This is a genomic window from Ancylobacter mangrovi, from assembly GCF_024752355.1.
GTDB lineage: Bacteria > Pseudomonadota > Alphaproteobacteria > Rhizobiales > Xanthobacteraceae > Ancylobacter > Ancylobacter mangrovi.
The window spans coordinates 1008930-1122571 of record NZ_JANTHZ010000001.1; the positions used below are offsets into that span (position 1 = coordinate 1008930).

At 69.2% G+C, this 113642-nt stretch carries 102 protein-coding genes (2 of these 102 cut by a window edge); 61 read left to right on the forward strand and 41 right to left on the reverse strand.

The genetic code is table 11. The features are described 5' to 3' along the window. From NVS89_RS04765 to glnT, 4 genes are all read left to right on the forward strand, one after another. Window positions 1-551, forward strand: the 3' portion of a protein-coding gene (locus tag NVS89_RS04765) for a class II glutamine amidotransferase (RefSeq protein WP_258731344.1). It extends 331 nt beyond the left edge of the window; only the last 551 of its 882 coding nucleotides appear in the window; the start codon falls outside the window, past its left edge; the stop codon is at window positions 549-551. Then, entirely contained in the window at window positions 548-1273 is a 726-nt protein-coding gene (locus NVS89_RS04770) for a GltB/FmdC/FwdC-like GXGXG domain-containing protein (protein ID WP_258731345.1), read from the forward strand. The genes NVS89_RS04765 and NVS89_RS04770 overlap by 4 nt, the downstream gene beginning before the upstream one ends. An 11-nt stretch (window positions 1274-1284) precedes the next feature. After that, a complete protein-coding gene (locus tag NVS89_RS04775; protein ID WP_258731346.1) occupies window positions 1285-2622 on the forward strand; it encodes an FMN-binding glutamate synthase family protein in 1338 nt (445 codons plus the stop codon). Between the two features lie 86 nt (window positions 2623-2708). Then, window positions 2709-4013 carry a type III glutamate--ammonia ligase gene (gene glnT / locus NVS89_RS04780; protein WP_258731347.1) on the forward strand — a complete coding sequence of 435 codons (1305 nt, stop codon included), beginning with the start codon at window positions 2709-2711 and terminating at the stop codon, window positions 4011-4013. 55 nt (window positions 4014-4068) lie between these two features. Here the strand turns inward: glnT and NVS89_RS04785 are convergent, their stop codons facing one another. Next, window positions 4069-5502, reverse strand: a complete 1434-nt coding sequence (locus NVS89_RS04785; protein WP_258731348.1) for a helix-turn-helix domain-containing protein — start codon at window positions 5500-5502, stop codon at window positions 4069-4071. 251 nt (window positions 5503-5753) lie between these two features. On the opposite strand from NVS89_RS04785, the gene NVS89_RS04790 reads away from it, so the two are divergent. The 4 genes from NVS89_RS04790 to scpA are packed head-to-tail and all read left to right on the forward strand — an operon-like array spanning window position 5754 to window position 13370. Beyond that, window positions 5754-7286, forward strand: coding sequence for an acyl-CoA carboxylase subunit beta (locus tag NVS89_RS04790; protein WP_258731349.1), 1533 nt, complete (start codon window positions 5754-5756; stop codon window positions 7284-7286). Window positions 7287-7295: 9 nt separating this feature from the next. Continuing rightward, the gene (locus NVS89_RS04795; RefSeq protein WP_258731350.1) at window positions 7296-9311 is read left to right on the forward strand and encodes an acetyl-CoA carboxylase biotin carboxylase subunit; all 2016 of its coding nucleotides are present in this window, start codon (window positions 7296-7298) and stop codon (window positions 9309-9311) included. 10 nt (window positions 9312-9321) lie between these two features. Beyond that, the gene (locus NVS89_RS04800) at window positions 9322-11193 is read left to right on the forward strand and encodes a methylmalonyl-CoA mutase family protein (RefSeq protein WP_258731351.1); all 1872 of its coding nucleotides are present in this window, start codon (window positions 9322-9324) and stop codon (window positions 11191-11193) included. After that, window positions 11190-13370, forward strand: a complete 2181-nt coding sequence (gene scpA, locus NVS89_RS04805) for a methylmalonyl-CoA mutase (protein ID WP_258731352.1) — start codon at window positions 11190-11192, stop codon at window positions 13368-13370. The genes NVS89_RS04800 and scpA overlap by 4 nt, the downstream gene beginning before the upstream one ends. A 7-nt stretch (window positions 13371-13377) precedes the next feature. Here the strand turns inward: scpA and NVS89_RS04810 are convergent, their stop codons facing one another. The 6 genes from NVS89_RS04810 to NVS89_RS04835 form a co-directional block, all read right to left on the reverse strand. Continuing rightward, a complete protein-coding gene (locus NVS89_RS04810; RefSeq protein WP_258731353.1) occupies window positions 13378-14364 on the reverse strand; it encodes an FUSC family protein in 987 nt (328 codons plus the stop codon). A gap of 2 nt (window positions 14365-14366) precedes the next feature. Beyond that, a complete protein-coding gene (locus NVS89_RS04815; RefSeq protein WP_258731354.1) occupies window positions 14367-15347 on the reverse strand; it encodes an HlyD family secretion protein in 981 nt (326 codons plus the stop codon). Window positions 15348-15436: 89 nt separating this feature from the next. Next, window positions 15437-17179 (reverse strand): dipeptide ABC transporter ATP-binding protein, encoded by a 1743-nt coding sequence (locus NVS89_RS04820; protein WP_258731355.1) that lies wholly within the window; start codon window positions 17177-17179, stop codon window positions 15437-15439. 12 nt (window positions 17180-17191) lie between these two features. Next, the gene (locus tag NVS89_RS04825; protein ID WP_258731356.1) at window positions 17192-18073 is read right to left on the reverse strand and encodes an ABC transporter permease; all 882 of its coding nucleotides are present in this window, start codon (window positions 18071-18073) and stop codon (window positions 17192-17194) included. Between the two features lie 11 nt (window positions 18074-18084). After that, on the reverse strand, window positions 18085-19098 hold the full coding sequence (locus NVS89_RS04830; protein ID WP_258731358.1) for an ABC transporter permease: 1014 nt from the start codon (window positions 19096-19098) through the stop codon (window positions 18085-18087). A 105-nt stretch (window positions 19099-19203) separates the two neighbouring features. Then, the gene (locus tag NVS89_RS04835) at window positions 19204-20832 is read right to left on the reverse strand and encodes an ABC transporter substrate-binding protein (RefSeq protein ID WP_258731359.1); all 1629 of its coding nucleotides are present in this window, start codon (window positions 20830-20832) and stop codon (window positions 19204-19206) included. Between the two features lie 197 nt (window positions 20833-21029). Here NVS89_RS04835 and NVS89_RS04840 point away from each other — a divergent pair, with 197 nt between their 5' ends. Continuing rightward, window positions 21030-21722, forward strand: a complete 693-nt coding sequence (locus tag NVS89_RS04840) for a GntR family transcriptional regulator (protein ID WP_258731360.1) — start codon at window positions 21030-21032, stop codon at window positions 21720-21722. Window positions 21723-21812: 90 nt separating this feature from the next. Here NVS89_RS04840 and NVS89_RS04845 read toward each other — a convergent pair whose 3' ends face one another. Further along, window positions 21813-24140: a mechanosensitive ion channel domain-containing protein gene (locus NVS89_RS04845; RefSeq protein ID WP_258731362.1), complete on the reverse strand. Its 2328-nt coding sequence runs from the start codon at window positions 24138-24140 to the stop codon at window positions 21813-21815. 288 nt (window positions 24141-24428) lie between these two features. Here NVS89_RS04845 and NVS89_RS04850 point away from each other — a divergent pair, with 288 nt between their 5' ends. From NVS89_RS04850 to NVS89_RS04860, 3 genes are all read left to right on the forward strand, one after another. After that, window positions 24429-25205: a sulfite exporter TauE/SafE family protein gene (locus NVS89_RS04850; protein ID WP_258731363.1), complete on the forward strand. Its 777-nt coding sequence runs from the start codon at window positions 24429-24431 to the stop codon at window positions 25203-25205. Window positions 25206-25369: 164 nt separating this feature from the next. After that, window positions 25370-26407 (forward strand): TRAP transporter substrate-binding protein, encoded by a 1038-nt coding sequence (locus tag NVS89_RS04855; protein ID WP_258731365.1) that lies wholly within the window; start codon window positions 25370-25372, stop codon window positions 26405-26407. 35 nt (window positions 26408-26442) lie between these two features. Then, window positions 26443-29139 (forward strand): bifunctional diguanylate cyclase/phosphodiesterase, encoded by a 2697-nt coding sequence (locus tag NVS89_RS04860; RefSeq protein WP_258731366.1) that lies wholly within the window; start codon window positions 26443-26445, stop codon window positions 29137-29139. A 48-nt stretch (window positions 29140-29187) separates the two neighbouring features. Here NVS89_RS04860 and phnX read toward each other — a convergent pair whose 3' ends face one another. The 8 genes from phnX to NVS89_RS04900 form a co-directional block, all read right to left on the reverse strand. Beyond that, window positions 29188-30006 (reverse strand): phosphonoacetaldehyde hydrolase, encoded by an 819-nt coding sequence (gene phnX, locus NVS89_RS04865; protein WP_258731535.1) that lies wholly within the window; start codon window positions 30004-30006, stop codon window positions 29188-29190. Between the two features lie 77 nt (window positions 30007-30083). Then, window positions 30084-30881 (reverse strand): ABC transporter permease subunit, encoded by a 798-nt coding sequence (locus NVS89_RS04870; RefSeq protein WP_258731368.1) that lies wholly within the window; start codon window positions 30879-30881, stop codon window positions 30084-30086. After that, on the reverse strand, window positions 30865-31752 hold the full coding sequence (locus NVS89_RS04875) for a 2-aminoethylphosphonate ABC transporter permease subunit (protein ID WP_258731369.1): 888 nt from the start codon (window positions 31750-31752) through the stop codon (window positions 30865-30867). Before NVS89_RS04875 ends, NVS89_RS04870 begins: the two co-directional genes overlap by 17 nt. Beyond that, window positions 31745-32899 carry an ABC transporter ATP-binding protein gene (locus tag NVS89_RS04880; RefSeq protein WP_258731370.1) on the reverse strand — a complete coding sequence of 385 codons (1155 nt, stop codon included), beginning with the start codon at window positions 32897-32899 and terminating at the stop codon, window positions 31745-31747. Before NVS89_RS04880 ends, NVS89_RS04875 begins: the two co-directional genes overlap by 8 nt. Further along, entirely contained in the window at window positions 32899-33924 is a 1026-nt protein-coding gene (locus tag NVS89_RS04885; protein WP_258731371.1) for a 2-aminoethylphosphonate ABC transporter substrate-binding protein, read from the reverse strand. The genes NVS89_RS04880 and NVS89_RS04885 overlap by 1 nt, the downstream gene beginning before the upstream one ends. Before the next feature lie 214 nt (window positions 33925-34138). After that, window positions 34139-35149, reverse strand: coding sequence for a 2-hydroxyacid dehydrogenase (locus NVS89_RS04890; RefSeq protein WP_258731372.1), 1011 nt, complete (start codon window positions 35147-35149; stop codon window positions 34139-34141). Window positions 35150-35191: 42 nt separating this feature from the next. Beyond that, complete coding sequence (pbfA, locus tag NVS89_RS04895; RefSeq protein WP_258731373.1) at window positions 35192-36553, reverse strand: (R)-1-hydroxy-2-aminoethylphosphonate ammonia-lyase; 1362 nt, start codon at window positions 36551-36553, stop codon at window positions 35192-35194. Between the two features lie 133 nt (window positions 36554-36686). Then, a complete protein-coding gene (locus NVS89_RS04900; RefSeq protein ID WP_258731374.1) occupies window positions 36687-37889 on the reverse strand; it encodes a 2-aminoethylphosphonate--pyruvate transaminase in 1203 nt (400 codons plus the stop codon). Between the two features lie 190 nt (window positions 37890-38079). On the opposite strand from NVS89_RS04900, the gene NVS89_RS04905 reads away from it, so the two are divergent. Then, the gene (locus tag NVS89_RS04905) at window positions 38080-38985 is read left to right on the forward strand and encodes a LysR substrate-binding domain-containing protein (protein ID WP_258731375.1); all 906 of its coding nucleotides are present in this window, start codon (window positions 38080-38082) and stop codon (window positions 38983-38985) included. 21 nt (window positions 38986-39006) lie between these two features. On the opposite strand, the gene pdxR is transcribed toward NVS89_RS04905, so the two are convergent. From pdxR to NVS89_RS04935, 6 genes are all read right to left on the reverse strand, one after another. Then, complete coding sequence (gene pdxR, locus NVS89_RS04910; protein ID WP_258731376.1) at window positions 39007-40515, reverse strand: MocR-like pyridoxine biosynthesis transcription factor PdxR; 1509 nt, start codon at window positions 40513-40515, stop codon at window positions 39007-39009. A gap of 82 nt (window positions 40516-40597) precedes the next feature. Further along, complete coding sequence (locus NVS89_RS04915) at window positions 40598-41419, reverse strand: ABC transporter permease (protein WP_258731377.1); 822 nt, start codon at window positions 41417-41419, stop codon at window positions 40598-40600. Between the two features lie 2 nt (window positions 41420-41421). Further along, window positions 41422-42282, reverse strand: coding sequence for an ABC transporter permease (locus tag NVS89_RS04920; RefSeq protein ID WP_258731378.1), 861 nt, complete (start codon window positions 42280-42282; stop codon window positions 41422-41424). Beyond that, window positions 42279-43361 (reverse strand): ABC transporter ATP-binding protein, encoded by a 1083-nt coding sequence (locus NVS89_RS04925; protein ID WP_258731379.1) that lies wholly within the window; start codon window positions 43359-43361, stop codon window positions 42279-42281. Before NVS89_RS04925 ends, NVS89_RS04920 begins: the two co-directional genes overlap by 4 nt. 78 nt (window positions 43362-43439) lie before the next feature. Next, complete coding sequence (locus NVS89_RS04930; RefSeq protein ID WP_258731380.1) at window positions 43440-44639, reverse strand: ABC transporter substrate-binding protein; 1200 nt, start codon at window positions 44637-44639, stop codon at window positions 43440-43442. A 119-nt stretch (window positions 44640-44758) separates the two neighbouring features. After that, window positions 44759-45700 (reverse strand): aminotransferase class IV, encoded by a 942-nt coding sequence (locus NVS89_RS04935; protein ID WP_258731381.1) that lies wholly within the window; start codon window positions 45698-45700, stop codon window positions 44759-44761. A gap of 287 nt (window positions 45701-45987) precedes the next feature. On the opposite strand from NVS89_RS04935, the gene NVS89_RS04940 reads away from it, so the two are divergent. From NVS89_RS04940 to NVS89_RS04960, 5 genes are all read left to right on the forward strand, one after another. After that, window positions 45988-47283 carry a nickel-dependent lactate racemase family protein gene (locus tag NVS89_RS04940; RefSeq protein ID WP_258731382.1) on the forward strand — a complete coding sequence of 432 codons (1296 nt, stop codon included), beginning with the start codon at window positions 45988-45990 and terminating at the stop codon, window positions 47281-47283. After that, window positions 47280-48605, forward strand: a complete 1326-nt coding sequence (gene larC, locus NVS89_RS04945) for a nickel pincer cofactor biosynthesis protein LarC (RefSeq protein WP_258731383.1) — start codon at window positions 47280-47282, stop codon at window positions 48603-48605. The genes NVS89_RS04940 and larC overlap by 4 nt, the downstream gene beginning before the upstream one ends. Next, complete coding sequence (gene larE / locus NVS89_RS04950; protein ID WP_258731384.1) at window positions 48595-49386, forward strand: ATP-dependent sacrificial sulfur transferase LarE; 792 nt, start codon at window positions 48595-48597, stop codon at window positions 49384-49386. Before larC ends, larE begins: the two co-directional genes overlap by 11 nt. Next, a complete protein-coding gene (gene larB / locus NVS89_RS04955) occupies window positions 49383-50126 on the forward strand; it encodes a nickel pincer cofactor biosynthesis protein LarB (RefSeq protein ID WP_258731386.1) in 744 nt (247 codons plus the stop codon). Before larE ends, larB begins: the two co-directional genes overlap by 4 nt. A gap of 279 nt (window positions 50127-50405) precedes the next feature. Then, window positions 50406-51794, forward strand: a complete 1389-nt coding sequence (locus NVS89_RS04960) for an MFS transporter (RefSeq protein ID WP_258731388.1) — start codon at window positions 50406-50408, stop codon at window positions 51792-51794. A gap of 121 nt (window positions 51795-51915) precedes the next feature. Here the strand turns inward: NVS89_RS04960 and NVS89_RS04965 are convergent, their stop codons facing one another. Then, a complete protein-coding gene (locus tag NVS89_RS04965) occupies window positions 51916-53199 on the reverse strand; it encodes an MFS transporter (protein ID WP_258731389.1) in 1284 nt (427 codons plus the stop codon). Between the two features lie 644 nt (window positions 53200-53843). Between NVS89_RS04965 and NVS89_RS04970 the strand changes: the two genes are divergently transcribed. Next, the gene (locus tag NVS89_RS04970) at window positions 53844-54902 is read left to right on the forward strand and encodes an amidohydrolase family protein (protein WP_258731390.1); all 1059 of its coding nucleotides are present in this window, start codon (window positions 53844-53846) and stop codon (window positions 54900-54902) included. A gap of 45 nt (window positions 54903-54947) precedes the next feature. Here the strand turns inward: NVS89_RS04970 and NVS89_RS04975 are convergent, their stop codons facing one another. After that, the gene (locus tag NVS89_RS04975; protein ID WP_258731391.1) at window positions 54948-56084 is read right to left on the reverse strand and encodes a mandelate racemase/muconate lactonizing enzyme family protein; all 1137 of its coding nucleotides are present in this window, start codon (window positions 56082-56084) and stop codon (window positions 54948-54950) included. Window positions 56085-56108: 24 nt separating this feature from the next. Next, window positions 56109-56891 carry a 2-keto-4-pentenoate hydratase gene (locus tag NVS89_RS04980; RefSeq protein ID WP_258731392.1) on the reverse strand — a complete coding sequence of 261 codons (783 nt, stop codon included), beginning with the start codon at window positions 56889-56891 and terminating at the stop codon, window positions 56109-56111. Between the two features lie 414 nt (window positions 56892-57305). On the opposite strand from NVS89_RS04980, the gene NVS89_RS04985 reads away from it, so the two are divergent. From NVS89_RS04985 to NVS89_RS05005, 5 genes are all read left to right on the forward strand, one after another. After that, window positions 57306-58037: a FadR/GntR family transcriptional regulator gene (locus NVS89_RS04985; RefSeq protein WP_258731394.1), complete on the forward strand. Its 732-nt coding sequence runs from the start codon at window positions 57306-57308 to the stop codon at window positions 58035-58037. A gap of 111 nt (window positions 58038-58148) precedes the next feature. Next, window positions 58149-58907 carry an SDR family NAD(P)-dependent oxidoreductase gene (locus NVS89_RS04990; RefSeq protein WP_258731395.1) on the forward strand — a complete coding sequence of 253 codons (759 nt, stop codon included), beginning with the start codon at window positions 58149-58151 and terminating at the stop codon, window positions 58905-58907. A gap of 12 nt (window positions 58908-58919) precedes the next feature. Beyond that, complete coding sequence (locus NVS89_RS04995; protein WP_258731396.1) at window positions 58920-59561, forward strand: 2-dehydro-3-deoxy-6-phosphogalactonate aldolase; 642 nt, start codon at window positions 58920-58922, stop codon at window positions 59559-59561. A gap of 52 nt (window positions 59562-59613) precedes the next feature. Beyond that, window positions 59614-60579 (forward strand): peptidyl-alpha-hydroxyglycine alpha-amidating lyase family protein, encoded by a 966-nt coding sequence (locus tag NVS89_RS05000; protein WP_258731397.1) that lies wholly within the window; start codon window positions 59614-59616, stop codon window positions 60577-60579. 45 nt (window positions 60580-60624) lie between these two features. After that, entirely contained in the window at window positions 60625-61467 is an 843-nt protein-coding gene (locus tag NVS89_RS05005) for a fumarylacetoacetate hydrolase family protein (protein ID WP_258731398.1), read from the forward strand. Window positions 61468-61553: 86 nt separating this feature from the next. Here NVS89_RS05005 and NVS89_RS05010 read toward each other — a convergent pair whose 3' ends face one another. From NVS89_RS05010 to NVS89_RS05025, 4 genes are all read right to left on the reverse strand, one after another. Next, window positions 61554-62348: an HpcH/HpaI aldolase family protein gene (locus NVS89_RS05010; RefSeq protein WP_258731399.1), complete on the reverse strand. Its 795-nt coding sequence runs from the start codon at window positions 62346-62348 to the stop codon at window positions 61554-61556. Further along, on the reverse strand, window positions 62341-63573 hold the full coding sequence (locus NVS89_RS05015) for an alpha-hydroxy acid oxidase (protein ID WP_258731400.1): 1233 nt from the start codon (window positions 63571-63573) through the stop codon (window positions 62341-62343). Before NVS89_RS05015 ends, NVS89_RS05010 begins: the two co-directional genes overlap by 8 nt. Before the next feature lie 135 nt (window positions 63574-63708). Next, window positions 63709-64842 (reverse strand): mandelate racemase/muconate lactonizing enzyme family protein, encoded by a 1134-nt coding sequence (locus NVS89_RS05020; RefSeq protein ID WP_258731401.1) that lies wholly within the window; start codon window positions 64840-64842, stop codon window positions 63709-63711. Between the two features lie 51 nt (window positions 64843-64893). Next, the gene (locus NVS89_RS05025; protein ID WP_309486521.1) at window positions 64894-66165 is read right to left on the reverse strand and encodes an alpha-hydroxy acid oxidase; all 1272 of its coding nucleotides are present in this window, start codon (window positions 66163-66165) and stop codon (window positions 64894-64896) included. A gap of 341 nt (window positions 66166-66506) precedes the next feature. Here NVS89_RS05025 and NVS89_RS05030 point away from each other — a divergent pair, with 341 nt between their 5' ends. The 7 genes from NVS89_RS05030 to NVS89_RS05060 all read left to right on the forward strand — a co-directional run bounded on the left by NVS89_RS05030 (window position 66507) and on the right by NVS89_RS05060 (window position 73697). Further along, complete coding sequence (locus NVS89_RS05030; RefSeq protein WP_258731402.1) at window positions 66507-67436, forward strand: 2-dehydro-3-deoxygalactonokinase; 930 nt, start codon at window positions 66507-66509, stop codon at window positions 67434-67436. Window positions 67437-67611: 175 nt separating this feature from the next. Next, entirely contained in the window at window positions 67612-68679 is a 1068-nt protein-coding gene (locus NVS89_RS05035) for a hydroxyacid dehydrogenase (RefSeq protein WP_258731403.1), read from the forward strand. Between the two features lie 318 nt (window positions 68680-68997). Then, window positions 68998-69798, forward strand: a complete 801-nt coding sequence (locus NVS89_RS05040) for a transporter substrate-binding domain-containing protein (protein WP_258731404.1) — start codon at window positions 68998-69000, stop codon at window positions 69796-69798. 85 nt (window positions 69799-69883) lie between these two features. Continuing rightward, window positions 69884-70552 (forward strand): amino acid ABC transporter permease, encoded by a 669-nt coding sequence (locus NVS89_RS05045; protein WP_258731405.1) that lies wholly within the window; start codon window positions 69884-69886, stop codon window positions 70550-70552. A 4-nt stretch (window positions 70553-70556) separates the two neighbouring features. Continuing rightward, window positions 70557-71240: an amino acid ABC transporter permease gene (locus NVS89_RS05050; RefSeq protein WP_258731406.1), complete on the forward strand. Its 684-nt coding sequence runs from the start codon at window positions 70557-70559 to the stop codon at window positions 71238-71240. Beyond that, window positions 71237-71977 carry an amino acid ABC transporter ATP-binding protein gene (locus NVS89_RS05055; RefSeq protein ID WP_258731407.1) on the forward strand — a complete coding sequence of 247 codons (741 nt, stop codon included), beginning with the start codon at window positions 71237-71239 and terminating at the stop codon, window positions 71975-71977. Before NVS89_RS05050 ends, NVS89_RS05055 begins: the two co-directional genes overlap by 4 nt. Window positions 71978-72413: 436 nt before the next feature. Next, on the forward strand, window positions 72414-73697 hold the full coding sequence (locus tag NVS89_RS05060; protein WP_258731408.1) for an MFS transporter: 1284 nt from the start codon (window positions 72414-72416) through the stop codon (window positions 73695-73697). Window positions 73698-73772: 75 nt separating this feature from the next. On the opposite strand, the gene NVS89_RS05065 is transcribed toward NVS89_RS05060, so the two are convergent. The 3 genes from NVS89_RS05065 to NVS89_RS05075 are packed head-to-tail and all read right to left on the reverse strand — an operon-like array spanning window position 73773 to window position 76111. Next, the gene (locus tag NVS89_RS05065) at window positions 73773-74630 is read right to left on the reverse strand and encodes an oxidoreductase (RefSeq protein ID WP_258731410.1); all 858 of its coding nucleotides are present in this window, start codon (window positions 74628-74630) and stop codon (window positions 73773-73775) included. A gap of 34 nt (window positions 74631-74664) precedes the next feature. Then, window positions 74665-75681 carry a hydroxyacid dehydrogenase gene (locus NVS89_RS05070; protein ID WP_258731411.1) on the reverse strand — a complete coding sequence of 339 codons (1017 nt, stop codon included), beginning with the start codon at window positions 75679-75681 and terminating at the stop codon, window positions 74665-74667. 4 nt (window positions 75682-75685) lie between these two features. Next, window positions 75686-76111 carry a nuclear transport factor 2 family protein gene (locus NVS89_RS05075; RefSeq protein WP_258731412.1) on the reverse strand — a complete coding sequence of 142 codons (426 nt, stop codon included), beginning with the start codon at window positions 76109-76111 and terminating at the stop codon, window positions 75686-75688. 140 nt (window positions 76112-76251) lie between these two features. Between NVS89_RS05075 and NVS89_RS05080 the strand changes: the two genes are divergently transcribed. Both NVS89_RS05080 and NVS89_RS05085 read left to right on the forward strand, forming a co-directional pair. Then, complete coding sequence (locus NVS89_RS05080) at window positions 76252-77205, forward strand: D-2-hydroxyacid dehydrogenase (protein WP_258731414.1); 954 nt, start codon at window positions 76252-76254, stop codon at window positions 77203-77205. Between the two features lies 1 nt (window position 77206). Continuing rightward, window positions 77207-78073 (forward strand): amidohydrolase family protein, encoded by an 867-nt coding sequence (locus tag NVS89_RS05085; protein ID WP_258731415.1) that lies wholly within the window; start codon window positions 77207-77209, stop codon window positions 78071-78073. Between the two features lie 30 nt (window positions 78074-78103). On the opposite strand, the gene NVS89_RS05090 is transcribed toward NVS89_RS05085, so the two are convergent. Continuing rightward, window positions 78104-79015 carry a LysR family transcriptional regulator gene (locus tag NVS89_RS05090; RefSeq protein ID WP_258731416.1) on the reverse strand — a complete coding sequence of 304 codons (912 nt, stop codon included), beginning with the start codon at window positions 79013-79015 and terminating at the stop codon, window positions 78104-78106. A gap of 235 nt (window positions 79016-79250) precedes the next feature. Between NVS89_RS05090 and NVS89_RS05095 the strand changes: the two genes are divergently transcribed. From NVS89_RS05095 to NVS89_RS05105, 3 genes are all read left to right on the forward strand, one after another. Then, window positions 79251-80018 carry an alpha/beta fold hydrolase gene (locus NVS89_RS05095; protein WP_258731417.1) on the forward strand — a complete coding sequence of 256 codons (768 nt, stop codon included), beginning with the start codon at window positions 79251-79253 and terminating at the stop codon, window positions 80016-80018. Between the two features lie 94 nt (window positions 80019-80112). Continuing rightward, the gene (locus tag NVS89_RS05100; protein ID WP_258731418.1) at window positions 80113-80856 is read left to right on the forward strand and encodes an HpcH/HpaI aldolase family protein; all 744 of its coding nucleotides are present in this window, start codon (window positions 80113-80115) and stop codon (window positions 80854-80856) included. A 14-nt stretch (window positions 80857-80870) separates the two neighbouring features. Beyond that, complete coding sequence (locus NVS89_RS05105) at window positions 80871-81626, forward strand: 2-keto-4-pentenoate hydratase (RefSeq protein WP_258731419.1); 756 nt, start codon at window positions 80871-80873, stop codon at window positions 81624-81626. Window positions 81627-81639: 13 nt separating this feature from the next. On the opposite strand, the gene NVS89_RS05110 is transcribed toward NVS89_RS05105, so the two are convergent. Further along, window positions 81640-82398: a TetR/AcrR family transcriptional regulator gene (locus NVS89_RS05110; protein ID WP_258731420.1), complete on the reverse strand. Its 759-nt coding sequence runs from the start codon at window positions 82396-82398 to the stop codon at window positions 81640-81642. A gap of 179 nt (window positions 82399-82577) precedes the next feature. Then, window positions 82578-83438: an amidohydrolase family protein gene (locus NVS89_RS05115; RefSeq protein ID WP_258731421.1), complete on the reverse strand. Its 861-nt coding sequence runs from the start codon at window positions 83436-83438 to the stop codon at window positions 82578-82580. 129 nt (window positions 83439-83567) lie between these two features. Here NVS89_RS05115 and NVS89_RS05120 point away from each other — a divergent pair, with 129 nt between their 5' ends. The 7 genes from NVS89_RS05120 to NVS89_RS05150 all read left to right on the forward strand — a co-directional run bounded on the left by NVS89_RS05120 (window position 83568) and on the right by NVS89_RS05150 (window position 89647). Beyond that, window positions 83568-83888: an NIPSNAP family protein gene (locus NVS89_RS05120; protein ID WP_258731422.1), complete on the forward strand. Its 321-nt coding sequence runs from the start codon at window positions 83568-83570 to the stop codon at window positions 83886-83888. Window positions 83889-83910: 22 nt separating this feature from the next. After that, window positions 83911-84558 (forward strand): DUF4286 family protein, encoded by a 648-nt coding sequence (locus NVS89_RS05125; RefSeq protein ID WP_258731423.1) that lies wholly within the window; start codon window positions 83911-83913, stop codon window positions 84556-84558. Window positions 84559-84636: 78 nt separating this feature from the next. Continuing rightward, window positions 84637-85632 carry a 2-hydroxyacid dehydrogenase gene (locus tag NVS89_RS05130; RefSeq protein WP_258731424.1) on the forward strand — a complete coding sequence of 332 codons (996 nt, stop codon included), beginning with the start codon at window positions 84637-84639 and terminating at the stop codon, window positions 85630-85632. Between the two features lie 23 nt (window positions 85633-85655). Then, the gene (locus tag NVS89_RS05135; RefSeq protein WP_258731425.1) at window positions 85656-86393 is read left to right on the forward strand and encodes an SDR family oxidoreductase; all 738 of its coding nucleotides are present in this window, start codon (window positions 85656-85658) and stop codon (window positions 86391-86393) included. Window positions 86394-86718: 325 nt separating this feature from the next. Then, window positions 86719-87747, forward strand: a complete 1029-nt coding sequence (gene dctP / locus NVS89_RS05140; RefSeq protein WP_258731426.1) for a TRAP transporter substrate-binding protein DctP — start codon at window positions 86719-86721, stop codon at window positions 87745-87747. A 92-nt stretch (window positions 87748-87839) separates the two neighbouring features. Further along, window positions 87840-88349 carry a TRAP transporter small permease gene (locus tag NVS89_RS05145; protein WP_258731427.1) on the forward strand — a complete coding sequence of 170 codons (510 nt, stop codon included), beginning with the start codon at window positions 87840-87842 and terminating at the stop codon, window positions 88347-88349. Then, window positions 88346-89647, forward strand: a complete 1302-nt coding sequence (locus NVS89_RS05150) for a TRAP transporter large permease (protein ID WP_258731428.1) — start codon at window positions 88346-88348, stop codon at window positions 89645-89647. Before NVS89_RS05145 ends, NVS89_RS05150 begins: the two co-directional genes overlap by 4 nt. A gap of 50 nt (window positions 89648-89697) precedes the next feature. Here the strand turns inward: NVS89_RS05150 and NVS89_RS05155 are convergent, their stop codons facing one another. Then, window positions 89698-90681, reverse strand: a complete 984-nt coding sequence (locus NVS89_RS05155) for a D-2-hydroxyacid dehydrogenase family protein (RefSeq protein WP_258731429.1) — start codon at window positions 90679-90681, stop codon at window positions 89698-89700. 378 nt (window positions 90682-91059) lie between these two features. On the opposite strand from NVS89_RS05155, the gene NVS89_RS05160 reads away from it, so the two are divergent. Further along, the gene (locus tag NVS89_RS05160) at window positions 91060-92382 is read left to right on the forward strand and encodes an ABC transporter substrate-binding protein (protein WP_258731430.1); all 1323 of its coding nucleotides are present in this window, start codon (window positions 91060-91062) and stop codon (window positions 92380-92382) included. Between the two features lie 39 nt (window positions 92383-92421). Next, window positions 92422-93531 carry an ABC transporter ATP-binding protein gene (locus tag NVS89_RS05165; RefSeq protein ID WP_258731431.1) on the forward strand — a complete coding sequence of 370 codons (1110 nt, stop codon included), beginning with the start codon at window positions 92422-92424 and terminating at the stop codon, window positions 93529-93531. Window positions 93532-93543: 12 nt separating this feature from the next. Here NVS89_RS05165 and NVS89_RS05170 read toward each other — a convergent pair whose 3' ends face one another. After that, window positions 93544-94473: a dihydrodipicolinate synthase family protein gene (locus tag NVS89_RS05170; protein ID WP_258731432.1), complete on the reverse strand. Its 930-nt coding sequence runs from the start codon at window positions 94471-94473 to the stop codon at window positions 93544-93546. 193 nt (window positions 94474-94666) lie between these two features. Here NVS89_RS05170 and NVS89_RS05175 point away from each other — a divergent pair, with 193 nt between their 5' ends. Further along, on the forward strand, window positions 94667-95815 hold the full coding sequence (locus tag NVS89_RS05175) for a mandelate racemase/muconate lactonizing enzyme family protein (protein ID WP_258731433.1): 1149 nt from the start codon (window positions 94667-94669) through the stop codon (window positions 95813-95815). A gap of 24 nt (window positions 95816-95839) precedes the next feature. Here NVS89_RS05175 and NVS89_RS05180 read toward each other — a convergent pair whose 3' ends face one another. After that, window positions 95840-96712, reverse strand: a complete 873-nt coding sequence (locus tag NVS89_RS05180) for an alpha/beta fold hydrolase (protein WP_258731434.1) — start codon at window positions 96710-96712, stop codon at window positions 95840-95842. Between the two features lie 194 nt (window positions 96713-96906). Here NVS89_RS05180 and NVS89_RS05185 point away from each other — a divergent pair, with 194 nt between their 5' ends. Both NVS89_RS05185 and NVS89_RS05190 read left to right on the forward strand, forming a co-directional pair. Next, entirely contained in the window at window positions 96907-97938 is a 1032-nt protein-coding gene (locus NVS89_RS05185) for a 2-hydroxyacid dehydrogenase (RefSeq protein WP_258731436.1), read from the forward strand. Continuing rightward, on the forward strand, window positions 97925-98689 hold the full coding sequence (locus tag NVS89_RS05190; protein ID WP_258731438.1) for an SDR family NAD(P)-dependent oxidoreductase: 765 nt from the start codon (window positions 97925-97927) through the stop codon (window positions 98687-98689). The genes NVS89_RS05185 and NVS89_RS05190 overlap by 14 nt, the downstream gene beginning before the upstream one ends. A gap of 15 nt (window positions 98690-98704) precedes the next feature. On the opposite strand, the gene NVS89_RS05195 is transcribed toward NVS89_RS05190, so the two are convergent. The 3 genes from NVS89_RS05195 to NVS89_RS05205 form a co-directional block, all read right to left on the reverse strand. Next, window positions 98705-99541, reverse strand: a complete 837-nt coding sequence (locus NVS89_RS05195; protein WP_258731440.1) for an oxidoreductase — start codon at window positions 99539-99541, stop codon at window positions 98705-98707. A gap of 154 nt (window positions 99542-99695) precedes the next feature. After that, window positions 99696-100475 carry a Crp/Fnr family transcriptional regulator gene (locus NVS89_RS05200; RefSeq protein WP_258731441.1) on the reverse strand — a complete coding sequence of 260 codons (780 nt, stop codon included), beginning with the start codon at window positions 100473-100475 and terminating at the stop codon, window positions 99696-99698. A gap of 178 nt (window positions 100476-100653) precedes the next feature. Continuing rightward, on the reverse strand, window positions 100654-101412 hold the full coding sequence (locus tag NVS89_RS05205) for an IclR family transcriptional regulator (RefSeq protein WP_258731442.1): 759 nt from the start codon (window positions 101410-101412) through the stop codon (window positions 100654-100656). Window positions 101413-101617: 205 nt separating this feature from the next. Here NVS89_RS05205 and NVS89_RS05210 point away from each other — a divergent pair, with 205 nt between their 5' ends. The 13 genes from NVS89_RS05210 to otnC form a co-directional block, all read left to right on the forward strand. After that, entirely contained in the window at window positions 101618-102622 is a 1005-nt protein-coding gene (locus NVS89_RS05210; RefSeq protein WP_258731443.1) for a peptidyl-alpha-hydroxyglycine alpha-amidating lyase family protein, read from the forward strand. A 55-nt stretch (window positions 102623-102677) separates the two neighbouring features. Next, on the forward strand, window positions 102678-103658 hold the full coding sequence (locus NVS89_RS05215) for a peptidyl-alpha-hydroxyglycine alpha-amidating lyase family protein (protein ID WP_258731445.1): 981 nt from the start codon (window positions 102678-102680) through the stop codon (window positions 103656-103658). Between the two features lie 107 nt (window positions 103659-103765). Beyond that, on the forward strand, window positions 103766-104740 hold the full coding sequence (locus NVS89_RS05220; RefSeq protein WP_258731446.1) for a tripartite tricarboxylate transporter substrate binding protein: 975 nt from the start codon (window positions 103766-103768) through the stop codon (window positions 104738-104740). A 182-nt stretch (window positions 104741-104922) separates the two neighbouring features. Beyond that, entirely contained in the window at window positions 104923-105426 is a 504-nt protein-coding gene (locus NVS89_RS05225; protein WP_258731447.1) for a tripartite tricarboxylate transporter TctB family protein, read from the forward strand. A 3-nt stretch (window positions 105427-105429) separates the two neighbouring features. Next, on the forward strand, window positions 105430-106923 hold the full coding sequence (locus tag NVS89_RS05230; RefSeq protein ID WP_258731448.1) for a tripartite tricarboxylate transporter permease: 1494 nt from the start codon (window positions 105430-105432) through the stop codon (window positions 106921-106923). A 42-nt stretch (window positions 106924-106965) separates the two neighbouring features. Further along, the gene (locus NVS89_RS05235; protein WP_258731449.1) at window positions 106966-107763 is read left to right on the forward strand and encodes an SDR family NAD(P)-dependent oxidoreductase; all 798 of its coding nucleotides are present in this window, start codon (window positions 106966-106968) and stop codon (window positions 107761-107763) included. A 176-nt stretch (window positions 107764-107939) separates the two neighbouring features. Further along, entirely contained in the window at window positions 107940-108941 is a 1002-nt protein-coding gene (locus NVS89_RS05240) for a dihydroxyacetone kinase subunit DhaK (protein WP_258731452.1), read from the forward strand. Continuing rightward, window positions 108938-109552: a dihydroxyacetone kinase subunit L gene (locus tag NVS89_RS05245; RefSeq protein ID WP_258731453.1), complete on the forward strand. Its 615-nt coding sequence runs from the start codon at window positions 108938-108940 to the stop codon at window positions 109550-109552. The genes NVS89_RS05240 and NVS89_RS05245 overlap by 4 nt, the downstream gene beginning before the upstream one ends. Window positions 109553-109703: 151 nt before the next feature. Beyond that, window positions 109704-110705 (forward strand): peptidyl-alpha-hydroxyglycine alpha-amidating lyase family protein, encoded by a 1002-nt coding sequence (locus NVS89_RS05250; protein WP_258731454.1) that lies wholly within the window; start codon window positions 109704-109706, stop codon window positions 110703-110705. Between the two features lie 41 nt (window positions 110706-110746). Next, a complete protein-coding gene (locus NVS89_RS05255) occupies window positions 110747-111673 on the forward strand; it encodes a carbohydrate ABC transporter permease (RefSeq protein WP_258731455.1) in 927 nt (308 codons plus the stop codon). After that, complete coding sequence (locus NVS89_RS05260) at window positions 111670-112551, forward strand: carbohydrate ABC transporter permease (RefSeq protein WP_258731456.1); 882 nt, start codon at window positions 111670-111672, stop codon at window positions 112549-112551. The genes NVS89_RS05255 and NVS89_RS05260 overlap by 4 nt, the downstream gene beginning before the upstream one ends. 79 nt (window positions 112552-112630) lie before the next feature. Further along, window positions 112631-113305, forward strand: a complete 675-nt coding sequence (locus NVS89_RS05265) for an aspartate/glutamate racemase family protein (protein ID WP_258731457.1) — start codon at window positions 112631-112633, stop codon at window positions 113303-113305. Window positions 113306-113407: 102 nt separating this feature from the next. Continuing rightward, on the forward strand, window positions 113408-113642 hold the start of the coding sequence (gene otnC, locus NVS89_RS05270) for a 3-oxo-tetronate 4-phosphate decarboxylase (protein ID WP_258731458.1). 410 nt of this gene lie beyond the right edge of the window; only the first 235 of its 645 coding nucleotides appear in the window; its start codon is at window positions 113408-113410; the stop codon falls past the right edge of the window.

A 113642-nucleotide genomic window follows, 5' to 3' on the forward strand; every position in this document is an offset into this window, starting at 1 on the left:
GCATGGAGCTCTACAAGGAAGTCGGCCTGCCCGCCGACGTCGCCCGCCGCTTCAAGCTGGACGCCATGTCCGGCACCCACGCCATCGGCCATACCCGCATGGCGACGGAGAGCGCGGTGACGACGGACGGCGCCCACCCCTTCTCCACCGGCCCGGACCAGTGCCTCGTGCACAATGGCTCGCTCTCCAACCATGCGGGCGTGCGTCGCCGGCTGGCGCGCGAGGGCGTGAGCGTCGACACCGAGAACGACAGCGAGGTCGCGGCCGCCTACCTCACCTACCGCATGCGCTCGGGTGACTCGCTGGGCGAGGCGCTGACCCATTCGCTGGACGACCTCGACGGCTTCTACACCTTCGTCGTCGGCACGGAGAGCGGCTTCGGCGTGCTGCGCGATCCCATCGCCTGCAAGCCCGCCGTCATGGCCGAGACCGATGGCTATGTCGCCTTCGGCTCCGAATACCGCGCCCTCGCCGGCCTGCCGGGCATCGATTCCGCCCGCGTGTTCGAGCCGGAGCCGGCCAAGGTCTATTTCTGGGATCGCGCCGCATGAAACTCTCCCTCACCCCTGCGGCGGCCGAACGGGCCGTCGATATCGACCTCGCCAGCTCCGCGCTGCGCGAGCTGAACGCGGCGCTCCACAAGCTGACGCCCGACACCAACGAGACCTACTGGCGGATCGCCAACCCCGCCGGACGCCACGCGATCGCAGCAGGGCTCGACGTGCCGGTGACGGTCGAGATCGACGGTCCCGTCGGCTACTACTGCGCCGGCATGAACAAGCAGGCGAGCGTGATCGTGAACGGCAATGCCGGCGTCGGCGTCGCCGAGAACATGATGAGCGGCTTCGTGCATGTGAAGGGCGACGCCAGCCAGTCCGCCGGCGCCACCGCCCATGGCGGCCTGCTGGTCATCGACGGCAACGCCTCGGCGCGCTGCGGCATCTCGATGAAGGGCGTCGACATCGTGGTGAAGGGCTCGGTCGGCCACATGAGCGCCTTCATGGCGCAGGCCGGCACCCTCACCGTGCTGGGCGACGCGGGCGAGGCGCTGGGCGACAGCCTCTACGAGGCGAAGCTGTTCGTGCGCGGCTCGGTCGCCGGCCTCGGCGCCGACTGCGTGGAGAAGGAGATGCGCGACGAGCACAGGACGCTGCTCGCCGCCAAGCTCGACGCCGCCGGCATTCTCGGCGAGGTCGACATCTCCGAGTTCCGCCGCTACGGCTCGGCCCGCTCGCTCTACCACTTCCACATCGACAACGTGTCGAGCTACTGAGGGCGGGCGCGATGAACGACATGACCCACACCCCGCGCACCAAGCCGCGCGTCTCGGCCACCTTCGACGAGTACACGCTCTCGGAGATCCGCCGCGCCGCCGCGACCGGCATCTACGACATCCGCGGCGCCGGCGCGAAGCGCAAGGTTCCCCATTTCGACGACCTGCTGTTTCTCGGCGCCTCGATGTCGCGCTACCCGCTGGAGGGTTATCGCGAGCGCTGCGACACCTCGGTCGTGCTCGGCACCCGCTTCGCCAAGAAGCCGATCGAGCTCAAGATCCCGGTCACCATTGCCGGCATGAGCTTCGGCTCGCTCTCGGCCAATGCCAAGGAAGCGCTCGGGCGCGGCGCCTCGACCATGGGCACCTCGACCACCACCGGCGACGGCGGCATGACCAATGAGGAGCGCGGGCACTCGAAGACGCTCGTTTACCAGTACCTGCCCTCGCGCTACGGCATGAACCCGGACGATCTGAAGCGCGCCGACGCCATCGAGGTGGTGGTCGGCCAGGGCGCCAAGCCCGGCGGCGGTGGCATGCTGCTCGGCCAGAAGATCACCGAGCGCGTCGCGGCCATGCGCACCCTGCCCGTCGGCATCGACCAGCGCTCGGCCTGCCGCCATCCCGACTGGACCGGCCCCGACGACCTCGAGATCAAGATCGAGGAGTTGCGGGAGATCACCGACTGGGAGAAGCCGATCTATGTGAAGGTCGGCGCGGCGCGTCCCTATTACGACACCGCGCTGGCGGTGAAGTCCGGTGCCGACGTCGTGGTCGTCGACGGCATGCAGGGCGGCACGGCAGCGACGCAGGAAGTGTTCATCGAGAATGTCGGCATCCCGACCATCGCGGCGGTGCATCAGGCGGTGAAGGCGCTTCAGGACCTCGGCATGCACCGCAAGGTGCAGCTCGTGGTCTCCGGCGGCATCCGCAACGGCGCGGACGTCGCCAAGGCGCTGGCGCTCGGCGCCGACGCGGTCGCCATCGGCACGGCGGCGCTGGTGGCGCTCGGCGACAACGATCCCCACTACCAGGCGGAATACGAGGCGCTCGGCACCGTCGCCGGCGCCTATGACGACTGGCACGAGGGACGCGACCCGGCCGGCATCACCACCCAGGACCCCGAGCTGATGAAGCGGCTCGACCCGGTCGCCGCCGGCCGTCGCCTTGCCAACTACCTCGCGGTGCTGACGCTGGAGTGCCAGACCATCGCCCGCGCCTGCGGCAAGAGCCACGTGCACAATCTCGAGCCCGAGGACCTCGTCGCGCTGACCATCGAGGCGGCGGCGATGGCCAACGTACCGCTCGCCGGCACCGACTGGATTCCCGGTCGGGACGGACGATTCTGAACCCGCACCCCGCGCCTCGGCGCGGGGTTTGCATTTGATCATCGCGCAAAGAACCCGGAAGGGTCGGGGAACAGCACGGATTGCAGATGGCAAACGATCTCGCTCACGCCGCCAAAGAACTCGGCATCAAGTACTTCCTCATCTCCTATGTCGACCTGTTCGGCGCGCTGCGCGCCAAGCTGGTGCCGGCCGCCGCGATCGGCGGCATGCAGAAGGCGGGCGCGGGCTTCGCCGGCTTCGCCACCTGGCTCGACATGACGCCGGCGGACCCGGACCTGTTCGCGGTTCCCGATCCCGAGAGCCTGATCCAGCTTCCCTGGAAACCCGAGGTCGGCTGGCTCGCCTCGGACCTCGTCATGAATGACGAGCTGGTCGCGCAGGCCCCGCGCAACGTTCTCAAGAACATCATGCTCGGCGCCGACTCGCTCGGCTACCAGATGAAGAGCGGCGTCGAGTGCGAGTACTTCCTCACCACACCCGACGGCCTGAAGATCTCCGACGCCGCCGACGACGCGACCAAGCCCTGCTACGACCAGTCCGCCCTGATGCGCCGCTTCGAGGTCATCAGGGAGATCTGCGACTGCATGCTGACCCTCGGCTGGGGGCCCTACCAGAACGACCATGAGGACGCGAACGGCCAGTTCGAGATGAACTGGGACTTCGACGACGCCCTCGTCACCGCCGACCGCCACGTCTTCTTCAAGTACATGGTCAAGGCGATCGCCGAGAAGCACGGGCTGCGCGCCACCTTCATGCCCAAGCCCTTCATCGACCTCACCGGCTCGGGCTGCCACATGCACACCTCGCTGTGGAGCCCGGACGGCGCCAACCTGTTCGAGGACGAGGACGGCGAGCTCGGCCTGTCCGACCTCGGCTACAGCTTCATCGGCGGGCTGATCCACAATGCCGAGGCGATGTGCGCCTTCACCAATCCGACGGTGAACTCCTACAAGCGCATCAACGCGCCGGTCACGATCTCCGGCGCCACCTGGGCCCCCAACACCGTCACCTACACTGGCAACAACCGCACCCACATGATCCGCATCCCCGATGCGGGGCGGCTGGAGCTTCGCCTGCCGGACGGCTCGGCCAATCCCTATCTGATGCCCGCCGCCGTGCTCGCCGCCGGCCTCGACGGCATCCAGAACCAGCGCGATCCGGGCAAGCGGCTCGACATCAACATGTACACGGACGGGCACAAGGTGCGCGGCGCCAAGAAGCTGCCGCTCAACCTGCTCGACGCCACCCGTGCGCTGGCGAAGTCGAACATCCTGCGCAGCGCGCTCGGCGCCCCCCTCATCGACGGCTACATCAAGCTGAAGACCGAGGAGTGGAACGCCTATTCCCACCACCTCACCGAATGGGAACGCGCCAACACGCTCGACATCTGAGCGGCGCCCGACGACAGCGGCGGCCGGGCACTGACCCGGCCGCTCGCGCCCTTTCTCAATCGCGCACGGTGAACGGCACCACGCCGCGTCGGTCCGGATCGAGCGTGATCTCGCGGTCCAGCGGGGGAAAGGCGCGCTCGGGACAGGCGGTCCGCGGGCAGATGCGGCAGTTGACGCCGAGCGGCGACACGCTGGCCGATTTCAGGTCCATCCCGTCGGCATAGACCACCTCGCCCGCATAGGAGACCTCGCAGCCGATGCCGAGCGCGTAGCGGCGCTCGCGCTGGCCGTGGCGCGTCGGCGGCTTCGAGGTGCTGCGCGCGAGGCACAGATAGCGCACCCCGTCCGGCATCTCGCCGAACTGCATCAGCATGCGCGAGGGCTGCTCGAACGCCTCGTGGACGTTCCACACCGGGCAGGCGCCGCCATAGCGCGCGAACTGGAAACGCGTGGCGCTGTGGCGCTTGATGACGTTGCCGGCGCGGTCGACCTTCAGGAAATAGAACGGCACCCCCTTCTCGCCCGGCCGCTGCAGGGTCGAGAGCCGATGGCAGACCTGCTCGAGGCTCGCCCCGGTCATGGCGCCGAGGAGGTCGAGGTCGTGCCGCGTCTCGCGCGCCAGGCGGGCGAAACGGCGATAGGGCAGGATCAGCGCGCCGGCATAATAGTTCTGCAGCGACAGCCGGCACACTTCGCGCGCCGCCGCGCTGCGGAAGCCCGCATCCAGCACATGCCGGTCGATCAGCTCGCTCTGCTCGAAGCGGGCGATCAGCGCCGCGAGGCGGAAGCTGCGGCTCGCCGGATCGAGCGTGCGCGAGAGCGTCGCGGTTCGCCGGTGGCGGTCGAAATGCAGCAGCGGCGCGTCGGGCTCGTCGGCCGGCGCGGCATCGACCGTGATGCCGTGGTGCCGGCGCAGATGCTCGACCAGCACGGCGGGGGCGTCGTCGCGCGCGAACAGGTCGAGCGCGGCGCTGCGCTCCTCGGCGGCACGGTCGAGCCCGTCGACATAGTTGTCGATGTAGTGGAAGTGGTCGCGCACCTCCTCATAGGGGGCGAGGTTGCGCGCCTCGCCGTCGAGCTCGGTGGCGATCGACGTCACCGCGTCGTCATGGGCCGCTCGGCGCTCCTCGAGCCGGCGCAGCGCACCGTAGAGCCGCAGGAACGCATGGGCGAAGGCGGGGGCGTGGGTAGTCGCGTTCTTCAGGTCCTGGAGGCTCGGCTCCAGCCCCTTGAAGACCGGATCAGCCAGCGCCTCGCGCAGATCCGTCACCACGCGGTCGAGATCGTCGGCACCGAAATGGGCGATGTCGAGATTGAAGGTGCGGCTGATCGCGAGCAGCACGGCGGCCGTCACGGGACGCTGGTTACTCTCGATCTGATTGATGTAGCTTGGCGAGAGGGAAAGGCGACGGGCGAAGTCGATCTGCGTCAGGCCGAGCCGCTCGCGCACGTTGCGCACCGCGTGACCGGCATAGACCTTCTTCGACATGAACGGCGGACCTTCGATTTTGTGAAAATTTTACAATTTCACGATCCGCATTTTCACAGCTTATCTTTTGTCCCGCAAGCGCCTAAGACACGACGTGTGCCGGGAAGACGTGCAGGATGCGCGAACGCGGCGCGCGATGACGGGCATCGCCGGCGGCTTTCCCGTCGGGCGCCCGGGGCATGAAGCCGAGGGCGAGCTGCGGCCGGCACGCCGCTGCCGCCACGACGAGACGATGCGTTCGAGGGACCGCCATGAAGCACATTCTCGATGAGCTCGAACAGCGCCGCGCCGGCGCCCGCATGGGCGGCGGCGAGCGGCGCATCGACGCGCAGCACAAGCGCGGCAAGCTCACCGCCCGCGAGCGCATCGAGCTCCTGCTCGACAGCGGCTCCTTCGAGGAGTTCGACACCTTCGTGCAGCACCGCTGCACCGATTTCGGCATGGAGAAGACCAGGACCCCCGGCGACGGCGTCGTCACCGGCTGGGGCACGGTGAACGGGCGCAAGGTCTTCGTCTTCGCCAAGGACTTCACCGTGTTCGGCGGCTCGCTCTCGGAGGCGCATGCGGCCAAGATCACCAAGATCCAGGACATGGCGCTGAAGACCCGCGCGCCCGTCATCGGGCTGTTCGACGCCGGCGGCGCGCGCATCCAGGAGGGCGTCGCCGCGCTCGGCGGCTATGGCGAGGTGTTCAAGCGCAACGTTCTCGCCTCCGGCGTCATCCCGCAGATCTCGGTCATCATGGGTCCCTGCGCCGGCGGCGACGTCTATTCGCCGGCCATGACCGACTTCATCTTTATGGTCCGCGACACCTCCTACATGTTCGTCACCGGGCCGGACGTGGTGAAGACCGTCACAAACGAGAGCGTGACCTCGGAGGAGCTCGGCGGTGCCAAGGTGCACACCTCCAAGTCCTCGGTCGCCGACGGCGCCTATGACAACGACGTCGAGTGCCTGCTGCAGATGCGCCGGCTGATCGACTTCCTGCCGGCCAACAACCGCGACGGCGTGCCGGAATGGCCGAGCTTCGACGATGCCGAGCGGCTCGACGCCTCGCTCGACACGCTGGTGCCGGACAATCCCAACAAGCCCTACGACATGAAGGAGCTGATCGCGAAGACCGTCGACGAGGGCGACTTCTTCGAGATCCAGGAAGCCTTCGCGCGGAACATCATCACCGGCTTCGGCCGCATACAGGGACGGACCGTCGGGCTGGTCGCCAACCAGCCCATGGTGCTCGCCGGCGTGCTCGACGCCGACGCCTCGCGCAAGGCGGCGCGGTTCGTGCGCTTCTGCGACGCGTTCGAGATCCCGATCGTCACCTTCGTCGATGTGCCCGGCTTCCTGCCCGGCACGGCGCAGGAATATGGCGGGCTGATCAAGCACGGCGCCAAGCTGCTCTTCGCCTATTCGGAAGCGAGCGTGCCGCTCGTCACCATCATCACCCGCAAGGCCTTCGGCGGCGCCTATGACGTGATGGCCTCCAAGCATATCGGCGGCGACGTGAACTATGCCTGGCCGACGGCGCAGATCGCGGTGATGGGCGCCAAGGGTGCGGTGGAGATCATCTTCCGCGCCGACATCGACGACCCCGCGAAGATCGCCGAGCGCACCGCGGAATATGAGGCGCGCTTCCTCTCGCCCTTCGTGGCGGCCGAGCGCGGCTATATCGACGAGGTGATCACGCCGCGCTCGACGCGCAAGCGCATCGCCCGGGCGCTCGCCCTGCTCGCCTCGAAGAAGGTCGAGGCGCCGATGAAGAAGCACGACAACCTGCCGCTGTGAGGCTCACGCATGTTCAAGAAGATCCTCATCGCGAACCGGGGCGAGATCGCCTGCCGCGTCATCAAGACGGCGCGGAAGATGGGCATCAGGACCGTCGCCGTCTTCTCCGACGCGGACAAGGACGCTCTCCACGTCGCCATGGCGGACGAGGCGGTGCCTATCGGCGCCGCGCCCGCCGCGCAGTCCTACCTGCTGGCGGACAAGATCATCGAGGCGTGCCGGCAGACCGGGGCCGAGGCGGTCCATCCCGGCTACGGCTTCCTGTCCGAGCGCGCCTCCTTCCCTGAAGCGCTGGCGGCGGCGGGCATCGTCTTCATCGGCCCGAACCCGGGCGCGATCGAGGCCATGGGCGACAAGATCGAGTCGAAGAAGGCAGCGGCCGCCGCCAGCGTCTCGACCGTCCCCGGCCATCTCGGCGTCATCGAGGATGCCGACCATGCCGCAAAGATCGCCGACGAGATCGGCTATCCGGTGATGATCAAGGCTTCGGCCGGCGGCGGCGGCAAGGGCATGCGCATCGCCTATTCGCGCGACGAGGTGAAGGACGGCTTCGACCGCGCGCGCTCGGAGGCGAAGTCCTCCTTCGGCGACGACCGCGTCTTCGTCGAGAAATTCATCGTCGATCCCCGGCACATCGAGATCCAGGTGCTCGGCGACAAGCACGGCAACGTCATCTATCTCGGCGAGCGCGAATGCTCGATCCAGCGCCGGAACCAGAAGGTGGTCGAGGAGGCCCCCTCCCCGCTGCTGGACGAGGCCACCCGCCGCCTGATGGGCGAGCAGGCCGTGGCGCTAGCGAAGGCGGTGAACTACGACAGCGCCGGCACGGTGGAATTCGTCGCCGGGCAGGACCGCTCGTTCTACTTCCTCGAGATGAACACCCGTCTGCAGGTGGAGCATCCGGTCACCGAGCTCGTCACCGGCATCGACCTCGTCGAGCAGATGATCCGCGTCGCCGCCGGCGAGAAGCTGGCCATGACCCAGGCCGACGTGAAGCTGAACGGCTGGGCAGTCGAATCGCGCGTCTATGCCGAGGACCCCTACCGCAACTTCCTGCCCTCCATCGGCCGGCTGTCGCGCTACCGCCCGCCGGCGGAAGCGGTGAAGGACGGCGTCACGGTGCGCAACGACACCGGCGTCTACGAGGGCGGGGAGATCTCGCTCTATTACGACCCGATGATCGCCAAGCTGATCACCCACGCGCCGACCCGCGAGCAGGCGATCGAGGCGCAGGCGGACGCGCTCGACGCCTTCGCCATCGACGGCATCCAGCACAACATCCCGTTCCTGTCCGCGCTGATGGCCCATCCGCGCTGGCGCGAGGGCCGGCTCTCCACCGGCTTCATCGCCGAGGAGTACAAGGACGGCTTCCACGCCACCGCGCCGAGCCCGGTGCTGGCGCGCCGGCTCGCCGCCGTGGCGGCGGTGATCGACAATGTCGGCAATGCCCGCAAGCGCGCCATCAGCGGCCAGATCGCCGGCCGGCCGGTCATGTTCGAGCACCAGCGCATGGTCCGGCTGGGCGAACTCGCCATCCCCTGCGAGGTCGACCGCGCAGCGGGCGGCTTCATCGTCACCTTCCTCGGCGCCGACGGGAAGCCGCAGGACACGCACGAGCTGCGCTCGGGCTGGCAGCCGGGCGAGCCGGTGTGGAACGGCGTGTTCGACGACGAGGCGATCAGCGTACAGGTGCGCCCGCGCCTCAATGGCGTTAGCCTCGCCCATCGCGGCGTGGCGGTCGATGCCCTCGTCTACACCCATCGCGAGGCCGAACTCGCCGCGCTGATGCCGGTGAAGCTGGAGGCTGGCAGCGGCAAGCAGTTGCTCTGCCCGATGCCCGGCCTCGTGGTCTCGATCGCCGTGGCCGAGGGCCAGGAGGTGAAGGCCGGCGAGGCGCTGGCCGTGGTCGAGGCGATGAAGATGGAGAACGTGCTGCGGGCGGAACGCGACGCCACCGTGGCCCGGATCCTCGCCAAGGCCGGCGACAGCCTCGCCGTGGACGCCGTCATCCTGGAATTCGCCTGAGGAGGGCCTCATGGATGCGCTCACCGATCTCGACCTCGCCTCCTTCCCGCCCGCGAGCCGGGCGGACTGGCTGAAGCTGGTCGAGGGCGTGCTGAAGGGCGCGCCCTATGACAGGCGGATGGTGACGCGCACGCCCGACGGCTACACGCTCGACGCCCTGCCCGAGCGGCGCCGGGACGCGATGCCGCTCGCCGGACGGCCGGCCGGCGCGCCATGGCGCATCGTCTCCCGGATCGACCACGACAACCCCGCCCTCGCCAACGAACAGATTCTGGAAGATCTCGACGGCGGGGCCGACGGCATCGGCCTCGTCTTCGCGTCCGCCCCCTCCGCCCGCGGCTTCGGCCTGCCCGTGCGCCACGAGGAACTGGTGGCGGTGCTGCAGGGGGTGATGCCGGAGCTGATCACGCTGCGGGTCGAGGCGGGTCAGTTCCAGGGGCGCGACATCGCGCTCGCCCTCGCCCGGCTGTTCGAGAAGCACGATCCGGCGCGGCTCGACCTGCGCTTCGGGCTCGATCCGATCGGCGATCTGGCCGCGCTCGGCAGTGCGCCGATCGAGTGGGACGCACTCGCTGCCCGGCTCGGCCAGACCGCCGGCACGCTGCGCGGGCGCGGCTTCACCTCGCCCATGCTGCGCGCGGACGGGCGCATTCATCACGATGCCGGTGCCACGGACGCGCAGGAGCTCGCCGCCGTACTGGCGACGGCGACGGCCTATCTGCGCGCGCTGGAGGCCGCCGGGCTGACGCTGGAGGAAGCGGCCGCCGCGATCGAGGTGACGCTGACTGCGGACGTCGACCAGTTCGGTACGCAGGCCAAGCCCCGCGCCTTCCGCCAGCTCTGGGCGGCGATGCTCGGCGCCTGCGGCGCGGAGGCGGTTCCGGTCGCCATCCATATGGAGACTGCCTGGCGCACGCTCACCCGGCACGATCCTTACGTGAACCTGCTGCGCGGCACGGTCGCCGCCTTCGCGGCGGGCACGGGCGGCGCCGACAGCCTGACCGTGCTGCCCTTCACCCAGGCGCTCGGCCTGCCGGACAACGCCGCGCGCCGGCTCGCCCGCAACACGCAGATCCTGCTGATCGAGGAATCGAACATCCACCGCGTCGCCGATCCCGGCGCCGGCGCGGGCGCGATCGAGGAACGCACCGAGAAGCTCGCCGCGGCGGCATGGGACATCTTCCGCGACATCGAGCGCGAGGGCGGCATGGTGGAGGCGCTCACCGCCGGCACCTGGCAGCGCCGCCTTGCCACCGCGCGCGCGGCGCGGACGAAGGAAGTGGCGACGCGGCGCCTGCCGCTGACCGGCACCTCGGAATTCCCGCTGCTCGGCGAGAGCGTGCCGCCGGTCCTGGCGCCGCCGCGCCCCGTGCCCATCCCGGGGGGCGAGGGTGCGCTGAGCTGCGAGCCGCTCGCCGGCCATCGCCTCGCCGAACCGTTCGAGCGGCTCCGCACCGCGGGCGAGGCGGCCAATCCGGCGCCTCGGGTCTTCCTCGCCAATCTCGGCACGCCGTCCGATTTCACCGCGCGTTCGGGCTTCGCCCGCGCCGCCTTCGAGGTTGGCGGCATCGCCGCCCTCTCCAATGACGGCTTCACCGACTGGGGCGCGCTCGCCGAGGCCTTCCGGGCCTCCGGCGCGGGCATCGCCTGCCTGTGCTCCTCGGACGAGGTCTACGCGACGTCAGCGGTCGAGGCGGCGCGGGCGCTGCGCGCGGCGGGTGCGGGCACGCTCTATCTTGCCGGACGCCCGGGCGAGCAGGAGGACGCCTGGCGCGCGGCCGGGGTCGAGGTCTTCCTCGCGGCGGGCGACGATCTCATCGCCTTTCTCGCCGGTGCCCACCGCCGGCTCGGCATCGATGCCACACGGGAGGTCACGTCATGAGCACGGGCAGGACGACCGGCGGCGCCAGCCGCATCCCCGATTTTTCCGCCATCGAATGGACGGCGCCCCGGCCTCCCGCGCCGGCGGCCGCCGCCGAGGCGTGGCAGACGCCCGAGCGCATCGCGGTGAAGCCGGTCTACGGACCGCACGACATCGAGGGCCTCGGCTTCGTCGATTCCTATCCGGGCATCGCGCCGTTCCTGCGCGGACCTTATCCCACCATGTACGCGACCCGGCCGTGGACGATCCGGCAATATGCCGGCTTCTCGACCGCCGAGGACTCGAACGCCTTCTACCGCCGCAACCTCGCGGCGGGTCAGAAGGGGCTGTCGGTCGCCTTCGACCTCGCCACCCATCGCGGCTATGACAGCGACCATCCGCGCGTCGCCGGCGATGTCGGCATGGCGGGGGTGGCGATCGATTCCATACTCGACATGCGCACCCTGTTCTCCGGCATCCCGCTGGACCGGATGAGCGTGTCCATGACCATGAACGGCGCGGTGCTGCCGGTGCTCGCGCTCTATGTCGTCGCGGCGGAGGAGCAGGGCGTGAAGCCAGCCCAGCTCTCCGGGACCATCCAGAACGACATCCTCAAGGAGTTCATGGTCCGCAACACCTACATCTACCCGCCCGGCCCTTCGATGCGCATCATCTCCGACATCTTCGCCTTCGCCTCGAAGGAGATGCCGCGCTTCAACTCGATCTCGATCTCCGGCTATCACATGCAGGAAGCCGGGGCGACGCAGGACCTCGAGCTCGCCTATACGCTGGCAGATGGCGTGCAATATGTGCGCGCGGGCGGCGAGGCGGGCCTGCCTATCGACAGCTTCGCACCGCGCCTCAGCTTCTTCTGGGCGATCGGCATGAACTTCTTCATGGAGGTCGCCAAGCTGCGCGCCGCCCGCCTCATCTGGGCGAAGCTGATGAAGGAACTGGGCGCGCAGAGCGAGAAGTCGCTGCCGCTGCGCACCCATTCGCAGACCTCGGGCTGGAGCCTGACGGCGCAGGACGTGTTCAACAACGTCATGCGCACCATGGTCGAGGCGATGGCGGCAACCCAGGGCCACACCCAGTCGCTGCACACCAATGCGCTCGACGAGGCGCTGGCGCTGCCGACCGACTTCTCCGCCCGCATCGCCCGCAACACGCAGATCCTGCTGCAGCAGGAGAGCGGCACCACGCGGGCGATCGACCCCTGGGGCGGGGCCTATTACGTCGAGCGCCTGACGGCCGATCTCGCCCGCCGCGCGCTCGGCCACATCGCCGAGGTCGAGGAGCTCGGCGGCATGGCCAAGGCGATCGAGGCCGGCATTCCGAAGCTGCGCATCGAGGAAGCCGCCGCCATCACCCAAGCGCGCATCGACGGCGGCGCGCAGAGCGTGGTCGGCGTCAACAAGTACCGGCCCCTGCGCGAGACCCCGATCGACGTGCTGAGGGTCGACAATTCGGCCGTGCGCGCCGCCCAGCTCGAGAAGCTGAGGCGCCTCAAGGCCGAGCGCGACCCGAAGGCGGTGGAGGCCGCCCTGACGGCGCTGGAGAACGGGGCGGCGGGCAAGGGCAACCTGCTCGCGCTCGCCATCGATGCCGCCCGCGCCAAGGCGACGGTGGGGGAAATCTCCGACGCGCTGGAGCGCGTCTTCGGCCGGCACCGCGCCGAAATCCGCGCGGTCTCCGGCGTCTATCGCCGGGAGGCCGAAGCGATGACCGACAAGGTGGGCCGCGTCCGCGCCATGGTGGACGTGTTCGAGCACGAGGAAGGCCGGCGCCCGCGCATCCTGGTCGCCAAGGTCGGGCAGGACGGGCACGACCGCGGGCAGAAGGTGATTGCCTCGGCCTTCGCCGATCTCGGCTTCGACGTCGATATCGGCCCGCTCTTCGCCACGCCGGAGGAAGCCGCCCGCCAGGCGGTGGAGAACGACGTGCACGTCATCGGCATCTCCTCGCTCGCCGCCGGGCACCTCACCCTCGTGCCGCAGGTGAAGGCGGCGCTGGCGGCGGAGGGCCGGCCGGACATCATGGTGGTGGTCGGCGGCGTCGTCCCGCCGCAGGACTACGACGCGGTGCACGCGGCCGGCGCGGAGGCGATCTACCCGCCGGGCACCGTCATCGCCGACGCGGCGGCCGAGCTGCTCGCCAAGCTCTCCGGCCGTCTCGGCCACAAGCAGGCGGCGGAATAGCGCCGCCTCAGGCCGGCTTCTGCGCCGACTTGAGCGGATTGAACGCCCAGACCAGCACGGTCATGATGCTGACCCCGATCACGATGCCGACCAGCCGGTCGACCGGCGGGTCGAGCGAGGTCGGCGGCCCCGCGCCCACCAGCGTCACCAGATAGGCGATCGCCGATTGCGTGCCGATATAGGCGTTCGGCGACTTGGCGAGGTGCAGCCGGGCGAAGGTGAACACGCCGAAGAACAGCGCGGCGGTCCACCACCACGGGTCGGAAGCATCGATGCCGATGACGATGAGCCCCGCCGTCCCGCCGATGATGCAGCCGAGGATGCGCTGGAAACCCCGGTGGCGCGTCGCCATCGGGTCGCTGTCGACCACGATCAGGCTGGAGATCAGCACCTGGGGGAGCTGCGGCAGGTCGAAATAGGCCCAGATCAGCACGATGATGATGGTGCCGAGCCCGGCGATCAGCGACTGGCGCAGCGCGTTCTCGGGGGTGGCGGCGCTCGGCTGCGCCACCAGATGCGCCGGCAGTTCGCCCGCGCGCGGGCCGAGCGCCCAGTTCGACAGCGTGCCGCAGACCACGCCGATCATGATCTCGTAGCAGCGGTCGAAGGCGAAGTCGTAGAGGTCCTGCGGCTGGACCATGGTGTAGAGCATGACCAGCATGAAGGTCAGCGCGCCGTAGAACCAGGCATAGCCATAGGCACTGCGCTGGCGGCCATAGGTGCCGAGGGCGGCGGAGGCGGTGACCAGCACCGCCTGCTGCACCGGCAGCCCTTCCATCCACTGGCCGACGAAATAGCCGAGGGTCACGCCGATGAGCGTGCCCGTCACCCGCAGCACGCCCTTGGTGAACAGCGCGTCGCGGTCGGTATTGGCGATGATCATCACGCTGAGCGCGGCCCAGTAGGGCTCGGCCAGCCCCATCCACAGGGCGATGTAGACCGCGACGAGCACGCCCGAGGCTGTGGCGAAGGCCTGTCGGGCGACGTCGTCCATCGCTAGAACCAGATCAGCACGCGGGCATCCGCGCCGTTGAACAGCCGCAAGCCGTCCGGCCAGTCGTCGAGCGTGACCTCCACCGGGAAGCGCCGCGGCAGCCGCACCCAGTCGGTCGTCGGCGCCACATAGGGCACGACCTCCGGCACATCCGGCGAGCGCGCCACGCCGGTGGCGATGCCGCTGACATGGCCTTCATGGATGACCCAGGGATCGGAGCCGAGCGTCAGCCACACCTTCTGGCCGACCTGCAGCCGGGCGAGATGACGCTCGGCGACGTTCGCGACGATGCGCCGGCGCCGCTCCGTCACCAGCGCCAGCACCTTGGAGCCGGGCTCGAGATAGTCACCCTGCCTTGTGGTGAAGGGTGCCACATGCCCCGGCTCGGGCGCGGCCACAGTGGTCTTGGAGAGATCGTACTGCGCCTTGTCGAGCGCGGCATTGGCGGCGGCGATGTTCGCCTGCGCCACCGTCACGCGGCGCGCGGCCACGCTGAGCTGGGCCTGCGCCATCAGCACATTGGCGCCGGCGGTGGCGACGTCGCGGGTGGCGACGTCCAGATTGGCCTCGGTCGAGAAGCCCTCGGTCGAGAGCGACTTCACCCGTCCCAGCGTCGCCTGGGCGTTGGTCTGCACCGCCTCGGCCGAGGTGACGTTCGCCTTCGCCGCCGTCACCTCGTCGTGGGCGAGTTCCAGATCGGCCTTCGCCTGCGCGAGCGCGGCCTGCGTCTCCTCGAGCTTGAGCTGGAACGGGGTCCGCTCGATCTCGAACAGCAGGTCGCCCGCCGCGACGGGCTGGTCGTTCTGCACCGCGAGGCGGGAGACCGGGCCCTCGATCTGCGAGGAGATGACGACGATGTCGCTCATCACATAGGCGTCGGAGGTGTAGGCGAAGAAGCGGACGCTGATCTCGTAGAGCGCGAAAAGCGCGATCGCCACGCCCACGATCAGCGTCACCGGATGGCGCAGCAGGCGGCTCAGCATGTAACCACGAATCTCCCGCATCCCGCGCGGCGGTTGCCGGCATCATCGCGGTTTTGCAGGCGGTCCTCAATCCGTCCCGCACGCGCTCTTCACAGCGGCGGATGCGGGATCGAGGACAGAAGCTCGCGCGTATAGTCCGCCTTCGGCGCCGCCATCACCTCGGCGGTGCGGCCCTCTTCCACGATACGCCCCGCGCGCATGACGATGACGCGGTCGCACAGCATGCGCACCACTTCGAGATCGTGGCTGACGAAGATGTAGCTCATGCCGAGCCGGACCTTGAGGTCCTGCAGCAGGTTGAGCACCACGGCCTGCACCGAGACGTCGAGCGCGGCGGTCGGCTCGTCGAGCACGACCAGATCGGGATCGAGCGCGATCGCCCGGGCGATGCCCACGCGCGCCTTCTGCCCGCCGGAGAGCTGGTGCGGGAAGCGGTCGAGAAACTGCGTGGGAAGGCCGACCAGCCCGGCCAGTTCCTCCACCCGCGCGCGCAGGGCGCCGCCGCCGAGACCCGTTCCCATGCGCATCAGCGGATCGGCGATGGCGCGGGCGGCGGTGAAGCGCGGGTTGAGGCTGTCGGTCGGGTCCTGGAACACGAGCTGGATGCGCGGGCGGAAGGACGAGCGGGCGAAGCGGCGCGCCGGCATGGCGCCGATGTCCTCGCCGTCGAACAGGATCCGCCCGGAGGTCGGATCGGCGAGGCGCATCACCATCATCGAGGTGGTGGACTTGCCGCAGCCCGATTCACCCACAAGGCCGAGGCTTTCGCCCCGCGCGACCTCGAAGCTGATGCCGTCCACCGCGCGGAAGGGTGCGTCCGCCTCCGCGTCCGCGCTCCTGCCGAACAGCTTCGCGAACCCGCCGCCGCTTCCCTGGCGCGGATATTCCTTCACGAGATTCTCGACCACCAGCAGCGGCTCGCCCGTCTTTGCCGGCATCGCCGCGGGCATGGGCGGCGCCGCCTCGGGCACCGTGCCCTCCGGCAGCAGGTCGCGCAGGCCGATGCCGGGACGCGGCGTCGCACGCATAAGCTTGCGGGTATAGACGTGCTGGGGGGCACGGAAGATCGCCTCGGCGGTGGCGGATTCCACCACCTTGCCCTTCTCCATCACCATCACCCGGTCGCAATAGGCGGCCGCCAGCCCGAGATCGTGGGTGATGAGGATGGTCGCCATGTTGCGCTCGCGCGCGAGCTCGACCACGAGGTCCATCACCGCCTTCTGGGTGGTGACGTCGAGGCCGGTGGTCGGCTCGTCGGCGATGAGGAGCTGCGGCCGGCAGGCGAGCGCCAGCGCGATCACGATGCGCTGGCACATGCCGCCCGACAGCTCGAACGGATAGGCGTGGTAGCGCTCCTCCGGCCGGGCGATGCGCACGGCCTTCAGCACCTCGATCGCCTTCTCCCTGGCATCGCTCGGTTGCGCCTGCACATGCTCGATCAGCACGTCCTCGATCTGCTTGCCGACCTTGCGGATCGGGTTCAGCGCCGCGCGCGGGTTCTGGAAGATCATCGACATCTCGCGCCCGCGCAGGGCGCGCACCGTGCTCTCCGAGGCGTTGCCGACATCGACGCCGCCGAAGGTGATGGTGCCCTCGGCGATGCGGCCGGCACGGTCGAGGATGCGCATGACGGTGTAGGAAGTGACCGACTTGCCGGAGCCGGATTCGCCGACGATGCCCAGCGTCTCGCCCCGGCCGAGGGTGAGGTTCACCTTCTCCACCGCCCGTACCGCGCCGCGCCGGGTGGCGAACTCGACGGTGAGGTCCTGCACGTCGAGAAGCGGCGGCTGCATGTGGTTGGCCCCGTGCGCGATGTCGGTGCGGATGTTCATGGCCCGCTCTCCTCAGGTGCGCCGCTGCGGATCGACGAGGTCGCGCAGGCCGTCGCCGAGCAGGTTGAAGCAGAACACCGCGAGCATGAGCGTCACGCCCGGGAAGAAGGCGATCCACCATTCGCCGGAGATGATGAAGGAGGCGCCCTCGGCGACCATGATGCCCCATTCGGGCGTGGGCGGGCGCACACCGAGGCCGATGAAGGACAGGCCCGCTGCGTTGAGGATGGCGTAGCCCATGGTCAGCGAGACCTGCACCATCATGATCGGCAGGATGTTGGGCGCGATCTGCCCGAGCAGGATGCGCAGCTCCGAATTGCCGGTCAGCCGCGCCGCCTGCACGAAGCCGGCCTCGCGGCGGATGTTCGCCTCGGCGCGGGCGACGCGGACATAGAGCGGGAAGTTGATGATCGCGGTGGCGATGATGATGTTCGTCACCGTGTTGCCCATCGCCGCGACGATGCCCATGGCGAGGACGAACAGCGGAAAGGCCATGATGGTGTCGGAGACGCGCCCGACGATCTGGTCGGTCCAGCCGCCGAAATAGCCGGCCGCGAGGCCCGCGAAGCCGCCGACCACGAACACCAGCGCGACGGATGCAACGGCGATGGTCATGTCGAGCCGGCTCGCCACCACCACACGCGAGAAGATGTCGCGCCCGAGTTGGTCGGTGCCGAACCAGTGTGTCGCGCTCGGCGGCTGCAGCGCGGCGGCGGTGTCGCTCGCCAGCGGGTCGTACGGCACGACATAGGGGCCGATCAGCGCCGCGACGACGAGCAGCGCGAACAGCCCGAAGGCGATGCCGGTGACCGGGTTCTCGGCCATGATGTGGCGCGCATGGGAGAACAGGTTGTCCCGGGCGGGCGGGGCGTCGGTTGCGGTGGCGAGGCTCATGGCGGATCTCCTCACGCTTCGATGCGCACGCGCGGATCGACGAGGCCGTAGAGAATGTCGATGGCGAGGTTGAGCAGCACGTAGAGGATCGCCATGGCGAGCACGAAGCCCTGCACCGGCGCGTAGTCGGAGGTGATCAGCGCCTCGATGGCGTAGGAGCCGATGCCCGGCCAGGCGAACACCTTCTCCACCAGCACGTTGGCGCCGAGCAGGAAGGAGAACACCATGCCGAGCGTGGTGATGACCGGCAGCAGCGCGTTGCGGAAGGCGTAGCCGAGCACGATCTTCGAGGGCTTCAGCCCGCTCGCGCGCGCCGTGCGCACGAAGTCGGAGGCGAGCACGGCGAGCATGGAGGCGCGCGTCATGCGCGCGATCGGCGCCAGCGAGAAGATGGCGAGCGTCACCGCCGGCAGCCAGATCTGCGAGAAGGCGGCGCGGAAGGTCTCGAAATCGCCGGTCGCCAGGCTGTCGATCAGGTAGAAGCCGGTGATGTCCGGCGGGGCGGAATAGAAGAAGTCGAGCCGCCCCAGCGGCGCCGGCGCCCAGCCGAGCCGGAAATAGAAGACATAGACCAGCAGAAGGCCGGTGAAGAAGACGGGCAGCGACACGCCGGCGGTCGCCACGATCCGGCACAGATGGTCGATCCACGAGCCCTGCCGCACGGCGGCAAGGATGCCGAGCGGCACGGCGATCAGGATCGACAGCAGCAGGCCGAGCAGGGTCAGCTCGGCGGAAGCCGGCAGGCGCGCGCGCAGATCGTCGAGCACCGGCTGGCCGGTGGTCAGCGAATTGCCCAGATTGCCGGTGGCGAGGTCCTTCACATAGGCGACGAACTGCACCGGCAGCGGCTTGTCGAGGCCGAGCTTGGCGCGGATCTCCTCGATCGCCTGCGGCGTCGCCGCCGGGCCGGCGAAATAGGCCGCCGTGTCGCCCGGCAGCACCCGGGTCAGCAGGAAGGTGACGATGATGACCCCGATGATGCTCGGTATCGCCGTCGCAAGACGCCTGGCTATCTGGGCAAGCACGCGCAACCCTCCGCGGTTGAGAGTACGACCGTCCTTTCGGACCACGGCGGCCGTCGCCGTGGTCCGCACATCGCCGCGGCGCCGTAGGCGCGCGCCGCGCTACCCTCAGCCCTTCTTCAGGGTCCGGTAGTCGAGCTGGCGGTGGAACCAGTACTGGTAGCCGGTGATCGGCTTCTGCATCGCGACGCTGAGATAAGGCTGGTAGAGCGGCACGCGCGGCACGTCGGCGAAGGCGATGTCGATGAAGCCGTCGACGTCCTTGTTGTAGGTCGGCCAGTCGGCCGCCGCCGCCGCGGCGCGGGCGCCGTCGATCAGCTTGTCCATGGCCGGGTTCTTGTAGCTCATCGTGTTGAACAGCGTGTTCTGGCCATGATAGCACCAGAAGAAGAAGTATTCGGGATAGTCGAGCCAGCCCGAGAAGAAGTTGGAGATGAGCGGCATCTCCTTCTTGATCAGCTCGCCGCGCCAGTTGGCGCCCGGGATCTTGTTCAGCGTCACCTTGATGCCGATCTGGCCGAGGCTCTCCTGCACCAGCGTGCAGAGCGGCTCGTTGATCGCCGCCGAGCCGAGGTCGAAGGACAGCGTGGTCTCGAAGCCGTCGGCATAGCCGGCCTTCGCCATCAGTTCCTTGGCCTTGGCGATGTCGGTGTCGTAGGCGTGGGCCTGCGGCCAGACCGGCTCGCTCACCGTGTTCGACTTGGCGCCGTAGAGCGGCTTGGCGAGGCCGAACAGCACCGCGTCCATGATCTTCTGGTAGGGCAGCGCATAGGCCACCGCCTGGCGCACCCCGAGCTTGTCGAAGGGCGGCTTGGTGACGTTCATGCCGATATACTGGATGCCGTTCGAGATCGGGTTGGAGATGACCTTCACCTTCCCTTCCTTGTCGAGCTCCACGAAGTCCTTGGCCGGCAGGTCGAAGGAGATGTCGGCGTCGCCGCGCTCGATCAGCGCCCGGCGGTTGCCGGCGGAAGGCACCATGCGCCACACCACGCGCTTCAGCGCCGGCATCGGGCCGCACTTCCAGGAATCGTTGCGCTCGAACAGCACCTCGGTGCCGGACTGCCACTTCGTCACCTTGTAGGCGCCGCCCCCGGCCGTGTTCTGCTTGGTGTATTCGAGGCCCCACTTGTCCTGCTCGGTGGCCTTGGACTGCACCAGCCTGGAGTTGAACACCGACGGCACGATCACCGCGAGGTCCGGCATGGTCAGACGGTCGGGGCGGATGAAGTCGACGCGGAAGGTGTGGTCGTCGACCGCCACGAACTGCTCCGGCTTCTCCAGCGAGCCGGCCTTCATCTGCACGGTCGGGAAGCCGCCGACCGACACCGCGCGGTCGAAGGACCACTTCACGTCCTGCGCCGTCACCGGCGAGCCGTCGTGGAAGGTCGCGTCCTTGCGCAGCTTGAAGGTGACCGAGTCCGGCTTGAGGTCCCACTCCTCGGCAAGCTCGGGCACCAGCTTGTCGCGGTCGTAGCTCTGCGTGCCGTCCGGCATCGTCTTGGTGCCGTAGCTCATCAGGCGGTCGTAGCAGTTCCACGCCACCTCGTAGCCGGGACGGTTGGTGCCCACGCCATGGATGTCGAGATTGTTCGGACCGGACTCGCTGACCAGCAGCAGGGTCTCCTGCCGCGCCGACTGCGCGCTCGCCGACGACCACACGGCCGGGGCGGCGACGCCGGTAGCGGCGGCGGAGGAAACAACGGCGGCGGACTTCAGAAATTCACGACGGTTCATGGAAGGCCGAGCTCCGGGCAATGTCGGATGGAAGGTACCGCTGCATTCTCTGGCCAATACTGTGCATGCAATTTCGTGAATTTGCGTGCTCAAATTGTTTTCACGCTTGCTCAAATTCTGGCCTGTATGCAATTCCCGATTCATGGCAAGGATAGGCGGTGTTCTTTCGGCGAGTGCAGCAGGATAGGCGCCCACCCATGTCGGATGACCGGCAGACGCGGACCGAGAAGCTGGCGAGCGAGATCGCCGATGCCATTCTCGACGGCACGCTGGCGCCCGGCAGCCGCCTCGACGAGCATATGCTGGCCGCCCGCTACGGCACCTCGCGCACCCCGGTCCGCGAGGCGCTGCGCCAGCTCGCGACCACCGGGCTGATCGAATTGCGCCCGCGCCGCGGGGCCATCGTCGCGCAGGTGACCTCGGACGAACTCGAGATGCTGTTCGTCGCCATGGGCGAACTGGAGGCGACCTGCGCCCGGCTCTCCGCCATGAGCATGACGCCGATCGAGCGCCGGCGCCTCGGCGCGCTCTACGACTCCATGGGCGAGATGGTGGCGCAGGACGACGTCCCCGCCTACACCGCCGCCAACACCGCGCTGCACGCCATGTTCTATGCCGGGACCCACAATCCCGTGCTGGCGGAGATGACGGCCGGGCTGCGCCGGCGCGTCGGGCCGTTCCGGCGGGCGCAGTTCCGCGCCCCGGGCCGGCTCGCCCTGTCCCATGCCGAGCACGGGGCGGTGGTGCGGGCCGTGCTCGGCGGCGATGCCACTGCGGCCCATGCCGCCATGCTGCACCATGTCAGCCTGGTCGAGGACGCCTTCGAGCAGCTCGTCGCGACAGCGATGGAAGCGCCGGGCTCTTCCCCCCACCGGGCGAAGGCCGGCTGACCATCTCCCAAAGCGAACGGCGGTGACGTCCGACGGCAATGGATCTCGCCATCGCCGCCGGGTCTCGCCGCCAGTCCTGCCGACCGCGCGTCAGGACTGGTCCTTTTCCTCGATCGTGGGAAGCATCGACCCGTCCTCCTCGTCCGTACGCTCGCGCGCGCCGGGATGCTCCTCGATGAGCGGCCCGGGCGTGCGCGCCGCACGGGCGGCGTCGGCGCGGCGGCGCGAGGGCATCTCGATGTCCTCGGGACGCTGGTTGACGACGCGCAGCGGCGCCGCCAGCCCCTTCTTGTCGGATCCCATGTAGATGGTGCGATGCGGGAACGGGATCTCGATCCCCTTCGCCTCGAACGCCGCCTTGATGCGCCGGTAGAACTCGCGCCTGACGTTCCACTGGCCCAGCGGCCGGGTCTTGAAACGCCCGCGCAGCCAGACGCTGGACTCCTGCAAGGCCTCGACGCCAACCACCTCGAACGGCTCGACGATGGTGTCCGCCAGCGGCCCCTTGGCGGCCATGTCCGCCGCGACCTCCGCCATCACCGCCAGCGCATCGTCGATGTTCTCGCGATAGGCGACGTTGACGTCGACCACGGCGTAGGCGAAATCCTTCGACATGTTCTTGATGGTCTGCACCTCGCCGAACGGGATCGAGTGCACATTGCCGTCGAAATCGCGCATGTGGACGGTGCGGATGGTGATCTTCTCCACCAGCCCGGCATGAGTGCCCACCTCGACCACGTCGCCCACCGACAGCGTGTCCTCCATCAGGATGAACACGCCGGTGATGACGTCCTTGACCAAAGTTTGGGCGCCGAAGCCGATGGCGAGGCCGAGCACACCGGCACCGGCCAGCAGCGGGGCGATATCGACGCCGACTTCCGACAGCAGGATCAGTCCGCCCAGCGTCAGCAGCACGACGCGGAACGCGTTCTGCACGAAGGGCAGAAGCGTCTTCAGCCGCGTCGAGTTGGGGTTGGTGAGGCGCAGCCGTTCGGCGAAGGCGGCCGCGATCTCCCACAGGACGAGCCCGATCACCAGCACGATGCCGATCGAGATCATCCGGCCGACAAGGCCCTGCCCGGACTCCGAGGACAGCCACAGGAAGGGCTGCGCGCCCCAGATCTCCAGCAGCACCAGCACGACGAAGGCGATGAACACCCATTTCAGCACGGCACGCAGGATGGGGATGTAGCGATTGGCCCGCACCTCGAGCAGAGGGAAGCGGGCATGGAGCTCCGGGTTGAGCCGGAACACCCGGTCGAAGGCGCGGATGAGCCCTATCCCGACCAGCGTCGCGATCGTCACGGCGAGGATGGAGAGCAGCGTCGCGCGGGCGAGGAAGTCGAAGCCGCGGCCGATGTCCAGCACCCACACCAGATACGCCACGGAGATGTAGGCGATCATCAGCACGTGCCAGAACTCGGCGACGGTGTCGCGCACCCGGGCGAGCTTGCTGTCACGCGAGCCGATCCGGCGCAGACGCCGTCCCACGCCGTTCCTGACCTGGAGGATCAGGACGACGCACATGCCCGCGAGCAGGAGGGCGAGCAGGTCGCCGAAGAACACGTAGGCCGCCCGGGAGAGCCCGAGCACCCAGGCCGCGCGCAGGATGAAATAGCCGTAGATCGCCGTGTGCGTGAAGCGCCGGACCCAGAGATAGCCATAGGCCGCGCTTTCATTGTCGAGCCTGAACAGCCGCATCTTCGGCGTGTCCGGCGTCAGTACCGCCCGCGCGGCGACGATCACCAGCCGCGCGAGGACGTTGGCGTTGATCACCGTCACCACCGCCAGCCGGACGATGAAGCTGAGCTCGACCAGCGCCAGCACGCCATAGGCCACCGCCGCGAAGACGGCGATCGGCACCACGTCGAGTATGGTGCGCATGATGAGCATCAGCAGCTTGGCGATGAAGGAATGCGTCGCCCTGGCCTCGATGGCGCGCCGCGGACGCGACAGCAGCCATTTGGCGGCGTATTCGGCGAAGATCGCCGCCACCAGTACCGCGATGACCATGCTCACCGCCCAGCCGATGCGCTGAAGCACGAACGGGTCGGTGAGATTCTCGAACAGCTGCATCGCCTCGGTGGGCAGCGTCTCGATCTCGCTAAGGATGCCGAGCACGGCCCCGGAGAAGGCTCCGAGCGATTCGGTAGCGCCGGACAGCCAGTCCTCGCGCTTGACCGGCTCCTCGGCGACGGCGCCGCTGTCGACCAGGGCGCGCAGCTTGTCGAGGAACTCCTTGCGGGTTGCATCGTTGCTCAACGTATCGAGCAGCGCGCGCAGATTGGGCGTCGTCTCCGTCGCAGGGGTCGAGGCGGGCGTCGAAGCGGCCGGAGCCGGCACCTGGCTGAAGGCCGGTGCGGTGAAGAGAAGGCAGAAGGCGAGCAGGAGAAGGCTGGGTAACGCGCGCGGCGGCATAAGAGATCCCGTCGTTCTTGATCACGAGCGCCCGAGTCGCAACGCATGGCACGGGCGAGCGGCAGGAGGCGGGCCATCGCCAACGCGGCACGCCGACGCTTGTTCCTCCCAAGGGTTCCAGATTTGCCGCGATGCGGCAACCCGCCCGGACGCAGGGCAGGTTCCTCCCCTGCCCTGATCACTGCCCTCCCGGAATTGTGGCCGGCGGCACGGTGGGCCTCGGCAAGGTGCCGCGACTGGTGTTCAATGACGTCCCGGGAACGGCAGCTCCGGGGTGCCTGCACGCGAATGATCGATTTTACATATATACTTTCAGGGTTTCTCGTCGGCGCCCTAGTCGGCCTCACCGGAGTGGGCGGCGGCTCGCTGATGTCGCCCCTGCTGATCCTGCTTTTCGGGGTGGCCCCGACCACCGCCATCGGCACCGATCTGTGGTTCGCGGCCGTCACCAAGATCGTCGGTTCGACCTTTCATCACCGCTTCGGCAGCCTTGATCTGCGCATCGCGATGCTGCTCGGGCTCGGCAGCATCCCGACCTCGATCATCGTCATCGCCAGCCTGTACCACTCGCAGCTGGCGTTCGATCCCGCGGTCACGACGCGGATTCTCGGCGCGGTGCTGGTGGCGACGTCGATCGCCATGATGTTTCGCGAGCGCATCCGCCGGGCCGCCGCCCGCAACAGCCACCGGCTCGATCGTCTCACCCTGTTCCGCGACGCGGGCACAGTGCTGTGCGGCTGCCTCGTCGGCGGGCTGGTGACCCTGACCTCGGTCGGCGCCGGCGCGCTCGGGGCGGTGTTCCTCATCGCCCTCTATCCCGGCCTCGCCGCGCGGCAGATCGCGGGGACCGATACGGCCCACGCCGTGCCGCTGACCATCATCGGCGGGATCGGCTATCTTTTCCTCGGCAATGTGGACCTCGCCCTGCTCGGCCTGCTCCTCATCGGCTCGATCCCCGGCGTCGCCATCGGCGCCCTGGCCTGTTCGCGCCTCGACGACCGGCTGGTGCGGGCGCTGATCACCGTCGTGCTGCTGATTGCCGGTATCAAGCTGCTACTGCGCTGAGTTTTCTCCGACTTTTAGGGTAACGTTGTTATGACGGAGGGCATTCCGCCCGCCTGCGATCGCGATTATCGTCGGGTCAACTGAAGCGTGAAGGCAGGCGCATGGCAGGGCAATCGGGCGATGCTCCCGTCAAACGGCCGGAAAGGAACCGGTTTCGCGCGATCGTGGTCGCCGGCCTGATCGGCCTTTACGCAAGCGCCGCGCAGGCGCAATCCACCGCCGGCGGCACGGTGAAGCTCAACGTCGTCGGCGGCCTCGCGGGCCTCACCCAGTACACCAAGCTCGAGCAGCCCTTCTGGCAGTCCGAGATCGCCGAGATGTCCAACGGGCGCATCTCCGCCACCATCCGCCCGCTCGACGGCGGCGGGCTGCGCGGCCAGGAGATGCTGCAGCTCCTGCGGCTCGGCGTGGTCTCGTTCGGGACCGCGCTGCTCTCGGTCGTGGCCGGCGACGAGCCCGAGCTGAACGCCATCGACCTGCCGGTGCTCAACCCCGACATCGCCACCCTGCGCCGCACGGTGGCGGCGTTCCGCCAGCATCTCGCCGACGTGCTGCGCACGCGCTACGACATCGAGCTTCTCGGCGTCTACACCTACCCGGCTCAGGTGCTCTTCTGCAAAAGCGCGTTCAAAGGGCTCGACGACCTGGTCGGGCGCAAGGTGCGCACCTCCTCGGTCGGTCAGTCGGAGCTGATGGCGGCGCTCGGCGCGATTCCGGTGCTGGTCCCGTTCGCAGAGATCGTGCCGGCGCTGCGCGAGGGCGTCACGGATTGCGCGATCACCGGAACCCTGAGCGGCTACGAGATCGGGCTGCCGGACGTGACCACCCATGTGCACGACATGGCGATCAGCTGGGGGCTTTCCGTCTTCGGCGCCAACCGGACGACATGGAACAGCCTGCCGGCGGACGTGCGCTCGACCATACGCTCGGGCGTGGCCGAGCTCGAACGCCGCATCTGGCTGCAGGCGGGCGCCGATACCGAGCGCGGGCTCAGCTGCAATGCCGGGGCCGCCTCCTGCGGCACGCCGCCGAGCGAGCCCATGACCATCGTGCCGCTGTCGAAGGCCGACGCGTCACGGCGCCGGCATCTCCTCGAGGACGTCGTGCTACCGCGCTGGATCGCGCGCTGCGGCCTCGCCTGCGTCCAGGCGTGGAACACCTATCTCGCCCCCACCCATTCCATAACGGTATCCGCCGAGTGAGCCTTGCGCGTAGCCCTAGCAGTCGATGACAGCCCATGATCTGGCACCGTCTCAAGCTGATTGTCGCGAGCGGGACCGCGATCATCCTGCTGATTATCGTGGCGGGAACGGCCGCGCTTCTCGACCGCGCCGAGCGGACGGCGACGGCGACGGTCGAGATCTCTCTGGAGCGCTCGGCCCAGGCGGTCGAGAACGCGCTGAACCGCCAGCTCCTGCAAGTCCATGGCGCGCTCGCGAGCCTGCCCACGCTGTTCAGAGCCGCCAGGGTCACGCCCATGGACCCGGTGGTGGTCGACGACCTGCTGAGCGGGCTGAATTTCCAGACCCTCGCCTATCGCGACCTGCTGCTGGTCGATTCCCAGGGCACGATCCTCGGATCGGCCCGCCAGCGTCCCGTGGGCCGGCACCTTCCCTTCGACGCCGATGAGCTGAAGCAGGGCCCGACCGCGCTGGTCGGGCCGGTCCGCAATGCGATCACCGGCGACTGGTCGATCTACGTCACCCGCTCCATTTCCGGCTGGAACGGGGTGACGGCGGTCGCCGAGGTGCCCATTCCCACGCTGATGAAGCTGCTCGCCGAAACCGGTACGCTGCCGGGTGTCCGGCTTCTGCTGGAGCGCCCCAACGGGCAGCTCATCGCCTCGCTGCCGCATGACGAGCTCGAGACCGGCCGCATACGTCCTTCAGCTCTCGGAAGAAGCGCGCCGGACGGCAGGGCGTTCATCTCGGTTAACGCCGCCACCGGCCAGAGCACGGTCTCGGTGGTGCGCGCCTCGCTCTATGGCGATGCGCGAGTGGTGCTCACCGCGCCGCTCGACGCGATGCTGACCGACTGGCGGCGCGACCGCGACGCCACCATCATGATCGCCACGATCGGCACCCTCCTGATCGCCGCCTTCTCCGCGGCACTGCTGGTGGCACTACGCCAGCGCGAGAAGACCGATGCGGAACGTGCCCGCGCGCAGGCGGTGCTGGTCAACGCGGTCGAGGCCATGTCAGACGGCTTCGTCATGTGGGACGAGCACGACCGCCTCGTCACCTGCAACGAGCGCTACCGCGACCTCTACAGCATCAGCGCGCCGTTCATGATCGCCGGCTCGACCTTCGAGGAGATCGTCCGCAAGGGCGTGGAGGAGGGGCAGTATCCGGAAGCGGCCGGCAATGCCGAGGGCTTCGTGGCGCGTATGATGGCGCTGCACGCCGAGGGAACCGGCTCGGAGGAGCGCCTTCTTCCGGACGGACGCTGGGTGCTGATGAAGGAACGGCGCACGGCCGATGGCGGGACCGTCGGCACGCGTACCGACATCACCCAGCTCAAGACCATGCTGGGCGAGCTCGGCGAGGCCAATCGGCGGGCAAACGAGGCCGCCGCCGAGGCACGGCGCCAGAACGCGGCGCTGACCGAGCGCGAGAGCCGCATCCGCTTCCTCGCCCATCATGACGACCTGACGCGGCTGCCGAACCGGGTGCTGTTCCGCGACCGCGTCGCCTCCGCGCTCAACCGCGCCGCGGCCCGGGGCGAGGAGCTCGCCCTGCTCTATCTCGACCTCGACCGCTTCAAGGACGTGAACGACACGCTCGGCCACCCGGTGGGCGACGCGCTGCTCCAGGCCGTGGCGGCAAGGCTCAGCGCCTGCGTCAACGATCCCGAGCGCGTCGCCCGTCTCGGCGGCGACGAATTCGCGGTCGTCAGCCTTGCCGAGGTGCAACCCGAAAGCGCCGAGGACCTCAGCACCCGGATCATCGAGGAGATCGGCCGGCCCTACAACATTCTCGGCCACACGATCGGCATGAGCGCCAGCATCGGCATCGCGGTCGCCGACCGGCAGGGCAACGACGCGGACGGGCTGCTCAAGCAGGCGGACCTCGCGCTCTACGAGGCGAAGGGCAAAGGCCGCGCCCGGCTCTGCGTCTTCGAGCCGGGCATGGAGGCGCATCTGCGCGACCGCCTCGCCATCGAGGCCGACCTGCTCCTCGCCCTGCCGGGCGAGCAGTTCGAGCTCGTCTACCAGCCGATCTACGATCTCAATTCGGGGCGGCTGCGCGGCTTCGAGGCGCTGCTGCGCTGGCACCATCCCACGCGCGGGCTGGTCAGCCCGGCGGCGTTCGTCCCGGTCGCCGAGGACACGCGGCTCATCGTCGAGATCGGCAACTGGATCCTGCACCGGGCCTGCGTCGACGCGCTGCGCCTGCCGGACGGACTGCGGATCGCGATAAACCTGTCACCGATCCAGCTCGCCTTCGGCGACATCGTCGAAAGCGTGGCCCGGACCCTGCGCGACACCGGGCTCGACCCGACGCGGCTGGAGCTCGAGATCACGGAGACGGCGCTGTTCAGCAACGACCAGCGCAATCTCGAGGTGCTGAGGCGGCTCAAGCTGCTTGGCGTGCGGATCGTGCTCGACGATTTCGGCACCGGCTATTCGAGCCTGAGCCATCTCCACGTCTTCCCGCTCGACAAGGTCAAGATCGACCGGCTGTTCGTGCGCGACAGCACCGTGCGCTCGAAGAGCGCCGTCATCGTCGAGGCCATTGCCGGGCTCGCCTCGCGGCTCGGCATGACGACGACGGCGGAGGGGATCGAGACCACCGATCAGTGGGAGGTGGCGCGCGCCTCCGGCTGCACGGAGGCGCAGGGCTACCTGCTGGGCAAGCCGCTGCCGATCGAGGGGGCGCTGCACGTCGCCACCCTGCCCGACCATCCCTGCTTCAAGGCGCCGAAGGCAATCTGAGCCGCGCCTGGGCGATCGTGCTTGCCGATGGAGCGCCGGAGCCGCCCGTCAGGGGCGCTCGCCACGGGCGAGGCGCCCGCTGATCGCCGCCAGCACGGGGAGGAGATCGGCGACGCCATCGATCACATAGTGCGCGCCGGCCGAGGTCAGCTTCTCGACCGCCTTCGCGCGGCGTTCGGCGAAGGCTTCGGGGGACAGCGCCGCGGTGTCGCCGCGCGACAGGCCGAATACGTTGCCGGTGACGGCGACGCCGACGGTCCAGGCGCCGCAGTTCAGCCCCTCGCCGATGCCCACCTCGGTGTCGTCCACCTTCACCACCGACCAGGCCGGATAGACCTGAAGGTCCGTCAGCACCTTCCACATGAGGAAGGGGGTCGGGCGCCCGTCCGGCACGTCGCCGGTGCAGGCCATGGCGTCGGCCGCGAAGCCCTGCTCGGCCGCGCGCGGGGTGATCTTCGCCATGATCTCGCGCGTGTAGCCGGTGGTGCTGCCGATCTTCACGCCTGCCGCGCGCAGCGCCGCCGCGGTCTCGGCCGCGCCGGGAATGAGGTCGGCGAAGCTTGCCGCCACCGCGAGGTTCTTCGGCACGAACACCGCATAGACCGCGTCGATGTCCGCCTCCGTCGGCGCGTGGCCGTGCACCCTCTGCCACTCGGCGGCAATGCGCGGCATGGCGAGCAGCGCGGCAACGTGCGGGCGCTTGGCCATGCCCATCGGCACGCGGGCCTCGTCGATGCTGATCTCGACGTCGAACTCGCCGAACGCCTCGACGAAGGCACCCATCGGCGCGAGCGAGCCGAAATCGACGACGGTGCCGGCCCAGTCGAAGACGACGGCCTTGAGGTGGGACAGTGACATGGCATTCATCCGGTTGAAGAGCGCCGCGCCGCCGGTGGGCATTGAGCCGACCTCGAGGCGTCGCGGCAGGGAAGATCCGTCCCGCCTCAGCGCAGCATGGCCCTGCTCGACACGCGGGACAGGACGGTCAGCACGATCAGCGTCGCGACGCCGAGAATGGTGGTCAGCGTCGCCGCGTCGAAGATCGCGCCACGGTCGGACAGGGCGAAGATGCGCACCGGCATGGTAACCCAGCCGGGCGGATAGACCATGATGGTGGCGCCGAGCTCACCCATCGACAGCGCGAAGCTCAGGCTGAAGGCGGCGATGAGATAGGGCGTCAGCAGCGGCAGCGTCACCCGCCGCAGGCGATAGAACGGCCGCGCGCCCAGGCTCTCGGCTATCTGCTCGCATTCGGCCGGCACGCGGGCGAGGCCGGCGGTGACGTTGCCGAAGGTGAAGGCGAAGACCAGCACGAAATGGGCGATCAGCACGATGGCGCGGGTGCCGTTCAAGAGGAAGGGCGGCTGGCTGAAGGCGACCAGCAGGCCGAGCCCGACCGAGACGGACGGCACCGCGCTCGGCACGAAGAACACCGCTTCGAGAAGCCGCGCGGGCAGCCTGACGCGGCGGCGCAGCGCGAGCGCCGCCCAGGTGCCGCAGGCGAGCGCCGCAGTGCTGGCGATGGCGCCGGTCATCAGGCTGGTGACGAGGGCGTCGAGCGAATCGCTGCGGAACGCCTCGGCGTAGTGGAGAAGCGTGAACTCGCCCGGCAGGGCGCCGTTCCAGGTCCGCGCGAGGCTCGCCAGCACGATCACCGCGATCGGCAGCCCGTAGAGCACCGCGAAGAGCGGCAGCACGACCGCCCAGACGGCGAGGCGCCAGGCCCTAGACCCTGCCAGCATTGCCGCCTCCGAAATGCGAGATGATGGCCCGGTAGAGGCCGTAGAGCCCGAGCGAGAGCACGACGTTCACCACCGCGATCACGCAGGCGCTGGTGTAGTCGAATTCCTGGATCGCCTTGGCGTAGACCAGCATCGGCAGGGTGATGACGTCCTTGGCGCCGATGAAGAGCACGATGCCGAACTCGTTCACCGTCAGCAGCAGGCACAGGCTGCCGCCGGCGAGCAGCGCGGGCAGCGAGGCCGGCAGGATGATCTGGCGGATGACGCGGAACGGGCGCGCGCCGAGGCTGCTCGCCACTTCGAGCTGGGCCGGCTCGATGGTCGAGAACGCCGCCAGCAGCGGGCGCATGACGAAGGGGGTGAACACGGTGATCTCGGCGAGGATCACGCCCCATTGGGAATAGAGGAAGTCGACCGGCGGCTGCTCAAGGTGGAAAGCGTCCACCAGCAGCCCGTTCAGCAGGCCGGCCGAGCCGTAGATGAAGGTGAAGGCCAGCGTCATCAGGAAGGTCGGCAGGGCGATGATCATGTCGATCAGCCGGCCGGCGATCGGCGCGCCGGGAAACGGGATGAACGCGATCACCAGCGACAGCACGAAGCCGAGCACGAGGCAGCCCGCGGTCGCGCTGCCGGCGATGACGACCGTGTGGTAGAGCCCGCTGACGAACTCGCGCGAGCGCAGCACCGTCTCGATGTGAAGGAGCGAGGCGCCCTCGCCTTCGGGCGCCAGCGCCTCGCGCACGATCAGGCTCAGCGGGTAGAAGAACAGGACCAGCAGCACCAGCAGCGGCGGCACCACCCACAGCAGTCCGGCCCGGAAGCTCCGCCCCGGGCGCGGCGATGCGACGGCGTGGGCGGCGAGGTCAGCCACGGGGCGCGTCCTCCGGCACCAGCGTCACCTCGGACGGATCGAAGCAGACGCGCAGCTGATCGCCCAGCGCCGGCGGCACCGCCATCGGCACGCAGGTCATGCGCAGGCTCTCGCCTTCCGCCGTCAGCGTGATGTTGTGCACGTCGCCCTGCCACTGGACGCTCTGCACCACGCCGGTGAGCGCATTGGCCACCGCGCCCTCGCCGGCGAAGCGCATGTGGTGCGGGCGCACGCAGAGCAGGCAGTCGCGGCCCTCCGGCAGGTTGTGCGGATTGCGCGCGAGCAGCTCGGCGCCGCCGAACCGCACCCGCGCCTCGCCCGGTCCGGCCGCCGTCAGCCCGCCGACGGAAAGGAGGTTCGCCCGCCCGAGGAACTCGGCGGCGAAGCGCGTGGGCGGGTGGCGGAACAGCGCCTGCGCCTCGCCGAAGGCCTGCATCTCGCCGTCGCGCATGATGCCGATATGGTTGGCGAGCGTCAGCGCCTCGGTCTGGTCGTGCGTCACATAGAGCACGGTCAGGTCCGGCAGGTCGTGATGCAGCTTGGCGATCTCGTCGATCATGGCGCGGCGGATCTGGGTGTCGAGCGCGGAGAGCGGCTCGTCGAGCAGCAGCACCTGGGGCTTGGGCGCCAGCGCCCGGGCGATGGCGACGCGCTGCTGCTGGCCGCCGGAGAGCTCGCGCGGGTAGCGCTTGCCATAGGCCGACATGCCGACCATGGCGAGGCATTCGGGCACGCGCTGGCGGATGACGTCGCGCGGCGCGCCCTGCGCCTGGAGGCCGAAGGCGACGTTGTCCTCGACCCGCATATGCGGGAACAGCGCGTAGTTCTGCACCACCATGCCGATCTGCCGGTCATAGGGCGCGAGGTCCGTCACGTCGCGGTCGCCGATCATGATGCGGCCCGAGCTCGGCCGCACGAAGCCGGCGACGACGCGCAGCGCCGTGGTCTTGCCCGAGCCGGACGGGCCGATCAGCGCCACGATCTCCCCGGGATGGACGGTCAGGGTCAACGACTTGAGCACGGTCAGCCCGCCGTAGGCGACCGAGACGTCCTCGAATCCGATCCGGCTGCCCGACGTCCGGGAGGCGGTGCGCACTCCGTCGAGGGGCGCGCATCGCTCGATTTCCTGGGCGGTTATGTCGACCATCAATTGCCCGAGATCGCCTGCTTGTAGGCGGCGACGTCGGCCTTCAGGCCGTCCAGCACCTTGGTCCAGTCCGGCGACCAGATCTCGACGCCGTCGAGCATGGCGTTGAGCTTCTTGAAGTTCTCGTCGTCCGGCTTGACGTCGGTGCGTACGGGAAAGCCGCCGGCGACCGAGCTGACGTCTTCCTGCGCATCCTTGCTCAGCAGGAAGTCGATCAGCTTCTTGCCGTTCTCCGCGTCCGGGGCATTGGCGACGAGGCCGATGTAATAGGGCAGCGCGAAGGTGCTCTTCTTGCCGTCCGGGCCGGCGGGAATGAAGATCTTGATGTTCGGGTTGCTGGCCGACTGCGCCAGATTCATCTGCATGTCGCCATTGGCGACATAGAGCTCGCCCTTGTTGACGAGGGCGGTCAGCTTGCCGGTGGAAGCGGAGGGGCCGAGATTGTTGGCCTCGAGCTTCTTGAGGTAGGCGAGACCAGCTTCCTTGCCGCCGAAGACGTGGAAGGTCTGCAGCATCAGCGCGGTGCCGTCACCGGCCTGGCCGGGCGTCGAATACTGGAGCTTCTTGGCGAACTTCGGATCGAGCAGCGCCTCGTAGCTCGCGGGCGCTTCCTTCAGCACGGAGGCGTTGTAGATGAAGTTCGGGTAGTTGTTGATCATCGCCGCATAGAGGCCGCCGGCATCCTTGTCGCGGGCCTCGATCATGTCGCCGCCGGCGGGGGTGTAGGCCTGCAGCAGACCTTCGCTGGCGGCCTTCTGCATGAAGGGCGGCAGGGTCACGAGCACGTCGGCCTGGGTGTTCGACTTCTCCTTGGACAGGCGGTCGACGACGCCGCCGGAACCGGCCTCGACGAACTGGACCTTGATCCCGGTCGCCTTGGTGAACGCGTCGAAATGCTTGCCGTACCAGCTCGGCGAACCGTCATGGAGACCGTCGGCGCTGTAGATCGTGACGACGCCCGAATCCGCAAAGGACGGCGTCGTGGCTGCCGCGAGGAGCAGCACGGAAAGGATGGAGGCTTTCATCAAACGGGTTCCCTTTTGGGTGCCAGGCGAGAGGCGGCCTTCCGACCATTAATTAGGCGACTTACGAACTGACCAAAAAATGATCTTGCCGCGTCGCCGATAAGTAAAATCTATTCGTCTTATGGTCATAGAGGTCAGGCTTATAGGTCGCGAGTCGCCGCACGCGACCATCGGCCCGCTGCATGTCGGTCAGGAGACAGCCCTTAGGGAAGCTTCAGACGAAGGCGACGCCCCGGCTCTGCGCCAGCAGGCGCGGATCGCGCGAGCGGATGGTGACCGGCCGCCCCGCGATGATCTCGAAGCAGCGCGCCAGCGTGTCCTCTTCGAGCCGCGCCATCGCCTCATGGGTGAAGAAGGTGAGATGGGGGAACAGGATCACGTCGTCGCGCCCGAAGAGCGGGCTCATCAGGTGCCCCTCGCGCGCCAGCGGCTCGCTGGAGAAGACGTCGAGCGCCACCCCGCCGAGGCGGCCGGCGAGCACCGCCTCCACCAGCGCCGCCTCGTCGATCAGCGCGCCGCGCGAGACGTTCACCAGCACCGCGCCGGGCCTGAGGCGGGCGAGTTCGGCGCGGCCGATCAAATGGCGCGTCTGCGCGTTCAGCACGCAGTGCAGCGACACGAAATCGCAGCGGGCAAGCATGGCGTGGAGATCGTCAACCTTCTCGACGCCCGCCTGCGCCATCGTCTCCCGGTCGACATTCGGATCGAAGCCGAGCACCTGCGCGCGGAAGCCCTGCCCAGCCATGCGCGCCATGCTGCGCCCGATCTTGCCGACGCCGACGAGGCCGACCACCGAGCCGGCGATGTCGCGCCCGAGCCAGCGCTGGGCGGGCCAGATCCAGCCCTCCTCCTGCATCGCCCGCCCGATCTCGGGCAGCCGCTTTGCCAGCGCGATCATCATCGCGAAGGCGCCTTCGGCCACCGTCTCCTCGGCATATTCGGGAACGTTCACGACCGGGATGCCGCGCGCGATCGCGGCCGGGATGTCGATCGCGTCGATCCCCACCCCATATTTGACGATGCCGCGCAGCTTCCTCGCCGCGGCGATGACACGCGGGGTGATCGGCGTGTAGCACATGAGCAGCAGGTCGGCGTCCGCCACCGCCTCCGCCAGCGCCTCCTCGCAGATGCCATCCGGCAGCGTCACGAGGTCGATGCCCCGCGCCCGCAGGCCCGCATCGATGCCCGGACATTCGAGCTCCGCATCGGTACGAACGGCCTTCATGCGCGTGGCTCCGGGAATGACGGGTCGGGACGGGAGAGGCGGTCAGCCGGCCAGTATGGCGGCCTCGACGATGTCGAGGGCCCGGTCGAGATCCTGCTTCGAGATGACCAGCGGCGGCGACAGGGTGAGCACGTTGCCCTGGCTGATCTTGAAGCTCAGCCCGGCCTCCAGGCAGCGGTAATAGACCGTCTCGGCCAGCGCGAGGTCCGGGCGCCGCTCGGCCCTGTCGGTGACGATCTCGACGCCGAACAGCAGCCCGCGCCCGCGCACGTCGCCGATATGGGGCGTGCGGGCCATCAGCTCGCGCATGCGGTCCATCGCGTGCGCGCCGATCTCGGCGGCCCGCTCGACGAGACCCTCCTCGCGGATGATGGCGAGGGTGGTAAGCGCCGCACGGGTCGTGACCGGGTTCTTCTCATGCGTGTAGTGGCCGATGGCGTAGTCGCCGGCGACGTCGAGGTCGTGGCGGGCGATCACCGAGGCGATCGGCAGAACACCGCCGCCCAGCGCCTTACCGAGCACGATGATGTCCGGCGTTACCCCGTCATGCTCGGAGGCGAAGAACCGCCCGGTCTTGCCGAGCCCGGTCGGGATCTCGTCGAAGATCAGCAGCGTGCCGTGGCGGTCGCAGGCCTCGCGCACCGCCTTCCAGAAGCCGGGCGCCGGCACCAACGGCGTGGCGCGCATCGGCTCGGCGATGAAGGCCGCGAAATCGCCCTCGCGCCCGAGAACGTAGGAAATCATGTTGGCGCAGGCGCGCGCGGAATCCTCGAGGTTGTCGTAGCCATAGGCGCAGCCATGGCTGGCCCAGGGCGCGACATGCTCGGCGCCAGGCAGCAGCGGCCCGGCGATTCCGGAGCGGAAGGTCGCCTCGCCGCCGACGCTCGCCGCGCCGAAGCCCGCGCCGTGGAACGCATCCCAGAAGGACAGCGTCTTGAAGCGGCCGGTGGCGGCGCGCGCCAGCTTCAGCGCCACTTCCACCGCGTCCGAACCGCCGGTGGTGAACAGCACCTTGTCGAGCGCCCCCGGCGCCAGCCGGCCCAGCGTCTCGGCGAGTTCCACCGCCGGCTCGCAGGTGAAGCGCCGCGGCGCGAAGCACAGCTCGTCGAGCTGCGCCTTGATCGCCTCCTTCAGCCGCGGATGACCGTAGCCGATGTGGTGGACGCTGTTGCCATGGAAATCCATGTAGCGCCGGCCGGTCGTGTCCTCGATCCAGATCCCCTCGGCTTTGGCGATCGCGGCGACGCAGGGGCTGGAGAGGCTCTGGTGCAGGAAGGCGTTGGAATCGCGTGCCAGCAGGTCGCGCGTGGCGGCATCCTGCTGGCGCGCCGTCCACGCGGCGCGGGCGGCCGAGGTGTTGGATTCCCCTTCAGTGTGGACCAGAGACAGCGGGCGGGGCGGCATTCAGGCGTCTCCTGGCAGGGCACGCGGCGGGCGCCGCCTGTTCATGTGAGCGCCGGCCGGTGCGGGGGCGGCGCGAAGGCGCTGCGGGTCGGGCCTTACGGACCGGCAGGTGGATAGCACCCGTTCAGGACGATCAGGCGACGAGCCGCGCGCGCTCGCCCAGAACGTGGGGCGCGGGCGCTGCCGAGGCGACGCCCATCTCCTCCAGCGACCGGCACGCCGCCTCGACCACCGCGCGCATGACATGCGCGTCGAAATGGCCGATGCAGCCGACGCGGAAGCTCTCGACCGCCGTCAGCTTGCCCGGATAGATCAGGAAGCCCTTCGCCTTCATCAGATCGTAGAAGCGCGGGAACGAGAAGTTCGGGTCCGCCGGGCAGAAGAAGGTGACGATGATCGGCGAGAGCCAGCGTTCCGCCAGCAGCGTCTCGAAGCCCGCCGCGCGCATGCCGGCGACCAGCACGTTGCGATTATTGGCATAGCGCGCGCCCCGGCCGGCGACGCCGCCCTCGGCCTCATGCAGATGCAGCGCCTCGATGAAGGCGGCGACGACGTGGGTGGGCGGGGTGAAGCGCCACTGGCCGGTCTTCTCCATCACCTTCCACTGGTCGTGCAGGTCGAGGCTCAGCGAATGGCAGTTGCGCTGCGCCGCCTCCAGCTCGCTCTTGCGGGCGATGACGAAGCCGAAGCCGGGCACGCCCTCGATGCACTTGTTGGCCGAGGAGACGAGCGCCTCGTAGCGCAGCGCGTTCACATCCGCCGGGACGGCACCGAAGGCGCTCATCGAATCCACCAGCAGCTTGCGCCCGCGGGCGTAGACCGCCTCGGAAATCTCTTGGACGGGATTGAGGATGCCCGAGCTGGTCTCGCAATGGATGACCAGCACATGGGTAATCGCCGGGTCCGCATCGAGCGCCGCCGCCACCTCCTCACCGCGCGGGGGCAGGTAGTCGCCCTTGTCGATCAGCGTGTGGGCGCGGCCGAGATAGCGCAGGATCTGCGCCGCCCGCAGCCCGTAGGCGCCGTTGGCGAGCACCAGAACCTTGCCCTCGCGCGGCACCAGCGTGCCCAGCATCGCCTCGACGCAGGCCGTGCCGCTGCCCTGCATCGGCACGCAGTCGAACGCGCCGTCGCGGTCGTCGATCAGCGCCAGAAGCCGGCGGCGCAGCTCCGCCGTCAGCGCCCGGAAATCGCCGTCCCACGAACCCCAGTCGCGCAGCATCGCCTGCTTCACCGCGGCCGCGGTGGTCAGCGGGCCGGGCGTCAGAAGATAGGGCTCGCCCAGCATCGGCGGCGCGAAGGCTGTCGCGGCGTCGTCAATCGTGCCATCGGACATGGCCGGGCCTCACGAAAGGACATTCATCGTCCCGTCATGATGGCGTGCGCAGGTTTCATTTGAGAAATCGTTATTTTGTATCCATATATAAACTGGAGCGATGATCGGCCGCTCATCCGGCCGGCGCGCTCGCAAACCGTCCTTCCCGCGACCCGCGGCCTCCCGCCGCCAAGCACCGGCCCGCGACGCCATGCGCTACGTGCAGCTTCGTGCCTTCCATTATGTCGCGATCTCCGGCGGCTTCTCGCGCGCGGCCGCCGAGCTTTTCCTGACGCAGCCGGCCATTTCCGACCAGGTTCGCAAGCTGGAGTCCGAGTACGACATCCTGCTGTTCAACCGCGAGCGCAAGCAGGTCACGCTGACCCCGGCGGGCGAGAACCTGCTGCAGATCACGCGGCGCATGTTCGACGCCGAGAACCAGGCGCTGGAGCTGCTGTCGGAATCGCGCGCGCTGCGCGCCGGCGTGCTGCGCATCGTCGCCGACGCGGCGCACCACATCCTCCACATCCTGCACGCCTTCCGCGAGAAATATCCCGGCGTGATGGTCACCATCCGCTCGGGCAACACCGAGACCGTGGTCGAGAACCTTCTGAACTACGAGGCCGATATCGGCGTGCTCGGCGACCTCAATCCGAGCCGGGAGTTCGACATCATCCGCCTCGACGCGACCCCGATCACCGCCTTCACCGCGCGCGACAACCCGCTGGCCCGCTCCGACGCGCTCTCCTTCGCCGAGCTCGCCACCCTGCCGCTGGTCGGCCGCGAGGTCGGCTCCAAGACCCGGCGTCGCCTCGAGGAGAGCGCGGCCAGGGACGGCGTGCAGCTCAATTTCATGATCGAGGCCGAGGGCCGCGAGGCGGTGCGCGAGATCGTGGCCTCCGGGCTCGGCGTCGGCTTCGTCTCGGAAGCCGAGTTCGGGCTCGACCCGCGCCTCGTCAAGATCCCGATCCGCGGCGAGCCGGTGCTGATGGAAGAGGCGCTGATCTGCCTCAGCGAACGCAGCCAGGCGAAGACGATCCGCGCCTTCCTCGACCTCGCGCGCACGCTCGCCTCGCGCGAGGCCCCGCAGCCGTCGCACCGGCGCGCGGGGGCGTGAGACCGGCCGGTCTTCGCGCGGTCAGTCGCGCAAGGCGCCGGGCGTGCGGGTGAAGATCGAGCGCAGCACCTCGACCCCCTCGTCCATCTGCTCCTCGCTGAAGGCGCTGAAGCCGAGCGTGATCAGGTGATCGACCTGCGCCTCGCGGGCGAGGGCCGAGATCGGCAGGATCTCGAGCCCCCGCCGCGCCGCCGCCTCCGCCAGCCTGCGCCCGCTCAGCCCTTCGGCGAGCTCGGCGATCACCTCCATGCCGGTATTAGTCGGCGTCGCCCGAAGCCAGTCGGACAGCCGCCGCTCCAGGCAGTCCAGCAGATGCTCCTGCCGTTGCGCGTAGAGGCGGCGCATGCGCCGGACATGGGCGGCGAGATAGCCGTCATCCATGAAACGCGCGACCAGCGCCTGTTCGAGCATCGGCGAATAGCGCCCGACGATGGCGCGGGCGGAGACGAAGGCTTCGACCAGCGCGTCGGGCAGCACCGCGAAGCCGAGACGCAGGCCCGGGAACAGCATCTTGCTGAAGGTGCCGAAATAGAGGACGCGTCCTTCGCGGTCGAGCGCGTGCAGCGCCGGCATGGGCCGCCCGCCATAGCGGAACTCGGTGTCGTAGTCGTCCTCGAGGATCCAGGCGCCGGCGGCGCTGGCCCATTGCAGCAGCGCGTGCCGCCGCTCGAGGCTCAGCTCCATGCCGAGCGGGAACTGCTTGGAAGGCGAGACATAGGCGAGGCGCGCATTCGGCGCGCGCGCCAAGCCCTGCGCGACGACGAGGCCCTCCTCGTCGACCGGCAGCGGTATGGGAACCGCGCCGGCGGCGGTGGCGGAAGCGTAGATGCCGTCATATCCGGGGTCCTCGCACCAGACCTGCTCGCCCGGGGTGAGCAGGATCCGGCAGGCGAGGTCGACCGCGTGCTGGGCGCCGGCGAAGATGACGATGTTGTGCGGCCGGCAGGTGAGCCCGCGGCTGAGCGCGACATGCTCGGCGATGGCGATGCGCAGCGGCTCGTAGCCCTGCGGGTCGCCCTCCCCCAGCAGTTCGCCGGCCGCGCCGGGATCGAGCTCGCGGTAGAGATTGGCCGCGAGGCTCGCCCAGCGGCGGACCGGGAAAGTGTCCACGGCGGGGAAATTGGCGCGGAACGGCACCGGCCGGCGCATGTGGCGCAGCGTGGACGGCGCGTGGGTGATCGCGGAATCGGGCGCGAAGCAGCGGTTCATGTTGCCGGCCGCCTCGATGGCGGGATTGATGCGCGCCGGCGCCTTGGCCGGAAGCTGCTCGGGCAGATCGTGGACGACATAGGTGCCCGAGCCCGTCATCGGCTGCAGGAAGCCTTCGGAAATCAGGTGGTCGAAGGCCAGCAGCACGGTGTTGCGGGAGACGCCGAGCAGGCGTGCGAAGTCCCGGGTCGAGGGGAGCTTCTCGCCCGGCTTGATCGATCCAGCGGAGATTTCGCCGACCAGCCGGTGATAGAGCTGCCGGTGCAGCGGGAGGTCGGTGCCTCTCTCGATGTCGAGAGCGAGCGAATCCAGGAGATGCACGGCGCCTCCACGATCTGGGTGGCCGCCGAAACGCAAGATTCGCGCCACGCCTGCCCGTGCCACGAATCCCTCTCCGCCCCTGTCAGACGGCGCTGCGTTCGCGCTCCGGCCGGTGTCCGAAGGTGACGGTGCCGGTCAGCATGAGGACGAACATGACCGCGAGCAGGAAGAACACCACCAGGTTGACGCAGGTGGCGAGCGCGTAGAGCTCCGGCTTCACCCCGTAGCGCAGCGCGCCCCAGGCGGCCGACGGCAGGGTCGGCGTCGCCCCGAGCAGGTAGAAGGAAATCTCCAGATTGTTGAACGACATGATGAAGGTGACGATGAAGGCGCCGAACAGGCCGGGCCAGACCAGCGGCAGCGTCACCTCGAAGAAGGTGCGCATCGGGCTGGCGCCGAACACCATGGCCGCATCGTCCAGCCGCCAGTCGTAGCGGTAGAGCTGGGTGGCGATGATCAGCAGCGCATAGCTGAAGCAGTGCACCGCATTGGCGAGGATCGCCGAGCCGAGATTGCCCGGCAGGCCGAGGAACAGCCCGTTGAAGATGAGCGAGGAGATGCCCAGCAGCACCTCCGAGACGAAGAGCGGCGCGACGAACAGGGCGAGGTAGAGCGGCGCCCGGCGGCCCGCATGGCGCAGGAGCCCGATGGTCGCCAGCCCCGCGAGCAGGGTCGAGAGCGCCGCCGCGCACAGGCCGATGATGATGCTGTTGCCCAGCGCCGCCTGATAGAGCGAGTTGGAGAACAGCCGCCCCATGATGGTGAGCGTCCATTTCGGCGGATAGGGAAAGGTGTAGTTCCGCGCGAAGCTGGCGAGCGCGATATGGATGATCGGCAGGTAGAGGAAGAGATAGCAGAGTGCCACCGTCCCCAGCAGCAGCGTCTTTGCGGGCCTGATGCGCATCCTCATCCCCTCCCGAAGCCGGTGAAGCCGGTGCGGCGCAGGTCGAGCAGCCGCGCCACGATCGCGACCAGCAGCACGCAGACGGCGAACAGCACCACGCCCATCGCCGCCCCGAGCGCCCATGTGCCGCTCTCGGCGAATTGCTGGGCGATCGCCATGCCGAACAGCGTGCCGTTCGGCCCGCCGAGAAAGCGCGGCGCCAGCGTCGCCGACAGGCAGGGGATGAAGCACAGCGCGAAACCGATCAGCGTGCCGAACAGGTTCAGCGGCCAGGTGACCTCGAAGAAGGCGCGCGCCGGGCTGGCGCCGAAGATCTTGGCGGCATCGATCAGCCGTTGGTCGAAATTGAGCAGCGAAAGGTAGATCACCGTCACGACAATCGGCAGATAGAGGTAGATGAGGCCGATGGCGCTGGCGAAGTTGGTGTACATGATCACCCTCAGCGGCGCGGCGCCGAGCGACATGAGCACCCCGTTGAGCAGGCCGATCGGCCCCAGCAGTCCCTGCAGCGCGATGATGCGCAGCACCTCGCCGGTGAGGAACGGCACGGCGAAGGCGAGGGAGAGCAGCAGGCGGTAGCGCCCGCCATAGAGGATGATGCCATAGGCGATCGGCCAGGCGAGCACCGTGCAGATCACAGACACCGCCGTCGCCATGAGTAGCGAGCGCAGCAGGAAGGTCTGGTAGGCGGTCTCGGTCGCCAGCACCCGATAGTTGTTCAGGTTGAAGTCCTGGATGATGTGGTAGTTCTCGGTGCGCCAGATGCTGAGCACCAGCATCGACAGGAGCGGCAGCACGAACATCGCGACCAGGAAGACGCTGGGAATGCCGAGGAAGATGGCCGGTGCGAAGCGCCCTCTCACTGGTCGCCTCCCGCCTGCGCGAACAGGTCGACATCGGCCGCGTCCCAATAGGCGGTGACCTCGGCGCCGCCGGGCAGTTCCGCGCCGTCGCGCGGCCGGCTGGCGATGAGCTCGCCCCCGCTCCAGCTCAGCACGTATTCGGCATAGGCGCCGCGCAGGATCACGTGGCGGATCCGCGCCGCTATCGTGTTCGCTCCCGCCGCCGCCCCGGGCTCGGCAAGTTTCAGGCGCACCTTCTCGTTCTTCACATAGGCGACGACATTGTCGCCCTCGCCGATGCCGGGCCGGGCGGCGGTCTCGATCAGCACGCCTTCGCCGCGGATGGCGAGGCGGTCGCTCGCCTGCGCGGCGACACCCTCGAAGCGGTTCGAGCGGCCCACGAACTGGGCGATGAAGGCCGTCTTCGGCCGGTCGTAGATGTCGGTGCGCGAGGCGAAGTCCTCCACCCGCCCGCCGCGCACCACGGCGATGCGGTCGCTCATGCTCAACGCCTCTTCCTGATTGTGCGTGACATAGATGAAGGGGATGCCGAGCGCGGTCTGGTGCCGGCGGATCTCCACCTCCATCTCCTGGCGCAGTTCACGGTCGAGATTGGCCAGCGGCTCGTCGAGCAGCAGCACCTTGGGCCGGCCGACCAACCCGCGCCCGAGCGCGACGCGCTGCTGCTGGCCGCCGGAGAGCTGGTTCGGATAGCGCTTCTCGAGGCCGCGAAGGGCGAGGATGCCGAGCACCCAGTCCACGCGCTCGGCTATCTCGCCCTTCTGCAGCTTCAGCATGCGCAGCGGGAAGGCGAGGTTCTCGTAGACCGTGCGGTGCGGGAACAAGAGGAATTCCTGGAACACCATCGCCACGCCCCGCCGGTGCGGCGGCAGGTGGGTGACGTCCTCGCCGTCGATGAGGACACGGCCCTGGGTCGGCGTTTCCAGCCCGGCGATGATGCGAAGGAGCGTCGTCTTGCCCGAGCCGCTGGGGCCGAGCAGCGAGACGAACTCATGCTTGTCGATTGCCATGTCGACGCGATCGACAGCCCAGACGCTGCCGTACTGCTTGGATACGCCGTCGAGGGTTATGTAGGCCACGCCGCACTCCCGGATGAAAAGAGACAGAAGCTGATGCCCGGGCCGCCAGAGCGCACCCGGGCGATGGCTTCGGTCCGATCAGGCGGCCTGCATGCGCGACCAGACACGCTCCCATTTCTCGGTCGAGGAGGGCTGGTCGAACATGTACATGGTCGACAGTTCCTCGGTGCGGTCCATCAGATAGAGCTTCTGCTCCTCCGGCGTCGAGATCGGGCGCAGGTCCACCGTCGCCGAGGTGCCGGCGATGAGCGAGATCTTCTTGATCGTCTCGGGAGCGAGGAAGGTGTCGATGAAGTCGTAGCAGAGCGCGAGCGTGCCCGGATCGGTGACGCCCGAGGTCACCAGCCAGGTATCCACCCAGCCAAGCCCGCCCTCCTTCGGCACGAGCTGGTGGGCGAAGTCGAGATCGGTCTCGCCCTTCATCTTCTTCTGCACCAGCACGCGATAGATCTGGGCGAATTCCGGCGCCGCCACGATGGCACCGCTCTCCAGAAGCTGCTGCAGCGTGGTGTTGTCCTGGTAGCGGGTGAGCAGGAGCGGCTTCTGCTGGATCAGCAGCTTCTCCACCTCCGCCAGCTCCTCGTCGGTGAGGACGTAGGGGTTGAACGGCTTGCCGTCGGGGCGCGGCTTGTCCTTGGTGCCCATACGGGTCGCGACCAGGATGCCGGTGAGGGCGATGTTCTCCTCGAAGCGCGCGCTGGTCGACAGGCGCCCGGCATAGGCCGGGTCGAACAGCACCTCGATGCTCTGCACCTTCTCCTTCGGCACCTCGGCGGTGTTGTAGGTGGTGCCGTAGCTGCCCCAGCACCAGGTGACGCCGAAATGCTCGCCCGAGGTCTGGTCCGTCAGCAGCTTGTAGCGGTCGGGCTGGAACACCGGGTAGACGTTGGCGGTGTTGGGGATCCTGGCGTAGTCGATCGCCCGGATCAGCTTCTCCCGGAAATAGAGGCCCGGCCAGTAGCCGTCGGCCTGCACCAGATCGAAGTCCTTCGTGCCGCCGACGCGCAGCTTGTTATAGGCTTCGGAATTGCCGTCGAAGAAGGTCGGCGAAAACTTGACCTTGTGCTTGTCCTCGAAGGCCGAGACGATTTCGGGAACGGCGTAGCCCTCCCACATCAGCGCGCGCAGCTCGGTCGGCGCCGCCGAGGCGGGCCGGATATAGGGTGCGGCGACGGCGGTCACGGCGCCGGCCGCGAGCGTCTTCAGCACGGTGCGGCGATCGGCGGACAGCGCGGACGAGACCGCCGCGTCGCACGAACGAGACTTCGATTTGGTCATGGTCAGGCCCTCTGGTTTTTCGAGATTGGCGGGATTGCTTCCCTGCGGGACCCATGCCTTGTGCGTTTCCCCTCCGGGCGGTCTGGCGCCGCCTCAGCCTGCGTGTCACCTGTCGCCGTTCAGGCCGCGAGCGCGAACGGGTTGTCGGCATCGGCATAGTTGACCGGCGTCATGTGCCAGCCTTCCTTGTGCTTGCGCCAATAGGTCTCCTTCAGCTTCGCGCTGATCGGCCCGGGCCGGTCGTTGCCGTAGATGCGCTCGTTCACCCGCGCGCAGGGCATCACGCCGCCGGCGGTGGTGGTGGTGAACACCTCGTCGGCATCCATCAGGTCGTCGAAGGTGATCGGCCCGACCACCGGCTCGAGGCCGAGCTCGGGGCAGATGTCGAGCACCGACAGGCGCGTCACCCCTTCCAGCGCGCCGCGGTCCGGCGTGATGACCTTGGTGCCCTTGACGATGAAGACGTTGAAGCCCGCGCCCTCGGTCAGGAAGCCTTCCTGGTCCAGCAGGATGGCGGTGTCGAAGCCCTTGTCGTTGGCCTCGAACATGCCGCGCGTGAAGTCGCGCCACATGTAGTTCTTCAGCGTCGGGTCGAGCGAGCGGGGCGAGATGCGCGGCACCGACGCCACCAGCAGATGCGCGCCGCGCTCCTGCACCTCGGGCTTGATGACGTCGACCCACGGCACCGCATAGGCGATGAAGGTGTTGTCGCAGTCGAGCGGGTTGCGCGAGCCGTAGACGCTCGGGACGCCGCGGGTCGAGACCATCGCGACGAAGGCATGCTGCAGCCCGCTCAGCGCCACGACGCGGCCGAGGATGTGGCGCATCTGCTCACGGGTGACGCCTGGATCGAGCCGGTAGCCGGCCAGCGACCTGTGGAAGCGGTCGAGGTGGTCCTCGAGGCGGAAGAAGCCGCCATCGGTGACGTGGACGACGTCATAGGTGACGTCGGAATGCACGAAGCCCCAGTCGCCGACCGGAATCCTGGCCTCGGAGATCGGCACATAGGTGCCGTTCATGTAGGCGGCGCCCTTCGAGTAGTCGGGGCTCGACTCGCTCATGGTGTTCTCCTTCCAATTTCCGCACCGAGCGGACCGGAGACAGCTTTCCTCTCAATGGCCCCGTCAAAAAGCACCGCTTCGCAGGAAACGGACGGTACCACTTCCATCCCGGCGGGCCGGCCGTCCGGGTTCCCCTTCCCGGGCACCGCGTCCCTTGCTTCGCGCGCGGGCGAGCGCATATGTCGGCAGGCCGACTCTTTTGCGCGGCGATCCTGATATGATCGCGCGCGGCGCGTCTCGCGCCATCGTCCCCCGTGTCGGCAAGCAAGGCCCCGGACCTGAGTATCATGGCAGACGCCCGATCGATTCCCCTGCTCTTCGGACGCGCCGGCATCGAGCTGAAACTGCCCGAGGCGGCGCGCCCGCAGATCATCCAGAAGGCGCACCTGCCCCGGCTGCCGGATGCTCGCGCAGCGCTGCAGGACGCGCTCGACACGCCCATCGACGCCCCCCCGCTGGCGGAGCTCGCGAAGGGCCGGGCCAGCGCCTGCATCCTCATCTGCGACATCACCAGGCCGGTGCCGAACGGGCTGTTCCTGCGGCCGATGATCGAGACGATGCACGCCGCCGGCATCCCGCTTTCCGCCATCACCGTGCTGGTCGCCACCGGCCTACACCGGCCGAACGAGGGCGCGGAGCTCGCCGAGCTGGTGGGTGACGACTGGGTGCTGGAGAATGTCACGGTCGCGAACCATTTCGCCCGCGACGCCGAGGCCCATGTCGACCTCGGCCCGACGCCGACGCGCGCGACGCCGGTCTTCATCGACCGCCGCTTCGTCGAGGCGGAGCTGCGCATCGCCACCGGCCTCGTCGAGCCGCATTTCATGGCCGGCTGGTCGGGCGGGCGCAAGGTGGTGGCACCGGGCGTCGCCGGCCACCAGACCATCCGCACCTTCCATTCGGCGCGGTTCATGGAGGACCCGCTGGCGGTCCAGTGCAATCTCGTCGGCAACCCGCTGCATGAGGAGCAGCTCGAGATCGTGCGCAAGATCGGCGAGATCTACGCGCTCAACACCGTGCTCGACGAGGACCGCAACCTGGTCCACGTGACCTTCGGCGAGATCATCGCGAGCCATCTGGCGGCGGTCGACTTCGTCACCTCCGCGACCCGCATCGAGATGCCGCGCAAGTTCAAGACCGTGGTCACCACCTCGGCCGGCTATCCGCTCGACAAGACCTACTACCAGACCGTCAAGGGCATGGTGACGCCGCTCGACATACTGGAGCCGGGCGGCACGCTGATCATCGCCTCGGAATGCTCGGAAGGCTTCGGCTCCGAGGAGTTCCGCGACGCGCAGGCGCGCCTGGTCGAGCTCGGGCCGGAGCGCTTCCTCGCCACCATCAGCGCCAAGTCGCTGGCGGACATCGACGAATGGCAGACCGAGATGCAGCTCAAGCCGATGCGGGTCGGCCAGATCCAGCTCTACACCACCGGGCTGACGCCGGAGGAACGGCGGCTGACGGCGGTTGAGATCGTGCCATCCCTCGCCGAGGCGGTGAGCGCCAGCATCGCCCGCCACAACGATCCGGCGGTCGCGGTGATCCCCGAAGGCCCCTATGTGGTGCCGGTCCACCGGGCATGATCCGGCGGCATGTGCATCTCGACGCGGTGGGCGGCATCGCCGGCGACATGTTCGTCGCCGCAATGCTCGACGCGCGGCCGGAGCTCACGGACCGCGTGATGGGCGACGTCGACGCCGTGCTGCCGCCGGGCGTCGGCAGGGCTCGGCTGGTGGACGGGCTGAGCGCCGGCATCCGCGTGCGAAGGCTGCTCTGGCAGGGCGAGCCGGACCATGTGGACGAACCTGCCCACGGCCACGAACGCCCGCATCCGCACGCAGCGGCCCACGGAAGCGCCCATGAGCGCGGCCGCACCCGCGGGCACGACCACGCGCATGGCAACCACGTGCACGGCGACCACCCACATGGCGACCACGCCGCCGACAGCGGCACCTTCGCCGAAATGCGGGCACGGATCGCCGCGGCCCCGCTTTCGGCCGGCACCGCCGAACAGGCGATCTGCATATTGACGGCGCTGGCCGAGGCGGAGGCACACGTCCATTGCATGCCGGTCGAGGACGTCCATTTCCACGAGATCGCCGACTGGGATTCGCTGCTCGACGTGGTGGCGGCCGGCAGCCTGATCGCAGTGCTGGGGGATGCGTCCTGGAGCGTGTCGGAGCTGCCGCTGGGCGGCGGCACGGTGAAGACGCGGCACGGCCTGATGCCGGTGCCGGCGCCCGCCACGGCGCGGCTGCTCGAAGGCTTCGCCTGGCGCGACGACGGCGTGGGCGGCGAGCGCGTGACGCCGACCGGCGCGGCCATACTGCGCCACCTGCGCGCCGGGCGGCAGCGTCCCGGCGGACGGCTCGCCGCGACCGGCACCGGGGCCGGCACGCGCGAGCTTCCCGGGATGCCCAACATCCTGCGGGCGATGGTGACGGAGGTTACGGAAGCCGTGGAGGCGCCGGCCGACGAGACGGTCGCCGAGCTCGCCTTCGACATCGACGACATGACCGGCGAGGAGATCGCAATCGCCGCTCAGCGGCTGCGCGAGATCGACAGCGTGCTGGACCTCTCCCTGGTTTCGCTGATGGGCAAGAAAGGCCGCCCGTTCAGCGGCTTCCGCCTGCTGGTGCGGCCGGACGCGCTGGACGATGTCGCCGCGCGCTGCCTCGTCGAGACGTCGACCATCGGCCTGCGCTGGCATATGGTGAGCCGGCGCCGGCTGGCGCGTGCCGCCCGCAGCGTCGCGACCGACGAGGGCCGGCTGCGGCTCAAGGAAGTGGTGCGCCCGGACGGACGCGTCACCCGCAAGGCGGAGAGCGACGACCTCGCGGCCCGCACGCTCGGCGAGCGGCGCGAGATCAAGCGCCGGATCGAGGACGAACCCGATGAGCGCTGAGGCGATCGAGCACCAGCTGGCGGCGGCGCTGGCCCGCCACGCGTGGCTGACGGTGGCGGTCAGCGGCGGCGTCGACAGCATGACGCTCGCGGCACTCGCGCAGGCCCATCGGCCGGCCGGCGCGACGCGGATGGTGCACGCCCTCTCCCCCGCAGTGCCGGCGGCGGCGACGGCGCGCGTGCGGGCGCGGGCGGCGCGCGATGGCTGGCGGCTCGAGGTGGTCGGCGCCGGCGAGTTCGAGGACCCGCGCTACCGCGCCAACCCGGTCGACCGCTGCTACTACTGCAAGACGCACCTTTATGACCGCATCCGCGAGCGGGTACCGGAAGGCGCCATCGCCTCGGGCGCCAATCTCGACGACCTCGGCGACTACCGGCCGGGGCTGACGGCGGCGGCCGAGCGCGGGGTGATCCATCCCTTTATCGAGGCCGGCATCGGCAAGGAACACATCCGGCTGCTGGCGCGCCGTCACGGGCTCGACGAGGTGGCCGAGCGGCCGGCCGAGCCGTGCCTGTCGAGCCGCGTCGAAACCGGCATCGCGATCAGCGCCGACGACCTCGCCTTCATCGAGCAGGCCGAAGCCTCGCTCGCCGCCGCGCTGCCCGCCAACGCGACCCTGCGCTGCCGCATGACGGCGCGCGGCGTGATGGTGGAGCTCGGCGAGGCCGCGCACATGCCCGCCGTCGACATCGTGCGCCGCCTGTGCGGCGAGGCGGGCCGCGCCTTCGCGGGGGTCCGGCCGTACCGACGGGGCAGCGCCTTCCTCGGAGCACCGGCATGAGCGAACCCGGCGGACCGCACATGGATGCCGACGCGCGCCGCGACCTGCGCATGGACTGGGAGCGCGAGGCCCGCACCGGCATGCCGGAGGCGGTGCTGTGCGAGCCCAAGAGCGCCGACCAGATCGACCGCATCGTCGCCGGCGCGAAGACGGCCGGCCGCGCCCTGCTGCTGACCCGGCTGTCGCCCGAGCACCACGGCCTGCTGGCGGCGCAGACCCGGGCGGCGCTCGATTACGACGCGCTCTCCGCCACCGCCATCGTGCCGGCGGCGCACGGACCGGCGGCGCTCATTCCCGGCATCGGCATCGTCGGCGCCGGCAGCTCGGATGCACCCGTGGCGCGCGAGGCAGCGCGCACGCTGACCTTCTGCGGCTTCGCCGCGCCGACCATCCTCGACGTCGGGGTCGCGGGCATCGACCGGCTGCTCGTCAACCTGCCGCAGATCCGCTCCTTCGACGTCGTCATCTGCGTGGCGGGCATGGAGGGCGCGCTGTTCAGCGTGCTCGCCGGCCTCGTCGAGGCGCCGGTGATCGCGGTGCCGACCTCGGTCGGCTACGGCGTCGCCGCAGGGGGCACGCTGGCGTTGCACAGCGCGCTCGGCGGCTGCGCCCCCGGCGTGGTCGCGGTCAACATCGACAACGGTTTCGGCGCCGCGGCCGCCGCCATCAAGATCATGAAGCGCACCCGCCGCGCCCTCGATGCCGCGCCGACCGACCGCACGGAGACGGCCGCGAGATAGGGCAGGCCCCGGCCGCCGGCCGCTAACTTCGGAAAAAATCGCCCGCCGGGGCACGGAATGTCGAATGCGAGACATTCCGGGGCCGCCGGCCGCGCTAGAAAACCGATTCGCCATCGGTGCCCGCGCGCCGGTGGCGCGTCGTCCGCCGCGCGAAACGCACCTGCGAGCCGCAGGCTCGCACGGCCCCGAGCGTGGCGGCGCCGCCGCACGACCGAGGTGATCTCCTTGAAGACCGATCCGCTTTCCGACTCCGGCACCGCGGCCGGGACCCCGCCCCCTGTGCCGAACGCAAGAGCGCTGACCTATCTCGTCGCCTCGGCCCTGTTCATGGAGAATCTCGACGGCACGATCCTCGTGACCGCGCTGCCGGCGATGGCCCGCTCCTTCGGCGTCCATCCGGTCGATCTCGGCATCGGGGTCTCGGCCTATGTGCTCACGCTGGCGATGCTGATCCCGCTGAGCGGCTGGCTCGCCGAGCGCTTCGGCAGCCGGCGCATCTTCACCTCCGCGATCATGATCTTCACCGCCGCCTCGATCCTGTGCGGGCTGAGCGAGAGCCTGCTCACCTTCACCCTCGCGCGCGTCCTGCAGGGGGTAGGCGGCGCGATGATGGTGCCGATCGGCCGGCTGGTGGTGCTGCGCGTCACCGACAAGCGCGACCTGATCTGGGCGATCACCACCATCACCTGGCCGGGGCTGGTGGCGCCGATCCTCGGGCCGCCGGTGGGCGGGCTCATCACCATGCACTTCTCATGGCACTGGATCTTCTATCTGAACGTGCCGCTCGGCATCGTCGCGGTCATGATCGCGCTGCGGCTGATGCCGCGCGGGGAGACGGTGACGCCGCGCCCCTTCGATGCGCTCGGCTTCGTGCTCACCGGCGTCGCCTGCTTCTGCCTGCTCTACGCGGTGGAACTCGTCAGCAATGGCCGGCCGGCGGGGATGGTGCTCGGGCTGATGGTGGCGATCGGCCTCGTCACCGGCTTCCACGCCGTCGCCCATGCCCGGCGCCACCCCTTCCCGCTGCTCGACCTCTCGGCGTTGACGATCCGCAGCTATGCGGTAGCGCTGCGCGGGGGCTCGCTGGTGCGGGCGGCGATCCAGGCGGTGCCGTTCCTGCTGCCACTGATGTTCCAGGTCGGCTTCGGGCTCGACCCGCTGGAATCGGGCATGCTGGTGCTCGCCGTGTTCGCCGGCAACCTCGTCATGAAGCTGGTGACCACGGCGATCCTGCGCCGCTTCACCTTCCGTTCCATCCTGCTGGTGAACGGCACGCTGAACGCGCTCGCGATCGGCGCCTGCGCGCTGATCTCGGCCGAGACGCCGCTGATCGTCACCGTGCTCCTGATGTTCGTGAGCGGGGTGACGCGCTCGGTGCAGTTCACCACCCTCAACACGCTGTCCTTCGTCGATGTGAGGCCGGAACAGATGAGCGGCGCCAACACGCTGTTCAACGTGCTGCAGCAGATGGCGCTCGGCATGGGGGTGGCGCTCGCGGTGCTGGCGCTGCGGCTCGCCGGGCTGGTGGACCCGGCCGCCGAAGGCGTGGTGCCGGTCACCCATTTCCAGATGGCGTTCGCCATGATCGGCGTGGTCGCGCTCATCGGCACGCTCGACGCGCTGCGGCTCGACCCGAAGACCGGCGAGGCGGTGCGGCGCCGGAGCTGAGCAACGAACCTCCATAATGAAAGGGCCGGACGGCAGTTCGCCGTTCCGGCCCTTGTTACGTTTCGTACCTGAATGACGCCACGGAGCGCCCGGGGGATGGATCGCCCCCGGGCGGCCGGCGTCAGACCTCGGGCGAGACCGCCGCGGCGCCGATGTCGCCCTTCTGCGGCGCGCGCAGCACCAGCAGCAGCGGCACCACCAGCACCGCGCCGAAGGCGAGCGCGAGCAGGCCGTCCTCGAAGCTGCCCGTGGTCTCGCGCAGATAGCCCATCACATAGGGCCCGACCACGCCGCCCAGATTGGCGATCGAGTTCACCGCCGCGATGGCGGTCGCCAGCGCCGCGCCGGTGAAGAAGCGATGCGGGATGGCCCAGAACGGCGCGAGATAGCCGAACATGAAGAAACCCGCCGCGATCAGCGCCGCCATCTTGGCCACCGGATCGGGGAACAGGGTGGAGAGCGCCAGGCAGATCGCCACGGCCGAGATGGCGATGGCGACGAAGCCGCGCCGGTTGCCGGTGCGGTCCGAGATGTAGCCGAAGAACAGGATGCCGCACACCGCCGCGACCGAGGGCAGCGCGGTGACGAAGCCGACCTGCATGTTGGTCAGGCCGAAGCCCTTGATGATCTGCGGCAGGAAGAAGTTGACGCCGTAATTGATGATGACCGCGCCGAAGCAGATCAGGCCGAGCGAGAGCACGCGCACGTCCTTCAGCACCGCGAGGATGCCGTGGCCGTGCCCGCCGGCGACGGCATCGGCCTCGCCCGCCATGCGCCGGGTGAGCCAGTCGCGCTCTTCGCGCGTCAGGAACTCGGCCTCGGACGGGCTGTTGCGCAGCATGACGTAGAGGACGAACGACATCACGATCGTGGGGAGCGATTCGAGGATGAACAGCCACATCCAGCCCTTCAGCCCGAGCAGCCCGTCCATCGCCAGGAACATGCTGGAGACCGGCGCGCCGATGACCGAGGAGAGCGGGATGGAAAGCCAGAAGATGCTACCCATGCGCGCGCGATACTTGGCCGGGAACCAGAGCGACATGAAGTAGACGATGCCGGGATAGAGGCCGGCCTCGGCGATGCCGAGCAGGGCGCGCAGGATGTAGAAGCTCATCTCGCCGCGCACGAACACCATCATCAGCGAGATGATGCCCCAGGTGAACATGATGCGCGCGAGCCAGATCCGTGCGCCGACCTTGGCCAGGATGATGTTGGACGGCACCTCGGTGAGCACATAGGTGAGGAAGAAGATGCCGGCGCCGAAGCCATAGGCGGCGGCGGAAAGGCCGATATCCGCATTCATCGTCAAGGCGGCGAAACTGACGTTCACCCTGTCGAGATAGGCGAGGAAGGCCGACCCCACGAGCAGCGGAACGAACCGCCACGCGACTTTGCTGATAACCACCTTTTCTTCAACCACGTGCATCCTCCCAGACGCTGTTTTTCCCGCTGCGGCTCATGGGGCCGCGCTTCAACCATGCGGTCGCGATCGTCTCCTTAAGTGACGCAACGTCACCTTGATGATCTGCTGGTTTGTTCTGTGAAACCGGGGCCGGACCACTGTGCGCCGCGGACCCGGAACGACCGACTCGAGCCTGCAAGCCGATACGGCTCGCCGAGGCTTGCTTGACAGCTTGCGGCCTATTAGTACTATGATATTAAAAGAATGCAAGAGCCAAAAAGCCGCCATGAATACCGCAGCGGAATGCCGTTTCGGCAGACGATGGGAGGGCCACCGATGACCGCCGATCTCCATGCGCCCTGCCCGCCGGCTTCACCTCATCCGCGCACGCACCGCGCCCGTGTGCCGGGCACCTGCCGGCCGCGCTCCTCGCCCGCCTAGGTCCGCGATGCCCGTCGCCGGTGAGGTCGACCCTCCCGGCTGCGAGCTATGGCCGAGGCGCCCATCCCGTTCGGCCCCGTCGCCGAAACCGTCCATTTGCCGGCAAACATGAATCATGACCGACGCGCCCGGCCGCCCTCGAGGCCCGCGCCCGTCAGCCGTACCGCCCGCGCCTCGTGCCGGCGGTATGGCGAGAGGAGGAAAGCATGAGCGAACCCTACGTCTACCGCGGCGCGACCTACCGTGACCCGGCGGCGCTTGCCGAATGGCTTGCCGGAACGCCGCCAGAGGAGGCGTTGGAGCCGCAGCTGGCGATCGTCGACCCGCACCATCACATCTGGGAAAATTCCAAGCGTGGGCGCTACCTGCTCCACGAGTTCCTCGCCGACGTAAACGAGAGCGGCCACGACGTGCGCCGGACCGTGTTCGCCGAGTGCGAGGCCATGTACCGCGCCGACGGGCCGGAGCCGTTCCGCCCGGTCGGCGAGGTCGAGTTCGTGCGCGGCGTCGCGGCGATGAGCGCTTCCGGCCAGTATGGCCCGCTCCGCGTCGCCCACCGGATGATCGGCCATGCCGACCTCACGCTCGGCGGGGCGGTGCGCGAGGTGCTGGAGGCGGAGATCGACGCCGGCGGCGGGCGGCTCAGCGGCATCCGCGTCTGTGCCGCCTGGGACGGGCACCACGAGGAGATCGGCCGCTACGTCGCCCATCAGGTGCCGCCCGGGCACCTGCTCAACCCGGCCCTCCACGAGGGCGCGGCGGTGCTGGCCGAGCTCGGGCTGAATTTCGAGACCTGGGTGTTTTTCCACCAGCTTCCCGACGTGATCGCACTGGCGCGGGCGGTGCCGCAGGCGACCATCATCGTCGACCATGTGGGCGGGCCGATCTGCGTCGGGCCCTATGCCGGCCGCCGGCAGGAGCTGTTCGAGGTCTGGCGCGGCCATATGCGCGAGCTCGCCACCTGCAGCAATGTCCATGTGAAGCTCGGCGGCCTCGGCATGCTGCATTTCGGCTTCGACTTCCAACTGCGCGACGTGCCGCCGCCCTCCACGGAGCTCGCGGCAGCCTGGCGTCCCTATATGGAAACCGCGATCGAGGCGTTCGGGGTCGAGCGGGCGATGTTCGAGAGCAACTTCCCGGTCGACAAGCAGTCCTGCCGCTACGGCACGCTGTGGAACGCGCTCAAGCGCATTGCCGGCAATGCATCGGCGAAGGAGAAGGAGGCGCTGTTCGCCGGCACCGCCTCGCGCGTCTACCGGCTGTGAGCGAGGGGGCGAGGCCGCGCGGGGATTCCGGCGCGGTCCCGCCCGCTACGGATCCGGAGCGGCGAAGCGGCGAAGCGCGTCCCGATCGACCTCGATGCCGAGGCCCGGGCCAGTCGGCACCTCGACCCAGCCGCCGTGCTGAACCAGCGGCTCGGTGATGACGGCATGACGGAACGGGTGCTCGGAACGGTCCATCTCCAGCAGCGGCTCGCGCGGGCGCAGGCGCGCCGGCGTATGCGGCACCGAGGCGAGAAGCTGCAGGGCCGCGGCCATGCTGATGCCGCTGCCCCAGACATGGGGGATGTAGCGGATGCCGAAGGCGGTCGCCATGTCGGCGATCTTCTTGCATTCGGACAGGCCCCCCGCCGCGCCGGTGTCGGGCTGCACGATGTCCATGGCGCGCGAGGTGAAGATGTTGATGAAGCCCCAGCGCGTATAGTCGCATTCGCCGCCGGCGACCGGGATCGGCTGGCCAAGCTTCACCTCGTGATAGCTGGCGAGGTCCTCGGGCACGACCGGCTCCTCGAACCAGGCGATGTTCTGGTCGGCGACGCGGCGCCCGAGCTGGATCGCCTCGATCGCGTCATAGGCGTGGTTGGCGTCGAGCATGAGCTGGCGCCCCGGCCCGATCAGGTCGCGCGTGGCGCGGATGAGCTCGATATCCTCCTCGAAGTCGATGCCGATCTTCAGCTTCACCCCCTCGAAGCCCTCGTCGAGCCGCTCGCGCACCTCCTCGAGGATGTACTCGAACACGTCGCCTTCGTCGCGGCGGTAGGTGCCGGTGGCATAGGCCTGGATGCGGGTGCGCATCGGCCCGCCCATCAGCCGGTGGACCGGCACGCCGAACGCCTTGCCCTTGATGTCCCACAGCGCGATGTCGACGCCGCTGAGGCCGCTGATGACGAGGCCCTTCTGTCCCTGGTCGCGGAAGCGGTTGTAGAGGTTCTGCCAGATCACATCGGTGGCGATCGGGTCGGCGCCGATCAGCAGGTCGCGGAAGACGTTGACGACGGCGGCGTTGGGCCGCGCCGGCCCGAAGCATTCACCCCAGCCGACGAGGCCGGTATCGGTGACGATCTCGACGATGCAGGACTTGCGCACCGTCGTGCGGTCGACCGACCAGCCGAAGGGCTGCTCCAGCGGCGCCTCGAGCACATGGGTGCGAAGCTCGGCGATTTTCATGGTCTGATCCTTGTGGCCAGCAGGTCAGTCGCCAAGGCTCAGCGTGCCGAAGCCGTCGACCGCGATGGAAGCGGAGGTCGCGGGAAGCGCGATCGGTGTCGGCTTGACCAGCGAGCCCGCGAGCACGATCTCGCCGGCGCCGAGCGTCAGCCCGTGCGAGCCAAGCTTGCCGACCAGCCAGCGCAGCGCCTCCAGCGGGCGCAGCGCGTCGGCGGTGTTGCCGCGCACGACCTCGCCGTCGATCTCGATCAGGCCGGCAAGGTCGTCACCGATGACCTCCTGCCAGCCGGGCCGGGGCGCCCGCAGCACGAAGGCCGAATGGAAGAAGTCGTCGGTGAGGATGGTCGGGATGCCGACGTTCAGGGGCTGGCCGTAGCGGTTGTCGACGATCTCGCAGGCGAGATGCGCCGAGCCGATGGCCGCGCACAGCGCCTCGTCGGACAGGTCGTCGCCGGCGCGCAGCTCGGCGGAGGTGATGAAGGCGATCTCGCACTCGACGGAGGGCGCGACCAGCGGCAGGCTCAGCGCCTCGTCGAGGCTCGGCTTGTGCGTCAGGTCGTAGATGCCGGCATAGGCCGGCTCGGAAAGGCCGAGCGCGCGCTGGCCGTCGGCGGCGATGGAGGCGATCTTGTAGCCGACGCGGCGGATGCCGGCCTGCGCGAGGGCGTCATGCACCTCGCGCTGGACGCGGTAGCCGGCTTCTTCGTCCGGGGGGCGCCGATCCTCGGGGAAGCGATACCAGCGTGCTCGGTGCGTGCGCACCTCCACGAGCCCGGCGCGGTCATGTGTGGTGAGACTGGCCAACATACTCGATCCAAATTCGACGGGAGAGCGCGAGCGCCGGGCGTCCGCCGCCCGGCCCGCTCCCGCCGGCGGGGTCGGACGTCGTGATCGGTCGCATCACGAGGACCTGTTCAGGATGCGCTCGCCGGAACGGCAGATCGGTTGCACGGCCGGCAAGCCATTAAATAGTACGATATGATTTTTGTGGGAGCAAGTCAACGCGATGGGGGCGTATGGTGAGCCGGCGGGACGGCGCCATCGCCTTCGCGCGCCGCAGGCGGGCCTGGATGCGGCGCGCGAAGGCGCGCGCCCAGGGTTCCGGTCGTCGGGTTCGGAAGGCGGTCCAGCCGGGGCCGAATCCCGGGGCCGAAACCGCTACGGGGATTATGCCAGCTTGACGCGTATACAAAATTCAAGTAGTATTATCATATGGATAGAATGACACGCGCCACCGACCGCTCGCTGAAACGGAACCTTCGGGAGCAGGTCGTCGACGAGATCGGCGGGGACATCGTCTCGGGCCGCCTGAAGCCCGGCGACTTCCTGCCGAGCGAGGAGGTGCTGCTCGGCCGCTACAATGTGAGCCGGACCGTGCTGCGCGAGGCACTGAACGTGCTGGCCGGCAAGGGCATACTCGACGCGCGTCCCAAGCGCGGCACCATCGTGCGCCCCCGCAACGAGTGGAGCCAGCTCGATCCCGTGGTGCTCGGCTGGCAGCGGGCCCAGCGCGGCACCCCGGCCTCCGACGACGGGCGCGACGCGCTGATGGAGGTGCGGCGCATCGTCGAGCCGGGCGCGGCCGCGCTCGCCGCCCGGCGCGGCACCGAGGAGGACTTCGCCGCCATCGAGGAGGCTTATGCGGCGATGGAGAAGGCCGGCGATTCGCCCGAGGACTTCATGGCGGCGGACCTCGCCTTCCACACCGCCTGCCTCTATGCCAGCAAGAACGACTTCCTGGCGCCCATCGCCCACGCCATCCGCTCGGAGATGATGGCCTCGCTGCGGATCACCAACCGCGACCCCGAGACCAACCGCACCATCTCGCTGCCGCTGCACAAGGCGATCCTCGACGCGATCGTCGCCCGCGATCCCGAAGCGGCGGCCACGGCCATGCGCCGTCATCTCGACGATACCGAACGCCGCCGCTCGCAGTCGCGCGCAGCCGGCTGAACGCGGCAAAGGCGGCGGTTCCCGACACACGCGCCGCCGAACGCGCCTTGTGTTTATGGATATAATAGTATTTATTGGCGCCGAATTCAGCCCGCGAAGAGGCGCCGTTTCATGCAGGTCAATCACATCAATCTCGAGGGCCGGGTCGCCGTCATCACCGGCGCCGCCCAGGGTATCGGCTTCGCCGTCGCCTCGCGCTTCCTCGCCTCCGGCGCCAGCGTCGCTATTTGGGACATCAACGAGACCGCCCTCGCCCCGGCGGCGGAAGCGCTCGGCAATTCCGAGGCGGTCGCCACCCGTCAGGTCGACATCGCCGACTATGAGAGCGTGACGCGGGCGACGCAGGCGACGCTCGAGCGCTTCGGCCGCATCGACATACTGATCAACAACGCCGCCCTGGTCGGCCCCAACGCCAAGGTCGCCGACTATCCGCTCGACGCCTGGCGGCAGGTGATCGACGTCGACGTCAACGGCACCTTCCATTGCTGCCGGGCCGTGGTGCCGGTCATGCTCGGGCAGGATTACGGGCGCATCGTCAACATCGCCTCGATCGCCGGCAAGGAGGGCAATCCCACCGCCGCGGCCTACAGTTCGGCCAAGGCGGCGGTGATCGCGCTCACCAAGTCGCTCGGCAAGGAGGTTGCCGACGCGAACGTGGCGGTGAACTGCGTGACGCCGGCCGTGGCGCGCACGCCGGGCGCGATGGAGCAGGCGCCCGAGCATATCGCCTACATGCTCGGCAAGATCCCGCGCGGCCGCTTCCTCGAGCTCGACGAGGCCGCCGCCATGATCGCCTGGCTCGCCAGCGAGGAGAACTCCTTCACCACCGGAGCGGTGTTCGATCTCTCCGGCGGCCGCGCGACCTACTGAGCGGGCGGGCCGGTGGCTGAGGCGCGCATTCCCTGGCCGACCCTGCGGCGCCCGCTGGTCGCCATCCTGCGCGGCATCGCGCCGTCCGAGACGCCGGCGGTCGTCGGCGCGCTGGTCGAGGCGGGCTTCGAGGCGATCGAGGTGCCGCTCAATTCGCCGGACCCGTTCACCTCCATCGCCGCCGCCGCGCGGATCGCCCCGCCGGGCTGCCTGATCGGCGCCGGCACGGTGCTCGACGTCGAGGAGGTCGACCGGCTCGCCGAGGCCGGCGGGCGGCTGCTGGTCAGCCCGAACGTCGAGCCGGCCGTGCTCGCGCGCGCCGGCACGCATGGCATGGTGACGATGCCGGGCGTATTCTCCCCCACGGAGGCGCTGGCGGCGGCCCGCGCCGGGGCCTCCATGCTCAAGTTCTTTCCGGCCAGCGTGCTCGGCCCTTCGGGGATCGCCGCCATCCGCGCCGTGCTGCCGCCCGGCCTCGGCATCGCCGCCGTGGGCGGCGTGTCGGAGACGAATTTTGCCGACTATGGAAAAGTCGGCATCCGCGCCTTCGGGCTCGGCTCCAGCCTTTACGCACCTGGCCTCGACACGCGCGAGATCGCCGCGCGCGCCCGCCGCGTGATCGACGCCTATGACCGCGTGTTCGGCCCGGCCTGAACGCGCGCGCGGGCCGGGTCCGCGAGACCAATCAAACGAGAGAGGCACGCCCATGAGCGTATTGGTGGGAAGCGGTGAGTACACCTACCGCGTCGAGGAAGGCTGGGGGAAGCTGCCCGAGGGCTGGTCGCTGGGCGATGTCGGCGGCGTGGCGGTGGACCGGCAGGACCGCGTCTACGTCTTCAACCGCGGCGGCCATCCGATGGTGATCTTCGACCGCGAGGGTAATTTCATCAAGTCGTGGGGCGAAGGCAGATTCGTGCGCCCGCACAGCATCTGCATGGGGCCGGACGACACCGTCTACTGCGTCGACGAGGGCAGCCACGCGGTCTATCAGTGCACGCTCGACGGCGAGGTGCTGATGACGATCGGCACCCCGAACCAGCCGGGCGAGGAGTTCAGCGGCGCACCGTTCAACCGGCCGACCCAGGTGGCCCTGTCGCCCGAGGGCGACATCTACGTCGCCGACGGCTACGGCAATGCGCGCGTGCACAAATACACCGCCAAAGGCGAGCACATCCTCTCCTGGGGCGAGTACGGCACCGACGAGGGCCAGTTCAACATCGTCCACAACATCTGCTGCGACGCGAGCGGCCTCGTCTATGTGGCCGACCGCGAGAACCACCGTGTGCAGGTGTTCCACCCGGACGGGCGCTTCAAGACCCAGTTCGTCAACCTGCACCGCGCCTGCGGCCTGTCGATGCAGAACCCCGAGGACCCGGTCTTCTTCGTCGGCGAGCTCGGCCCGTTCCTCGCCATCAACCGGCTCTATCCGAACATCGGGCCGCGGGTGAGCGTCCTCGACAGGAACGGCAGGCTGCTGGCGCGGCTCGGCGGCTTGCGCGCGGGGACCGAGCCCGGCACTTTCATCGCGCCGCATACGGGGGCGACGGATTCGCATGGCGATCTCTATATCGGCGAGGTCTCCTTCTCGGCCTGGATCCCGGTGTTCCAGACCCAGCGCCCGGCCTTCGTGCGCAGCCTGCAGAAGTTCACCCGGGTGCCGGCGGCCGCCTGAACGCCGCCGTCGCCACGCTTCCCTCCACTCGAAGAGACCATTGCGATGAAACTGCTCCGCTACGGCGCCCCCGGCGAGGAAAAGCCCGGCCTTCTCGACGCGGAAGGGCGCATCCGCTCGCTCGCCGGGCAGGTGCCGGACATCGACGGGGCGACGCTGGCGCCGGCGGCGCTGGCGAAGCTCGCCGCCCTCGATCCCGCGTCGCTGCCGCTGGTGGAAGGTTCGCCTCGGCTCGGCCCCTGCGTCGGCCAGGTGGGCAAGCTGGTCTGCGTCGGCCTCAACTATTCCGACCACGCCGCCGAGACCGGGGCCGAGATCCCGGCCGAGCCGATCCTGTTCATGAAGGCGACCTCGGCGATCTGCGGGCCGAACGACGACGTGGAGATTCCGCGCGGCTCGACCAAGACCGACTGGGAGGTCGAGCTCGGCATCGTCATCGGCAGCCCGGCGAAATACGTGTCGGAGGCCGAGGCGCTCGACCATGTGGCCGGGTACTGCGTCGTCAACGACGTGTCCGAGCGCGAATTCCAGATCGAGCGGCTCGGCCAGTGGACCAAGGGCAAGTCCTGCGACACCTTCGGGCCGATGGGGCCGTGGATGGTGACGAAGGACGAGATCGCCGACCCGCAGAAGCTCGGCATGTGGCTGGAGGTGAACGGGCGCAAGATGCAGAACGGCTCGACCGCCACCATGATCTTCGGCGCGGCCTATCTCGTCTCCTACATCTCGCAGTTCATGAGCCTGCAGCCGGGTGACGTGATCTCCACCGGCACCCCGCCGGGCGTCGGCCTCGGCATGAAGCCGCCTTCCTACCTCAAGGCCGGCGATGTGGTCAGCCTCGGCATCGAGGGGCTCGGCGAGCAGCGACAGCGGTTCGTCCAGGGCTGAACGAACAACGGCGGCGGAGCACCCGGTCGCCTTGGCACGGAAAAGGGGAGCGGCCATCCGCTCCCCTTTTTGCGTCGTGGACCCGCTCAGGGCTTCAGCGCGCGCAGCTCCTGCGTGGTGCGCGAGGCCGCCGCCATGAGGAAGGCGGCGTCCGACTGCGTGGGGATGAACCGCGAGCCGTGGGAGATGTAGATCGCCTGGCGCTGCGGGTCGCCATCGCCACCGACCCCGAAGAACTTGCCCTGCGCCTTGCATGCGCGCCCCACCCGCTCGACCGCCGCCATCGCCTCGGGATCGCCGAGCTGGCCGGGCTTGCCCATGCTGGTCAGAAGGTCGGTGAGGCCGATCAGGATCACGTCGACCCCCTCCACCGCGGCGATCGCCTCGGCATTGGCGACGCCCTCGACGGTCTCGATCATGCACACCACCAGCGTGCTGCGGTTCATGATCGCGATCGCCTCTGCCTGCGGCAGCGGGCGATAGTCGAACAGCGCGTAGCCCGAGGTCGCCGAGCGGCGGCCGATAGGGGCGTAGCGCGCGGCATTCACGCCCGCCTGCGCGTCCTCGGCTGTGTTCACGTCGGGAAAGACGATGCCGGTGATGCCGCCGTCGAGCAGCACCGGAATGTCCGGGTCGCGGCAGCTGCGCACCCGCACCATCGCGGTTATGCCGCAGCCGAGCGCGATCTGTCCGATATGGGCGATCGTCTCCCGCGAGTAGATGGCGTGCTGGGCGTCGATGAACAGGAAGTCCATGCCGCTCGAGCGGGCGATGCGGGCGACGTCGCCGGTGCGCGAGACGCGCACGATCATGCCGACCGCGAGTTCGCCCGCCTCGAGCCGCTGCCTGGTGGGATTTGCGATGTCGGCGATATCAGGCATGTCCGATCTTCCTGCTGGGCGCCGCCGCCTCGCCGGCTGCGGGCTCCTCTCCCATGATGCGGAACGGCGGCTCGCGCTGCATCAGGCAGTGCGGGCCGAGTTCGGCGAGGCTGGTGCGGCCCATCTGGCCGAGATTGACGTCGATCTCCTTGCGCAGGATCTCGATCGCCTTCTTGGCGCCGGGAAGGCCGAAGGCGGCGACGCCGTAGAGCGTGGGCCGGCCAATGAAGGCGAACTGCGCGCCGAGGCACATGGCGATCAGGATGTCCGAGCCGCGGCGGATGCCGCTGTCGACCATCAGCACCATCTTCTCCCCCACCGTCGCGCGGATGAGCGGCAGCATGTCGATCGGGGTCGGCGCCATGTCGAGCTGGCGCCCGCCATGGTTCGAGACGATGATGCCGTCAATGCCGAGGTCGGCGGCGCGCACCGCGTCCTGCGGGTGCAGCAGGCCCTTGATGACGAGGTTGCCCGGCCAGATCCTGCGGTAGTGCTCGACGTCGGCCCAGGTCTGTTCCGAGGCCGGGGTCTGGGTGCCGAAGAAGTCGGCCACCTGGTCGGGCGTCGCGCCTTCCTTCACATAGGACTGCCAGGCCGGCATCATCGGCGTGCCGCCGCCCGCCTTCAGATAGTCCATCAGCCAGCCCGGCCGCGACAGGCCGTCGATCACGGTCGACATCTTGAACTTCAGCGGCCGGGTGAAGCCGTTGCGCAGGTTGCGCTCGCGCTTGGGGACGATCGGCACGTCGGCGGTGAGCACCAGCGTCTTGAAGCCGAGATCGGCGATCCGCCCGACCAGGCGCTGGCCAACCGCGCGCTCGCGGGTGCTGTAGAGCTGGTACCAGAGATTGTCCGGCGCGCGCGCCAGCCCGTCCTCGACCCGCGAATTGCTGGCGCAGGGAAAGGCGAAGACGATGTTCGCCTCGGCCGCCGCCTGCGCCAGCATCTCGTCGGCGCCGGGACGCCAGAGGCCGGAGATGCCGGTCGGGCAGATGCCGAGCGGGCTGTCATAGGTGACGCCGAACAGCGTCGTCTTCTGGCTGCGCTCGGAGATGTCGACGAAGTAGCGCGGCAGCAGCCGGTAGTCCTGGAAGGTCTGGCGGTTGCGGGCGAGGCAGGTCTCGGATTCGACGCCGCCGTCGATGAAGTCGAAGGCGATCAGCGGTAGGCGCCGCCGCGCCGCGGCCCGCAAGTCGTCGATAGTGACGATCTTATCGATGTTCATGGAAGTCCCGGATTTGCGCTGGGCACCCTGCCCGACAGGCCCGCCGACCAGGGCAGCGGGGCGGCGCGGGCGGATCGAACAAGATTATAATATTATAAATACGCCCGCCCCTCCCGCTGTCAATCGACGCTGCCCTTAGCTGGCGCGAAAGCGCACCAGCGCCTCGCGGTCGATCTCGATGCCAAGGCCCGGGCCTTCGGGCACCCGGACCCGCCCGCCCTCGTGCTCGATCGGCTCGGTCAGGATCGCCTGCCGGATCGGGTGTTCGGTGCGGTCGAATTCCAGCAGCGGCTCCTGCGGCGCCAGCGAGCACGGGGTGAAGGACGGCAGCACGGCGAGGAGCTGCAGCCCGGCGGCGATGGCGATGCCGGTGCCCCACACATGCGGCGCGTAGCGTATGCCGTAGGCACTCGCCATGTCGGCGATCTTCCTGCACTCGGAAATGCCGCCGGCGGCGCAGGTGTCGGGCTGGACGATATCGAGCGCGCGCTTCTCGAACAGCTCGCGGAAGCCGAAGCGGGTGAACTCGCATTCGCCGGTGGCGACCGGAATGCGCAGCGCCGCCTTGACCTGGAGATGGCCGGCCACGTCCTCCGGCGGCACCGGCTCCTCGAACCAGCCGATGTCGTATTCCTCGATGGCGCGGCCGAGCCGGATCGCGGCGACGGTGTCGTAGGCGTGGTTGGCGTCGATCATGAGGCCGACCTCCTCGCCGATCGCCGTGCGCACGGCGCGGGTGATCGCCGCGTCCTCCTCGACGCCGAAGCCGACCTTCAGCTTCACCGCGCCGAAGCCCTCGGCGACATAGCCGGCGGCCTCCTCGGCGAGATATTCGGCCGGCTCGCCCTGCTCGCGGCGGTAGAGGCCGGTCGCATAGGCCGGCACCTCGCTGCGGACCGGGCCGCCGAGCAGGCGATGGACCGGCTGGCTCAGATATTTGCCCTTCAGGTCCCAAAGCGCGATGTCGATGCCGCTCAGTCCCTGGATGATCACGCCCTTCTGGCCGTGGTCGCGGAAGCGGGCATAGATCTCGTTCCAGAGATATTCGCTGCGCATCGGGTCCTGCCCGACGAGCAGCGGGCGCATCGCCGCGACGACCGCCGCGTTGATGCGTGCCGGGCCGTAGCATTCGCCCCAGCCGACCAGCCCCTCATCGGTGACGATCTCGACGATCATCGCCGTGCGCGTCGCGTACCAGGCACGCGAATAGGCGAAGGGTTGCGACAGCGCCGCCTCGAGGACGTGCGCCCTCACATCTGTGATCTTCATTCGTTGTCCCCCGTTCGGGCGCATGGGACCGGCGGAGCACCGCCGGCGATGTCAGCGCGCACCCGAGTTCCGCACCAGGAAGGATGGATCGAGCTCAGCGGGCGAGGTGCAGCCGATCAGCGCCATGTCGCGGTCGATCTCTTCCGCCAGCAGGGTGATCGCGTGCCGCACGCCCGCCTCGTCGCCGACCGAGGCGGCGAAGAAGAAGGGCCGGCCGAGGAAGACGAAGGACGCGCCGAGCGCGAGCGCCTTGAGCACGTCGGTGCCGCGACGGATGCCGCTGTCCAGCATGACGGTGGTCGACCCGCCGACCGCGGCGACGATGTCCGGCAGCGCGCGCAGCGAGGCGAGGCTGCCGTCGAGCTGGCGCCCGCCATGGTTGGAGACGATGATGCCGTCGGCGCCGATATCGCGGGCCTTGCGGGCGTCCTCGGGCGAGAGGATGCCCTTGAGGATGAAGTTGCCCTGCCACTGGTCGCGGATCCAGGCCATATCGTCCCAGGTCAGCGAGTCGCGGCGCCCGAAGCTGCGCTGCGCGGTCGGCGAGATCAGCGGCGGGCCGCGTTCGCCGCCGGTGATGTTCTCGAAGCGCGGCATGCCGTTGCGCCACAGCGTGCGGGCCAGCGTATGGGTGAGCCAGCGCGGATGGGTGATCCCGTCCCAGGCGAGGCGCGCGGTCGGGCGCAGCGGGATCGAGAAGCCGTTGCGCACATTGTTCTCGCGGTTGCCGTTCACCGCCACGTCGACGGTGACGACCAGCGTCCGGTAGCCGGCGCGCCGCACCCGCTCGATCAGCGGCCCGACCGTGGTGCGGTCGCCCGGTATGTAGGCCTGGAACCAGGTGTCGGGATTGGCGGCGATGACCTTCTCCATCGCCATCAGCGAGGCGCCGCTGAGCAGGCAGGGAATGCCCGCCTCATAGGCGCCGCCGGCGAGCACGCGCTCGCACTCGAAGGCGCCGAGCGCGGTCGAGCCCATCGGCGCGATGCCGAACGGCGCGCTCCAGCGATGGCCGAACAGGTCCACCGCCTGGCCGCGCCGGGTGGTGTCGACCAGTACCCGCGGGATGAAGCTCCAGTCGTCGAAGGCGGCGCGGTTCGCGTCGCGCGTACCGTTGCTCTCGACGCCGCCGGAGACGAAACCGTAGATGCAGCGCGGCAGCACGCGGCGCGCCTCGACCTCGAAATCGTCCAGCGAGAGGACGCGCGAAAGACGGCGCGGCGTGTTGGCGTCGCTCGAGCCCGCCCAGCGGAAATCGGATGCCGTAAAAGACGTCTTGGGGGAGTTGGTCCCCGCCCCGGATTGTTGCTCGGCCGCAGCCACGCTCGTTCCTTCCCAACGCCCTCGCACGCCTGCCCATCGCCGGAGGCCGCAGCGAAAAACCCCGCCCGGCACGCCCGCCGCTCGACAGCAGAACGCCGTTTCTTGTTCTCGATGGCAGCCGAAGACCGCGAGACGCGGGCTTCACACGCTGATGATTAAAAAATATAATAGTATTTATTGACATCGTGTCAATCCCCCGCCTCAATGCGCCAGGGCCGGCCCGGCGCACATGGCGGGGACAGCCGGCCACCGTTTCCGACGCAAAAGACCTGGGCCAGACCCCGAGTCCGAACAGGGCTCGAGGCCGGCCGGGCCCGAGCTGGGAGTGCCTTGACTTGCGGATGTTCTGCGCCGCCGTCGACTGGGGAACGTCGAGCTTCCGGCTGTGGCTGCTGGACCGGGCGGGCATGGTCGTGGCCGAGCGGCGCAGCGACGAGGGCATGCAGCACTGCCACCGCGTCGGCTTCGCTCCCGTGCTCGAAGCCCATCTGGCGGCAGCCGGCGCCCCGACCGGGCTGCCGGTGATGATCTGCGGCATGGCCGGCGCCCGGCAGGGCTGGCAGGAGGCGGGCTACCTCGACCTGCCCGCCCGGCTCGACACGCTGCCCGAACAGGCCATTCGGATTGCCGGCGCTGCGCGCGAGGTGTTCATCCTGCCCGGCCTCGCCCAGCGCCGCGCCGAGGCGCCGGACGTGATCCGCGGCGAGGAAACGCAGCTTCTCGGTGTCCTCGACGCGAGCGACGACACGCGCCTGTTCTGCCTTCCCGGCACGCATTCCAAATGGGTCGCGGTGGAGCAAGGCGCGGTGACGCGCTTTGCCACCTTCATGACCGGCGAATTATTCGCGCTGCTCTCGCGCCACTCCATCCTTGCCCATGCGATGCCGCAGGACATGGAGGTGCGCGAGGACGCGCCGCGCTTCCTCGAAGGGGTCGAGGACGGGGCGAGCGCGCCGGAGGCGGCAACGCGGCGGCTGTTCGGCCTCAGGGCCTCGCAACTGCTTGGCTTCAGCGACCGGGGCGACGGCGCCGCCTATCTCTCGGGCCTGCTGATCGGCGTGGAGATCGCCGGCGCACGGGCCTTCGACGGCGGGGAGAAGGCGCTCACGCTGCTCGCCGGCGGGCCGTTGGCACGTCTCTACGAACGGGCGCTGACGGTGCACGGCTACACCGTCGCGACGCGCGACGCGGGCGAGGCGACGCGGCGCGGCCTCCATCAGGCGGCGCTCCGGCGCTGGCCGCACTGCGCGCCGGTGGAGGCCGCCTCGTGATGCATCCGAGATCCCCCGATCCTCGCCGGCGGCCGCTTGACGGCAGCAGTCAGACGCTTAATTATAGAACTATATATAACGCTCCGATCGCCATCGGCAGCCGCCCGCCCCTCGCCGCGAGGACGGACCGGGCCCTCCGCCACACGTCCAGAACACGCATCCGGGTACGCATCTCATGAACGGATCGACCGCACCGATCAATCGCAAGCGGCTTGTCTTCTTCGAGCGCTTCTTCGATCCCGTCGCCGAGCAGATACTGGGCGACCAGGAAGACATCGAGCTCATCAAGCTGCGCTATGGCGACGACGAGAACGAGAACTGGCGCGAGCTTTCGCGCAGCTGCGCCTACCAGATCGGCGCGCGCACCGAGTTGGTCGAACCCTGGTTCGCCGACGGCGCGCTGATCGCGCGGGCGCCGCGGCTCCTCGCCATCTGCTCGATCGGCGCCGGCTACGACGTCGTCGACGTCGACGCCTGCACCGAGGCCGGCATCGCCGTGTGCAGCCAGTCGGGCACCAATTGCGAGCCGGTGGCCGAGCACGCCATCGGCATGATGCTCAACCTGTCGAAGAAGATCGGCATCTCCAACCGCGCGCTGCTGCGCGGGGGCGCCGCCGACCGCATGGACCTGCGCGGCAACGACATCGTCGGCAAGACCGTCGGCATCGTCGGCATCGGCGCCATCGGCTCGCGCACCGCCCAGTTCTGCCGCGCCTTCGACATGACGGTGCTGGCCTACGACCCCTACCTGACCCGCGAGCAGATCGCCGCGCGCGGCGCTGAGAAGGTCGAGTTCGGCGAATTGCTGGCGCGCGCCGACTTCGTCACCGCGCACTGTCCGCGCACCGAGGAGACGCTCGGCATGTTCGACGAGGCGGCCTTCGCGCAGATGAAGCCGAGCGCCTATTTCCTCAATACGGCGCGCGGGCGCATCCATGACGAGGGCGCGCTGCTCGACGCGCTGCGGCGCGGGGTGATCGCCGGCGCCGGCATCGACGTGTTCGATCACGAGCCGCCGCCGCCCGACCACCCGCTGCTGCAGCTCGACAACGTCATCGCCACCCCGCACATCGCCGGCATGACGGCCGAGACCTTCTACAACATGTCGGTCAAGACCGCCGAGCAATGGATCGAACTGCTGCGCGGCAAGGTGCCCCCGCGTCTGGTCAACCCCGAGGTCTGGCCGCGCTACAGCGCGCGCTTCGAAGAAATCGTCGGCTTCCGTCCGCAGCCGCTGGGCTGACCGGGGCGCCCGCCGGCACGACATCCACGCCGCCACCAGGAAAGGGCAGATATTATCTATAGATCTATCATCAATCATTGACTCCGGATGCGAGCTGACGTTTCGTCACCTGCGTCGCCGACACGGTGAATCCGGCCGCGACGAGGAACGAAAACGAGCCGCCACGAGGCATCAGGCAGGCCGCGCCCGGGACGTCGGGCCGCGGATCGCCCGGGCTTCGGCCTTTGTCGGCGCTCATCCGGGAGAGAAGACGCTTTCACCAGAACGGCCCGCCAGAACCAGAACCAAGGGCCGAGGGAACCTAAGGAGGAAACCGCAATGTTCCGCACGAAACTGTTCGCGGCAGCCCTGGCGCTGCTGCTGCCGGTGGTCGCCGGCTCCGGCGCCAAGGCCGGCGAGGTGCTCGATCGCGTCGTATCGAGCGGCAAGCTGCGCGTGGCGGTGATGGGCAGCCTTCCGCCCTATACCAACATGCGCCCCGACGGGCAGATGGAAGGCTACGACATCGATCTGGCAAAGAAGTTCGCGGCGGCGCTGAAGGTGACGCCCGAATTCATCGTGGTCGACAGCGCCGGGCGCGTCGCCGCGCTGCAGACCGGCAAGGCGGACGTCACCATTTCCGGCTTCGCCCGCAACGTGCAGCGCTCGCTCACCATCGCCTTCTCCGACCCCTACCTCATCGTGCCGGGCCGGATCCTGGTGAAGACCGACAGCCCGCTGAAGAAGGTCGAGGACGTCAACGATCCCAAGGTGAAGCTGTCCTTGAACCGCGGCGGCAATTCCGAGCCGATCATCGCCGCCAAGTTCCCGGACGCGCAGCGCATGCGCTTCAACACCAATGCGGACGGGCTCAACGCGCTGATGTCGGACCAGGTGGACGCGATGGCGCAGGACGCCTTCTACCACGCCGAGCAGATCGCCAAGCATCCCGGCCAGCTTCGCATGCTGGATGGGACCTATTCGCGCCAGGAAGACTCGATCGGCGCGCCGGCGGGCGATGCCGACTGGCTGCGGGTGATCAACCTCTGGCTCGAGCAGCTCAACGCCACCGGCGAGAACAAGGAGCTGTTCAAGAAGTGGTTCGGCTTCGATCCGCCCAAGATCACCGCCGACTACTGACCGCCTGGCGGGCGCGCGGGCCTCAGGCCCGCCGCCCGCCGCTCTCCTGCGACCGCTGTCTGCGGCGATCACAGATCGGCATTCCATGAATTCCTTCTCGTTCAGCCTGCGCGCCATCGTGCCTTATCTGGGCGAGCTGCAGACGGCGGTGCTCGTCACGCTCGCCATGTCGCTCGCCACCATCGGGCTCAGCCTCGCCATCGGCCTCGTCTTCGCGGTGCTGCGCCAGAGCCGCTCGGCGCCGCTGCGCTGGTTCGCCACCGCCTATGTTGAGTTCTTCCGCAACACACCGCTGCTGGTGATTCTGTACTTCGCCTATTTCATGATGCCGGTGATCGGGCTGCGCATGTCGCCGTTCCAGTCCGGCCTCGTCGGCATGACGCTGCACTTCGGCGCCTACATGACCGAGATCCTGCGCGCCGGCCTGATCGCGGTGCCGCACGGGCAGTACGAGGCGGGCCATTCGCAGGGGATGACCAATTTCCAGATCCTGCGCCACATCGTGCTGCCGCAGGTGATCCGCACCATCTACGCCCCGCTCGGCAACCAGCTCATCACCATCATCCTCGGCTCGTCGCTGACCTCGGCGATCGCGGTGAACGACATCGCCGCCTGGATGCAGACCACGGGCTCCGACACGTTCCGCTATTTCGAGACCTTCCTGATCGCGGCCATCGTCTATGCCGTGCTCTGCCAGGTCATCAACCTGACGCGCATCTACATCGGACGTGCGCTCTTCCCGGATAATCGGTGATCGCATGCACGAGACCTACGGCCTTCTCGAATACATGCCCTCGGTATTCAGGGCGCTCGGGCTCACCATCTGGCTGAGCTGGCTGTCGCTCATCATCGGCGCTGTCGGCGGGCTGGTGCTGGCGCTCATGCGCACCTCGGGCTGGCGCGTGCTGAGCGTGCCCGCCCTGCTCTATGTCGAGATCTTCCGCTCGATCCCGATCCTGATCATCCTGTTCTTCTTCTTCTACGGCGCCCCGCTGGTGCTCGGCATCAACGTCTCCGCCTTCGCGGCGGCCACCGCGGCGCTCTCCGCCCATGCGAGCGCGCTGATGACGGAGGTGATCCGGGCCGGCATCGAGAGCGTGGGCCGCGGCCAGTGGGAGGCGGCGCAGTCGAGCGGCATGACCTACGGCCAGGTGATGCGCCACGTGGTCGGCCCGCAGTCGATGCAGGTGATCCTGCCGCCCTCGGTCAACATCTACATCATGATCCTCAAGGAATCCTCGATCGCCTCGATCATCGGCTATGTCGAGCTGACCGCGACCGGGCTGCTGATCCGCGAGGCCCATGGCGGCGGGTTCGCGATCCTCGGGATCATCGCCATCCTCTACTTCATCGTCTGCTACGCGATCTCGCTCGCGGGCGGCGCCCTCGAACGCCGTATGAAAATCGCCGGAAGCGGCCTGCACATGGACGGGACACGATGACCCAGGCGCCAGTTCTCAAGATCGACACCCTCACCAAGAAGTTCGGTTCGCGCACCATCATCGACGGCATCTCGATGGACGTGACGCCCGGCGAGATCGTCTGCCTCGTCGGCCCGAGCGGCACCGGCAAGTCGACGCTGCTGCGCTGCGTCAACGGGCTGGAGGACATCCAGGGCGGACGCATCGTGTTCGAGGACGAGCCGGTGCGCGCCCACAGCAAGAAGATCATCGACGTGCGCAAGCGCGTCGGCATGATCTTCCAGCAGTTCAACCTCTACCCGCACCTGACGGCGCGCCAGAACATCGTGCTGGCGCAGGTCGTGGTGCACGGCGTCGACCGCAGGAGCGCCACCGAGCGCGCCGACGAACTGCTCGCGCGGGTGCGGCTGGCGCACCGGGCCGACGCCTATCCCGCCCGCCTGTCGGGTGGCGAGCAGCAGCGCGTCGCCATCGCCCGCGCGCTCGCCACCAACCCGCACATGCTGATGTTCGACGAGCCGACCTCCGCGCTCGATCCCGAGACCGTCGGCGAGGTGCTGGCGGTGATGCGAGAGATCGCCGAGGAGAGACGCACCATGCTGGTGGTGACGCACGAGATGCGCTTCGCCGCCGAGGTGGGCACCCGCATGGTGTTCATGGACCAGGGCAAGATCGTCGAGGAGGGTGTGCCGCGCGAATTGCTGGCGCAGCCCAGGACGGAGCGCGCGCAGCGCTTCCTGCAATCCATCCGTCACTGAAGGCGGCGCCGGGCCGTTTCCCGACTCCGGCCATCCGGCGCCTGCCGCCGCAGCGGTTCACGAGGCCGCTGCGGCTTTTTTTTTGCCTTCGCCGCAGCGCCGGTCGCGCGAAGGGGGCTCGCGCGACCTCGCCGCGCCCTTAACCTACCGTAACGTAAGGATAATTCGCGCCGCCGCCGCGAGCCGCCGTCTTGACAGCTTCGCGCAACGGATGATGATAACTCTATAAATATCTCGCCGTCATGGCGGGTAACAATAAGGGAGGATCCTCATGCCGGCCTATCCCGCCCCGCATCGCCCGATCGCGTTTCGAAGCGGCAGCGGCTAGCCCGCCCGCGGCTTCCGGTCCTTCGACCGCCCTTCACCCAACCGGCTGATTTGTCCAGGTGATGCCGCCGAGGGGCGCCGCATCGCCAAACCGAGGCTGTGCCGCGCGATGCGAAACAACAGACGCTTCATCATCCACATCCTGCTCTTCCTGTTCCTGTGCTGCTACTCGCTCGACCGCGTCACCATGGCGGTGGCCGGCAGCACGGTGGCGAAGGAGATGGGGCTCAGCCCGGTGGCGCTGGGCTATCTGTTCTCGTCCTATCTCTGGCTCTACGCGGTCGTGCTGCTGCCGGCCGGCGCGCTGACCGACCGGCTCGGCGCGCGCCGCGCCAGCGCGCTGGCGGCGACCTTCTGGTCGATCTGCCAGGCGCTCGGCGGCTTCGCGACCTCGGCCTTCACCCTGCTGCTCACCCGGCTCGGGCTCGGCCTGTTCGAATCGGCGGCCAACCCCTGCGCCCACAGCGCGATCCGCGAATGGACGCCGCGCAGCGAGCGCGGCTTCGCCACCGCCATCTGGTACGCCGGGACCACGGCCGGGCCGGCGCTCGGCTCGCCGATGGTGGCGTGGCTGATCGCCACCTATGGCTGGCGCTGGGCGTTCATCGCCACCGGCGCGCTGGGCCTCGTCTGGGTCGCCGTCTGGGCGCTGTTCTACCGCTCGCCGGAAGAGGCGAGCTGGATCACCGAGGAGGAGCGCGCCAAGGTGCTGAGCGAGCGCGACGTCGCCTCGGCCGACGACGACGCCCGCTCCATCGGCTATCGCGGCCTGCTGCTGACCACGCCCACCATGTGGGGGCTGGCGCTGACGCAGGGCTGCATCAACTACACCGCCTATTTCTTCCTGGCCTGGCTGCCGGGCTTCCTGCAGGCCTCCTACGGCCTGTCGGTGATCGAGACCGGCGCCTACACGGCGGTGCCGTTCGGGCTCAGCGCCGTGCTCGGCATCGGCCTCAGCGCCGTCGCCGACCGCATGCTCAGCGAGCGCGCGCTGCGCGAGGGCAAGCGGCGCTACGCGGTGGCGATCGGCGCACTGATGTCGGCGTTCATCCTGCTCACGCCCTATGTCGGCTCGATCGGCCTCGCCATGGTGGTGCTCACCGTCTCGCTGACCTTCAACACCTTCGCCCAGTCGATGAACTTCGCGCTCACCAATGACCGGCTGCGCACGTCCGGCGATGTCGGGCGCGCCTACGCGTTCTTCACGCTGGGCGGCATCAGCTTCGGCATCGCCGGGCCGATCGTCACCGGCTACCTCGTGGGCATGACCGGCAACTTCAAGGTGGCGCTGCTGCTGTGCGGGGTGCTGTCCTTCCTCGGTGCCGCGCTGGTGGTGCTGATGACCCGCCGCCCGATGGGCGAGGAGGTCGCCGGCGTCGCCCAGCCGGCGTGACCGGCTCGCAAGCCTTCGGACAAAAGAAAGGGCCGGCGCGAGCCGGCCCTTTTGCGTCGGGAGACGGAAGGCGCGTCAGCGCGCGGGGGCGCGGGCTTCCGGATAGTCCGCCTCGAGCGTCACCTTCTCCCAGGTGTCGAAGTCGCGGCGCATGGAATCGAGCTTGGCCCGCACGTCATTGAGCGCCTTGGCGCCGAGCACCAGCCGGTGCGGCGTCTTCGCCGCCGTCAGCGCGGCGATGATCGCCTCCGCCGCCCGCACCGGGTCGCCCGGCCGGTTGGTGCTGGTGAGAAGCTGGTCGATGCGCGTCGCCACCGAGCCGGCATAGGCCGGCAGGGTGCTCGCGGTCGAGGCGAGCGAGCGGGTGAACTCGGTCTCGAACGGACCCGGCTCGACCAGCAGCACCTTGATGCCGAATTGCTCGACCTCCTTGGCGAGCGCGTCGGACAGGCCCTCCACGGCGAATTTCGAGGCGGCGTAGTAGCCGGTGCCGGCATTGCCGGAGAGGCCCGCCAGCGAGGACAGGTTGACGATCGCCCCGCCGCCCTGCGCGCGCAGGATAGGCAGCACCTTGCGGGTGACCGCGGCGAGGCCGAACAGGTTGGTGTCGAACATGGTGCGGATGGCGGCCTCGTCGCCCTCCTCGACGCTGGCGGCGTAGCCGTAGCCGGCATTGTTCACCAGCACGTCGATACGCCCGAAGCGCTTCATCGTCGCGGCGACGGACGCCTCGATCTGCTCGGGCCGGGTGACGTCGAGCGCGAGCGCTAGCGCGCGGTCCTCGTGGCCGGCCACGAGATCGGCGATGGCGGCGGGGTTGCGCGCGGTGGCGACCACCCGCCAGCCGCGCGCGAGCACGCGCTTGACGAGCTCGCGTCCGAAACCCTTGGAACAGCCGGTTATAAACCAGACCGGCGCGGTGTTCTCTGTCATGCGGTTCTCCATCGTGCGGGCGGCCGCGCGGCCGCTACTGGGAACGGGCGGCCGGGCGCCGCCCATAGGCCTCCGGGTTGTGCACGTTGGCCGGCCGGCGGCCGGCGAGCTCGTCGATGATGGCCTGCGCCGCCGCCCGTCCGACGCGCAGCAGCGCCTCTTCGGTCTGCCCCGCCACATGGGGCGAGAGCACGACGTTCGGCATCCGCCGCAGCGGCGATTCCGCCGCCAGCGGCTCCTCGGCGAAGGTGTCGAGCGCCGCCCCGCCGAGCCGCCCGGCCTCGAGCGCGGCGATCAGTGCCGGCTCGTCCACCAGCTCGCCGCGGGCCGTGTTGACCAGCACCGCGCCGGGCTTCATCGCCGCCAGCGCGCGGGCGTCGATCATGACGCGGGTCTCGTCGGTCAGGCGCGTGTGCAGGCTCACGATATCGGCGCCGGCCAGCACCTCCTCGCGCCCGGCGAGCCGCACGCCCTCGGGCATGATGGCGGGCGGATGGGGATCGCAGGCGAGGATCTTCATGCCGAAGCCGAGCCCCTGGCGGGCCACCCGCCCGCCGATGGCGCCGAGCCCGAAGATGCCGAGCGTGCGGCCCTCGAGTTCGCCGCCGACCTGCGTCGTGCGCTGCCAGAGCCCGGCCCGCATGCCGGCATCCGCCTGCGGCACCTTGCGCATCAGCGCGAGCAGCAGGGCGAAGGTGTATTCGGCGACCGCCGCCGCGTTGCTCGCGCCGGTATTGGTGACGACGACCCCGTGCTCGGTCGCCGCCGCGAGGTCCACCGCGTCGACGCCGACCCCGTGGCGCGACACGATGCGCAGGTGCAGCGCCGCCTCGATGACCCGCCGCGTCACCGTGCCGAGCCGGGCGAGGATGGCGCTGGCTCCGGCGGCGGCCTCGGCGAGGCGCTCCTCGGAGGGATACGAATCGAGGATCAGCACCTCGAAACGCGCGCGCAGCAGCGCCACCGCCTCGGCATGGACGCTGGGGTCGGTGAGCACCACCAGCGGGCGGGCGGGCGCGCCGCCAGTGGAGCCGGCCGGATCGGCGGCCACGGCCTCAGATGCCTTCCAGCTCGTAGTCGTGATCCATCACGACCAGCCGGTGCTCGAAGCGCCACTCGCCATCGTCCTTGCGCAGCTTCACCTCGTAGCGCCCCGGGCCGAGCAGCTTGCTGGCGCCGTTGCGGACCTGGAACACCAGCAGGTAGCACTTGGCGAAGGCATGGTTGCCCTCGACGTCGATCAGCATGTTCGAGAGCACGTGGCGCAGCTCGGTGCCGCGGCTGCGGAACTGGGCGAAACGTGTGGCGAAGGCGCGGATCTGGTCGGCGCCGGTATATTTGCCGACCGCCGGGCTCTCCAGCGCCCCGTCGGGCGTGAAGCAGGACACCAGCGTGTCCACGTCGCCGCCGTCGATCGCCCACATGTAGCGCGCGAAAAGGTCGGCGATCGCGAAACGATCTTCCGCGGAAGGCTTGGCCATCGGGATTTCCTCTTTCTTGCCGGAACTGCAGGCGGCGTCTCCGCACCGTCTTGCGTTCTTTATTGTTCTATAAACAACGATTGACACGCCCGGTCAATCCGGCTTCGATGCCGCCGACCCGTCGACAGGTGCCGAGCTGCATGCCCCCCGAGCGTTTGAAAATCGTCGTCTTCCATCCCCGCGCCGAAGCCTACAAATCCCTGCTGACCCGCGCCGCGGTGGATGCCGAAATCGTGGTGGCGAAGGACGAGGCCGCGCTCGCCAGCTCGATCGAGGGGGCGCAGGTCCTGCTCACCCTCACCTGCCCGCCGGTGGTGATCGAGCATGGCGGCGCGCTGCGCTGGATCCAGGCGGCGAGCGCGGGCATCGACCCGCTGCTGGCGCGCCGCGAGGCGCTGCGCGACATCGCCGTCACCAATGCGCGCGGCATCCATGCCGACCATATCGGCGACTACGCCATGGCGGCGATGCTCATGCTGCTGTGGGACATGCCCGGCCTGCTGCGCCACCAGGCGGAGCGGGTCTGGCACCGTGAGCCCAAGCCCGCGCTGGCCGGCCGCACGCTCGGCGTCGCCGGGCTGGGCGCGCTCGGCCAGGGCATCGTGAGGCGCGCGCGGGCGAGCGGCATGGAGGTGATCGGCCTCAGCCGCGGCGGGGCGCCAGTCGAGGGCGTCTCGCAGGTCTATCGCCGCGACGAGCTCGAGGAGATGCTGCCGCGCTGCGACTTCCTCGCACTCGTGGTGCCGGGGACGCCGGAGACCGAGCGCATGATCGACGCCCGCGCGCTCGGCCTGATGAAGCCCGGCGCCTTCCTCGTCAACCTCGCCCGCGGCTCGGTAGTGGACGAGGCCGCGCTCGTCGCCGCGCTCGAAGGCGGCCGGCTCGCCGGCGCGGCGCTCGACGTGTTCGAGACCGAGCCGCTGCCGGCGGCGAGCCCGCTCTGGGCCATGCCGAACGTCATCGTCACCCCGCACGTCGCCGGCATGAGCGACGACTATGACGAACGGGTGCTGCAGATCTTCCTGGACAACCTCGCCCGCTTCCGGCGCGGCGAGGCGCTCCGCAACCGTGTCGACCTTTCGCGAGGATATTGAGATGCCTGCGACCCGCATCGAGGGACTGACCGACTGCCACATGCATGTCTTCGGCCCGATCGACCGCTATCCCGGCGCACCGGATCGCACCTACACGCCCGAGCGGATGGGTCTCGCCGAATACGCGCCGGTCGCCGCCCGGCTCGGGGCCGACCGGATCGTCATCGTGCAGCCCAGCGCCTACGGCACCGACAACCGGGCGACGCTCGACGGGCTCGCCACGCTCGGCGACAAGGGGCGCGCCGTGGTGGTGATCGACGACAGCTTCGACGATGCGACGCTCGACGCCTATGAGCGGCAGGGCGTGCGCGGTATCAGGCTCAACCTCATGACGCCGCGCATCACCGATGCGGCCGCCGCCGAGGCGACCCTGCTGGCGGCGGGCCAGCGGATCGCCCGGCTCGGATGGCATATCCAGATCTATGCCGATCTCGACCTCGTGGCGCTGCTGGCGCCGGCGGCGCGCAAGTCGGCGGTGCCGGTGGTGTTCGACCATATGGGCGGGTCGAAGGCCGCCGCCGGGCCGGACGTGCCGGGCTTCGGCGTGCTGCTCGACCTACTGAAGGAGGGCAAGTGCTGGGTGAAGCTCTCCGGCGCCGACATCGTGACGTGGGAGACCTCCGACTTTTCCGGCGCCACGCCCTTCGCGCGGGCGCTGATCGCCGCCAATCCGCACCAGCTCATCTGGGGCTCGGACTGGCCGCATCTCGTGCACCACAATAGCGGGCGCGGCGACGCGGCGCCTCCGGCCGGCTACCGGCCGGTGAACGAGGAAAAGCTCATCGAGGCCCTCGCCGGCTGGGCCGGGGACGAGGCGACGCTGCGGGCGATCCTGGTCGACAACCCGGCCCGTCTCTACCGCTTCTGAGATCCGGCGCCATCGGGCACGGCCGCCACGTCAGAGGATCGGCGAGCGGAACAGCCGGTGCTCGACGATCAGTTCCTGCGTCACGTCGACCACCGACTGCAGGCTCGGCCCGAAATCGGCCACCTGGTAGCACAGCGAGACGCGGTGCGCGTCGACGGGGATCGTCACCGGCACCCGCACTGCCGCGCCGCGCTCCAGCTCGGCCGCCACGACCCGTATCGGCAGCAGGCCGATGGCGAGGCTCGCCAGCACCATGCGAATGGTGACGGAGAGGCTGTTGCAGGTACTCACCCGCGAGGGCACCGCCCCGCCGGCGGCGAACCAGTTCATCATGGTGGCGTAGAGCCGGGCGCTCTCGGGGCTGCCGATCAGGTGGCGGGTCGCGAGCTGCATAGGCGTCAGCGGCGCCTGCGGCAGCCGGACCTCCGGCCCCGCGACCCAGCCGAGCTCGATCTGACCGATCGGAAGCTGCTGGATATGGCTGCCCACATCGGGCTGCGTCACCACGCCGAGATCGAGCTGGTGGTTGTTGAGCAGCGTGCTGATCATGCCGGCATCGCCGACGGTGACGGAGATCGTGAGCTGGGAATGGCGCTCCTCGAGCCGGCTCACGAGGTCGGGCAGGCAGATCAGCGCGAAGGTCTCGGTGACGCCGATGCGCAGCACGCCGAGCAGCGGATCACGGCTGCGGAAGCGCGCGACCATGTCGTCGGCAGCGCCGAGCGTGCGGGTGGCGTATTCGACCAGCGCCTGGCCGTCCGCCGTCATCATCACCCGCGGCCCGTTGCGGGTGAAGAGCGCGACGCCGAGCTCGGCCTCCAGCTCGCGGATGCGCTGGGAGATGCTCGGCTGGGTGACGCCGAGGTGCCGCGCGGCGGCGTGGAAGCTGCCCAGCCGCACGATCTGCTCGAATGCCTTCAACTGTGCCAGCGTCACGGCCATGATAATGTTTACCTATCATAATGACCAATAATAATCGATTTTTCTGTCGCATGGAGCGCTGCTACGGTGACCGCAATCAACCGTCGGAACACACGGCGGACATGCGGGAGGAAACGGCAGTGGCAGCCGCGGCGGGCGCCTTGGGCGACGCGCGGCGCGCGCCGATAGCCGGCCATTTCCCGATCCTGCCCGTCCTGACCGACGACACGGCGACCCGCGCCTCTGGAGCGTGCCCATGCCCATATTTCCGGTCGAACGGGGCGAGATCTATTACGAGGTCACCGGCAGGGGACATCCGCTGCTGCTGTTCGCGCCCGGCTTCCTCGGCTCGCGCATCGCCGGCTGGCGAGCCGGCGGAGAGCAGGCGAACGCGCCCTTGCGCAATCCGGTGCCGGCGCTGGCCCGCTCCTTCCGCGTCATCACGCTCGACGTGCGCAATGCCGGCCGCTCCTGGGCCGAGATCGGCCCAGACTATGACTGGCCGCTCTACACCGCCGATCATGTCGCGCTGCTGGACGAGGTCGGCGCCGAGCGCTGCCACGTGCTGGGAAGCTGCTTCGGCGCCTCGTTCGCGCTGGCGCTGGCCCATGCGGCGCCCGAGCGCGTCTCCGCTCTCGTGCTGCACAACCCGGTCGGGCTGTCGGGCGACAACCGGGATCTGATCGAGGCGGAAATCGCGAATTGGACCGCCTCCCTCGCCGGTCGGCCGGACGTCTCGCCCTCAGCGCTCCGGGCAGTCGGGCCGCGCATGTTCGGGCGCGACTTCGTGTTCAGCATCACCCGCCATGCCGCCGGGCGCATCACCGCGCCGACCCTCCTGATGCCGGGCGACGACCGCCTGCACCCGCCCCTCGTCTCGGCCGCGCTGGCGCGGCTGACACGGGCCGAGCTGTTCCCCCGCTGGCAGGACCGGAACGCCGGGACCGACGTCATCGAGCCCGTGTCGGGCTTCCTGCACCAGCACACGCCGGGGCGAACCCGGCTGGCCCGCAGCCGCCCCTAGGCGATCCGCAGACACGGCGAGACATCCCCCTTTCACGGACCGCCCGTGCGCGGCCCGCCCCCGTTCCATTCTCCCTTGAAGACAGGACCTATCCATGACCGGACGTGACAGGAGCTGGAGCTCCAATGCGGTGAAGTCGGCCGCGGCCGCGGGCGCGACCATTCGCGGCGTGCACTTCACCTTCCCCGCGCCAACGGCGATCGAGGTCCTGGCGCCGCTGGAGCTCGACTTCGTCTATCTCGACGGTGAGCACGGCTCGTTCGAGACCCGCGACCTCGATGTCTCCTGCCTCGCCGCCGAACGCTACGGCATGGTGCCGATCGCCCGCGTGCCGGACCGCACCTCCGGCACCATCATCCGCTTCCTCGACCGCGGCGTGCGCGGGATCGTGCTGCCGCATGTCTGCTCGGTGGACGACGCGAAGGACGCGCTGGACGCCATCTACTACCGGCCGCTCGGCAACCGCTCCTTCGGCGGCGGCCGGCCGCATTTCCTCTCGATCGAAGACCTGCCGGCGCATCTGGCGATGTGCAACGCGGCGGTCTCGGTCGGCGTCATGATCGAGACCGCGAGCGGGCTGGAGGCGGCCGCCAACATCGCCCGGCTCGAGGGCGTCGACTATCTCAGCTTCGGCATGAACGACCTCGCGCAGGATCTCGGCCATCCGGGCGAGCCGAACCACCCGGAGGTGCAGCGCCGGTTCAAGGCCTGCGCCGAGCGCATCCGCGCCGCCGGCAAGCCGGTGCGCGAGGATTTCATGAAGTTCGCCTGGATCAACCAGGTCATCCTCGCCGGCGCGCGCCAGCTCATCGAGACGCCCACCGGACGGGCCTACTGAGCGGGAGCCAAAACATGAACGAGGCCGGCATCGAACGGGCCGCGCAGCTTCTGAACGCCGCGCGAAGCAGCCTCCGGCTGCTTGCCGCCCTCCCCGAGGAGGCGCGCCCGCAGAGCTTCGCCGATGCTGCGGCGGTGCAGGACCGCGTGCTCGCGCTCTCGGGCGAGAAGGTCGCCGGCTACAAGCTGGCCGGCACCGACCCCGCGAGCGTCATGTGGGGCGCGGTTCTCGCCTCGCGTGTCTTCGCCAGCCCGGCGACGATCGAGGCCGACCTGGTGCCGCTGCTCGGCGTCGAACTGGAGATCGCCTTCCGTCTCGACCGGGAGGTCGCGGCCGACGATCTCGACTGGGACGCCGCGCGCTTCGATTCGATCGTCACGGCGCTGCCGCTCATCGAGATCGTCGACACCCGCTTTGCCAGCTACAGGAGCACGCCGCTGCTGCACCGCGCCGCCGACTTCATGTCGAACGGCGCGGTCGTCACCGGCCCGGCCCTGGCCGGCTGGCGCTCGGTCGATCTCGAGCGGCTGCCGGTGCGGCTGTCCTTGAGCGGGCGCGTGGTGGCCGAGGGCATAGGCGGGCATGGCGACGGCGATCCGCGGCGCACCGCGCTCGCCTTCCTCGCCGCCCCGGCGCGGCGCCGCCGACTGCCGGCAGGAACGTTCCTCACCACCGGCACCTATACCGGCCTGCAGTTCGCCGAGCGCGGCGACCGGGTGGAGGCCGATGCGGGGCCGTTCGGACGGTTGGAGGTCTCGTTCTCGCGGTGAAGGCGCGGCGCCTTCAGGAGCGGTTCGAGGTCTTCGACGCGCGGGTCGCCGGCTTGGCTGCGCCCTTGCGCGGTGAGACGGCGCCCTTCGCAGCCCCGGCGGTCGCCCTAGACTTGGCACCGGATGTCGCCGCCGCCTTCCCCGCGCTGCCGGGGCGCGGCTTCGCAGCGTCGAGCGCCTTCAGGCTGGCGGCGGCGCCGTCGAGATAGAAGTCGATCTTGCGGGCGATCAGCGCGTCGAGATCGCCTTCCACGGTGAGGTCGTGCAGCCAGCGCCGGAAGGCGACGTGGTAGATGCAGGCGTGCAGCGACTGCACCAGCTCCATCTCGTCCTCGCTCGGCGGGCCCTCGGGCGCCTCGACATATTCCGTGCGCAGCGCCGCGATGATCCTCGTGAAGATCCGGTCGGTCAGGATCGTGTAGTAGCGGGCGTTCAGCGCGCTGTTGGTCAGGCCGCTGAACAGGAACAGCCGCACGTGGTCATAGGTGAGCACGGTGCGGGTGAACTGCTGGTAGAACTGGGTCAGGCGCTCGCGCACCGGCCGCGTCTCGTCTTCCAGCAGCGCTTCCAGCGCCGGGCTCCAGTTCTGCGGGAACAGCCGGTCGTAGATGCGCACCAGCAGCGCTTCCTTGGTCGGGAAGTACTTGTAGAGCAGCGGCTGGGTGATGCCGATCCGGCGCGCCAGCTCGATGGTGCCGGCGCTCAGCCCGAACTCGGCGAAGTAGCGCGTGGCCTGGTCGAGGATCAGCTCCTCGCGCTCGGAGGCGAGCATGCGGCGCCGCTGGCGGACCTCCCGCGGTGCCGTCGTGGACGGGGCCGCGGCGGCCGCGGGCTGCTGACGTTGTCTCGACTTCAGGTCCACGCTCGCAATCTCGCTCCCCGGGGCTGGAAGGGCTGGTCGCTAAGCGCTAGCAGCCCATCATCGGAAAGGGAAGCAGCCTACCGCCGACCTCAGGCGAAGCGGTAGAGCCGGGCCGGATTGTCGACCAGGATGCGCTTGCGCGTGTCGACGTCCGGCACCCATTCCCCGAGCAGGTCGAGCAGCTCGCCATCGTCGGGCATCCGGCCCTTGATGGCGGTGTGCGGCCAGTCGGTTCCCCACACGCAGCGCTCCGGCACCCGCTCGACGAAGCGGCGCGCGAGCGGCGTGACGTCGCCATAGGGATAGCCGGTCTGCGAGTTGCGGTAGCCGCACAGCTTCACCCAGTGCCGGCCGGTGTCGAGCAGCCGCAGGATTTGGCCGAGAATCGGGTCGTCGTCGGGGACGTCGGCCTTCAGCCCGCCCATATGGTCGAACACGACCGACACGGGTAGCGTCTCGATCACCGGCAGCACCTTCGGCCAGGTGTCGAGCGGCACGTACATCTCGATGTGCCAGCCGACCTCGGCGACCTTGCGCGCGACACCGGGCAGGTTGTCGAGCGAGGGGCCGCCGCCGGCCGTGGTAATGAAGCGCGTGGCCCGGATGCCGGCATCGTCCAGCGCCCGGAGCTCGGCCGCGTCGACATTCTGGCCCACCATGGCGACGCCGCGCGCCCGCCCGACGCCGAGCTCGCCCACCGCGTCCGCGGTGCGCCGGTTGTCGGCGCCGTAGACGCTCGGCTGCACCACCACCATGCGCTCGATGCCGAGCGCGCCGAGCATGGCGAGATAGGCCTGCGGCGAGGCGTCCGGCGGGGTGAAGCTGCGGTTCTCCACATAGGGGTAGCGCTCGACCGGCCCGAGGATGTGGGAATGGCAGTCGCAGGCGAGAGGCGGCACCGCGAAGCTGGGCGGGCGCGTGGTCTCGCGGGGTCCTTGGCACGGCTCCATGACTGTTCCTCCCGTTGGCCGAGGCTCTTGTGACTTCTTATTGAGTGATCTATGAATAAGCTGGCGTCAAGATGCAACGGGCGGCGCGGGAGGAAAACGGCTGACGACAGCCGCCGCGCGGGAGGTCGTATGATCGTCGATATGCGTATCTACACGGTGAAGCCGGGAAAGGTGGGAGACTTCGTCGCCTTCTACCGGGAATTCGGCTGGCCCATACAGCAGAAATATTTGGGCCGTTGCCTGGGATGGTTCACGGGAATCGACGGACAACCGAATCAGGTCGTGCATCTGTGGGGCTATGACAGCTTCGCCGACCGCGAGGCGCGGCGGCGCGAGATGTTCGCCGACGCGGCCTGGCAGGATTATCTGCGCCGCATGGGCGCCGGCGAATGGCTAGTACACACGGAGAACCGCTTTCTCGCGCCGACCGACTTCTCGCCGATGCAGTGAAGGCTGCGAGGGAACGCCACAGATGAACGCCACGGCACGGCAGACCGGCCTGATGCTCGCCACCATGGAACCCGCCGCCAGCTTCGAGGAGGAGTTCCAGCAATGGTACGACACCGAACACTTTCCCGAGCGGCGCGACACGCCCGGCTTCCTTACTGCGACCCGCATGGTCTGCCTGTCCGGCTGGCCGCGCTACATCGCGCTCTACGACCTCGAATCGCTCGAGGTGCTGGACGGGCCGGACTACGCGAAGATCGCCGGCCGCAACTACACCCGCTGGACCCACCGGATCGTGGGCAAGGTCTGGGGCCAGTACCGCGCCGGCGCCCGCCAGATCTATCCCGGCGGCGCCCTGCTGGGGCAGGCCGGCTCGTTCTCGCGGCTGGCGCTGTGGCGGTTCTGCCAGGTGCCGGAGGGAATGGCCGAGACCGTCACCGACGGACTGCGCGCCATCTATGAGGGCCAGCCGGAGACGGCGCAGATCCGCGTGTTCGAGGCGCACCAGCACGACGGCACCGACGTGATCGCGCTGATCGAGCTCCACGCGCCGTGGGAGCCGCCGCCCGGCGCGGTGGCGGCGCTGAAGGAGGCGCGGCGCCACCTCGACTGCGTCAACGTCTACATGCCCTATGAGCGGCGCCGGGAAAGCTCCTTTCCCCGGCCGGCCTGACAGGCCCGCACCGCCGGCCCGCGAAATCGCCCGCGCGGGAGCCGGCGGCACGCATGCGCAGATCCAGGAGACCAGACCGTGACGAGCCTCTTCCCCGACATCTGCATCCTCGTGCCGAGCGGCGTCCTGCATTCCCATGCCGTCGAGCGCATCGGCGAGCAGTTCCGGCTGGTGCGGACCGAGCGGCCCGACGCCGCGCTGCTGGCGCCGGAGGTGGTGCGCAGCATTCGCGGCGTGGCGGCGGCGATGACGCCCCTCGACGCGGCCTTCATCGACTCGCTGCCGAACCTCGAGATCATCTCCTATTTCGGCATGGGCTACGAGGCGGTGGACGCCCGGCACGCGGCGGGCCGGGGCATCGTCGTGACCAACACGCCCGAGGTGATGAACGAGGAGGTGGCCGACGTCGCGGTCGGCCTGCTGCTGAGCTGCGTGCGCGAGTTCGGCCCGGCCGAGGCCTGGCTGCGCTCGGGCCGCTGGGAGCGCGAGGGCAACTATCCGCTGAGCGCGGCGACGCTACGCGGGCGCTCGATCGGCATCTTCGGCATGGGACGGATCGGCACCGCCATCGCCCGCCGGCTGGCGGCGTTCGACGTGCCGATCGCCTACCACAACCGCTCGCCCAACCCGGCCGTGCCCTACGCCTACCATGCGAGCCTGATGGAGCTGGCGAAGGCGGTCGACACGCTGGTCTGCGTGGCGCCGGGCGGGCCGGCGACGGAGAAGGCCATCAATGCCGGGGTGCTGGAGGCGCTGGGGCCGGACGGCGTGGTGGTCAATGTCGGGCGCGGCAGCACCATCGACGAGGAGGCGCTGGCGGCGGCCCTGCACAAGGGGGTCATCCGCGGCGCCGCGCTCGACGTGTTCGCCGACGAGCCGCATGTGCCCAGCGCGCTGCTCGACGCACCGAACACCGTGCTGCTGCCGCACATCGCCTCGGCCTCGCAGCGCACGCGCCGCGCCGTCGCCGATCTGTGCGTCGACAACCTCGTCTCCTGGTTCGGCCGCGGCGTGCCGCTGACCCCGGTGCCGGAGGCCGCGCATCTGCCGGCGCGCGGCGACCGGGCGGGTTGAACGGGGCGAGGGAGCGGAACGCGATGACCGGGCGCTTGGAAGGAAAGGTCGCGGTGGTGACCGCGGCGGGCCAGGGCATCGGCCGCGCCACCGCGCTGGCCTTCGCCCGAGAAGGCGCGCACGTGCTGGCGAGCGATCTCGACGCCGGAAAGCTCGCCGGCCTCGACGGGCCCTCGATCGCCACCGCACAGCTCGACGTCACCGACGCCGCGGCGATCACCGCCTATGCGCAGGCGGCCGGGCCCGCCGACATCCTGTTCAACTGCGCCGGCATCGTGCATGCCGGCAGCCTGCTCGACGCCAGCGACAACGATTTCGACCGCGCGGTCGACATCAATGTGCGCTCCCAGTTCCGCATGATCCGCGCCTTCCTGCCGGGCATGATCGCCCGCGGCGGCGGGTCGATCATCAACATGTCGTCGGTGTCGGGCGTGCCCGCCGGGGTGCCGAACCGCTTCGTCTACGCGACCACCAAGGCGGCGGTGATCGGCCTCACCCGCTCGGTCGCCATCGACTATGTGAAGGCAGGGATACGCTGCAACGCCATCGCGCCCGGCACGGTGCAGTCGCCCTCGCTGGAGGAGCGGATCCGCGCGCAGGGCGACTACGAGCAGGCGCGCGCCGCCTTCGTCGCCCGCCAGCCCATGGGCCGGCTCGGCACGCCCGAGGAGATCGCCGAGCTCGCGGTCTATCTCGGCAGCGACCTGTCGGCCTACACGACCGGGCATGTCCACGTGATCGACGGCGGGCTGAGCCTCTAGCCGCCTCACGACGCTTGCATTTTCACCAGCGACGGGGGCCTCGCCGAGCCCTTGCTCCTGGGATTCAGAATCCCCGCGAGCCGGCACGGCCGGCCTCCGGCTGCGCAAGCCTGCCACCCTTTCCCTAGCTGAGCGGCTTCGCGCTGACCATGCGGAAAGCGGTGGTCAAGATCCCTTTCATGATATAATAATACAAATAGCGGCCTACCCCAACGTTCCCTCGCCGGAACGACGCTCACGCCATGTCGAACGCCGGTGGACATCGCACGCTGCCGCAGAGCAACGGCGCTGCCCGCCCGGGCCGCAGGGAGGAAAGGAAACCCAGATGAAGAAGCTGCATGCGCTCATGCTCGGCGTCGGCGCCGCCCTGGTCGCCGCCCCTGCGCTCGCCCAGGAGCCGATCACGCTCAAGATCTCCTACCAGTTCCCCGAGCATCACTTCGTGACGCTCGGCTGTATCAACCCCTTCATCGAGGGGGTCGAGAAGCGCGTGCCCGGCAAGGTGACGTTCCAGCGCTTCCCCGCCGAGCAGCTCGCCAAGGCCTTCAACCAGCTCGATTCGGTGCGCAACCGGATCGCCGACATCTCGATCCACAATGCCGGCTATACGCCGCAGCTCACCCCGCTCACCACCTTCCTCGAGCTGCCGGGGATGTATTCCTTCGACGACACGATGAAGGCCCAGCGCGCCTTCGAGAAGCTCGCCAAGGACGACCTCGCCAAGACCGAATATGCCAAGATCGGCGTCGTGCCGGTCTGGGTTTTCGTCACTTCGCCCTACCAGTTCCAGATGGTGACCAAGGAGCCGACCACCAGCATCGACCAGCTGCGCGGCAAGAAGCTGCGCGTGCCGGGCGCCGGCGCCGAGATGGCGCTGAGCGCGATCGACGCGGTGGGCGTGCGCGTGCCCGCCTCCGACCTCTATCTCGCGCTTCAGCGCGGCACCGTCGACGGCTCGATCATCTCGACCCAGGCGCTGCCAGCCTACAAGCTCGACGAGGTGCTCGGCTCGATGTCGACCAATGCGAGCTGGGGCGGCTCGCCCTTCATCGCCCCCATGCGCAAGGACCGCTGGGACGCCCTGCCCGACGATGTCCGCCAGGCGATTTCCGAGGCCGGCCACGAGGCGGGCGAGAAGTGCGTCGAGACCTATATGCGGCTCGAAATCGAGGAGCACGAGCGGCTGCGCAAGCTCGGCAAGACCGTGTTCGCGTTGCCCGAACCCGCGCTCAAGCAGCTCGACACGGCGCTGCAGCCGGTGGTCGACAACTGGCTGGCGCAGATGGACCAGCGCTCGCTCGACGGCAAGGCGGTGATCGCCAAGTTCAAGAGCAACCTCGCGGCGGAAGACTGAACCCTTCGCGCGACGGCGGGTGCCCCGCGGCGGGCGCCCGCCGATGGCGAGGCCGGGGCACGCCCCTCCCCGAACATTCCGGAACACGAGCGATGCTTGCACTCATCCATCGCGTGCTCGACCTGCTCGAGCGCGCCCTGATGACGGTGGCGGGCTGCATGCTGGTGGTCATGCTGTGCTCGCTGACCATCGATGCCGCCGGCCGCTACCTCTTCCACCACCCCCTGCCCGGCAATTTCGAGTTCACCGGCTATTTCTCGATGGTGATGCTCGCCTTTCTCGCCCTGCCCCGGAACTACACCACCGGCGGGCACATCCAGCTCGACGTGCTGAAGCCGTGGCTGCGGCGGGTGCCGCTGCGCCTCAGCGAGCGGCTGAACGCGCTGCTGGCGGCGGCGGCGTTCGGCATCGTCACCTGGTACGCCGGCATCGAGGCGTTGCACAAGATAGAGATGCGCGAGACCACGATCGGTATCGTGCAGATGCCCGTCTACATCAGCTTCATCTGCTTTCCGCTGGGATGCCTCGTCCTGACATTGCGTCTGGCGGTCGAGATCTTCTTCCCCGAAGAACACCGGCAAGTCGAGGACATCGAGCTGTGACCGCGATCGTCCTCATCGTTACGGTGCTTCTTCTGGTCCTGCTGCTCAACGGCATGCCCGTCGCCTTCACCATGCTGGTGGCGGGCGGCGTCGGGGTCTACCTGGTCGCGGGCTGGGACACCATGGCCGGCGTCATGAGCACGGCCCCCTATGAGCAGGTGGCGAGCTACACGCTGTCGACGCTGCCCATGTTCATCCTGATGGCGGAGTTCCTCACCGCCGGCGGCTTCACCGCCGACATCTTCCGCGCCTTCTACAAATGGTCCGGGCACATGCGCGGCGGGCTCGCCTATGCGGTCATCTTCGGCGGCGCGATGCTCGCCGCCATCTCCGGCTCGAGCAGCGCGGCGGCCGGCACGCTCGCGGGTGCGGCGCACCCGGAGATGCGGCGCTACGGCTATGACGATTCCTTCGCGACCGGCGTGATGGCGATGTCGGGCACGCTGTCGATCATGATCCCGCCGAGTATCGCCTTCATCATCTTCGGCATCATCACCGAGACCTCGGTCGGCGCGCTGCTGCTGGCCGGCATCCTGCCCGGCCTGCTGACCGCGCTCGGCTACGTGCTCGCTATCCGCCTGTCGCTCTGGCACAACCCGGCGCTGGCGCCCACCGCGCCCGGCCGGTTCCCGCTGCGCGAGCGGGTGGAGACGTTGTCCACCGTCTGGCCGGTCATGCTGCTCATGGTCATGCTGCTGGCCGCCATCTACAGCGGCGCCGCCACGGTGACCGAGATCGGCGCGGTGGGCGCGGCGGCGGCGCTGGTGATCGCGCTCGCCATGCGCCGCATGACGCTGCGCAGCTTCGTGAAGGCGGTCACCCACGGCACCCGCAACAGCGCGATGATCCTCGCCATCATCGCCGGCGCGTCGGTGTTCGGCATCTTCGTCACGCTGAGCGGCGTGCCGCAGATGCTGGTGCAGGCGGTGGAATCGGCCGGGGTCGACCGCTGGGTCGTGTTCTCGATGATCCTGGTGCTGCTGCTGATCCTCGGCTTCTTCCTCGACCAGCTCGCGGTGATGGTGCTGACGCTGCCGATCATCTTCCCGCTGCTGCTGCGGCTCGGCTTCGAGCCGATCTGGTTCGGCGTCATCCTGGTGAAGACGGTGGAGATCGGGCTGGTGACGCCGCCCATGGGGCTGAACTGCTTCGTAGTCTCGAGCGTCACCGGCGTGCCTGCGCACAAGGTGTTCCGCGGCATCTGGTGGCTGGTGCTGGTCGACATGCTGGTGCTGCTGGCGCTGATCCTGTTCCCGCAGATCTCGCTGACCATCCCCCGATGGGCCGGCGCGATGTGAGCGCGGCACCCTGCCGGGCCGGCACCGCCGGCCCGGTAGCCGTTCGCTGGTCAGGCCGCGACAGGCATGCCGGCGGAAGCGGGCATCAGCCGGACCGGTGCGCCGTCGAGAAAGGCCAGCGCGTTCTCCACCGACTGCCGGTAGAACACCTCGAAATTCTCCTCGACGCAGTAGCCGAGGTGCGGCGACAGCACGACGTTGGGCGCGCTGAGCAGCGGATGGCCGGCCGGCAGCGGCTCCTCGTCATAGACGTCGAGCCCCGCCAGCAGCGTGCCCTCGTTGAGCCGCGCGATGAGGGCCGGCGTGTCGACCAGCGGGCTGCGCGAGGTGTTCACGAGGATGGCGCCGGGCTTCATCAGCGCCAGCTCGGCCGCACCGATGATGCCGCGCGTCTGCGGCGCCAGCACGAGGTGCAGGCTCACCACGTCGGCGGTGCGCAGCAGTTCCTCCTTCGAGGCGTAGGCGACGCCCGCCTCGGCCGCCCGCTCGGCGGTGAGGTGCGGGCTCCAGGCGATGACGCGCATGCCGAGCGCGGCGGCATAGCCGGCGACCATGCGCCCGAGGCGGCCGAGCCCGATCAGGCCGAGCGTGCGCCCCTTGAGCGAGATGCCCGGCGCGATGCCGGACTGGAACGTGCCCGCGCGCACCGAGGCGTCGCCGGCCGCCACCCGCCGCGCGGCGGTGAGCATGAGGCACAGGGCGAGCTCGGAGGTCGATTCGCCGCCCTCCCCGGATTCGGTTCGGCAGACCACCACGCCGCGCGCCTCGAGCGCCGCCACGTCGACCGAGAGGTTGCGCATGCCGGTGACGTTGAGCAGGCGCAGGCGCGGCAGCCGGGCGGTCAGGCTGGCGGGAAAGCGCGTGCGCTCGCGCAGGGTGAGGAGGATGTCGAACGGGGCGAGGCGTTCGGCGAGCTGCGCCTCATCCTTGAGGCTGTCGTGGAAGAACGTGATCTCGGCCCGCGCCGCGAGAGCCGACCAGTCGGTGCATTGCGCAGCGATGCGCTGCCAGTCGTCGAGTACCGCAACCTTCATCCCGTCCTCCCGAAACCTGCGGCGATGTCCGCCGATGCCGGGCACGATTGTCCGCCGCCGGCCGATGAGCAAGTCAATCGCAAGTCATGCCCAGTAAGTCATTCCCCCCACGGCCCTACGGGACGGCGCGGCGCGGCCGCCCGCGAGGCGGCGCCGGACGTCCTCGCATAGCCGTCCGATACCACCGCCCGTGTCGGCCAGACGACATTAACGCCCGGGCGATCCGCTTATTTTCCTCGCGCCTTTACTGCGAAGAGGGGCCGCCGGCGAGCCGCGGCGACCGGCCCCGACACGAGTTGCCCCGATGCGACCTTTCGCACGCGCCCGACGGCGCGGCGGAACATGCGGCCGAACCAGAACAATGACCCGGAGGAAACGATGACGACCAACGCACGCGACGATAGTCAACGCCCGAGCCGGGCCACCGGCCCTTCGCTCTCGCGCCGCGAGGTGTTCGGCCTCGCGGCAGGGGGCGCGGCGGTGCTGGCCACGGCCAAGCGCGCCGATGCGCAGGTGGCCGCGCCCGCCGTGCGCAAGAAGGTGAAGCTCACCTACTGGAACTGGGCGGACAACCCGAACCACCAGAAGATCTCGGTCGATTCGGTCGACATGTTCAACAAGTCGCAGGACTTCATCGAGGTCGCGCTCGACGCCAACATGGCGGTGATGGAGGCGCGCAAGAAGCTGGTGGTCTCCTACGCCGCCGGCGCGCCGCCGGACGTCATCAACACCATCCAGTACTGGGTGCAGGATTATTTCGACAACGGCATCCTCGAGCCGATCGAGGACCGCTTCAACGCGTGGGACGAGAAGTCGGACTTCTTTCACAACGTCATGGAGCAGACCCGCTCCAAGCCGGACCAACCCTTCCTCTACCTGCCCCAGACCAGCATTCCCTATTTCCTCTACTACCGGGCGGACTGGTTCGACGACGCCAATCTGAAGCCGCCGGAGACCTATGACGAGCTGATCGCCGACGCCAAGGCACTGACGAAGGCGCCGGACCGCTACGGCTTCGCCATGCGCGGGCAGACCGCCTCGGCGATCCAGGTGATCTTCCCGATCTGGGCCAGCGCCGGCGTGCAGTTCGCCACCCCGGACGGCACGGTGGACTTCGATTCACCCGCCGCGATCGAGGTGACCGACAAGTGGCTCGGCATGGCGCTGCGCGACCATTCGGCCCAGCCGACCGCCGCCACGGACGGCTATCGCGAGCTCTACGCGCTGATGGAGAAGGGCCGCTGCGGCATGTGGTTCTACGGCCCGCATGCGAGCCCGGCGCTGATGACCGCGCTCGGCGACAAGATCCAGGGCACGCAGAACCCGCGCGTCGGCGACAAGCACTACATGATCGCCAACCCCGAGGGCCCGATGATGGTGTCGAGCTGCAAGGAGAAGGAGGCGGCGTGGGAGTTCATGAAGTTCATCGCCAGCGGCGACGCGGCGATGCTCTTCACCGCCAACCGCATGGTGCCGCCGGTGCGCACCTCGCTGTCGAAGCGGCCGGTGTTCCAGGACAACCGCTTCATCCGCATGTCGCTCGACCATCTCGATACCTGGTGGACCCCGCCCTACGCGCACGAATACTGGACCAACTTCCAGGACAAGATCCCACCCTACTGGCAGGAGGCCGTGCGCGGCAACATCACCGCCGCCCAGTTCAACCAGCAGGGCGCCAAGCTGCTGCGGGGCGAGGCGTGAGGCGCGGCTGCGAGGGGCCCCGGGGATCGACGGTGACACATGGCTGAAGTCAACCTTCAAGGCGTCGTCAAACGGTTCGGCGACCACGACGTGGTGCGGGGCATCGATCTCAGCATCGCGGACGAGGAGTTCGTCGCGCTGGTCGGGCCTTCCGGCTGCGGGAAGTCGACCACGCTGCGCATGATCGCCGGGCTGGAAGAGGTCTCCGAAGGGCTCATCACCATCGGCGGGCGCGACGTCACGGACGTCGCGCCCAAGGACCGCGACATCGCCATGGTGTTCCAGAGCTACGCGCTCTACCCGCACATGACGGTGAAGGAGAACATGTCGTTCGGCCTGCGCCAGCAGCGCGTGCCGCGCGCGCTGATCGAGGAGCGCGTCGGCGAGGCGGCGCGCATCCTCAACATCGAGGACCTGCTGGCGCGCAAGCCGAAGCAGCTCTCGGGCGGCCAGCGCCAGCGCGTTGCCATGGGCCGCGCCATCGTGCGTCAGCCCAAGGTGTTCCTGTTCGACGAGCCGCTGTCCAATCTCGACGCGCAGCTGCGCGTGCAGATGCGTACCGAGATCAAGCGGCTGCGGCAAAAGGTGCGCACCACCACCGTCTATGTGACGCACGACCAGGTGGAGGCGCTCACCCTCGCCGACCGCATCGTGGTGATGAACAAGGGGCGGATCGAGCAGATCGGCACCCCGCACGAGCTCTACCACACCCCGGCCACCGACTTCGTGGCAGGGTTCATCGGCTCGCCGTCGATGAACTTCGTGCCGGCCGAGCTGGTCGGCGGGCCGGACGGGCCGGCGCTGCGGCTGGGGTCGGAACTGAGCCTCGACCTGCCGGCCGACCGCCGGCACTGCTATGGCCGGCTCGCCGGGCGCTCCGACCTGCTGCTCGGCCTGCGGCCCGAGCACATCGTCGTCGCCCGCCAGCCGCTGCCGCCCGGCCATGCCGTGTTCGACGCGCTGATCGACATCGTCGAGCCGGTGGGGCTGGAGAGCTTCGTCTATTTCCGCCTGGCGGGTACGGAGTTCTGCGCCCGGCTGCCGCCCGACAGCGGAGCGCGGGAGGGCCAACCGCTCGGCCTTGCCGCCAACCTGAACCAGATGCACATCATCGACACCAGCACCGGCCGCGTCGTCGGACGCTCGTGAAGGACGAGCCGCCTACAGGCGCGCCCGCCCGTCATGGCGGGCGAGGCGGGCCAGCAGGTAGTCGACCTCGTCCCGCGCGGCGGGAGTGAGCGCGGAGCCGGGCTTGCGCTGGGCGTCGCTGGCGATGAAGCCGCGGCGCATCAGCACGTATTTGCGCACGGCGAGGCCCACGCCCTGCTGCTGCTCGTAGCGCAGCAGCGGCAGATGGGCGTCGAACAGATTGTGCGCCTCCTCGCGCAGCCCTTCCTTCTGCAGCCGCACCACGTCGGCGAGCATCTCGGGGAAGGCGTAGCCGGTCATGGCGCCGTTGGCGCCGCGCTCCATCTCGAAATCGAGGAACAGCCCGCCATTGCCGGTGAGGATCGAGAGCGGGCGCAGCGAGCCGTCCTTCTGGAAGCCGCGCAGCGCCGAGATCTTCTCCAGCCCCGGCCAGTCCTCGTGCTTCAGCATCACACAGGAGGGGTTCTCCTCGACGATGCGGCGGATGACCTGCGGGGTCATCTGCACCGTCAGGGTGAGCGGATAGTCCTGGATGACGAAGGGAATGTCGGTGCCGATCGCCTCGACCGCCTGGCGGTAATAGCCGGTGATCTGGTCGTCGGTGCGCAGCGCCGGCGGCGGGGCAATCATCACGCCCGCGGCCCCGCGCTCCATCGCCGCCCGGGCGAGCGCGCGCATGGCGGCGAAGCCCGGCGCCGAGACGCCGACGACCACCGGCAGGTCGCCGAACCCGTCGATGAAGCGGGCGGTGATGGCGAGCGCCTCGTCCGGCTCCAGCTTGGGCGCCTCGCCCATGATGCCGAGCACGGTGACCCCGGTCGCGCCGGCGGCGAGATAGCGCTCGACCAGCCGGTCCACCGAGGCGAAGTCGACCGCGCCGGAGGGCGTGAACGGGGTCGGCGCGATCGGGAACAGGCCGGAGGCGGTGGCGTCGAGCAGCATGAGGCGGGTCTCCCTTCGGCGAGCATCGCACGTTAGCGGGCGCCATCCGAGAGCGGTGTCGGCAAAACGACAAGTGCTCTTGCGCGGCTCCCCACGCACCGGCCCGGGGTAGCGCTTGTCCGGTGGGCGACAGCCGCCGCTTCGCGCGCACGCTAGCGTCCAGCGAGGATGGATACCGGGAGAGCGCTGCGCCATGAAGATCACCGACATGCGCGTCCACCCGCTGACTGCCCGCTTCGACAAGGTGCGCTGGACGGCGCACGAGCCCTTCGACACCGCGCAGCTCGTATTGGTCGAGATCCGCACCGACGACGGGCTCGTCGGCATCGGCGAAATCTCGACCGGCCCGCAGGCGAGCGTGTGCGCGCTGCTCGACATGATTGCGCCGGTGCTGACCGGCCTCGACCCGCTGGCGCCCGAGGAGATCTGGAACCGGCTATTCGCCGTCACGGTGCCGCGCCCGGGCGGCAGCGGGCCGTGGGACGCCCGGCCGCCCCCGCTGCCGCGCAACCAGCGCCCACAGTTCATGGCGGCGATGGCGGGCATCGACATCGCGCTGTGGGACCTGCGCGGCAAGGCGGCGGGGCTTCCCGTGTTCCGGCTGCTCGGCGGCAATCGAACCGACGTCTTCACCTATGCGGTCGGCGGCTTTTACGTCGAGGGGGAATCCCCGCTCGCCTGCGCCGACGAGCTCGCCTCCTTCGTCGCCGACGGCTTCCGCGCGGTGAAGCTGAAGACCGGGGCGCTCTCGCTCAAAGACGAGGTGGCGCGGGTGCAGGCGGTGCGCGCGGCGATCGGGCCCGACGTGCTGCTGATGCTGGACATGAACGCGCCCGTCGATGTCGAGGGCTGCATCCGCTTCGCCCGCGCGGTCGAGCGCTACGACATCTTCTGGCTGGAAGAGCCGCTGCACTGGTACCTGCAGCCCTCCGACTTCGCCCGCGCCGCCGCCCGCTGCCCGATCCCCCTCGCCCATGGCGAGCGCGAGTGGCACCGCTTCACGGTGCGCGAGTTCATCGATTCCGGTGCGCTCGGCTATGTGCAGTTCGACTGCACCCGCCATGCCGGCTTCAGCGAGGCGCTGCGCATCGCCCATTACGCCGCTATGAAGGGGGTGATGGTGGCCCCGCACACGGCGGCACACCTGCACGCTCACCTCGTCTCCGCGCTCGGCGACGCCGCCTTCGCGGCCGAATCGGTAGGCGACCCGGACATGCACCCGATCCACCACCGCATCTTCCACGGCGGCGCGCAGTATCGCGATGGCCGGGTCCACCTCACCGAGGCGCCGGGCTTCGGGCTCGAGGTCGACTGGCGGGCGGTGGAGGCGCTGAAGGGCTGAGGCCGCTCCGCCCTCGCCAAGCGGTCAGACGAAGAAGGCGCGGAAGCGCGCCAGCGTCTCCTCCGGCACTTCCTCGGGAATGAAGTGTCCGCTGACTACCGGCCCGCCTTCGACATGGGTTGCATAGTCGCGCCAGACGGCGAGCGCGTCGTCGAACACCGCCTGGGTGTGGCTGCGCACGCCCCACATGACCATCAGCGGCACCTCGACCTTGCGGCCGAAATCGGCGTCGTCCATGTCGAGGTCGACGGTGGCGCAGGCGCGGTAGTCGGCGCAGGACGCCATGATCATCTTCGGCGTGAAGCAGCGCACATATTCGGCCCACGCCTCCTCGTCGAACACGCTGCGCGTATTGCCCGGCAGCACCATCATCTTGGTGAGGAACTGCTCGGGCGGCACGGCGGCCATCATCGCCTCCGGCAGGCCGCCGGTCTGGGGCATGAACACCCAGTGCCAGGACTTCAGCGCCCAGGCGCGCGAGGCGTTGTGCCAGACATGGCGGCTCGGCAGGATGTCGAGGATGGCGCATTTCGCGACCGCCTCGGGGTGGTCCTGCATCATTCGGTGCGCGGTGCGCCCGCCCCGGTCGTGGCCGGCGAGGAAGAAGCGCTCATGGCCGAGCGCGCGCATCACCTCGATCTGGTCCTGCGCCATGGCACGGAACGAATAATTGGCGCAGTCCGCGTCCGGCTCGGGTGCCGAGCTGTCACCATAGCCGCGCAGGTCGGCCGCCACGACGTGGTAGTCCTCGGCGAGCTCGTTGGCGATCTTGTGCCAGCACACATGGGTCTGCGGGTTGCCGTGCAGCAGCAGCAGCGGCGGACCCTCGCCGCCGTGCCGCACGCGGATCCGCGCGCCGCTTGTGTCGATGAAGGTGTCGGCAAATCCCTCGAACATGGCTGGTCCCACGCAATGGCGTCCGCGCTGGCGAGACTAGCGCCTCGGCCGGCGGGCGATGTCGCGCAGGCGACAGGCCGGGGTGAGGCGCGCCGCTAGGCTCGCAGGATGCCGTCACATGCGGGCCGGCGAGCACCGGGGGGAGACGATGATGCGGACAGGCCCGGCGGCGCCGGCGGGGGACGACTGACGCGATGCCGCCCTCCCCGACAACGGTGCGCCTCGCCTGCCTCGGCTTCGTCTTCGACCGGCATGCGCAGGCCCTGATCCGGCAGGGCGCGCCGGCCGGCTTCGAGCTCGCCTTCGCCGAGCGGCCGCAGGACATGAGCGAGGCGATGCTGGCGGAGAGCGAGGTGCTGCTCGTCACCGCGCCGGTCACCGACGCGATGATGGCCCGCGCCCCACGCCTGCGCTTCATCCAGAAATGGGGCACCGGCTACGACAAGATCGACACCGAGGCCGCCCGGCGACGCGGTATCGCGGTCGCCATCACCGCCGGCGTCAATGCCGATACCATCGCCGAGCACGCGATCGCGCTGATGCTGGCGACGCTGCGGCGGATCCCGCTCGCCGACCGGGCGCTGCGCGAGGGCCGCTGGATCTCCGGCGAGATACGACCGGTCGGCCAGCGGCTCTACGGCAAGACGGTCGGCATCGTCGGCTTCGGCAATATCGGCCGCGCGGTCGCCCGCCAGCTTCGCGGCTTCGACGGCGAGGTGCTCTATTTCACCCGCGGCGGCCCGGTGGCCGGAGAACTGGCGCATGGCGCGCGCTTCGTCCCGTTCGAGGAGCTGCTGGCGCAGAGCGACATCGTCACGCTCCACTGCCCGGGCGGGGCGGCCAATGCCGGGATGTTCGACGCCGCCGCGCTGGCCCGCATGAAGCCGGGCGCGACGCTCGTCAACGCGGCGCGCGGCGATCTTGTGGTCGAGGCCGACCTCGTCGCGGCGCTGACGAGCGGCCGACTCGCCGGCGCCGGCCTCGACGTCTTCGCCGAGGAGCCGCTGCGGGCGGATTCGCCGCTGCGCAGCCTCGACAATGTCGTGCTGACCCCGCATTCGGCGGGCAGCCTGATGGACGACGTGCCTATCATGGCCGCCCACGCCTTTCGCAACATCACCGCATTCCTGGGCGGCGAGACCCTGCCGGCGCGCGACGTCGTCGTGCCGCCGGCCGCGCCGCGCGCGCCCGTCAGCAGCAAAGGCCGAGACGATGATACTCGATGATCTCAAGGGAGCCCGCGTCCTCGTCACGGGCGCCAGCTCCGGCATCGGGCTGGCGGTGGCACGCGCCTTCGCCGAGCACGGTGCGGCCGTGGCGATCCATTATTTCCACAACGAGGCGCCGGCGCGGGCGCTGGTTGATGAAATGACCGCGGCCGGCGCGCGGGCGATGCTCGTCTCGGGCGATGTGAGCCGGGCGGAGGAGGCGCAGGCCATGGCCGGGCGCGCCATCGCGGGGCTCGGCGGGCTCGACATACTGGTCAACAATGCCGGCGGGCTGAGCGACATGGTGCCGCTCACCACCTATGACGGCGGCGGCTATGACCGGCTGATGGACCTCAATGTCCGCTCCATCCTCGCCGTGACCCAGGCTGCGCTGCCGGCGCTGCGCGCCTCCGGCCGGGGCTCGGTGATCAATACCGGCTCGGTGGCGGGCCGCAATGGCGGGCGCGTTGGCTCGGCCATCTATGCCGCAGCCAAGGCCGCGGTGCATTCGCTGACCCGCAGCATGGCGCAGGAGTTCGCCAGGGACGCGATCCGCGTCAACGCCGTCGCGCCGGGCCTCATCCTCACGCCGTTCCACGACGGCACGCCGCCCGAGCGGCTCGAGGCGGTGAAGGCGGCGGTGCCGCTGAACAGGCTCGGCGTCCCGCAGGACTGCGTCGGCGCCTATCTCTTCCTCGGCTCGACGCAGATGAGCGGCTACACCACCGGCGCGATCCTCGACGTCAATGGCGGGCGCGTGATGGCCTGAGAGCCGCGCGCGGCGTCAGCGGTCGTCGGCGCCGAGCGTGACCGCCTCCCAGGCGGCGAAGTCGGCCTGCATCGAGGCGAGCTTGTCGCGCGCATTCTGCAACGCCAGCCTGCCAAGCAGCAGGCGCGCGGGCGGCCTGTCGGCGGTCACGGCGGCGAGCACGGCCTGCGCCGCCTTGATCGGGTTGCCGGGCGCCGTCGAGGGATGGGAGATCGCGCGCAACCGGGCGCCGACCGTCGCTTCGTAGTCGGCGATCCTGCTCTCCTCGCGCTGCACCGCAGTGCGGAACTCGGTGCGGAACGGGCCGGGCTCGACCAGCAGCACCTTGATGCCGAGATCGGCCACCTCCTTCGCCAGCGCGTCCGACAGCCCTTCGACGGCAAACTTGGTCGCCGCGTAATAGCCGGTGCCCGGATTGCCGGCGATGCCGGCCATGGAGGAGAAGTTGACGACGAAGCCGCTACGCTGCGCGCGCATGACCGGCAGCACGCGGCGGATCAGGCCGGCGAGGCCGAAGACATTGGTCTCGAACATCGCGCGGATCGCGCCGTCCTCGCCCTCCTCGACCGAGCTCTGATATCCGTAGCCGGCATTGTTCACCAGCACGTCGATCCGCTCGAAGCGCTCCAGCGTGCGCGCGACCGCCTGTTCGACCTGCGCCGCGTCCCTCACGTCGAGCGGCAAGGCGAGCGCCTGTTCCTCGAAGCCCTGCACGAGATCGGCCATCTTGGCGGGATCGCGCGCCGTCGCCACCACCTTCCAGCCGCGGGCCAGCACCTGCTTCACCAGCTCGCGGCCGAAGCCCGAGGAGCAGCCGGTAATGAACCAGACGGGCGCGTCGTGATCGGCCATCGGGAGTCTCCATGCGGGTGGATGCGGGCCGGCCGGCGCGCGGCGCCGGGCCGGAAGGCCGCAGCCTAGGCCGGTGCGCGCGCCGGCACTGTCGGACGCGCGACAATCCTCCACCCCGCCCGCGAGCACGGGCGGCAGGCGCGCTGCGGAGCCCTCAGTGCCGCTCGTTGGTGCGCAGCGGCGGGTCGGCCAGGCGCCCGGCGGTCGGGTTGCAGGGAATGAACAGCCGCCGCCCCTCTCGGCGGATCTCGCCGGCCTTCTCCAGACCCGTCAGCAGCGTGGTCACGCTCTGGCGCGAGGCGCCGATCATCTCGGCGATCTCCTGATGGGTCAGCCGGCCGTCGATCTCGATCTCCTCGCCGCGGTCGATGCCGTAGAGCGCGCCGAGATGGCGCAACGCCAGCGCGATGCGACGCTCTACCGTGGTCTCGGCAAGGATCTGGATCACCTTCTTGAGCTGCTCGGCCTTGAACTCGGCGATCGCCAGCACGCAGCGCAGCGCATGGGCCGAGCGTTCGGTGAGCTCGACGAGTTGCTCGCGCCCGATCCACAGGACGCGGCTGTCCTCCAGCGCCTGCGCCGACCAACAGTGATTGCCGGCCCATCGGGTGCAGCCATGGGCGCCGACCAGCATGCCCTCCCGGCAGTAGGAGGTGGTGAGCGAGCTGCCATTGTCATGGATGTAGTGAACCTTCACCGTCCCGCGCAGCACGATGAACAGGTTCTCCGAGCGGTCGCCCTGAAGGTAGAGCGCCTGGTTCTTGGCGAGGCACTTGGCGACCGAGCGGGTGAGGAGGAAGTTCCTGTCCTCCAGCCGCAGCATGTCCATGAAGCGGGGATAGGGCAGGTTTCCGTTGCGGTCCATGCTGACCTTCACGTCGTGAAGGATGTCCGCACCGGTGGAAGGCGCATATCCGATGGTGCTGGTTTCCATTGGCGTTTTCCTAGGCGGATTTATATATATTTTGATTTGTTTCCGCTCGTTGCTTACGCGCGGCTGGATGGCTCGAACCTTCCTTTTGGGAATGGCTCCGTCTCCTCCTGCCTGAGCTTAGGTCGAGCGGGCGCGATTTCGCAAGGACGTCGTCCGACGGGCCGTGCCGCAGGCAGGCTCAGAAATTCGGCTTGGCGCCTATCTGCTGCGAGATGATCAGGGCGGTCTGCGTCAGCCCCTCCACCAGCCCGGCAAGCTGCTCCTCGCGGAAACGGAAGCCGGGAATCTGAAAGCCGACGCTGCCGATCACGTCGCCCTGCGGGCCGAAGAACGGCACGGCGATGCCGATCGAATTGAGCGTGCGGTGCGAGCGCGACAGGGCAAAGCCCTCCTTCAGCGTCGCCTCGAGCGCCGCGCGCACTTCGGCCGGGTCCAGCACCTCGCCGCGGATGTTGGTCGTGGTGCAGGTGGCGATGGCGGTGTCGATCTCCTCCGGGCTCAGATGCGCCAGCAAGGCGCGGCCGGAGGCGCCCCACACCAGCGGGTCGCGACGGTTGAGCTCGACGATGTAGCGCATCGGGTCCTGCGGCGAGGCGGCCTGCGCGGTGTACATGCGCAGCTGCCGGCGCTCGAGGATCGTCAGCATCGAGGTTTCGTTGAACTGGCGCGTCAGCGCGTCGAGCAGCGGCTCGGCAATCTCGGCGAAGGGCATCTTGCCGCTGAGCCGGCCGACGATGCGGTAGAGCTCCATGCCCGGCGAGAAGTTGCCGTCTGTCTGCTCGGCGAACTCGTGCTCGGCCAGCTTGCGCAGCAGCCGGTGCGTGCTGCTGACCGGCCATCCCAGCAGGTTGGCGGCCTGCTTGGCGTTGAGATGCGGGTAGTCCGACAGCAGGCTGACCAGCCTCAGCACGCGGTTGATGGCGCCAATCTCGTTCATGGCCAACACGTTAGCCCAACGCTCCGACGCTCACAACGTGGCCGGGGCGCCGTCGCGATGCTGTCCCGCTTTGCGTTTGACCGTGCGGCATTCCGCTGCCATATTCCGTTGAGTTGGATTTAAAACTCACTCAGTGAGATGACCGGCGGGCGAACTCGAGGCGAGATCGAACCCGTTCCGGCACAGGGCAGGACGGACGCGCAGCATGGACGTGCAGGACAGCAGGCCCGCGGAGAGCGTCGACGGCCCCCTGGTGCTGGGCACCGGCCGCTTCCGCTACGAGCCGCTCGACGACTGGATGAGCCTGCCGGAGCACGTCGTGCTCGGCGAGGTGGCGGCGGTGGCGGTGGACGCGCGCGACCGGGTCTACGTGTTCAACCGCGGCGCCCACCCGATGGTGGTGCTCGGCCCCGATGGCGGCTTCCTCGATAGCTGGGGCCAGGACCTGTTCACCAAGCCGCACGGCCTGCATATCGGCCCCGACCAGAGCATCTACTGCACCGACGAGGGCACCCACACCGTGTGCAAATGCACGCTGGAGGGACGGCTATTGATGCGCATCGGCGTGCCCGGCAGGCCCGCCCCGCGCATGAGCGGGCGCCCGTTCAACCGCTGCACCCACACCGCTCTGGCGCCGAACGGCGACATCTACGTCTCCGACGGCTACGGCAACGCCGCCGTGCACAAGTTCAGCCCGGACGGACGGCATCTGCTGAGCTGGGGCCGCTCCGGTTCGGGGCGCGGCGAGTTCAACCTGCCGCACAACATCCATTGCGACGTCGACGGCCTCGTCTATGTGGCGGACCGCGAGAACCACCGCATCCAGATCTTCGACGGCGAGGGGCGCTACCAGACGCAGTGGAACAACCTGCACCGGCCGAGCGCGATGTACATGACCAGCGGCCCCTGCCCGCTATGCTTCGTCGGCGAGATCGGCCCCTACATGGCGCATATCCGCGACAACCCGAATCTCGGCCCGCGTATCAGCATCCTCTCGAACGGCGAGGTGGTGGGCCGCCTCGACAGCCATGGCGGCCCGGGCACGGGTCTCGGCCAGTTCACCTCGCCGCACGGCATCGCGCTCGATTCGAGCGGGGACATGTATGTGGGCGAGGTCACGACCTCGTCCTGGCCCTCGCTTTTCCCCGGGCGGCCGCTGCCCGACAAGCTCAACTCGCTGCGAAAGCTCCGACGGATCGTGGAGGAGTAGCCGGTCCGACCACGCGACAACCGGCGCGAAGACGCCGGAACACAAGGCCTGGGACATGGAAACGCTCGAACAGAACATCGTGCTGGGTACCGGCACCTACCGCTACGAGCCGCTCGCCGACTGGGCGAAGCTGCCGCCGGGCTGGACGCTCGGCGAGGTGCCCTCGGTCGCGATCGACGCCCGCGACCGGGTCTATGTGTTCAATCGCGGCGAACGGCCGCTGATCGTGTTCGACCGCGAGGGAAACGTCCTCGACAGCTGGGGCGAGGACCTGTTCAGCAAGCCGCACGGGCTGCATATCGGTCCCGACCAGACCATCTACTGCACCGACGAGGGCACCCACACCGTCACACGCTGCACGCTGGACGGCCGGGTGCTGCTGCGCATCGGCACGCCTGACCAGCCCTCCCCGCGCATGAGCAACCGCCCGTTCAACCGCTGCACCCACACCGCACTGGCGCCGAATGGCGACATCTACGTCTCCGACGGCTACGGCAACGCCGCGATCCACAAATACGACCCGGACGGGCGCTATCTGATGTCGTGGGGCACGTGCGGCTCGGGGCCCGGCGAGTTCAACCTGCCGCACAAGATCGCCTGCGACGACGACGGCTGGGTCTATGTCGTCGACCGGGAGAACCACCGGGTGCAGGTGTTCGACGGCAATGGCCGCTACGAGACGCAGTGGAACAACCTGCACCGGCCCGGCGGCATGTGCATGGTCGGGCGCACCGACCCGCTGTTTTTCCTCGGCGAGCTGCCGCCCCATCTCGCGCATAACCGCGACTATCCCAATCTCGGCCCGCGCATCAGCATCGTACAGAACGGACGGCTGGTGGGGCGGCTTGACAGCCATGAGGGCGCGGGCAACGGCCTCGGCCAGTTCACCTCGCCGCACGGGCTCGCGGTGGATTCGCACGGCGACCTTTATGTCGGGCAGGTCACGCGGAGCACCTGGCCGCTGCTCTTCCCCGGCCGCCCGCTGCCCGAGCAGCCGACCATGCTGAAGAAGCTGCGCCGGCTGCCGGAGGCCTGACGCGGCAGCAGCACCCGCGACAGGCGGAGCACCGACGACACGACGCCAAAGACGACAAGCGGCCGCCCACGAACAAGCCGCGAGCCAAGGGAAAAAGGGAGACAAACATGAGGAAGGCACTGCTTCTGGCGCTGACGGGCCTGTTGGCCTGCACCGGCGTCGCATCCGCCGACGACTTCCCGCAGAAGGGCAAGCCGATCACCTTCGTCGTGCCCTCGACGGCCGGCGGCGGCGCCGATACCGCCGCGCGCCTGCTGGCGCCGCTGCTGGAGAAGGATCTCGGCGTGCCGGTGGAAGTCGTCAACAAGCCCGGCGCCTCGATGCAGATCGGGCTCGGCTATGTCGCCACCGCCAAGCCGGACGGGCAGACCATCGCCCTGCTGGTGCTGCCGACCGCCGCGAGCGGCTATCTCGACACCGAGCGCAAATCGCCGTTCGGGCGCGACAGCCTGGTGCCGATCGGCCTCTATTACGGCGCCCCGTTCGGCATCGTGGTGACGAGCTCCAGTCCCTTCAAGACGCTCAAGGACGTGGTCGACGCCGCCAAGGCGAAGCCCGGCAAGATCAAGGCCGGCACCAGCGGCTTCATGGCCACCGGGCACTTCGCCGCGCTGGCGTTCGAGAACGGCACGGGCACCAAGCTCGCGACGGTGAATTTCCAGGGCGGCGGGCCGCAGCTCACCGCGCTGATGGGCGGGCACACCGACGTGTCGATGAACTCGATCGGCGAGCTCGTCACCCAGCAGAAGTCGGGCGCGCTGCGCATCCTCGCGGTGATGAGCGACAAGCGCGACCCGAACCTGCCGGACGTGCCGACGGTCGGCGAGGCGGGCTATCCGGAGATCGGCGCCATCGGCTCCGATATCGGCCTCGCCGCCCCGGCGGGCACGCCGCAGGCGGTGATCGACCGGCTGACGCTGGCGCTCAAGACGGCGATGGACGACCCGACGCTGAAGGAGCGGATGACCGAGTACGGCAACACGCTGAGCTATCTGCCGCCGGCCGAATACGCCGCCTTCTGGGACAAGGTCGACGCGCGCTTCAAGCCGCTGATCGAGGCCGCGCGCAAGCAGGGCCAGTAGCGCTTCCGCCGGCGCCGGCCGTTCCGTCGGGCTTCGCGATGGGACGGTCCGGCCGCCGCCGGGCGCATCGGTGCCGCGCTCGACCGCGCGCGAGACGGCGCGCTCCCGTACGCGGACGATCGGGACGGCCCTGGCCGCCCGCCCGCCGCGCGTGCGGCGGCTCCCCGAACACAGGCGACGTGATGACGACACAGCGGGTCTACCAGATCACTTCGGTGGCAATCTTCATCCCCAGCGTGCTGCTGGTGCGCGGCGCGCTGGAGCTGCACTACTACACGCCCATGGGCCCCGGCCCCGGCTTCTTCCCGTTCTGGCTGGCGCTGATCCTGGCGCTGCTCTCGGTGATCACCTTCCTCGAGGCGACCTTCGGCGAGGCGGCGCGCGAGCTGGCGCGCGGCAAGGCCGATTTCGCGAGCGACCGCGCCGGCCTGTTCCGGCTGGTGACGCTGCTGCTCGCCCTCGCCGGCGCCGCCTTCTTCCTGGAGCGGGTCGGCTACGGCGCCACCATGTTCGTGATGAACGCCGTGGTGCTGTGGGCGCTTGGCACGCGCAACCCGCTGACCATCCTCGTCGTCGCGGCGATCGGCAGCTTCGGTATCGAATACGTCTTCAGCCACTGGCTGAACGTGCCGCTGCCGAGCGAGGATCTGCCGGGTCTGTGTCCTTCCTGGCTGTGCGGAGCCTAGCGCGTGGAAACCTTCCTGCTTCTCATCGGCGGCTTCGCCGACGTCCTGCATCCGGGCAATCTCGCCTACGCGCTGATCGGCTGCGTGCTCGGCACGCTGATCGGGGTGCTCCCGGGCATCGGCCCGGCGGCGGGCACGGCCATCCTGATCCCGGTCACCGCTACGCTCGACCCGACCGGCTCCATCATCATGCTCGCCGCCATCTATTACGGCGCGATGTATGGCGGCACCATCACCTCGGTGCTCATCAACACGCCGGGCGAGGCGGCCTCCGCCGTCACCTGCCTCGATGGCTACGCCATGGCGAGGCTCGGGCGCGCCGGGCCGGCGCTGTCGGTCGCCGCCATCGGCTCCTTCATCGGCGGCACCATCGCCACCATCGGGCTGGTGTTCCTGGCGCTGCCGCTCACCCGGCTCGCCCTCACCTTCGGGCCGCCGGAGATCTTCGCGCTGCTGCTCATCGGGTTGGTGCTCGTCACCTCGCTCGCCAGCCAGTCCATCTCGAGGGCGCTGATCGCGGCGACCATCGGCCTGCTGCTGGCGCAGGTCGGCATCGACCCGATCATGGGGATGCAGCGCTTCACCTTCGGCCAGCTCGAGCTGATGGACGGCCTTCCGATCGTGCCGGTGGTGATGGGCCTGTTCGGCATCGCCGAGATCCTGCTCAGCATCGAGCGGCCGCTGACCGCGATGTTCGCGCCCCCGGTCGGCTCGCTCTACATGTCGCGGCAGGACGTGCGGCGCTCCGCCGGTCCGGTCGCGCGCGGCACGCTGATCGGCTTCATGCTCGGCCTGATCCCGGGGCTCGGCTCGATGATCCCGGCCTTCCTGTCCTATGCGGTGGAGCGCCGGATCTCGAAGCACCCGGACGAGTTCGGCCGCGGCGCCATCGAGGGCGTGGCCGGGCCGGAGACGGCCAACAACGCCTACGCCAACGCCGCGCTGATCCCGCTCTTCACCCTCGGCATTCCGGGCTCGCCGACCACCGCGATCCTGATGGGCGCGTTCATGATCAACGGCCTGGTGCCCGGCCCGACGCTGTTCGTCGAGCACGCGCAGTTCGTCTGGGCGGTGATCGCGAGCCTCGTGGTCGGCAACCTGATCCTGCTCGTGCTCAACCTGCCGCTGATCCCGCTCTGGGTGGCGATGCTGCGCGTGCCCTACCCGATCCTGGTCGTCATCGTCCTCGCCTTCTGCGTGGTCGGCGCCTACAGCCTCAGCAACCAGACCTTCGACATCGGCGTGATGCTGGCGTTCGGCGTCGCCGGCTACCTGATGAAGAAGGTCGACATTCCCGCCGCACCGCTGATCCTCACCATGATCCTCGGCCCGCTGCTGGAAAGCGCGCTGCGCCAGTCGCTGGAAATGTCGGGCGGCGACTTCATGATCTTCTTCGACCGGCCGCTGTCGACGGCGCTGATCGTGCTCGCGGTCGCGGTGCTCGCCGTCTCGTCGCTGAAGACGTTCAACCAGGTCAAGGTCGACGCCGAGGCGTGAGCGCCCGGCTGCGCCCGGTGCAACGAAGGGAAGGAGACGAGGGTGGATCTGGAACTAACCGGGAAGGTGGCGGTGATCACCGGCGGGGGCGAGGGAATCGGGCGCGCCGCCGCCGAGCGCATCGCCGCCGAGGGCGGCAACGTCGTCATCGTCGGACGGCGGGCTGCGCTGGTCGAGGCGACGGCAGAGGCGATCAATGCGAAAGGCGCGGGCACCGTTCTGCCCTTCGCCTGCGACATCACCGAAGAGGGCGCGGCCGAGCGCATCGTCGGCGCCGCGCTCGCCCGCTTCGGGCGGGTGGACATTCTGGTGAACAATGCCGGCACCTCGCTCGCCAAGCCGTTCGAGCAGACCACCCGGCAGGAATGGATGAGCGACTTCGACGTCAAGGTGTGGGCGGCGCTCGACCTGATCCGGGCGGTGATCCCGCAGATGCGCACGCTCGGCGGCGGGCGCATCATCAACGTGACCGCCATCGCCGGCCGCACGCCGCGGGCGGGCTCGCTGCCGACCTCGACCGCGCGGGCGAGCGGCATCGCCGTCACCAAGGCACTGTCGCGCGATCTCGCACCCGACAACATCCTCGTCAACACGGTGTGCATCGGCTTCATCAAGAGCGGCCAGCACGAGCGGCGGTACCACCGCCAGGGGCTCGCCGCCGAGGGCGCGGCGCTCGACGCGCTCTATGCCGAGGACGCGCAAAAGCGCGACATCCCGCTCGGGCGCGTCGGCGAGGCGGCGGAAGCCGGCGACGTCATCGCCTTCCTCGCCTCGGCGCGGGCGAGCTACCTCACCGGCGTCGCCATCAACATCGATGGCGGCACCTCGCCGGTGGTGTGACCCGCCCGGGGGCCGATACGGACCCTCAGTCTGTCGGCCGGGCGACATTCGGCGCTCCGGCGCCTCGCTAAATTGCCGCGCGCCGTGCCCGGCCGGCCTTTCGCCGGCCGACCCGTCCCACGCGACGAGCGCGGGAGGGCACGATCCCGATCCGCCTGCCCGCGAAGGAGCCCCTCGTGAAGAAGCTGATGAATGCGCCGGACGCCTATGTCGACGAGATGCTCGAGGGCCTGTGCGCCGCCCACCCGACGCTGGTGCGCACCGGCGAGCGGGGCCGGGTGATCCGCGACGCGCGCGCGCCGAAGAACGGCAAGGTCGGCATCGTCTCGGGCGGCGGCAGCGGCCATCTGCCCCTCTTCACCGGCTATGTCGGGCGCGGGCTGATCGATTCCTGCGCCATCGGCGAGGTGTTCGCCGGCCCGGCCGTGGGCGACTGCGTGGAGGCGATCAAGGCCGCCGAAGGCGGGCGCGGCGTGCTGCGCCTCTACGGCAATTATGGCGGCGACCGGATGAATTTCGACCTCGCCGGCGAACTGGTCGAGGAGGAAGGCATCCGCACCACCACCGTGCTGGGCTGCGACGACATCGCCAGCGCCGCGCCCGAGGAAAGCGCGAAGCGGCGCGGCGTCGCCGGCCTCATCCTCGCCTACAAGGCGGCCGGCGCGGCGGCCGAGCAGGGCGCGGATCTCGACGAGGTGACGCGGGTCGCCGCCAAGGCGGTGGAGCGCATGCGCACCATCGGCTGCGCGCTCTATCCCTGCCAGGTGCCCGGCGCCGCCGAGCCGACCTTCACCATCGGCGAGGACGAGATGGAGATGGGCATGGGCATCCATGGCGAACCGGGCATCTGGCGGCGCACGCTCGCCCCGGCCGACGAGGTGGCCGACGAGATGCTGGAGCGCCTGCTCGCCGACCTGCCGCAGGCGCATCAGGAGCGGGTGTGGGTGCTGGTCAACAGCCTCGGCGCCACCTCGCTCGACGAGTTGTTCATCATCTACCGGCGGGTGAAGGCCGGGCTCGACCGGCGCGGCATCACGGTGCTGCGGCCGCTGGTCGGGCACTACGCGACCTCGATGGAAATGGCCGGCTGCTCGCTCAGCCTGATCGGGGTCGACGACGAGCTCGACGCACTGCTGCGCGCACCGGCCGACTGCCCGTTCTGGAGGAACCAGCCGTGAGTGTGACGACGACCGGGTTCGCGGCGCTGCTGACGCGGGTCGCCGCCATCGCCGCGGAGCGCGAGCAGGAGCTCAACAAGGCCGACGGAAAGCTCGGCGACGGCGACACCGGCATGACGCTGCGGCGCGTCTTCGCCAAGGCGGCCGAGGCGGTGGCCTCACCGCCGGCCGACTATGGCGACTTCTTCAAGCGCGCCGGCATGGCGGCGAGCGGGGCGACCGGCTCCAGCCTCGGCTCGCTGGTCGCCTTCGTGTTCCTCGCCTTCGGCAAGAGCTATGCCGGCCGCACCGAGCTCTCGGCGGGCGACGTCGCCGCCATGCTCGGCCTCGCGCGTGAGACCATGCTGGCGCGCGGCGGCGCGACGCTCGGCGACAAGACGGTGGTCGACATGCTGGCCGCCATCGAAGAGGCGCTGCGCGGCGCGGGCGACTTCGCCGGCATGCCGAAAAACGCGCTGGCGGCGGCGGAAGCGACGCTTGACGACTACCGCGCGCGGCCCAATCGGGTGGGGCGCGCGCGCATGTTCGCCGACCGCTCGGTGGGCCTCGACGATCCGGGCATGCTGGCGGTGGCTCTGATCTGCCGCGACCTCGCCGCCCCAGCGACCTGATCGAAAGCGCGTTCCGCTCGCCCGCGCTGTCCGAATGTCGCCCGCGCGACAGCCGCGCCGCGCCGAACCGCTAGCTTCCGGGGATCGTCGCCGGCAGCGGGCGGGGCCGCCCGAAAGCCCGGCGGGAACGGCGCAATCCAGAGGACGGGGTATGAGTTACGGCGCGCACCGCTTTGAGTTCGACGTTGTGCGGGGATGGGAGCAGCTTCCCGAAGGCTGGTCCTTCGTCGAGGTCGCCGGCGTCGCGGTCGACTCGCGGGACCGAGTCTATGTGTTCAATCGCGGCGAGCACCCGGTCATCGTGTTCGACAAGGAGGGGCGCTTCCTCGACGCCTGGGGCAAGGGCGTCTTCGCCAGCCCGCACGGCATCTACATCGACAAGGACGACCAGCTCTACCTGACCGACGACGCCGACCACACGGTGCGCATCTTCGACGCCGACGGCAATTTCAAGATGATGCTGGGCGAGCCCGGCGTCGCCTCGCAGACCGGTTACGAGATCGGCGTCAGCCCGGTGCTGTTCGGCGGCCAGCCCTTCAACCGGGTCACCAACGTCGCCAAATCGCCCAATGGCGACCTCTACATCAGCGACGGCTACGGCAATGCCCGCGTCCACCGCTTCTCCGCCGAGGGCCGGCACCTGGCCTCCTGGGGCCAGCCGGGCACCGGGCCGGGCGAGTTCAACCTCGTCCATGCGGTGGCGGTCGACAGCTCGGGCCGCGTCTATGTGTGCGACCGGGAGAATTCGCGGGTCCAGATCTTCACCGCCGACGGCGTATTCCTGAACGCGTGGGACTGGGTCGGGCGGCCCAACGACATCTTCATCGACGACCAGGACTTCATTCACATCGCCGAGCTCGGCTGGGCCAAGCCCGTGGGCTACCACGTCCACGACAAGGCCTGCCGCTGCCCGCCGGCCGGGCACGACCCGGTGGCGCGGGTCACCGTGTGCGACCCGGACGGCAAGGTGGTGGCGCGGTTCGGGGGCCACAAGCCGCTGCTGCCGGGCAACTTCATCGCGCCCCACGGCCTGTGGTGCGATTCCTGCGGCGACCTCTACGTCGGCGAGGTGGTGGTGCGCGGCGGCGCGGTCGACCTGCTCGCCCCCCTCACCCCGCACTGCTTCCAGAAATTCAAGCGATCGGGCGTGTAGATGATCACGCGCGCCCGACCCAACGCCCGCGGAGGCCGGCAATGAGCGACATCCCGATCGCGACGGTCGCGACGACCCGGCGCCGCCGGAAGCGCATCGACCTGTTCCCCTACATGCTCATCGCGCCGATCTGCCTGCTGCTGGCGGCCGTCACGGTCTACCCGACCCTGAAGGCTGTGGAGCTGGCGATGACCAACGCCTCGCTGCTGCGCCTGCAGCGCGCGGCCTTCATCGGGCTCAACAATTTCCGGCGCATGCTGGACGACCAGGTGTTCCTGGACGGGCTGTGGCGCACGCTGCGCTGGGACCTCGCCGTGGTCTCGCTGGAGCTCGCCATCGCACTGCCGATCGCGCTGTTCCTCAACCTCAACTTCCGCGGGCGCGGCTTCGTGCGGGCGGCGATGATGGTGCCCTACATCACCCCGCCGGCGGTGGTGGGCCTGCTGTTCCTCTACATGTTCGACGGCAATTTCGGCGTGGTGAACGACCTGCTGGTGCGCGCCGGGCTGATCGACAACTACATCGCCTGGATGAGCAGCCCGCTCGCCAGCTTCTGGATCGTGGTGTCGGCCATGGTCTGGTACGGCGCGCCGCTGATGGCGCTGATCCTGCTCGCCGCGCTGCAGACCATTCCCGGCGAGCTCTACGAGGCGGCGCAGGTGGACGGCGCCAGCCGCTGGTCGCAGTTCGTCAGCATCACCATCCCGCACATCCTGCCGACCATCTTCTTCCTCGTGCTGCTGCGCATGATCTGGATGTCCAACCACATCGACATGATCTTCGTCATGACCGGCGGCGGGCCCGGCTTCAGCAACCACACCGAAGCGGTCTACAGCTTCATGCTGACCAACCAGTTCCAGATCGGCTACGCCTCGGCCATCGCCGTGGTGCTGGCGGCGATCCTCATGTTCGTCTCGGCCTTCTATGTGCGCCACCTCGCGCGCAACGTGCTGGTGAACGCGTCATGAGCGCCGCGCCCCGCACCATCCGCCGCCGCCGCTCGCAAGTGCCGCGCCGCGCGCTGATCGGGCTCGGCGCCTTCGTCGTGCTGTTCTACTCGCTGGCGCCGCTGATCTGGATCTTCATCGCCTCGATCACGCCCGAGCACACCGCCGACTTCGACCGCGCCTGGCTCAGCAATCGGCAGGTGACCTATTTCCCCGATGCGCCGACGCTGGCGAATTACGGCAGCCTGTTCGAGGCGGTGCCGTTCGGTATGTATTTCCGCAACAGCACCATCATCGCCGGCGGCAACATGCTGCTAACGCTGGTGATCGCCAGCCTCGGCGCCTATGGCTTCGTGCGCTTCCGCTTCTTCGGGCGCTCGTCCTTCCTGGTGGCGACGCTGGTCGCCTACACCATCCCGAGCGTGGTGCTGCTGGTGCCGCTGCTGGTGATCTTCCGCACCTACGGGCTGAACAACACCCATCTCGGCATGATCCTCGCCGAGGCGACGCATTCGGCACCCTTCGTGCTGCTGCTGCTCATCAACTATTTCTCGACCCTGCCGCGCGACCTCGACGAGGCGGCTCAGGTCGACGGCTGCGGCCGGCTGAAGGTGCTGTGGCGGATCATCATCCCGCTGTCGCTGCCGGGGCTGGTGGCCGGCGGGCTGCTCGCCTTCATCATGACCTGGAACAACTTCCTGTTCGCCTTCCTGCTGACCTCCACCGCCGAGGTGAAGACGCTGCCGGTCATCATGCGCCAGTTCGCGCTCGGCGAGCCGGCGGTGTGGGGTGTCAGCGCGGCGGGGGCGATCGTCAGCACCCTGCCGGTGGCGCTGATCTTCCTGCTGTTCCAGCGCATGCTGATGAGCGGGCTCGCCGCCGGCGCGGTCAAGGGATGACCGGCCGGCACCCGCGCATGGAACAGCCAACGTGCAGGGGCCCGCGCGCATCGGTGCGCGCCGCCCGGGAGAATCGGACATGAAATCGCCGCGCATCGTCCTCCTGCATGCGACGCCGGTCGCGATCGATCCGGTGCTCGCGGCCTTCGCGCAGGGCTGGCCGGAGGCCGAGCTCGTCAACCTGCTCGACGACGCGCTGTCGGCGGACCGGGCGCGCGAGGCGGACCTCGGCGAGGAGATGATCGAGCGCTTCGTCGCCTTCGCGCGCTACGGGCACCGCATCGGCGCCGACGGGCTGCTCGTCACCTGCTCGGCCTTCGGCCCGGCGATCGAGCGCGCCGCGGCCGTGCTGCCGGTACCGGTGCTGAAGCCGAACGAGGCCATGTTCGAGGCCGCGCTGGCACAGGGCGACCGGATCGGCATGCTGGCGACCTTCGCCCCGTCGATCGGCACGATGGAGGACGAGTTCGCCGAGGAATCGGCCCGGCTGCGGCCCTCCGCCACCCTCGCCACGGTGCTGGTGCCGGACGCGATCGACCTGCTGCGCAAGGGCGACGCGGACACCCACAACCGGCTGGTGGCGCAGGCCGCGCCCCGGCTCGGCGGCATGGACGCGGTGATGCTGGCTCATTTCTCCACCTCCCGCGCCGCGCCGCTGGTGCGCGAGCGCCTCGAAGTGCCGGTCCTCACGGCACCGGGCGCGGCGGTCGCGAAGATGAAGCGGCTGGTGACCGGCGCGCAGGCGGCGGCCTAGGGGGACGCGCGGCATGCAGATCGGGGTAATCGCCGACGATGTCACCGGGGCGAATGTGTCCGTCCACCGTGCGTCGGCCATCGGACGGAACGGGGAAGCGGCATGAACGAGCCCGAGGCCCGCGCCGAGCTCGTGCGCCTGTCGCGTTCTCTGTTCGAGCGCGGCTACAGCGTCGGCTCGGCGGGAAATGTCAGCGTGGCGGTCGCGGACGGGCTGCTGGTGACGCCGACCAATTCCTGCCTCGGCTCGCTCGAGGCCGGGCGGATCGCCAAGCTCGACGGCGGCGGGCGCCACGTCTCCGGCGATTCCCCCTCCAAGGAGGTGTTCCTGCATCGCG

Coding starts and splice junctions, on each gene's coding strand:
- NVS89_RS04885 (WP_258731371.1), bottom strand. CDS start 33,924: ATGAAAGCCTCCATCCTTTCCGTGCTGCTCCTCGCGGCAGCCACGACG.
- NVS89_RS05000 (WP_258731397.1), top strand. CDS start 59,614: ATGAGCGTATTGGTGGGAAGCGGTGAGTACACCTACCGCGTCGAGGAA.
- NVS89_RS05045 (WP_258731405.1), top strand. CDS start 69,884: ATGAATTCCTTCTCGTTCAGCCTGCGCGCCATCGTGCCTTATCTGGGC.
- NVS89_RS05095 (WP_258731417.1), top strand. CDS start 79,251: ATGCCCATATTTCCGGTCGAACGGGGCGAGATCTATTACGAGGTCACC.
- NVS89_RS05115 (WP_258731421.1), bottom strand. CDS start 83,438: ATGGAGCCGTGCCAAGGACCCCGCGAGACCACGCGCCCGCCCAGCTTC.
- NVS89_RS04845 (WP_258731362.1), bottom strand. CDS start 24,140: ATGCCGCCGCGCGCGTTACCCAGCCTTCTCCTGCTCGCCTTCTGCCTT.
- NVS89_RS05100 (WP_258731418.1), top strand. CDS start 80,113: ATGACCGGACGTGACAGGAGCTGGAGCTCCAATGCGGTGAAGTCGGCC.
- NVS89_RS05255 (WP_258731455.1), top strand. CDS start 110,747: ATGAGCGACATCCCGATCGCGACGGTCGCGACGACCCGGCGCCGCCGG.
- NVS89_RS04990 (WP_258731395.1), top strand. CDS start 58,149: ATGCAGGTCAATCACATCAATCTCGAGGGCCGGGTCGCCGTCATCACC.
- NVS89_RS04905 (WP_258731375.1), top strand. CDS start 38,080: ATGCGCTACGTGCAGCTTCGTGCCTTCCATTATGTCGCGATCTCCGGC.
- NVS89_RS04840 (WP_258731360.1), top strand. CDS start 21,030: ATGTCGGATGACCGGCAGACGCGGACCGAGAAGCTGGCGAGCGAGATC.
- NVS89_RS05170 (WP_258731432.1), bottom strand. CDS start 94,473: ATGCTGCTCGACGCCACCGCCTCCGGCCTGTTCCCGATCGCGCCGACC.
- dctP (WP_258731426.1), top strand. CDS start 86,719: ATGAAGAAGCTGCATGCGCTCATGCTCGGCGTCGGCGCCGCCCTGGTC.
- NVS89_RS05085 (WP_258731415.1), top strand. CDS start 77,207: ATGCCTGCGACCCGCATCGAGGGACTGACCGACTGCCACATGCATGTC.
- NVS89_RS05020 (WP_258731401.1), bottom strand. CDS start 64,842: ATGAAGATCACAGATGTGAGGGCGCACGTCCTCGAGGCGGCGCTGTCG.
- NVS89_RS05205 (WP_258731442.1), bottom strand. CDS start 101,412: ATGAACGAGATTGGCGCCATCAACCGCGTGCTGAGGCTGGTCAGCCTG.
- NVS89_RS05155 (WP_258731429.1), bottom strand. CDS start 90,681: ATGAAGGTTGCGGTACTCGACGACTGGCAGCGCATCGCTGCGCAATGC.
- NVS89_RS04790 (WP_258731349.1), top strand. CDS start 5,754: ATGAAGCACATTCTCGATGAGCTCGAACAGCGCCGCGCCGGCGCCCGC.
- NVS89_RS05220 (WP_258731446.1), top strand. CDS start 103,766: ATGAGGAAGGCACTGCTTCTGGCGCTGACGGGCCTGTTGGCCTGCACC.
- NVS89_RS05050 (WP_258731406.1), top strand. CDS start 70,557: ATGCACGAGACCTACGGCCTTCTCGAATACATGCCCTCGGTATTCAGG.
- NVS89_RS05195 (WP_258731440.1), bottom strand. CDS start 99,541: ATGGCCGATCACGACGCGCCCGTCTGGTTCATTACCGGCTGCTCCTCG.
- scpA (WP_258731352.1), top strand. CDS start 11,190: ATGAGCACGGGCAGGACGACCGGCGGCGCCAGCCGCATCCCCGATTTT.
- NVS89_RS05215 (WP_258731445.1), top strand. CDS start 102,678: ATGGAAACGCTCGAACAGAACATCGTGCTGGGTACCGGCACCTACCGC.
- NVS89_RS05040 (WP_258731404.1), top strand. CDS start 68,998: ATGTTCCGCACGAAACTGTTCGCGGCAGCCCTGGCGCTGCTGCTGCCG.
- NVS89_RS05250 (WP_258731454.1), top strand. CDS start 109,704: ATGAGTTACGGCGCGCACCGCTTTGAGTTCGACGTTGTGCGGGGATGG.
- NVS89_RS04975 (WP_258731391.1), bottom strand. CDS start 56,084: ATGAAAATCGCCGAGCTTCGCACCCATGTGCTCGAGGCGCCGCTGGAG.
- NVS89_RS04880 (WP_258731370.1), bottom strand. CDS start 32,899: ATGGTCGACATAACCGCCCAGGAAATCGAGCGATGCGCGCCCCTCGAC.
- larB (WP_258731386.1), top strand. CDS start 49,383: ATGAGCGAACCCGGCGGACCGCACATGGATGCCGACGCGCGCCGCGAC.
- NVS89_RS05060 (WP_258731408.1), top strand. CDS start 72,414: ATGCGAAACAACAGACGCTTCATCATCCACATCCTGCTCTTCCTGTTC.
- NVS89_RS05190 (WP_258731438.1), top strand. CDS start 97,925: ATGATACTCGATGATCTCAAGGGAGCCCGCGTCCTCGTCACGGGCGCC.
- NVS89_RS05160 (WP_258731430.1), top strand. CDS start 91,060: ATGACGACCAACGCACGCGACGATAGTCAACGCCCGAGCCGGGCCACC.
- NVS89_RS05265 (WP_258731457.1), top strand. CDS start 112,631: ATGAAATCGCCGCGCATCGTCCTCCTGCATGCGACGCCGGTCGCGATC.
- NVS89_RS04860 (WP_258731366.1), top strand. CDS start 26,443: ATGATCTGGCACCGTCTCAAGCTGATTGTCGCGAGCGGGACCGCGATC.
- NVS89_RS04785 (WP_258731348.1), bottom strand. CDS start 5,502: ATGTCGAAGAAGGTCTATGCCGGTCACGCGGTGCGCAACGTGCGCGAG.
- NVS89_RS05105 (WP_258731419.1), top strand. CDS start 80,871: ATGAACGAGGCCGGCATCGAACGGGCCGCGCAGCTTCTGAACGCCGCG.
- NVS89_RS04820 (WP_258731355.1), bottom strand. CDS start 17,179: ATGAACATCCGCACCGACATCGCGCACGGGGCCAACCACATGCAGCCG.
- NVS89_RS05015 (WP_258731400.1), bottom strand. CDS start 63,573: ATGAACATCGATAAGATCGTCACTATCGACGACTTGCGGGCCGCGGCG.
- phnX (WP_258731535.1), bottom strand. CDS start 30,006: ATGAATGCCATGTCACTGTCCCACCTCAAGGCCGTCGTCTTCGACTGG.
- NVS89_RS04915 (WP_258731377.1), bottom strand. CDS start 41,419: ATGCGCATCAGGCCCGCAAAGACGCTGCTGCTGGGGACGGTGGCACTC.
- NVS89_RS04815 (WP_258731354.1), bottom strand. CDS start 15,347: ATGCTGAGCCGCCTGCTGCGCCATCCGGTGACGCTGATCGTGGGCGTG.
- glnT (WP_258731347.1), top strand. CDS start 2,709: ATGGCAAACGATCTCGCTCACGCCGCCAAAGAACTCGGCATCAAGTAC.
- NVS89_RS05125 (WP_258731423.1), top strand. CDS start 83,911: ATGAACGCCACGGCACGGCAGACCGGCCTGATGCTCGCCACCATGGAA.
- NVS89_RS05225 (WP_258731447.1), top strand. CDS start 104,923: ATGACGACACAGCGGGTCTACCAGATCACTTCGGTGGCAATCTTCATC.
- NVS89_RS04930 (WP_258731380.1), bottom strand. CDS start 44,639: ATGACCAAATCGAAGTCTCGTTCGTGCGACGCGGCGGTCTCGTCCGCG.
- NVS89_RS05080 (WP_258731414.1), top strand. CDS start 76,252: ATGCCCCCCGAGCGTTTGAAAATCGTCGTCTTCCATCCCCGCGCCGAA.
- NVS89_RS05075 (WP_258731412.1), bottom strand. CDS start 76,111: ATGGCCAAGCCTTCCGCGGAAGATCGTTTCGCGATCGCCGACCTTTTC.
- NVS89_RS05065 (WP_258731410.1), bottom strand. CDS start 74,630: ATGACAGAGAACACCGCGCCGGTCTGGTTTATAACCGGCTGTTCCAAG.
- NVS89_RS05090 (WP_258731416.1), bottom strand. CDS start 79,015: ATGGCCGTGACGCTGGCACAGTTGAAGGCATTCGAGCAGATCGTGCGG.
- NVS89_RS04940 (WP_258731382.1), top strand. CDS start 45,988: ATGGCAGACGCCCGATCGATTCCCCTGCTCTTCGGACGCGCCGGCATC.
- NVS89_RS04775 (WP_258731346.1), top strand. CDS start 1,285: ATGAACGACATGACCCACACCCCGCGCACCAAGCCGCGCGTCTCGGCC.
- pbfA (WP_258731373.1), bottom strand. CDS start 36,553: ATGCCGCCCCGCCCGCTGTCTCTGGTCCACACTGAAGGGGAATCCAAC.
- NVS89_RS05165 (WP_258731431.1), top strand. CDS start 92,422: ATGGCTGAAGTCAACCTTCAAGGCGTCGTCAAACGGTTCGGCGACCAC.
- larE (WP_258731384.1), top strand. CDS start 48,595: ATGAGCGCTGAGGCGATCGAGCACCAGCTGGCGGCGGCGCTGGCCCGC.
- NVS89_RS05210 (WP_258731443.1), top strand. CDS start 101,618: ATGGACGTGCAGGACAGCAGGCCCGCGGAGAGCGTCGACGGCCCCCTG.
- NVS89_RS05035 (WP_258731403.1), top strand. CDS start 67,612: ATGAACGGATCGACCGCACCGATCAATCGCAAGCGGCTTGTCTTCTTC.
- NVS89_RS04870 (WP_258731368.1), bottom strand. CDS start 30,881: ATGCTGGCAGGGTCTAGGGCCTGGCGCCTCGCCGTCTGGGCGGTCGTG.
- NVS89_RS04850 (WP_258731363.1), top strand. CDS start 24,429: ATGATCGATTTTACATATATACTTTCAGGGTTTCTCGTCGGCGCCCTA.
- NVS89_RS04970 (WP_258731390.1), top strand. CDS start 53,844: ATGAGCGAACCCTACGTCTACCGCGGCGCGACCTACCGTGACCCGGCG.
- NVS89_RS04800 (WP_258731351.1), top strand. CDS start 9,322: ATGGATGCGCTCACCGATCTCGACCTCGCCTCCTTCCCGCCCGCGAGC.
- NVS89_RS05145 (WP_258731427.1), top strand. CDS start 87,840: ATGCTTGCACTCATCCATCGCGTGCTCGACCTGCTCGAGCGCGCCCTG.
- NVS89_RS04890 (WP_258731372.1), bottom strand. CDS start 35,149: ATGAAGGCCGTTCGTACCGATGCGGAGCTCGAATGTCCGGGCATCGAT.
- NVS89_RS05055 (WP_258731407.1), top strand. CDS start 71,237: ATGACCCAGGCGCCAGTTCTCAAGATCGACACCCTCACCAAGAAGTTC.
- NVS89_RS04935 (WP_258731381.1), bottom strand. CDS start 45,700: ATGAGCGAGTCGAGCCCCGACTACTCGAAGGGCGCCGCCTACATGAAC.
- NVS89_RS04985 (WP_258731394.1), top strand. CDS start 57,306: ATGACACGCGCCACCGACCGCTCGCTGAAACGGAACCTTCGGGAGCAG.
- NVS89_RS05180 (WP_258731434.1), bottom strand. CDS start 96,712: ATGTTCGAGGGATTTGCCGACACCTTCATCGACACAAGCGGCGCGCGG.
- NVS89_RS05260 (WP_258731456.1), top strand. CDS start 111,670: ATGAGCGCCGCGCCCCGCACCATCCGCCGCCGCCGCTCGCAAGTGCCG.
- NVS89_RS04770 (WP_258731345.1), top strand. CDS start 548: ATGAAACTCTCCCTCACCCCTGCGGCGGCCGAACGGGCCGTCGATATC.
- NVS89_RS05185 (WP_258731436.1), top strand. CDS start 96,907: ATGCCGCCCTCCCCGACAACGGTGCGCCTCGCCTGCCTCGGCTTCGTC.
- NVS89_RS05010 (WP_258731399.1), bottom strand. CDS start 62,348: ATGCCTGATATCGCCGACATCGCAAATCCCACCAGGCAGCGGCTCGAG.
- NVS89_RS05120 (WP_258731422.1), top strand. CDS start 83,568: ATGATCGTCGATATGCGTATCTACACGGTGAAGCCGGGAAAGGTGGGA.
- NVS89_RS04835 (WP_258731359.1), bottom strand. CDS start 20,832: ATGAACCGTCGTGAATTTCTGAAGTCCGCCGCCGTTGTTTCCTCCGCC.
- NVS89_RS04825 (WP_258731356.1), bottom strand. CDS start 18,073: ATGAGCCTCGCCACCGCAACCGACGCCCCGCCCGCCCGGGACAACCTG.
- NVS89_RS04810 (WP_258731353.1), bottom strand. CDS start 14,364: ATGGACGACGTCGCCCGACAGGCCTTCGCCACAGCCTCGGGCGTGCTC.
- larC (WP_258731383.1), top strand. CDS start 47,280: ATGATCCGGCGGCATGTGCATCTCGACGCGGTGGGCGGCATCGCCGGC.
- NVS89_RS04900 (WP_258731374.1), bottom strand. CDS start 37,889: ATGTCCGATGGCACGATTGACGACGCCGCGACAGCCTTCGCGCCGCCG.
- NVS89_RS04795 (WP_258731350.1), top strand. CDS start 7,296: ATGTTCAAGAAGATCCTCATCGCGAACCGGGGCGAGATCGCCTGCCGC.
- NVS89_RS05135 (WP_258731425.1), top strand. CDS start 85,656: ATGACCGGGCGCTTGGAAGGAAAGGTCGCGGTGGTGACCGCGGCGGGC.
- NVS89_RS05005 (WP_258731398.1), top strand. CDS start 60,625: ATGAAACTGCTCCGCTACGGCGCCCCCGGCGAGGAAAAGCCCGGCCTT.
- NVS89_RS05110 (WP_258731420.1), bottom strand. CDS start 82,398: ATGCTCGCCTCCGAGCGCGAGGAGCTGATCCTCGACCAGGCCACGCGC.
- NVS89_RS04980 (WP_258731392.1), bottom strand. CDS start 56,891: ATGTTGGCCAGTCTCACCACACATGACCGCGCCGGGCTCGTGGAGGTG.
- NVS89_RS05200 (WP_258731441.1), bottom strand. CDS start 100,475: ATGGAAACCAGCACCATCGGATATGCGCCTTCCACCGGTGCGGACATC.
- NVS89_RS05030 (WP_258731402.1), top strand. CDS start 66,507: ATGTTCTGCGCCGCCGTCGACTGGGGAACGTCGAGCTTCCGGCTGTGG.
- NVS89_RS05175 (WP_258731433.1), top strand. CDS start 94,667: ATGAAGATCACCGACATGCGCGTCCACCCGCTGACTGCCCGCTTCGAC.